The sequence below is a fragment of the Rhodovulum sp. MB263 genome (assembly GCF_002073975.1).
Taxonomy (GTDB): domain Bacteria; phylum Pseudomonadota; class Alphaproteobacteria; order Rhodobacterales; family Rhodobacteraceae; genus Rhodovulum.
In genome coordinates this window covers 2428060-2538553 of record NZ_CP020384.1, presented here as the reverse complement: position 1 = coordinate 2538553, position 110494 = coordinate 2428060, and the positions used below count along the sequence as shown (strand labels likewise).

Here is a 110494-nt window from a genome sequence, read left to right as displayed (position 1 = left end):
GGCGGTGATCAGCCCGCGATCCGGCGGCACGCCCGAGGCGATGGCAATGGCCAGCGACAATGGCAGCGCCACCACCGCCACGGTCAGCCCGGCCACCAGATCGGCGCGGAAGGCGCGCAGCCCGTAACCCTCGGCCATGACCGTCAGAAGTTTGGGAGTGAATTGCAGTATCGGTCCGCTGGCCGGGATCATCGGGGGCTCCGTTCGTCCGGGGCGCGCGGCGACAGACATGCTCCCGCGCCCGGAGGCGCGCGGGCGGTGCCGCGCTGTCATGAGTCGCGGCGCAGTCTACTCCAGAACCCGGGGGCGGATGCGACCGCTTTCTTGCGGCCCGTCCGCAGACCTTCCCGGTACCACTGCTCAGGTCAGCTCAGGCACGGGCGGCGCCGAAAGGGCTCAGTCCTTGCGCGGGCCGACATTGGCGGCGAAGGCGCTGTCGAAGGCCGCCTTCTGTTCGGGGCTCGCCCCGGTCTGATGCAGGGCCTTCCAGTCCGCATAGGGCATGCCGTAGAAGGTCTCGCGCGCCTCGGCCTCGGTCATCGCGACCCCGCGTTCGGCGGCGGCCTCGGCCATCCAGCGCGACAGACAGTTGCGGCAGAACCCGGCCAGGGTCATCAGGTCGATGTTCTGGACCTCGGGCCGGTCCTCCATCAGGTGGCGCCTGAGCCGCCGGAAGGCGGCGGCCTCGATCTCGGTGCGGGTGGTGTCGTCCATGTCGGGTCTCCTTCCGGGAGGGGCGGGCCGCGCTCAGGCGCCGGTCTCGGCCAGCGCGGCCTCGAGGATCGGGGCAAGCCGCGCGCCCCAGGCGACCTGGTCGGCGGGCGCGGCGATCACGTCATTGCGGAGTTCGATCAGCACGTTCGGCCGGCCGAAGGCCTCGGCATGGCGGTCGACGGAATCGCCCGGCAGATGCCCGCCATAGGGCTCGTTCTCGCCGACGCAGAGACCGCCCAGATCGTCCTCGGCGCGCAGCCGCGCGATCAGCGGCCGCGCCAGCCGGTCGTCGGCGCCATGCAGGATGCCGATCTGCCAGGGCCGGGGCGGGCGGCCCTTCAACTGCGGCGTGAAGCTGTGAATCGCGAGCAGGACGGTGTCGGAGCGCCGCGCTGCCAGCCGCGCGACCTCGCCGTGATAGGGGCGCCAGAAGGTCCGGATGCGGCGGTCGAGCTCGGCCTCGCCGATGGCGCGGTTGGTGGGGATTACGGTGCCGTCATAGAGCCGCATCACCAGCGTCGGATCGTCCTCGCCCCGGTTCGGGTCGATCACCAGCCGCGAGAAGCGGCTGAGCACCAGGGTCGCGTCGAGCCGCTCGGCCAGCGCGCGGGCCACGCCCGCGGCCCCCGGATCCCAGGCGATGTGGCGGGCCATGTCGGCCGGAGACAGGCCGAGGCTGCCGCCATTCACGCAGGACGGCACGATGTTGGTGGCGTGATCGCAGGTCACCAGCCAGCGCCCGCCGCGCGTCTCGCCGACCGTCTCGAAGGGCTGCTCGGTCATCATCCTGTCACCTTTTCAAGCCACATCCCTGTCTGCGGCCGTTCCCGCAGGCGCCGGTTGTCTTGACGCTGAGTTCGGCCTAGAAGGTGGGATTGTACACCGGCGCATACTGCGCATGGATCACCTGAAGACAGATAGGTCAGTATGAGACGTCTACGCAACCTCAAGATCGTGGCCACGCTGGGCCCGTCCTCGACCGACTACGCGACCATCCGGGCGCTTTTCGAGGCCGGAGCGGATGTGTTCCGGCTGAACATGAGCCATGGCTCCCATGAGGAGATCGCGCAGCGTCACGCGACCATTCGCCAGATCGAGGCCGATACCGGCCGCCCGATCGCGATCCTGGCCGACCTGCAGGGGCCCAAGCTGCGCTGCGGCCAGTTCGCCAATGGCGCGGCCGAGCTCGAGGACGGGCAGACCTTCCGCTTCGATCTCGACCCGACCCCGGGCGAGGCGCATCGGGTGCAACTGCCGCACAAGGAGATCTTCGACGCGCTCGAACCCGGCGCCACGCTGCTTGTCAATGACGGTAAGCTGCGGCTGCGGGTGAAGGAGCACGGTCCCGATTTCGCCGAATGCGAGGTGATCGTGGGCGGCACCATCTCGAACCGCAAGGGCGTGAACGTGCCCGATGTGGTGCTGCCGCTGGCGGCGCTGTCCGAGAAGGACCGCGAGGATCTGAATTTCGCGCTCGATCTCGGTGTCGACTGGGTCGCGCTGAGCTTCGTGCAGCGCCCCGAGGACGTGATCGAGGCGCGCGAGATCGTGGGCACGCGGGCCGCGATCCTGTCGAAGATCGAGAAGCCCGCCGCGGTGAAGGCCTTCGACGAGATCCTCGAGGTCTCGGACGGGATCATGGTCGCGCGCGGCGATCTGGGGGTCGAATTGCCGGTCCAGAGCGTGCCGCCGATCCAGAAGCGGCTGGTGCGGTCCTGCCGGGCCGCCGCCAAGCCGGTGATCGTGGCGACGCAGATGCTCGAATCGATGATCGAAAGCCCGATGCCGACCCGGGCCGAGGTCTCGGACGTGGCCTCGGCGATCTACGAGGGGGCCGATGCGGTGATGCTGTCGGCCGAATCCGCTGCCGGGCGCTATCCGGTCGAGGCGGTGAAGATGATGGACAATGTCGCGGTCGAGGTCGAAAGCGACCCGACCTACCGCTCGGTGATCGAGGCCAGCCGCCAGGCCGAGCGCTCGAGCGTAGCGGACGGCATCGTCTCGGCCGCGCGCGAGATCGCCGAGACCACCGACATCAAGGCGATCTGCTGTTTCACCGAATCGGGCACGACCGCGCTCAAGACCTCGCGCGAGCGGCCGCGGGTGCCGATCCTGGCGCTGACGCCGTTTCCGGCGACGGGTCGGCGGCTGTGCCTGAGCTGGGGCATCAACTGCTATTACAACGAGAAGGTCGAGCGCTTCAAAATGGCCGTGGTCAGCGCTGCCCGTGCGGCGCGGGAGGGCGGCTATGGCGGGGGCGATGACAAGATCATCGTGGTCGCGGGGCTGCCCTTCAATCTGCCCGGCTCGACCAATATCCTGCGCGTCGCGCCCTGCGAAGAGCGGCTGATCTTCAATCTCGAGCCCGAATAAGGCTCTGCCCGGGCCCGCCTGACGCGTCGGAGAACGATTTCTCCTTGCATGCGGGGCCCGGGCTTTCTATATGCTCGTCACTCACCTGGGGCGACCGGCCGTTGTGGCATGCCGAGTCGCACCTTCACCGCCCGAAAGGAGACGGAAATGCCCAAGATGAAAACCAAGTCGAGCGCCAAGAAGCGCTTCAAGGTCACGGCCACCGGCCGGGTCAAGGCGGGTCAGGCCGGCAAGCGCCACGGCATGATCAAGCGGACCACCAAGTTCATCCGCGACGCGCGCGGGACGACGATGCTCTCGGCTCCGGACGAGAAGCTCGCCAAGTCCTACATGCCCTATTCGCGCTAACGGAGGCCTGATCCATGTCCCGAGTCAAAGGCGGCACCACCACCCATGCCCGTCACAAGAAGGTCATCAAGGCTGCGAAAGGCTATTACGGCCGCCGCGGCAATGCCTTCCGCACCGCGACCCAGGCCGTCGACAAGGCCAACCAGTACGCGACCCGCGACCGCAAGCAGCGCAAGCGGAATTTCCGCGCGCTCTGGATCCAGCGGATCAACGCGGCCGTGCGTGCCCATGACGAAACGCTGACCTATTCGCGCTTCATCAACGCTCTGGCCGTTGCCGGGATCGAGGTCGACCGCAAGGTCCTGGCCGATCTCGCCGTGAACGAGCCCGAAGCTTTCGGTGCGATCGTCGAGAAGGCCAAGGCCGCGCTGGCCTGAGCCTGACGCGACCTGTCGGTTCCGCCCCCGTCCGGCTTAGCCGGGCGGGGGTTTTCATGTCAGCCGGGCCGACCGCGCCGGGATGGATCGCGGGGCGCGGCTGCGATAGGACATCGGCATGAGCATCACCCTGCGGCAGCTTTCCTATTTTATCGCCCTCGCCGAGCATCGCCATTTCGGCCGTGCCGCCGAGACGGTGCATGTCAGCCAGCCTGCGCTCTCGGTGCAGATCCGCGAGCTCGAGGCCGGGCTTGGCGTGCAACTGGTCGAGCGCCAGCCGCGCGGGGTGGTGCTGACGCCTGCCGGGCACAATCTTCTGCGCCATGCCCGCCGGGTGATGCAGGAGGTGAGCGCGCTGAAGGATGCCGCGCGCTGGCAGCGCGGGCTGGCCGGACGGCTGAGCCTCGGGCTCATTCCGACGGTGGCGCCCTATCTGCTGCCGGTCGCGCTGCCGCTGATCCGGGCCGACAACCTGTCGTTGGAGATCGGGGTGCGCGAGGCGCGGACCGACCTGTTGCTGGCAGATCTCGACGAGGGGCGTCTCGATGCGGTGCTGCTGGCGCTGCCGACCGGGCGGGACGACCTGGTCGAGGCGCCGCTGTTCGATGACCGCTTCCTGCTGGCGGGTTCGGCGCGGCAGATCGCGGCGCTGGGGGCGGATCTCGGCGGGCTGCGGCCCGATGCGCTTGACCCGGACCGGCTGCTCTTGCTGGATGAGGGGCATTGCCTGGCCGATCAGGCGCTCGAGGTCTGCGGCATGAAGCGCGAGGAGACCCGGGTCGATCTGGGGGCCTCGTCGCTGGCGACGCTGTGCGGACTGGCGGCCGAGGGGTTCGGGCTGACCTTCCTGCCCGAGATCGCGCTGCGCACTGAACGGGCGGCAAGTCCTTCGCTCGCGGTCCACCGCTTCGCCTCGCCCGAACCGGCGCGGCAGCTGGGGCTGGTCCGGCGCCGGATCTCGCGCGAGGATGGCTGGTTCGCGGCCCTGGCCGCGATCCTGGCCGAGGCCGGGGAACGTCTGACCCGGACCGCCCAAGACGGCTGAGCGGCGCCTCGGCGGCCGCGGTTGCCTTCGGACGGGGAAGCGCATAAGAAAGGGCGATCCGTCCCGCCAGGGAGACCTCCGTTGCGCGACCTCAAAAACCCCGCCGAACGCCACCCCGAAAAGGCCCGCCGTCCCGATACGGCCCAGCCCAAGAAACCGACCTGGATCCGCGTGCGCGCGCCCGGCGGCGAGGGCTATCGCGACACCCACCGCGTGATCCGCGAGCATGGGCTGGCGACGGTCTGCGAAGAGGCCGGATGCCCCAATGTGGGCGAGTGCTGGTCGCAGGGCCATGCGACAATGATGATCATGGGCGAGATCTGCACCCGCGGCTGCAGCTTCTGCAACGTGGCAACCGGACGCCCCGATGCGCTTGACATCTTCGAGCCGGGCCGGGTCGCCGATGCGGTCCAGAAACTCGGGCTGAAGCATGTCGTCATCACCTCGGTCGATCGCGACGATCTGGAGGATGGCGGGGCCGAGCATTTCGCCCAGACCATCCGCGCGGTGCGCCATCGTGCGCCCGAAACCACCATCGAGGTGCTGACGCCCGATTTCCTGAAATGCGGGCCCGGCGCGCTCGAGACCGTGGTCGCGGCGCGGCCGGACGTGTTCAACCACAATCTCGAGACGGTGCCGGGGCTTTATCCGGAAGTCCGTCCGGGCGCGCGCTATTTCCATTCGCTCCGGCTGCTGCAGCGGGTGAAGGAGATCGACCCGTCGATGTTCACCAAGTCGGGGATCATGGTCGGGCTTGGCGAGGAGCGTCAGGCCGTGCTTCAGGTGATGGACGATCTGCGCGCAGCCGATGTCGATTTCCTGACCATCGGGCAGTATCTGCAGCCGACGCCCAAGCATCACGCGGTGGCGCGTTTCGTGACGCCCGAGGAATTCGCAGCCTATGAGAAGGCGGCCTATGGCAAGGGCTTCCTGATGGTGTCGGCCACGCCGCTGACTCGTTCCAGTTATCACGCAGGCGAGGATTTCGCCCGCCTGCGCGTCGCCCGCGAGGCACGGCTCGCGCAGGCCTAGGTTTTTGATCCCACGGTTTGATGGTGTGATCCTTTCGAAGGAATGGAAGGATGCCCTATGGGCCAGGTTCGTCACGGAAGGGCCACGACCACGTAAGCGGTCAGAGCAGCAATACAGCGATCGCAAGCTTCGCTCGCGACGTTGAGCCGGGAGCTGGGGAGTGAGGAGGATCGGAAAACGATCCAGTGAATCGTTTTCCCGACGAACCCCAAGACCGTTGCGAAGTGGCGCAAACGCCAGACGGTCGATGATCTCAAGACAGGTCAAAAGGAACCACGTTCGACGGTCCTGACGGAGGCCGAGGAGGCGGCCATCGTCGCGTTTCGGCGCCACACGCTGCTGCCGCTTGATGACTGCCACCATGCACTGCGGCCTTCCATCCCGCACTTGACAAGCTCAACACTGCATCGATGCTTGCAACGCCATGGCCTCTCGCGCCTGCCAGAGGTCGAGGACGACAAGCCGAAGCGGTCGAAGTTCAAGCGCGACCCTATCGGCCCTCGCCAGCGGGTCTCGAACCGATGGCGACCACGCAGGCTCGATCCACATCGACATTGCCGAGGTGCAGACTGCTGAAGGAAAGCTCTTCCTGTTCGTCGGAATCGACCGCACGAGCAAGTTTGCCGTGACCCAGCTCGTCGAGAAGGCGGACAGGAAGACGGCCCGGGAGTTCCTGAAACACATGCTCGAAGCGGTGCCCTATCAGGTCCACACCGTCCTCACCGATCGAGCCATCGGTCCGAGTGACAATGGCGAGGGGCATTCGGTTCGCCGAGCAGCCCCGCAACCGGAAGACCGCGTATTCACGGCCGATGCGCTTTGACATGATCTGCGAGGCAAACGGGATCGAGTACCGGCTGACCAAACCCAACCATCCCTGGAGTTTGGAGGATCAGAAAACAGTCCGGGGGCTGTTTTCCCGACAAACGGCCAGGTCGAACGGATGAACTGCACGATCAAGGAGGGTGAAGCGGATCAGGAGAGGCGCCAGTGGCGCGTCCCCCCGCTGAACGTCAAACGCTTCCACTACGACAGCCATGATCAGCTGCGAACGCACCTCTTGGACTTCATAGCAGCATACAATTTCGCGCGCCGGCTCAAGACCCTCAACGGGCTCAGCCCCTACGAATACATCTGCAAGATCTGGACATCAGAGCCAGACAGATTCATCCTCAACCCGATCCACCAGATGCTGGGACTGAACACATAGGGCGCGAAAATTCGGCGAATTTTCGTGTGACTCGCGTCGGCCGTCGTCTGCGTTCCACATCGGGGCGAGCCGGGTCACGCGACAGAGCTGTCTCGGAACGGAGGCGATGTCGATCCGTCGGTGGGCCGCTGTCGGCTCAATCTGGCATGAGTGCGAAGATCTTGGGTGTCGTCGCCCGCCGGGCTATTGCGGTCCGGGCGACGACCTTTCAGGCCTGAGACAGAGAGAAGGGGCCCGGCTCCGGATCCTGGGATCGACCGGCCAGGTCCGGTTCATCCGCGGGCGCGTCCTTCCCTCTGCATCCGGGACCCGTTCAGAACGGAATTTCGTCGTCGAAATCGCCCGCGGACGGTTGCTGCCCGCCGTAATCGCCGCCCCGGCCGCCGCCCTGGTCGTAACCGCCGCCACCGCTGCCGCCGCCATAATCGCCGCCCCGGCCGCCGCCGCCGCCGCCGTCACGGCCATCGAGCATGGTCAGCTCGCTCCGGTAAGGGCGCAGGGCGACCTCGGTGCTGTAGCGGTCCTGGCCCGACTGGTCCTGCCATTTGCGGGTTTCGAGCTGGCCCTCGACATAGATCTTCGAGCCCTTGCGCAGATATTGCTCGGCGACCCGCACCAGCGGCTCGGAATAGATCGCGACCGTGTGCCATTCGGTCCGTTCCCGCCGCTCGCCGGTGTTGCGGTCCTTCCAGGTCTCGGATGTGGCGATCCGCAGATTGCAGACCTTGCCGCCCGAGGGAAAGCTGCGCACCTCGGGGTCCCGTCCGAGATTGCCGATCAGAATGACCTTGTTCACCGAACCTGCCATGCGTGCCCTCTTTCGAATCTTCCAGTTCCATAGAGCCCCCGTTTATACCACGCCGTCCGGGGGGGCGACGGCGAATTCCGCCCCTTGCGGACGTGGTTTTCCGGGGCAGGCCCGGTCCGGTTCCTTGAGGAAGCGACGGGCTGGCCAGACTGCGCCGCCTTGCCTATACTCCCGCGGCGAAAAGACCACCCGGCACGGGGGAGGGACAAGACGGTGAAGCGACAGCTTGCAGCGATCGCGCTGGCCGCGCTGGCGGTGTCGGGTGCGCATCCGGAACCGGTGCTGGCGGATGCATCGGTATCCTCGAAATCCCGCCTCGCGCTGTTCCGGTCGCAGACCCGGGTGCTCGACGGCCGCGCAGCCCAGCAATATTCGAATTCGGTGCGGCTGCAGCCCGACAGGGTGCACACGCCTGCGCAGGGCATGCTGCTCTATTCCGGGCGTTACCGGGGCGAATTCGTCGATGTGGCCCGCGAGGCCGCGCGCAAGCACGGTGTGCCGGAGGATCTGTTCCTGCGGCTGGTGCAGCAGGAGTCGGGCTGGAATACGCGCGCGGTGTCTCACAAGGGGGCGATCGGCCTGGCGCAGCTGATGCCGGAGACCGCACGCAGGCTTGGTGTCGACCCGACCGACCCGCGGCAGAATCTCGAGGGCGGCGCGCGCTATCTGCGGCGGCAATTCGACCGTTTCCGGTCCTGGCGTCTTGCGCTTGCCGCCTATAATGCCGGGCCCGAAGCGGTGCAACGCCATGGCGGCGTCCCGCCTTATGACGAGACCCGGACCTATGTCCGGCGGATCTGGGGCAGCTGAGCGGATCGGGCGGGCCGCTAGTCGCGGTCGAAGGCGATCCGGTAGACCCCTTCGGGCAAATCGAGTGCCGCGCCGATTTCATGCAGCTGTGCCAGTGACAGCGTGATCTTCTGCACCCTCTCTGTCCGCGGGTCGAGCTGTTCGACCGTGACGCAATCCTCGAAGGCCGTGATCGTCACATCCTCCTGAAGAGGCCCCGGCCCCTCATCGACCAGGGTGATGACGGTGGCGTCGAATTCGTGCTCGATACTGAACATCCTGGCAGGCTAGCCGCCCCGGGCGGGCTTGTGAAGCACTCTCAGTCGGGCGGACGGATTTGACACGCATCAAGGCGCGCAGGCCGGTGCCGCAGTCTAGTGCGCTCAATTCGAACACGACAGGAGACATCCGATGTCGGGCCAAACCAAATACGACGAACACGCGCATCTGCTCGAGAAGATGGCAGAGGTGCTGGGCGTGGATCTCGACGAAGAGACCATGGCTGGCCGCTGGACCCCCGAAGACATGCAGGACAGCGTGTCCCGCTGCCTGGGCTGTACCGATCCCGGGCAATGCAGGGGCTGGCTCGGGACCCATGACGCCGGGGCCGACGCGACGCCGGACTATTGCCGCAACAAGGATCTGCTGGAGGCGATGCGGGCGCGGCTCGTGTCCGCCTGAGCGCGATGGAAGATCAGGGCAGGCTCTCGAAGCATTTCTGGCTGACCCAGGGCATGGCACGCACCCTCGGGGTCAACCTCAATGACGCCCTCCGCTCCGGGCAGCTGGGTCGGGGAGAATATTCCGAACTCGTCGCCGCCTGCTGTCATTGCGGGCGGGCCGAGGCCTGCATGGGCTGGATGGGCCATCAGGCCGCCGGGGCCAGATGCCCGCCCGAATGGTGTGCGGTCGGCGGGCCGCTGAAGGCGCTGCAGGAACCGGCCTGAGGACGTATCGGGTCTCAGCCTGTCTCGGTATCGAGCCAGGCCGTGGCACCGGGCGTGGTGGCGAGCTCTTCCCAGTGGATCACCGGCAGATCGTACGGATGCAGCTCCTCGATCAGCGCGACGAGTGCCGGCCCCTGGGCCGCACGGGTCTTGAAGCTCAGCTGCACTTCGGCCTCTTCCTCGATCCGGCCCTGCCAGTGGAACAGGCTGATCACGCCCGGCAGGATATTGGCACAGGCCGCAAGCCGCTGCCCGAGCGCCGCGCGCGCGATGGCCCGGGCGGTGTCGGTATCGGGGCATGTGGTGGTGACATGGATCATGCGGGCCTCCTCTGGAAAACGAATATGTGTTAATCAGTTGTTTTAGTTCATGTTATATATGGATCAGATATCCTTCGATACTCAGAACGTCGTATCTGCTCCGTCAGGGGCCTCATCCGGGAGATGTGTACGTGACTAGGCTGGGATTGCGAACGCTGACTTTTATCGCACTGATCTACGTCGGAACGTCGCTTTATCTGCTAGAATTCCTCTGAACACTGCTTTGCATTGATTCGGGGGGAAGTCGAAATATGGCGGCCTTCAGTCTTGCCGGCGGCGATTATGTAGCGATTGCCGGTCTTCTTGTAGCAATGACCGGCTCTCAATATCTCATTTCCCAAGCGCAGACGTCAGCAGCGGAAGCCAAGCTTGGTGCGCGCATCGACCTACTCCAAGCTGAGACGACATCGGGGCTTGAGGTGCTTAAGGTTGCTTTTGACACGCGTGTCGGGCGCGCCGAACTTGGTTTGAAGGCCGATATCCAGAAGCTTAGGGATGATTTCGAAGGGCTTTCCAGCGGAGTGCGGGGCATTGTCGATGACGGCCTACGAGAGCGAACTGACGAGGTCGTCTTTGCCATGACGCAGCTTGGCGAGGTTTCGGAAAAACTGACGGTTCGATTTGCGAATGTCGACATCAACTCAGTGTTTTATTCGGCTCTGTTGCACAAAGCTCGTGGGCGATTCACCTCGTGAATCCAGCGTGATAGCTGGAGGGGATGAGCAGCCCATCCACCCCGACCTACAAGATCAAGAACTGGCGGTCCTATAACGAAGCGCTCAAGCGCCGGGGCTCGCTGACGATCTGGTTCGATCCCGAGATGACGTGGGAGGCCGGGCCGACCGGCAAGCGCGGCCGGCAGCCCACCTACAGTGACGCGGCCATCCAGACCTGCCAGACGATGAAAGTCCTGTTTGGCATGGTCGACATTGGAGCGCCATTGGTCCGAGCCAAAATGTCGACCCGGCAGACGACAGGCTTCGTCGAGAGCCTTCTGCAGTTGAGCGGGCTGGACTGGTCGGTGCCGGATTTCAGCACGCTGTCACGCCGCCAGAAGACCCTGAACGTGAACATTCCGTATCGGGGATCGAAGGGACCGCTGCACCTGCTGATCGACAGCACCGGCATCAAGGTCGAAGGCGAAGGGGAGTGGAATGCGCGCAAGCATGGCGGCGCCAAACGCCGCATCTGGCGCAAGGTTCACCTCGGGATCAACGAGAAAACACTGGAAATCCTGGTCGTCGAGTTCACCAGTAGCGATATTGGCGATGCCCCCATGCTGCCGGAACTGCTCGACCAGATCCCGCTCGATCAGGAGATCGGCAGCGTCACCGCAGATGGTGCCTACGACACGCGCAAGTGTCACGACACCATTGCCGACCGGGGCGCCCACGCCGTCATTCCTCCGCGAAAAAATGCCAAACCCTCGAAGCCTGGCAGCGCAGGCGCGATTGCCCGCAACGAGGCGTTTCGCGCGCATCGAAACGCCTGGGCCGGAATATCTGGCGGAAGTGGAGTGGCTACCATCGCAGAAGTCGGGCCGAAACCAAGATCCACTGCATGAAGCTGTTGGGCCAACGCCTGATGGCGCGGGAGCCTGACCGGCAGGTTGCCGAGCTTCAGGTTCGTGTCGCCGTCATGAACGGCTTCACCGCGCTCGGCATACCCGTGACCGAGGCCGTGGCATAAGTGTGTCCGGGAAAGGGGGAGCTCCGTCGTCAGCGGCTTTGTGCAACAGAGCCGTTTTATTCGGGAATTCGCGATCTGGCCTCCTCGCCGGGGAACCAGGGGTCATTTTACGAAGTGGGAGAGGTCGCTTTTGCCACGCTTGAGTTGAACGACATAACGGGGGCGACGGCAATCCGGGTTCAGGAACTTGCAAGTACTGCCATGTCCGAAAGCGATACCCCCGTGCAGGTGCAGTTTATCCTTCGGCCGGATTACGTTGCACGCGACGTCAACTACAAGAGGTCCCTGCTTTCGCAGAGAATACGCGCTCTGCAGGACCAACTCGACAATTTGAAATAATCTGCTCCGGTTAGCCCGACCCCGCCGCCACCATCGGCTCAGCCTTCGAGCCGCCCCCAGAGATCGTACTCGCCCGCCTCGTCGACCTCGACGGTCACGATATCGCCCGGGGCGAGGCCTTCGGCACCCGCGTCGATGAAAAGACAGCCATCGATCTCGGGCGCGTCGGCCTTGGTGCGGCAGCTGGCGATGCCCTCGGCGTCGGTTTCGTCGACGATGACCTCGATTCGCTGACCGACCTTCGCGGCCAGCTTGGCCTCGGAAATCGACTGGGCCTTTGCCATGAAGCGGTCCCAGCGGTCCTGCTTGACCTCGGCGGGCACATGATCGGGCAGGTCGTTCGCGGTCGCGCCCGCCACATTCTCGTATTGGAAGCAGCCGACACGGTCGAGCTGCGCCTCGTCGAGCCAGTCGAGCAGGGTCTGGAACTCGGCCTCGGTTTCGCCGGGATAGCCGACGATGAAGGTCGAGCGCAGCGCCAGATCGGGACAGACCGCCCGCCAGGCAGCGATCTCGTCCAGCGTCTTCGCGGCCGCCGCGGGTCGGGCCATGCGTTTCAGCGTGTCGGGATGGGCGTGCTGGAACGGGATGTCGAGATAGGGCAGGATCAGCCCCTCGGCCATCAGCGGGATCAGTTCGCGCACGTGCGGGTAGGGATAGACGTAGTGCAGCCGGACCCAGATCCCGAGCGTTCCCAGATCGCGGGCGAGGTCGGTGATATGGGCCCGGTGGCCCTTCTGGGTCGCGTGCCTGAGATCCACCCCGTAGGCCGAGGTGTCCTGGCTGATGACCAGAAGCTCCTTCACCCCGGCCTCGGCCAGCTTCTCGGCCTCGCGCAGGACCGCATGGGCCGGGCGCGAGGCAAGCCTGCCGCGCATGTCGGGAATGATGCAGAAGCGGCAATGGTGATTGCAGCCCTCGGAAATCTTCAGATAGCTGTAATGGCGCGGCGTCAGGCTGACGCCCGAGGCGGGCAAAAGGTCGATGAACGGGTCGGGCGCGGGCGGCACCGCGCCATGGACGGCGTCCAGCACCTGTTCGTATTGATGCGGGCCCGTGACCGCCAGCACCGTCGGATGGGCACCGGTGATATAGCCCGGTTCGGCGCCGAGGCAGCCGGTGACGATCACCCGGCCGTTTTCCTTCAGGGCCTCGCCGATGGCCTCGAGGCTTTCGGCCTTGGCGCTGTCGAGAAAGCCGCAAGTATTCACGATCACCGCGTCGGCGCCTGCGTAATCGGGCGAGATCGCGTAGCCCTCGGCCCGGAGCCGTGTGAGAATCCGTTCGCTGTCGACCAGTGCCTTGGGGCAGCCCAGGCTGACCATGCCGATGGTCGGCTGGCCCGGGCGGGCAGGGTCGGCGATCCGGGCGCGGGGGGCCAGGTCGGGGCGGAGGTCGGGGGGGTTCGGCGATCTGGGATCGGACATGATTGCGTGCCTATACGCCAGCGCGCGCGGTCTGGAAAGATCTTGCCGATGTCCCTGCGCCTCGTGTCTGCGCCTTTTGACGGCGCCTTGTTGCGGGCGGGCGGGGGGCCTAGGTTTGCCGAAACGAAATCATATTCGAGCGAGGGTCCGATGCGCTGGATGATCCGGGGACTTCTGGGAGTGGTGGTTCTGGTCGGGCTTGGGGGCGCCCTGGTGCTGCTGATGCCGACCGACAGGGTGGCGCGGCTGGCGGCCGATCAGGTCGAGAAGGCGACCGGCCGCGTGCTGACCATCTCGGGCGGGGTGCGGCCGTCGCTCTGGCCCGAGATCGGCGTCGAGACCGGGGCGGTGAGCCTTGCCAATGCCGACTGGTCCGAGCAGGGTCCGATGCTGACGGCCGAGGGGCTGGCGGTGGGCATCGACTTCGCCCGGCTGCTCCGCGGCCAGATTGCGGTGCGCGAGGTTGCGGTGATCGCGCCGCATATCCTGCTGGAACGCCGGGCCGACGGGCGCGGCAACTGGGAGTTCGACCGGCCCGAAAGCGCGGCCGCGCCCGGGGCGGCAGCGGAGCCTGGGGCCGAGACACAGGGGCAGGGGGCACTTGCGGGGATCACGCTCGACCGTGGAGAGATCGCCGATGGTGCGCTTGTCTATCTCGACCATGCCAGCGGTGCCCGGACCGAGCTTTCGGATGTCGCGGCCGAACTGACGGCGCCCGACCGCGACGGCCCGGCCGATCTCAAGTTCAAGGCCCTGCTGAACGGGCAGGAGGTCAGCCTGTCGGCCCGGATCGCCCGGGCTGCGGCGCTGATCGACGGAGAGCAGGCGCGGGTGACACTCGATGCGGCGCTGGGGCGGGCGAGCCTTGCCTTTGACGGGCCGGTGGGGCTGGCGCCGCTCTCGGCCGATGGCAAGCTCTTTGCCGATGTCTCGGATCTGCGCGCGATCTTCGCGGCCGCCGGGGCCACGCCGCCCCAGCTGCCCTCGGGCGTCGGTCAGCGACTGGTGCTGGAGGGGCATGCCGCGCTGACGCCCGACGGTGCGATCCGGCTCGAGCGGGCGAGCTTCGGGCAGGATGGCAACACGATCTCGGGCGATGCCGAATTCGTGCCCGGGGCACGGCCCCATCTCGAGGCCAGGCTCTCGGCCGGAACGCTTGATCTGTCGCCCTTCGTTGCGAACGGCAGCGGTGGCGGTGCGGATAAGAAGGGGGGCGCCGGCTCGGCCTCGAATGCGCCTCCGGCGGGCTGGTCGACAGCCCCGATCGATACTGACTGGATGAGGACGCTCGATGCCGAGATCGGCCTCGATGCCGAGGGGCTGGACCTCGGCAAGGTGCGACTGGGGCGCCTGCGCCTCGATGCGCGGCTGGAAGATGCGCGGCTTTCAGGCGATCTGCACGAATTGCAGGCCTATGCGGGCAATGTGACCGGCAGTTTTGACGTGGATGGCCGCAAGGGGCTGTCGCTGGGCGCCGATCTCGACATCGCGGGCGTGGCGGCCGAGGCGCTGCTGCGCGACATGGCCGGTTTCGACCGGCTGCAGACCTCGGCCGATCTGCAGCTTTCCCTGCAGGCCTCGGGCCGGTCGGTCGCGGCCCTGATGGGCTCGCTGTCGGGCGGCGGCACGTTCGGCTTCGGCCGCGGCGAGTTCCGCGGGCTCGATCTCGCGGGCATGCTGATCAATCTCGACCCGTCCTATATAGGGGCTGGGGCCAAGACGATCTTCGACTCGATTTCGGCAAGCTTCACGCTCGACCGGGGCGTGCTTTCGAATTCGGACCTCCGGCTCGTGGCGCCCCTTCTCTCTGCCGGGGGGCGTGGCCGCGTCGATCTTGCGGCGCGCGATCTCGACTACACGCTGGTTCCGACCGCTTTGCCGGGCTCGGGCAATGGCGGGATCAGCGTGCCGCTTCGGATCACCGGCCCCTGGGCGGCGCCGCGCGTGAGGCTAGATGCCGGGGCCATGGCCGAGGAGCGGCTGAAGCAGGAGCGCGAGATGATGGAGCAGAAAGCGCGCGATCGGGCGGCCGAAGAACTTGGGGTGAAGGCCGATGAGGGCGAAAGCCTCGAGGGCGCAGCCAAGCGGCGGCTTGAGGAAGAGGCCGCGAAAGGGCTGAGAAAGCTGTTCGGAGATTGACAGGGGCCCCGGGCCGCGGCGCCCCCGGGGGGACCGGGGGCGTCTAGGGGGGCGGGCGCTCAGCGCTTGCGGTCGCGCCGGGCGCTCATCGGCTGGAAGGCGACGCCGACATGGGCCTCGCAATAGGGTTTGCCCTGTTGAACCGGCAGGCCGCAGAACCAGAAATCGTCGGTTGCGGGGTCGCCGATCGGCCATTTGCAGGTGCGCTCGGTCAGTTCCATCAGCGTCAGCCGCTTGGCGGTCTTCTCGACCTCGCGCACCGAGGCCAGGGCTTCGGGGCTGATCTCGTTGGCGGAGGGCTGCGGCGGCAGCGGCTGGCCTGCGGGCACGATGGCCTTGCGGGTCGCGGCCGGCGGCGGGGCCGCGTCCTGCGGTTCCTGCGCGGCGGCCGGCCGGCTTTCGGGCGTGGCCGGGCTCGGGCTGGCCGGGGCCGCCGGCGCCGCGGCCGGGGCGGCCTCTGGTTTCGGCGCGGGCTTTTCCTTGGCGGCCGGTGCGGTTGCGGCTGCGGCGGCGGGGGCCGGGCGTGCCGGAGCGGCGCCCGCGCGGTTCGACAGCCCCAGCCGATGCACCTTGCCGATGACCGCGTTGCGGGTCACACCACCCAGTTCCTTGGCGATCTGGCTCGCCGACTGGCCCTCGGCCCACATGCGTTTCAGCGTTTCGACACGTTCATCCGTCCAGGACATGACATTCCCTTGGCTCGCGGCGGCTTTCCGGCCCGGGGTCGCGCCCCGGGACCTGCCGCCTTGGAGAAATCCGACAAGGCCCTATTCTAATCCGGGCCGGTTCGGGGATACAAGCGGAACGCGGATGAAGGAGACAGGACGTATGAACGCAACCGGGATGGGGGTGCGCCGCTTCGGACACATCAACTGGCTGGGGCTTTACACGCTGAGCGCGCGGGAAATTCAGCGGTTCCTGGCGGTCTGGAGCCAGACTCTGGCCGCGCCGCTGGCGACGGCGGCACTGTTCCTGGGGGTCTTCTCGCTGGCGATCGGGCCGTCGCGGGGCGATGTGATGGGGGTGCCCTTCGTGCATTTCCTGGCGCCCGGCATCCTGATGATGACGGTGATCCAGAACGCCTTCGCCAACACCTCCTCCTCGATCCTGATTTCCAAGGTGCAGGGCAATATCGTCGACACGCTGATGCCGCCGCTGTCGCCGGTCGAGCTGCTGGCGGGCTATACTGCGGGGGGCGTGGCGCGCGGGCTGCTGGTCGCCGTCGCGGTCGGGTTCCTTATGCTGACGGTGCTTGGGATGGGGGTCGCGCATCCGGTCTGGGCGCTGGTCTTCGTGCTGCTGGGCTCGGCCTTCCTCTCGGCGCTGGGGATCATGGCGGCGATCCTCGCCAACAAGTTCGACCAGATGGCGGCGATCACGAATTTCATCATCACCCCGCTGAGCTTCCTGTCGGGGACCTTCTACTCGATCGAGCGGCTGCCGCTGGGAATGCAGATCGCGACCCATGTGAACCCGGTCTTCTACCTGATCGACGGGGTGCGCTACGGCATCATCGGCCGGTCCGACAGCTCGCCTTGGCTCGGGCTCGGGGTCTGCACATTGGCCACGGCGCTGGTCATGGCGCTGTGCTGGCGCTGGTTCAGAACCGGGTACCGGCTGAAGGCCTGAGCCGCCCTAAGGCGACCAGGGCCTTCGGCTGGACGGGCCCGGCTCAGGCGCTGTGCGCGCCTTCGGCAAGGGTCTTCACATAGGCCAGGATCTCGGACACCGGTTTCTTTTCCTCGACCAGCTTGACGATGGCCGACCCGACAACGGCACCATCCGCGACCGCCGCCATCGCGCGGGCGCTTTCGGGGCTGCGGATGCCGAAGCCCACGATCACCGGAAGATCGGTCTGCGCCTTGATCCGGGCGATCTCGGGGCCGACATCCGTGGCCTCGGCCGCCGCCGCCCCGGTGATGCCGGTGATCGAGACGTAATAGACGAAGCCACCGGTATTCTTCAGCACCTTGGGCAGGCGCCTGTCATCGGTCGTGGGCGTGGCGAGCCGGATGAAGTCAAGCCCCGCGGCCCGGGCGGGCAGGCAGAGTTCGCTATCCTCCTCGGGCGGCAGGTCGACCACGATCAGCCCGTCGATGCCTGCCTCCTTCGCCTCGGCGAGAAAGCGCTCGACCCCGCGCGAATGGATCGGGTTGAAATAGCCCATCATCACGATCGGCGTGCTGTCATCCCCGGCGCGGAAGGCACGGGCAAGCTCTAGGGTCTTCTGCAGGGTCTGGCCCCCGTCAAGCGCGCGCTGGCCGGCCAGCTGGATCGTCGGGCCGTCGGCCATCGGGTCGGTGAAGGGCAGGCCCAGCTCGATGATGTCGACGCCCGCAGAGGGCAGGCCCTTCACGATTTCCAGCGATGTGGCGTAATCGGGGTCGCCCGCCATCACGTAGGCCACGAAGGCCTTGCGGTTCTCCGCCTTAAGCGCGGCGAATTTGGCGTCGATGCGGGTCATGGGCGTCCTCCGGCTGGTTCCGAAGCGGTTTGGGCCAGGACAGGACGAAAATCAATGGGCGGTTTGGTCGTTGCCGGGACCCGGGCGCTGCCAGCGGGGGCCGACCGCAGGGCCAGCGGCAATTCTTCGTCGAAGAATTGTGCCCCCCGCAGATCCCCGCGCGGCGTCCATGCCGCTTGACGCGCGGGGGCCCGGCCCCCTACATGCGGCCGGACCAAAGCCAGGAGAGACGCGATCATGGGCTTCAAGACCGGCATCGTCGGCCTGCCGAATGTGGGCAAATCGACGCTTTTCAATGCGCTGACCCGCACGGCTGCGGCGCAGGCGGCGAATTTCCCGTTCTGCACCATCGAGCCGAATGTGGGCGAGGTCGCCGTCCCCGACCCGCGCCTCGACCGGCTTGCCGCAATTGCGGGCTCGAAGCAGATCATTCCGACCCGAATGACCTTCGTCGATATCGCGGGGCTGGTGAAGGGCGCCTCGAAGGGCGAGGGGCTGGGCAACCAGTTCCTGGCGAATATCCGCGAATGCGATGCCATCGCCCATGTGCTGCGTTGCTTCGAGGGTGGCGATGTCACCCATGTCGAGGGCCGGGTCGATCCGGTCGCCGATGCCGAGGTGATCGAGACCGAGCTGATGATCGCCGACATGGAATCGATCGAGAAGCGCCTGCAGGGCCTGGTGCGCAAGGTGCGCGGTGGCGACAAGGAGGCGGTCCAGCAGGAGCGTCTGCTGAAGCTCGCGCTCGAGGCGCTGAACGCGGGGCGTCCCGCCCGCAGTCTCGAGATCGCCGAGGATGATGCGAAGGCCTGGGGCATGCTGCAGCTTCTGACATCGAAACCCGTGCTTTACGTCTGCAACGTCTCCGAGGAGGAGGCCGCGACCGGCAACGCGCTCTCGAAGGCCGTGGCCGAGATGGCCGAGGCCCAGGGCGCGGCGAGCGTCGTGATCTCGGCCAAGATCGAGGAGGAGATCAGCCAGCTCGACCCCGAGGAGGCCGAGGTCTTCCTCGGGGAGCTGGGGCTCGAGGAAGCCGGGCTCGACCGTCTGATCAAGGCGGGCTACGGGCTTCTGGGGCTCGAGACCTATTTCACCGTGGGGCCGAAGGAGGCGCGGGCCTGGACCATTCCGGTGGGCACCTCGGCACCGAAGGCCGCGGGCGTCATCCATGGCGATTTCGAGCGTGGCTTCATCCGCGCCGAGACCATTGCCTTTGACGATTACATCACCTGCGGCGGCGAGCAGGGGGCCAGGGATGCGGGCAGGATGCGCGCCGAGGGCAAGGGCTATGTCGTGCAGGACGGCGACGTGATGCATTTCCTGTTCAACGCCTGAGGCCGCTGACGCCCGAACTTCGTGTCGGCCGGGCTTCCCGCCCGGCCCGGGACCGTCTAGACAGGCGGGGTCGAGGCCCCGGAGCATGCCATGAAGACGATCTACATCCTGAACGGCCCCAACCTGAACCTGCTCGGCCAGCGCGAGCCCGAGATCTACGGCCATGAGACGCTGGCCGATGTCGAGGCGTCCTGCGCCCGGATCGCCGCCGGGGCCGGGCATGCGATCCGCTTCCTGCAGTCGAACCATGAGGGTGCTCTGGTCGACTGGATCCACGAGGCCCGCCAGTCGGCCGCGGCCATCGTCATCAATCCGGCCGCCTTCACACATACATCGGTTGCGCTGCTCGATGCGCTCAATGCCTTCGACGGACCGGTGATCGAGGTCCATATCTCGAATGTCCACCGCCGCGAGCCGTTCCGGCACCGCTCGTATGTCTCGCTCCGCGCCGATGGCGTGATCGCGGGCTGCGGCGTCGAGGGCTACGAGCTTGCGCTGCGCCGGGTCGCCTCGCTGCTGGGCTGATCCGGCCGCAGGATCACCGCGCCGCCGGCGCTGCCGACCCTTCCCTTCCGCCCGGACGCGGCCTGACGACGCGTGCGGTCGGAGAGTGGTTTTCTCCGCCCCAGTTCCCGCTATGTGAGGACCATGGACATCGTACTTCTGACCACGATCGTGGCCTGCCTTTTTCTTGTCATCGGCGCGGCCGAACCACTGGCTGCGCGCCTGCGCATGCCCTATGCGGTGATCCTCGCGACGCTCGGCATCCTGGTCGGCGGCGGCGCCATCTTCCTGCTGCGGACCGACCTCACGGATGCGCTCAATCCGGTCGCCAACGCGATCACGAGCCTGCCGATCCGCTCGAACGTCTTTCTCTATGTCTTCCTGCCGACGCTGCTGTTTCAGGCCACGCTTGGCATGAATCTCCGGCGGATACTCGACGACTGGGTGCCGATCCTCGTTCTGGCCGTGGTCGCGGTGGTGGTTGCCACGCTGTCGGTCGGCTATGCGCTTGCCTTCGCCTCGGCCCTGCCGATCGCGGTCTGTCTTCTCATCGGCTCCATTGTCTCGACCACCGACCCCTCGGCCGTGGTCAGCATTTTCCGCTCGATCTCGGCGCCGCGCCGACTGGCGCGGATCATCGAGGGCGAGAGCCTTCTGAACGACGCCGCCGCCATCGCGCTGTTCGGGCTGTTCATGGGTTTCGTGATGCTCGGTGTGCCCGACCCGACGCTGTCGGATGCGCTGACGCAGATTCCGGTGCTTGTCGCGGGCGGCGTGCTCGTGGGCTGGGTCGCGACGCGGGTCGGGCTCTGGATCATGGCGCTGTTCGCCCGGTTCGAACTGGCGCAGATTTCGGTGTCGGTGGCGCTGCCCTACCTGGCCTATATCTGTGCCGAGCGCATCGTCGGGGCCTCGGGCGTGATCGCGGTGGTGACGCTGGGACTGACGCTGAACCTGACCGGACCGGGCCGGCTGACGCCGGTTGCGATGACCAAGCTCCGCGAGGTCTGGGACTTGCTTGCGCATTGGGCCGGGGCGCTCATCTTCGTTTTGGCGGCGCTGCTGATCCCGCGGCTTCTCGAAGAGCTGCGGCTGGAAGATCTCAAGCTTGTGGCGGTCGTGGTCGGCGCGGCGATCGCGGCACGGGTGGTGATCCTGTTCGGGCTGATGCCGCTGCTGTCGGCTCTGAAGCTTTCGCCCATGGTCGAGCGGCCCTATCGCGTGGCGATCCTCTGGGGCGGGCTGCGCGGGGCGGTGACGCTGGCGCTGGCGCTGGCCGTGACCGAAAGCCTGCGCGTGCCGGGCGAGGCCAAGCGGGTGGTCGGCATCCTTGCCACCGGCTTCACCCTCTTCACCCTGATCGTGCAGGGCACCACGCTGCGCTGGGTCATCGGGCGGCTGGGGCTCGACCGGCTCTCGCCGCTCGATCAGGCGCTTTCGAACCAGGTGGTGGCGGTCTCGTTGCAGACCGTGCGCGAGGATGTGGCGCGCACCACCGAGAACTACAATCTGAGCCATGACATCGTCCGCTCGGAGGCCAAGCGCTTCGGCGAAAGGCTCGACGAGGCGGTGAAGGCGGCCGAGGCCGAGGCGCCGATCCTCGACCGCGACCGGGTCACGCTGGGGCTGATCGCGCTGGCGGGCGCCGAGCGCGACGCCATCCTCGACCGCATCCGCGACCGGACCATATCGACCGGGCTGACCGAACGGCTCCTGTCGAATGCCGACCGGTTGATCGAGGGCGCGCGTTCGGACGGGCGCACCGGCTATGTGCGTGCCTCGAAGGTCGGTACCGGCTATGGCCGCACCTTCCGGCTGGCGGTGGTGTTGAACAACCGGCTGGGGCTTGTTGCGCCGCTGGCCCGGATGACGGCGGACCGGTTCGAGATGCTGCTGTCGCAGCGACTTATCCTGCGCGATCTCGACGGTTTCATCGATGGCCGCATCCGGCGGATTCACGGCCGCCGGGTGGCCGACCTGCTGCACGAGCTTCTGGCCCGTCGCAGCGAGGCAGTCGAGACCGCGCTGGACGGGCTGAGGTTGCAATATCCGGGCTATGCCGAAGAGCTTGAACGCCGCTTCATACGCCGCACCGCGCTGCGGCTTGAAGAACGCGAATATCTCGCGATGCGCGAGGACGGTCTGATCGGGGCGGAACTGCATACCGTGCTGACCCAGGATATCGGCCGTCGCCGGGCCGAGGCCGAAGAGCGGCCGCCGCTCGACCTTGCGGTTGGCAAGGCAGATCTTGTGCGCCGCTTTACGCTTTTTGCCGATCTCGACGAGACCGCGCTTCGACGGTTGGCACGCTCGCTGGTGACCCGGCATGTGAACCCGGGCGAGGTGATCTTCCGCAAGGACATGCCCGCCAAGAGCGTGTTCTTCATCGCCACCGGCGCGGTCGAGATGGAAACGGCGGGCCAGACCGTGCGGCTGGGGCGGGGCGAAATGTTCGGGCAGATGTCGATGCTGCTGCAAAAGCCCCGGCGCGCCGAGGCACGTGCGATCGCGCCCTCGACGCTTCTGCTGCTGGACGAATTGCGATTCCGCAAGCTCTTGTCACGCAGTCCGACGATCCGCGCGGCCGTGCGTGACAGCGCCGAACGGCGGGGCATCTCGCCCGACACGATCCTGCCGGGCGAGGCCCGTACGGGCTGAGGGGCCCTTGTCAGCCGGAGGACCCGAAGCGGCGACGGCGGGTGCGAGCTGGGAGCCGGGCGATGGCCGCGCGCTGTGTGTTCCGCGCGCCGGGGCGGATATGCAAGGATATGCCCCGAGATGCGGCACAGCGGCTTGACCGCAGGGTGACGCAACGCCTGCTGGCGCCACCAACGCGCCATCGTGCCGTGGCGAGCGGGGCGACGACACCGCGTTCTCAAGGACGGTCTCGCCCGTTGCCGGCGGCATGGCCAGGGCCGGGGAAGTCGTCTGCTGTTTACTCCGGGCATCCGGTCTTCGGCTTGTTGGATCCGCTCGCCCCTGTTGCGCCGCGTCTGGAGGGCGATGCGGCTTTCAGGTCTTGCGGCTGGCAAAAGAGCTGTGGCGCGCGATGGCTTTGCCGGTGGGGCAGAGGCCCTGCGGGTACAGCAACGGAAGCCGTCCTGCTGGCCCGATGTTCTCAAGCAAGGAGGCGGACGCTGTCCGGGGTCTCTGCTTTCCGAAGAGAGGCCCCTGCGGAAGGCAGAAGCAGGGAAGCGGCACGGGCCGCATTCTGTTGGCTATAACGCGGTGGGGAAGACGCGCGATCCTTCGGGGGCGGTGTCAGTTCAGGGTTTTGCAGCAGCGGAAGCCGAGGTGATAGTTTTCATGGCTGGCGGGGCTCATGACGCGGGTGCCGTGCCAGAACGGCGCCCGCCAGCGGCACCAGTCGGGATGCGCGCGATATCTGTCCCAGATGAACCAGGATCCCTTCATTTCCGTCACCCCGAGCCCGGTGCTGCCGGCACTGGCCATCTGGTCCGGAGCGAGCGGCAGATTCATGTGCTCGGCCGCATTTCCGTTGATGTCATAGACCTGAAGCGGACTTTTGCAGTTGGCGAAGCTGCCCGTCGGATATGTGTTCGACCCGCAATTGCCGAATCCGCCGCCCGGACAGGACGGGCTTTTCACGCTGTTCTGGGCACAGATCCCGCTGCGAAAGGCGGGGCCGTAGCTCCAGCTGGCGCTGCCCTGATATTTCGCGTTATGGGCCGCGCGCATCCGGCCGACGGCACCCGAGGCGAACTGGCCGCGGGCAAGGTCGAAGCGGTAATCGGGCGGCTCCAGAGCCCCTGCGCAGGCGCCTTCCCATTCGTGCGCATCGCAAAGCCGCTTGCCCTCGGCAGCGCAGATCTCGGCAGCTTCCTTCGCCTTCACCCAGACCACCGGATAGCTGCAGGGGATATCGGGATATTCGAACTGGTCGATACAGGCTTTCGCCTCCTCGGGCCGTTCGCTGCGCGGATCGTATAGCGGGGCCATGTAGCGGGCACCGCAGATCTTCTCGAACCGCTTGTCGGCGTAATGGGCCAGCGCATTGCCGCCGACACGGGCATTGCAGTCCTCCCGGCTCAGGGCGTGACGCGTGATCGCGGGATTGCCCTGTCCGATAACGGCCGAGCGGGCGAAGATCGCTTCGATCCGGGCAATCGCGGCGGTGCTGACGCCACGGGCGGATTGCATCTCGCGAAACATCTGGGCATTGGCCTGGGGCAGGGTCTGCGTCATCGCCGGGGTGGCGATCAAGGCGGCGCAGAGCGCCAGAAGGCCCAGCGAGCGTGTCATCTCAGAGGCTCCTTGCGCATCAGGTAGAAGAAGTCGCGGTTGTCGGGAAAGCCGATGAAACGCGGGATCGGACGGCCATCGCGGCTTTGCTCGTCGATCCGGCTCATGCCGGCGACCAGATGGCGCGTATCGAGACCGCCTGCCTTGTCGGGGGTGTAAAGCGCCATGTAGGTATGCTCGATCGCATTCATGTCGAGCAGCATCGCATAGTCGCATCCATAGGCCTGGAAGGTGCGCGCCATGGCCGATGGCGTGGCGGTCGAGAACCAGCCATAGATCAGGAAGTTGCGTCCCGCGGCTGTCTTCATGCAGGCACCGGCGCGCAGCGTCCTGAGATCGGCATTGGCCGAGCCCGACCAGTTGCCCGCCCCCCATTGCCGGACCAGCGGGCCGACGATGCCCCGGCCGGTCGCGGCATCGCGCTCGATGATCGGCACGCCGTTTTGACGGGCAAAGCGGATCTGCGGCAGCAGCGCGTCGTCGTCCTCGGTCCAGGTCTTCATCCCGATTGTGCCGTCATCGAGCACATAAAGGGTCGACAGGTCGGGTTGCAGGCTGCTGAGGACCGTCCCGTGCACGACGAAGCCGTAATGGTGGCCGTTATTGAACCTGGCCATCGGACCGAAGCGAAAGGCGCCGTGGTCGCGCTTGAACCCGCCGGTGAAAGTGGCGGCGACACGGCGGGCCTCTTCGGGATTGATCATTCCGACCGTCGCCAGAGGCCGCGCGGTGTCGAAGCCGTCCGGGCCGGGCAGCGATCGGTTCCGGCCGGGACCGGAAGGGCGCGACGACCAGTCGAGCCGGGGATGTTCGGTGCCGGTCTCGTAGCCGATATCGAAATCGGTCATGTCGAAGGCGACGAGATAGACATCGGCGCGGCCCTCGATGCCGTCGAGCCAGTTGGCCTCGCCCCGGCGGGCAAGGATATCGGGCGCGATCATGCGCGGCTGAAGCGCGGAGGCATAGATGCCGGGGGCGCCCCGGACGGCATACCATGCCCCCATCTCCATGCGTTCGGGCGTGGCGCCGACGAGTTCGAAGGTCATCGTCGTATACATGACCGGGAAATCGCGCAGCGCGGCCCGACCCAGCAGGCGGTCGACCGCGCCGGGATCGGCGCCTTGGAGCACCCGGCCGCTGGCCAGATAGCGGTCCTTGTAGAGCGTGTCCTTGACGAGACCGACGAGGCTTTCGCCGAACCAGAGATTGTCGCGCAGGAACTCGGCCGTGCGTTCGAGGTTCGTGCGCGATCCCGAGACCGGGTTGCGCAGATAGAGATGCGTGTTGCAAAGCGGTGCGAAGGGCAGACCCGAGGCGCGGGCATCGGAAAGCTCCGGCGTTGCAACGGCCCAGGGGCGGCATTTGATCTGTGCCTGTCCTTCCGTCAGCAGGAGGGCCGGTGCCGGATCGTCGCTGAGCGAAAGATCTTGCGTGAGCGGTGCCGGGTTTTCCAGGTGATAGGCCTCGCGCCGTTGGTCGGGGCGGTCGATTTCCAGCAGGAACCAGGCATTGGCATTGGGATTGAGCGAGGTAAGCGTGAGCCGGGTGCCGTCGCGCGACAATGCGCTTTGCGAGGTCCGGAGCCCCTGCAATTCGATCACCGATTTCGGACGCAGGGCGCGGGCATCGGCATTCTGGAGCGCGAGCCGGACCGCGCCCGGATGCGGGATGGTCTGGCCGGGCAGGGAGGCGGGCGGCACAACCAGACAGGCCGCGCAGGCGAGGGCGCGGAAGCTCTGAGAGGTGATCTGAATAAACGCGGTCATGATATCGTCTTAGGCAACCGCCATAAAGAAATAGTATTCGCAGATCCGGAATGTCGCGGAACCGGAGATCTTTCCCTTCGCAACGTAACCATGGGGTCGCAAGCCCGACAAGGGGCTTTGGCAGCTCTGCCGTCGTTTCGATTTGCTTTTCCGGGGATTGCGATCTTCAGGTCGCGTAATGACTGCGGAACCAGGAGACGAATCCGGCCACGCCCTCGCGCATCGGGGTTTGCGGACGATAGCCGGTCAGGCGCTGCAGCAGCGATGCATCCGCCCAGGTCGCGGGCACGTCGCCGGGTTGCATATCCATATAGTTGCGGATTGCCTTGACCCCGAGTTCGGCTTCAAGGGCATCGATGAAGTCGAGCAGGCGAACCTTTTCGGAATTACCGATATTCACGACCCGAAATGGTGCGACCGGGCTCAGGCTGTCGCCTTCCGGAACCTTGCCGTCGGCAGGGCGCTCGGGGATCGCATCCATCAGCAGGCGAATGCCGTGCACCAGGTCGGTGACATAGGTGAAGTCGCGATACATGTCGCCGTGATTGTAGATGTCGATCGGTTCGCCCTTCACGATCCGGCTGGCGAACTTGATCGGCGCCATGTCGGGGCGTCCCCAGGGGCCGTAGACGGTGAAGAAGCGGAACATCGTGGTCGGCAGATCGTGCAGATGGGCATAGGCATGGCCCATCGCCTCTGTGGCTTTCTTCGTTGCCGCATAGATCGTCAGCGGCAGGTCGGCCTTCTCGGTTTCGATGAAGGGCATGTCCGTATTGGCGCCATAGACCGAGGAGGTGGAGGCCATCATCAGGTGGCGGATTTGGTGCCGCCGCGCCGCCTCCATCAGATTGAACGTGCCGACGATGTTCGAGTCGATATAGGCGCGGGGGTTTTCGAGGCTGTAGCGGACACCGGCCTGGGCCGCGAGATGCACGATGATGTCGGGTTTGAAGGCATCGACCGCTGCCGCGAGGGCGGGCTCGTCCTCGAGCATGGCTTCGGTCATCGTGAAGCCCGCGCGGCCCTCCAGCAGGGCCAGGCGCTGCCGCTTGAGCGAGATGTCGTAATAGTCGGTCATGCCGTCGAAGCCATGCACGGTCATGCCTTCGGAGAGCAGAACATCGGCGAGGTGGAAACCGATGAAGCCGGCAGTGCCGGTGATAAAGACGCGGGTCATGCGATGCCTTCCCGGAACGAGCGCGATGCCGCTTGTCTAAAGCGCGCCGCCCGGAAGGGAAAGACCGGGCAATCAGTTGCGAAAAGGCAATTCGTGGAAAGACAGGGGGGCTTGGGTCGTGAGGCCCCGGGATGCGCGCCCGTCAGAGATGCGCGCCCCCGGGGATAGGGATCATGCGATTGCAAAATCCTCGAGGCTGGCGCCTTTCGACAGAGCTTCTTCGAGCCAGCGCGGACGACGCCCGCGGCCGCTCCAGGTTTCGGTGGGATTCTCGGGGTTGCGGTATTTCGCGACCGGCTTCACACGGCGCGACTTCTTGCCGAGGATATCATCGAGCGAGAAGCCCATTTCTTTCGCGGTCGCCTCGAGAACGGCCCGTGCCTTTGCCTTCTCGCGTTCTTGGAATGACGCGATTGCGGCATCGACATCCTTGCGGAGGTCTTTCAGCTCCTTCAGGGTCAGCGTTTCCAGGTCTTTTGCCATTTTGATTGTCCTTGGGTCGAGTGGAGGTCTTCTGATAGTCATCTACAATGGCGCGACTTTGTACCGTTAGAATGCTTTTGCCAAGGGCGAAAGCGGGCATTTTTACATCTTTTAATCCGGACAGGTCATTCGTCTCGTTTAAAAGGCGTGTTTTCTGGTTCCGTGTTTATTGTTCCGGGGCGAAGGGCGATCTTCGATGGATTAACGGCAGCAAAAGTTCCGCTATCTGGAACGATTTCGCATCGGCGCTCGATCTGGTTGGAGCGCTAGATCCCTTTGAGGTCTTGCCTGATGGCAGAAATTCTCGCCAAAGTTGCGATTAATATTGGCCGGATTTCGCCAATATTAATTGGTGTGCGGTGCATTGCCTGGAAGCTTGGGGTGTTTGGTCAGCCGAACGGCGCTTGCGCCCGTCGGGTGCAGGTGTTTCCGGAGAACGGAACAATCGGGGCGGGGAGAGAGTCAGATGACGCCGCGGCTGCGCGCCATGGAGGTCGCCTGGGATGTGGTCGCGGCGCCGAGCTTGCGCTTGGCATTGGCCAGCCGGGCCTTGACCGCGCTCATAGAGATGTCGAGTTCCGCAGAGATTTCCTTGAGCCGCATCCCGTCGGCCTGAAGCCGAAGCGCTTCGGCTTCGGCATGGGTGAGGCCCGTCCGGTCGGAGCCTGCACGATGCAGACGGGTGACAATCTGAAGCAGTTCGGCCATTTCCGATTCGGCATAGGGTCGATCGGACCGGGCAAAGGTGCCGTAGCTGCGCCGACCGGATTCGCCCGGCCGCATCACCGAAACCACCGCGCCATGGATCAATCCGAAACTTGCGGCCTGTCCGAAGACATCTGCATGGTCGTCGAAGGCGAGGGCCGCCCAGGAGATGACGCCCGTACGCGCGTAGACCCAGCGGAAGACGGGATCCTGCACGATCAACCCGTTACGGGCATAATGGTCGGTCCAGTCGCCCGGCAGCCGGTTGATTTCCTGGGCAGGATAGGTGAAGCCCAGCCGAAGTCCGACATAAAACCCCGCGGGTGCGAGGGCAGCAAGGCGATCGGTCAGTTTCTTTCGAAGATCCATCGGGCGATAACGTCTTGTGATGAAGGTCTTGAACGGGGTGGCGCTTTGGTATCAGCAACAGGCGCAGAATACCATGTATGTTTCCGGGTTGCGGCGGGTGGTTCATGAACAGGGTAAACAAGGTCGCCGAGCTTCTGGATCTGTTGCAGCGAACCTGTGATACGGGATTCGTGGTGGCGCTTCACGTCCGGTTCACCCGTCCGCTCGTGCTTTACCGGACCTATCCGCAATCCTGGTGCGATCACTACGATCTGAACGGACTGGTGATGCTCGACCCCGCGGTGCGCTGGAGCTTTTGCAATACGGGCGCCATCCAGTGGGACGATCCGTCCCTGGAGGATCCGGGCGGGGTGGTCGAGGCCGCGCGCGCACATGGGGTGGCCAATGGCGTATCCGTCTCTGTCGGTACGGAGACCTTGCGCAGCCTGGCCGGGTTCTCGCGCTCGTCCGGACGCTTTGATGCGGCCGAGATGGCCCGGCTGACGGATCTGGTCGAAACCCTGCACCTGGTGCTCGAGGGCGTCTCCGAAGACGAGCAGGCGCCAGAGCTGCGCGCGCTGCGCGCGCTGTCCACATCGGTGCTGTAAGGGGCGCCATTCGGCCGTCCGGTCAAGCGGATGCCACGGCTTTGTCATCGCTGCCGGCTATGCTGCAGGTGCAAAGGGATTCGAGCTGCGTTATGCTGCGGGTGCAAAGTCATGAGCCGCTGTGGTTTGGGGAGTACGCATGTTTTCACTTGAGGGCCAGACGGCGCTTATCGTCGGGATCGCGAATGACAAGTCCATCGCCTGGGGGGCGGCACGCGCGCTCAGGGCGCAGGGGGCCAGACTTGCGATCACCTATCTGAATGAAAAGGCGGAAGCTTTCGTGCGGCCTCTGGCCGAGGAGGTCGGCGCCGAGATCTTCATGCCGCTCGATGTGCGCAACGAGGCCCAGATGGATGAGCTCTTCGCCGAGATCGGGGCGCGCTGGGGGCGGCTCGATACGGTCCTGCATTCGATTGCCTTCTGCCCGCGCGACGATCTGCATGGCCGTGTCGTCGACTGCTCGGCCGAGGGGTTCGGGCTGGCGATGGATGTCTCGGTCCATTCCTTCCTGAGAATGATCCGCAGAGCGGAGCCGCTGATGCCCGATGGCGGGACCTGCATGACCGTGTCCTTCGCGGGTGCGACGCGGGTGGTCGAACATTACAATGTGATGGGACCGGTCAAGGCCGCGCTGGAATCGACGGTGCGCTATGCGGCGGCGGAGCTGGGGCCGAAAGGGATCTCGGTGCATGCGCTCTCGCCCGGGCCGCTGGCGACGCGCGCGGCCTCGGGGATCGCGGAATTCGACGAATTGCTCGATGCCGCGGCCGAACGCGCGCCGATCCATCATCTGGCCACGATCGAGGATGTCGGGGCCTATTGCGCATTTCTCGCCAGCCGTGAAGCCAGGAACGTGACGGGAGGCATTCACGCCATAGATGGCGGTTACTCGATCATCGGCTGAAGGGGACGACCATGGACATGCATCCGGACCGCAGGTCTGCCGATGATCCGACCGAGGTGATGCGGGCCCTGATCGGGGGCTCGGGGGGGCTGGCACAGGACCGGCTTTCGCTGATGACGGCCCTGGCGGGCGCAGCGCTTGAGAACGCAGACCTGCTGCGCGAGGTCGCGGGGCGTCACGGTAACAGGATGCTCGACACCCATTCGACGCGGATAGGCGAGCTGCTGGCCCAGATGCGTCGGCTGATGGGGGCGGCGCGGAGTTCCGGCAAGGAGATGACGCCGGGACGGCTTGCTGCGGAGTATCGCGACTATCTGCGCGATGCGGGCGAGCGCTGGCTGCTGACGATGGATGCGTTGCGCGAAAGGGGGGACATCTTTCGCGAGCATGAAGCCGAAGGCTGTCCGCCGGTGCTGGCCTATCGCTACGAGGTGGTGATCGACGGGACGGATCTGCCGCATCCCTGCAACTACCAGCTTCTGCGCATCGTGCCGCCCGAGGGGGTCGAGCTTCGCGCGGAGAAGCGGCCCTATGTGATCATCGACCCGCGGGCCGGGCATGGTGGCGGGATCGGCGGCTTCAAGCCAGACAGCGAGGTGGGGGTGGCCTTCAAGGGAGGCCATCCGGTCTATTTCGTGGCCTTCGGGCGCGATCCGGTGCCGGGGCAGACGCTGGCCGATGTCTGCCGTGCGGAGGCGGAATTCGTGCGCGAGGTGACACGGCGGCATCCGGCGGCGGCCAAGCCGGTGGTGATGGGCAATTGTCAGGGCGGATGGGCGACGCTGCTGCTGGCCGCGACCAATCCCGACCTGACCGGGCCCATCGTCCTGAACGGGGCGCCGGTCGCGACCTGGTCGGGACAGGTCGGCCGGCATCCGATGCGCTACAATGCCGGGATCCTCGGCGGCGCGGTGCAGCCGATGCTGTGGTCGGATCTGGGCGGCGGCCGCTTCGACGGCGCCAATCTGGTGATGAATTTCGAGCTCCTGAACCCGAGCCGAAACTACTTCCGCAAATATTACGACATGTTCCGCGATATCGACCAGCCCGGCGCACGCCAGCGCTTTCTCGATTTCGAGCGCTGGTGGGGGGGCTTCTTCACGCTGAACGAGGCCGAGATCCGCTGGGTCGTCGAGCAGCTTTTCGTCGGCAACCGGCTGACCAGGAACACCGCCATGCTGGAGCCGGGCTGGCCGGTCGACATCAAGGCGATCCGGGCGCCGATCATCGTCTTCGCCAGCCAGGGCGACAACATCACGCCGCCGCAACAGGCGCTGAACTGGATTCTCGACGCCTATGCCGGGGTCGAGGATATCCGTATCCGCGGCCAGCGGATCGTCTATATGGTGCATGAGGAAGTGGGCCATCTGGGGATCTTCGTCTCGTCGAAAATCGCCCGGAAGGAGCATGCCGAGGTGTCGTCGACGCTGAGGACCATCGAGGCGCTGGCGCCGGGGCTCTACGAGATGCGGATCGATGCCGCCGAAGGCCGCGGGCAGGACCGCAGCTTCCTTGTCAGCTTTGCCGAACGCAGCTTTGCCGATCTCGAGCGGATCGCAGGCGGACGCGAGGAAGAGGCGGCCTTTGCGGCGGTCTCGCGGATGAGCAACATGCAATCCGAATTCTACGATACCGCTGTCCGGCCCCTGGTCCGGGCCTCGGTCAACCCGGAGGCCGCCGAGACGACGCGGCGGCTGCATCCCTTGCGGGTGCAACGGACGGCTATGTCCTCGGTCAATCCCTTTCTCGCGCCGGTCACCGCCGCCGCCGGGCGGCTGCGCGAGGAGCGGCATCCGGCGGCGATCGACAATCCGTTCCTCTGGGCCGAGCGCTTTGCCGCTGACATGACGGAACAGTGGATCGACTTCGGGCGTGACATGCGGGATGCTTGGGTCGAGATGAGCTTCTTCGCGATGTGGAATTCGCCCTGGGCCCGGGCCTTCGGCGCCCCCGAGACAGTGCGGCGGCCCCGGAAATCGACCGCCGAATTGCGCGCGATGCCGATCGTGCAGACGGTACTGTCGCATGTCGAGCAGGGCGGCTTCGTCGAGGCGGTGATCCGGATGCTGATCCTGCTGGCCGAAAGCCGCGGTTCGGTCCGGCGCGACCGGCTGGAACGCTCGGCGCGGGTGCTCAACAAGGACGAGCCTTTCGCCTCGCTGACGGCGGAGTGCCGCGCCCGGATCCTGCATGAGCAGACCCTGATCGCGACCTATGACCCCGAGGGCGCGATCGAGACACTGCCCTGTCTTCTGCGCGATCCGCAGGAACGCGAGCTTGCCGCGCGCGTCGTGCAATATGTGCCGGGGCCGATCGCGGAGATGGCCCCGCATACGCTGGAGTTGCTGCAGCGGTTCCGCGCGCTTCTGGAACTGCCGCCGCTTGCCGAGGATGTCGTCGAGGACCCGCTGGCCGCGCATGGGGCCTTTTCCAACGGGGCCGGAGCCATCGAGCCCGCCGGCGCCCGAGGCCGGCCCGGGGAGCCGCCGAAGACCGTTTCAGAAGGAAAGACTGCCGAATGAAGATCACCGAAAACCGCACCTTCGACGAAATCTCGGTGGGCGACAGTGCCGAAATCGTCCGGGTCTGCTCCGAAGACGATTTCTATATCTTCGCCAGCGCCTCGGGCAATTACAACCCGATGCATCTGGCGCAGTTCGATGGCGACGGCGACGGCGTGGACGAAGCGCTCGCGCCCGCGATATGGGAGGCGTCCCTGATCTCGGCGGTTCTTGGCAACCTGCTGCCCGGTCCCGGAACGCTCTATCGCAGCCAGAGTCTTGTCTTTCACGAGCGTGCCCAGGCCGGGGACGAGCTTCTGACCCGGGTGACAGTCGTCGAGAAGCGTCCGCCGAACCGGATCGTGCTCGAGACCCGGGTCGAGCGCTGTTCGGATGGGGCGCTGGTGCTGGACGGCGAGGCCGAGGTCAAGGCCCCGCCGAAGAAGCTCGTGTTCAACGATCTGGAAATCCCGGGACTGGTGATCCAGCGCCACCGGCATTTCGACGCGCTGATCGAACGGGCCGAACCGCTGGCGCCGCTGCCGACGGCGGTGGTCTGCCCCGAGGAGCCGCGCGCGCTGGGCGGGGCGCTTCTGGGCGCGCGTCACACGATCATCGCGCCGATCCTCGTCGGCGATCCGGCGAAAATCTCGGCGGCGGCGGCCGAAATCGGCGCCTCGCTTGACGGGATCGAGATCGTCGAGGCGGCCGATCCCGTGACGGCTGCCCATCTTGCGGTCGATCTGGTGGCGGGCGGCCGGGCGGCGGCGCTGATGAAGGGGCATCTGCACACCGATGTGCTGCTGAGGGCGGCGCTTCGCAAGGAGAACGGGCTGCGCGCCGGACGGCGCTTCACCCATGTCTTCGTGATGGATGTGCCGGGGGTGCCGCATCCGCTGATGGTGACCGATGCCGCGATCAACATCGCCCCCGATCTGCGCACCAAGGTCGATATCGTGCAGAATGCCATCGACCTTGCGATTTCGATCGGGATCGAGGTGCCGAAAGTGGGCGTGCTGTCGGCGGTCGAGACGGTGAATCCCGATATTCCCTCCTCGCTCGATGCCGCGCTCTTGTCGAAGATGGCCGAGCGCGGCCAGATCCGGGGCGGCATGGTCGACGGGCCGCTGGCGATGGACAACGCGATCGATCTGACGGCGGCGCGCACCAAGGGCATCACCTCGCAGGTGGCGGGCCGGGCGGAGGTTCTGGTTGTGCCGAACCTCGATGCGGGCAACATGCTCGCCAAGCAACTGGCCTATATCAGCCATGCCGAAGGGGCGGGCGTCGTGATGGGGGCGAAGGTGCCGATCATACTCAATTCACGGTCGGATGACGACAAGGCGCGGCTGGCCTCCTGTGCGGTGGCGACGCTGCACAATGCCCGGCTGAACGGTCTGTTCCCGGCCCGGCGGGCGGCGGAGTAGGATCATGTCGCATGTTCTGACCCTCAATGCGGGCTCTTCCTCGCTGAAATTCGGCTTTTTCCGTCTGAACGGCGCGGCCGACGATCCGGACCCGCGCATCGTCGGCTCGATCGAGCGGATCGGTCCCGGCGAGCGTGCCCGCCTCAAGGCCAAGCGCCAGGACGGGGTGGTACTGGTTGACCGCGAATTCGGCCGCAACCATGTGCCCGATCACGAGACGGCCCTGGCCCGGGCCGTCGAATTCCTGAAGGAACAGCGTCCGCAGGCCGAGCTTGACGCCGTCGGGCACCGGGTGGTGCATGGCGGACCCGATTACGACATGCCGGTCGAGCTGACGGGCGAGGTGATGACGCGGCTTGCGCAGTTCGAGCCGCTGGCTCCGCTGCATCAGCCGCATAATCTGGCGGGTGTGCGCGCGGCGCTGAAGCTGTTCCCCGAGGCGATGCAGCTGGCCTGTTTCGACACCGCCTTTCATCGCAACCACCCCTGGGTCAACGACACCTTCGCCATTCCGCGCAAGTATTACGAACAGGGCGTGCGGCGCTACGGGTTCCATGGGCTGAGCTATCAGTACATCTCCGAGACCCTGCGCGAGACCGCGCCGCATCTGCATATGGGCCGTACCGTGGTCGCCCATCTGGGCAACGGCGCCTCGATGTGCGGGCTGATGGGCGGGCAGTCCCGGGCCTCGACCATGGGGTTCTCGGCGCTGGACGGGTTGCCGATGGGCTCGCGCTGCGGTCAGCTCGACCCGGGCGTGCTGCTGTACATGCTGAGAAACGAGGGCATGACGCCGGCCGAGATCGAGGACGAGCTTTATCGCAAGTCGGGGCTTCTGGGCCTGTCGGGGCTGTCGAATGACATGCGCACGCTCGAGGCTGCCGGGACCGAGGAGGCGCGCCAGGCGATCGACTATTTCGTGTTCCGGATCCGCCGCGAGCTTGGCGGGCTGGTCGCGGCCCTGGGCGGGATCAGCACCATGGTGTTCTGCGGTGGCATCGGCGAGAACTCGTCCCTGATCCGCGACAAGGTCTGCGCCGGCATGGGATGGATCGGAATGGAGCTGGACGAGGGGCGGAACATGCGCAACGAACGGATCATCTCGACCGATTTCAGCCGGGTGCGCATTCTGGTCATTCCGACCGACGAGGAGATCGTGATCGCGCGGGCCGCGCGTGACATGCTGGCGCGGCGTGCGGAAGCCGCTGCATGAAACGGGCCCTGAAACCGGCCGAGGCCGCAGAGATGATCCCGGAGGGGGCGGTCCTGCTGATCGGCGGATTCATGGGGGTCGGCGCGCCGCATCGGCTGATCGATGCGCTGGTCGTGCGTGGCGTGGGCGGGTTCACCGTCATTGCCAACGATACCGCGCGGCCGGGTCAGGATATCGGCAAGCTGATCGACGCCCGGCTGGTGGCGAAATGCATCGTCAGCCATATCGGCCTCAATCCCGAGACCCAACGCCAGATGATCGCCAGCGATCTCGAGGTCGAGCTGGTGCCGCAGGGCACGCTGGTCGAGCGCATCCGCGCGGGCGGTGTCGGGCTTGGCGGCGTGCTGACGGAGACCGGGCTTGGCACCGTCGTCGCCGAGGGCAAGCAGACGGTCGAGGTCGATGGCAGGACCTATCTGCTGGAAAAGCCGATCCGGGGCGATTTCGCGCTGATCGGGGCGCGGCAATGCGATTATGTCGGTAATCTCGAATACACGCTGACTGCGCATAACTTCAATCCGGTGATGGCGATGGCCGCCGACACGGTGATTGCCGAGCCGCATCACGTCATGCCCGTGGGGATGATACCGCCCGACGCGGTCAAGACGCCGGGGGTGCTGGTCGACCACATTCTGGAAAGGCTGGTCTGATGGACGCCAAGGAAGTGATCGCCCGCCGCGTGGCGCAGGAGGTGCGCGAGGGGATGCTGGTCAATCTGGGGATCGGCCTGCCCTCGATGGTAGCGAATTTCGTGCCCGACGACATGCATGTCTTCTTTCAGGCCGAGAACGGGGTGATCGGGCTGGGCCAGCGGCCGCCGGACGGGATGGAGGACCGCGACCTGACCGATGCGGGCGGCGGTTTCGTAACCGCGGTGCCCGGGGCCGCCTCGATCGACAGCGCGATGAGCTTCGGGCTGATCCGGGGCGGGCATCTGGACATGACCGTGCTGGGCGGGCTGCAGGTGGACGAAAAGGGCCATCTTGCCAACTGGATGGTGCCGGGCAAGATGGTGCCGGGGATGGGCGGCGCGATGGATCTGGTCACGGGGGCGCGCCGGGTGATCGTGGCGATGGTCCATAGCGCGAAGGGCGTGCCGAAGATCGTGCCGGAATGCACGCTGCCTCTGACCGCGACGCGCCGGGTCAGCCTGGTCGTGACCGAGATGGCGGTGATCGAGCCCGGCGATGCGGGTCTTGTTCTGCGCGAGCGGGGGCCGGGCGTGACGGTCGATGACATCCTTGCGGCGACCTCTGCCGCGTTGATCGTGCCGGAGGATGTCGCGGAAATGGCGCTGGACTGAGCGGTGTTTCCGCGGCGGAGCGCCTGACCGGGACTGTTGAATTAACCCATTGTTAATAATAAACATCTTGACTTTGCGCGCGGTCTGGAATATACCTTCAGGCAAGCTGGAAGACGTGGGATTGGCGGCACGGGGAGACCCCCGGAGGCCGCTTTTTCTTTGTCTTCTCACTGCAATAGGCAGGTCAATCAGGCAGACGCGATGACAGACGATCTCTCACCTGCAGCGGGCGACGCGGCAGCGTGGGCGGTGCTAGAGGAAGCCGAAGAACATTACAGGCGCATGATCCGTGCCCTGAATGACCTGATCGAAGAAATCCAGGCCGGCAATTCCGAGCGCGCCCGCATGCTGCGGGGGGCGCTGAACGATCTCGGAAAAGCGGCCCAGACTGCGTTTGATGAACGACAGCGGGTGGAAAGGCGGCTCAATGCGGAATCCGGTTCCGACGGAGGAATCCAGGCACTCGACCTTGATCAGGCGCGCCTTGAAGTCAGGCGCCGACTGGATCGCCTGCGCTCCGCCCGAGACGCAGACAGCGTTTCTCGAGGGGATGGATGAAGCGGTGCTGCTGGCGCTGCCCTACCTTTTCGAATTCTGGGCCTTGCCGCATCAGCTTGCTCCCGAGGGCGACTGGCGGTCCTGGGTGATCATGGGCGGGCGCGGCTCGGGCAAGACCCGGGCCGGTTCGGAATGGATTCGCGCGCAGGTCGAGGGGGCGCGGCCGCTGGATGAAGGCCGGGCGCGCCGGGTGGCGCTGGTCGGCGAGACGATCGACGAGGCGCGCGAGGTCATGGTGTTCGGCGAAAGCGGCATTCTGGCCTGTTCGCCGCCCGACCGGCGGCCGAACTGGGAGGCGACGCGGCGCCGACTGGTCTGGCCGAATGGCGCGGTGGCGCAGGTCTTCTCGGCGCATGATCCGGACTCGCTTCGTGGGCCGCAATTCGATGCCGCCTGGTCGGACGAGCTGGCAAAATGGAAACGGGCCGAGGAAACCTGGGACATGCTTCAGTTCGGGCTGAGGCTGGGCGAGGCACCGCAGCAATGCGTGACGACGACGCCGCGCAATGTACCGGTGCTTAAATCCATCCTGTCGAACCCGAAGACGGTCGTCACCCATGCGCCGACCGAGGCCAACCGCGCCAATCTTGCGGCCTCGTTTCTGGAGGCGGTGCGGACGCGCTATTCCGGCACCCGGCTCGGTCGGCAGGAGCTGGACGGCATTCTGCTGGAAGAGGCCGAAAGCGCGCTCTGGACGCTTGCCCGGCTGGAGGCGCTGCGGGTCGATGAGGCCCCGGAGCTCGACCGGATCGTGGTGGCGGTCGATCCGCCGGTGTCGAGCCATGCCGGCTCGGATGAATGCGGCATCGTCGTGGCCGGGGTCCGGATGCAGGGGCCGCCCCAGAGCTGGAGCGCTTACGTGCTGGAGGATGCGAGCGTGGCGGGCGCCGCGCCCACAGTCTGGGCAAAGATCGCGCTTGAGGCCATGGAACGCCATTCGGCTGATCGCCTGGTCGCCGAGGTCAATCAGGGTGGCGATCTGGTCGAGACCATGATCCGGCAGCTCGACGCGATGGTGCCGTTCCGCGCGGTTCGGGCGACGCGAAGCAAGATCGTCCGGGCCGAGCCCGTGGCGGCGCTCTACGAACAGGGGCGCGTCAGGCATCTCAGGGGGTTGCAGCTGCTCGAGGAGCAGATGTGTCACATGACGTCGCATGGCTATGAGGGCCGTGGCAGCCCGGACCGGGTCGATGCCCTGGTCTGGGCGATCAACGATCTGATGATCGCGCCTGCCGCGCAGTGGCGCCGGCCGCGCGTGCGGGGCCTTTAGACCGACAGAACAGCCCGCAGGGCGACACGGAACGGCCGGGATCGGCCCGTCCCCGGGGGATGACCCGGGCGGCGGGCCTTTTCTTTCCGTCCGGCCGCCGGCGGAGCCGACCGAAAACGGAGGATGACTGGCGATGAAATTCAACCTGTTCCGCCGAGCGACGGAAACACTGCCCGAGACCAAGGCCTCGGCCACGGGGCCTGTGATCGCCTGGGCAGGAGCGGGCCGCGCGGCCTGGACGCCGCGCGATACGGGCTCGCTCATCAGGGCGGGGTTCAATGCCAATCCCGTCGGCTTTCGCGCGGTCAAGCTGATCGCGGAATCCGCGGCGGCCTTGCCGTTGATCTGCCAGGACGAGGACAGGCGGTACGAAACGCATCCGGTGATGGAGCTGCTCAGGCGGCCCAATCCGGCGCAAGGCCGCGCCGAGCTGATGGAGGCGCTTTACGGCCAGCTCCTGCTTTCGGGGAACGGCTATCTCGAGGCGGTGGGCGGCGAGACCGGGCTGCCTTTCGAACTGCATGTGCTGCGCTCGGACCGGATGCGGCTGGTGCCGGGGACAGACGGATGGCCCGTCGCCTATGACTACATGGTCGGCGCGCGCAAGCATCGTTTCGACATGACCGGGCCGGTGCCGCCGATCTGCCATATCAAGAATTTCCATCCGCAGGACGACCATTACGGCCTGTCGCCGATGCAGGCCGCCGCGACCGCGGTCGATGTGCACAATGCCGCCTCGCGCTGGTCGAAGGCGCTGCTGGACAATGCAGCCCGGCCCTCGGGCGCAATCATCTATAATGGCTCGGACGGCCAGTCGATGCTGAGCGAAGAGCAATATGCGCGGCTGCAGGACGAGATGCTGTCCTATCACCAGGGGGCGGCGAATGCCGGACGGCCGATGCTGCTGGAAGGCGGCCTCGACTGGAAGCCGATGGGCTTCTCGCCCTCGGACATGGAGTTTCAGAAGACCAAGGAGGCTGCGGCTCGCGAGATCGCCACGGCCTTCGGTGTGCCGCCCATGCTTCTGGGAATTCCGGGCGAGGCGACCTATGCCAATTACCAGGAGGCCAACCGCGCTTTCTATCGGCTGACGGTGGTGCCCCTGGTGGCGAAGGTCACCGGAGCCCTGGCCGAGTTTCTTGCCCATTTCGGCTCTTCGGCGGTGTCTCTCAAACCCGATCTCGACCAGGTGCCGGCGCTGGCCGCCGAGCGGGATACGCAATGGAAGAGAATCTCAGAAGCCGAGTTCCTGACAGAAGACGAGAAGCGCGCGCTGCTCGGGTTGCCGAGGCGCCCGGAAGGGGGGCGAGGGTGACCCAGCCAAGATCGGGGTCGCGGTTTCTCTACGCCCCCTTCGATGCGACGCATATCCGGATCGAGGCCAGCGAGCGGGTGATGGAAGAGCGCTGGAGCGCACTCGAATACCGGCTGAAACGCATCGAGGAGATGCTGGACCAGATCGAAAAGCGCGTATGGCTGACAGTTTACGGGATCGTCGCGGTGATCCTTGCCGAAGGCATCGCCTCGATCCTGGCCGCCATCTCCGTCCCATAGCAGCGAAGAGGACAGACCAGATGAAGGAGTACGACGTTGGCAGCGCGCTCGAGCACAAGTTCTGCAAGAACGATGCCCTGCCGCTGGCGCTGAAGGAGGGTGCGGTGATCGAGGGCTATGCCTCGGTCTTCGGGGCCACCGATTTCGGAGGCGACATCGTTCAGAGCGGTGCCTATGGGGCCTCGTTGCAGCAGATGGCGGCCGAGGGACGGCGGGTGAAAATGCTCTGGCAGCATGATCCGTCGGAGCCGATCGGGGTCTGGGACGAGGTTCGCGAGGATGCGCGCGGGCTTTACGTCAAGGGCCGGATCCTGACCGATGTGACCCGCGGCCGCGAGGCGGCGGCGTTGGTCGCGGCCGGGGCGATCGACGGGCTGTCGATCGGCTACCGCACCAGGCGTGCGAGCAAGGATGCAAGCGGGCACAGGTTGCTTGCCGAGCTGGAGCTTTGGGAAGTGTCGCTGGTGACCTTCCCGATGCTTGCCGATGCGCGGGTCGGCACCAAGACGGAAGAAAGTGCCGAGGCGCTCTTGCGCGATCTGGCGGATGCCTTTGCGGGCGCCCGTCATGTGCTGGCCGAGGGGTAACGCCCCGATGCCGGCAAGACCGTTCCCAGACAGGACAAGCGATATGACCGAGACCGAAGTCAAGACCGGGCGGGGGCGTGGCCCAGCTATGGAAATACGTGAGGCACTGGAAGATTTCATAAAAGATTTCAGCAGCTTCCAGTCCGAAATCAAATCAAGACTCAAACAACAGGAAGAGCGACTGACCATGTTCGACCGGAAATCGCAAGTTACCGCGGGGCGCCCCGTTCTATCCCGTTCCGCCGAGATCGAAGTGCCTCACAAGAAAGCCTTCGGCGCCTATCTGAGAACCGGCGACGATGACGCTCTGCGCGGGATCGAAGTCGAGGCCAAGGCGATGTCGACCGCGGTGGCCGGCGATGGCGGCTATCTGATCGATCCCGAAACCGCCAGCAGCATCCAGTCGGTCCTGACCTCCACGGCGTCGATCCGCTCGATCTCGCAGGTGGTCACGGTGGAGGCCAGTTCCTATGACGTGCTGGTCGATCATTCGGATACCGGGTCGGGCTGGTCGAGCGAGACCGGCAGCCAGGTCGAGACCTCGACGCCGCAGATCGAGCGGGTGACGATCCCGCTGCACGAATTGTCGGCGATGCCCAAGATCAGCCAGCGGCTGCTGGATGACAGCGCCTTCGACATCGAGGGCTGGCTGGCGGGACGGATTGCCGACAAGTTCGCCCGGGCCGAGGCCGCCGCCTTCATCTCGGGCGATGGTATCGACAAGCCGCGGGGCTTTCTCGACCATCCCAAGGTTGCCGAGGCCTCCTGGTCCTGGGGCAGTCTCGGCTATGTCGCGACCGGTGCCGATGGCGATTTCGACGTGGCCGCGCCTTCGGATGCGATCCTCGATCTGGTCTACTCGCTGGGCGCGGTCTATCGCGCCAACGCGACATTCGTGATGAATTCGAAGACCGCCGGGGCCGTTCGCAAGATGAAGGATGCCGACGGGCGGTTCCTGTGGTCGGACGGGCTGGCCGCGGCCGAGCCCGCGCGGTTGCTGGGTTATCCGGTGCTGATCGCCGAGGACATGCCCGACATCGCGGCGGATGCGACGGCCATCGCCTTCGGCGATTTCCAGGCCGGTTATGCCGTGGCCGAGCGGCCCGATCTGCGGGTGCTGCGCGATCCGTTCTCGGCCAAGCCGCATGTGCTGTTCTACGCCACCAAGCGCGTCGGCGGTGATGTCAGCGACTTTGCCGCCATCAAGGTGCTGAAGTTCTCGGTGTCGTGATCGCAGGCGATCCGGCACCGCATCCACACCGGTCCCCGGTCTCGGGGCGGTGAGGCGCGCGCAGCCCCGCAAGGCCCTGTCCGGTCGGTCCCTCCGGCAGGGCGGGACGGGGCTGCGCGCGTCGTCCTTGCAGCAAGGCAAAGCGGAGAAACCACAAGATGATGCTGATCGAGCAGACGACGGTGCCCGGAGCGGCGCTTCCGCTTGCGCAGTTCAAGGCGCAGCTGCGTCTGGGGACGGGATTTGCCGGAGAGGAAAACCAGGACGCCTATCTCGAGACGCTGCTCCGGGCCGCCATCGCGGCGGTCGAGGCGCGGACCGGAAAGGCCCTGATCGCCCGCAGTTTCAGCTATGAGCTGCATTGCTGGCGCCAGAGCGACCGGCAGGGCTTGCCGGTTGCCCCGGTGCGGGCCGTGACCGAAATCCGGGTCGTTGACCGAAATGGCAGCGCAGTTGCGGTTCCGCCCGCCCGCTACCGGCTGGTGACCGACACCCATGCGCCGCAGCTGCGGGGGACGGGGGGCACGATGCCCGGCATTCCCTTCGAGGGCCGCGTACGGATCGACTTCGAGGCGGGGTTCGGCCCGGACTGGGAGGCGGTGCCCGAGGATCTGGGCCATGCGGTGCTGTTGCTGGCCGCGCATTACTACGAAAACCGGGTCGAGCAGCCGACTGGCAAAGGCGCGATGCCGTTCGGTGTCGTGGCGCTTACCGATCGCTGGCGGCCGTTGCGTCTGACGGCGGGAGGTCCACGATGAGCCGGATACCGATGCTGAACCGGCAGCTGGTTCTCGAGGTGCCGGTTCCTGTCGCCGATGGCGCGGGCGGCTTTTCCGAAACCTGGGTGCCGCGCGGTATGCTTTGGGCCGAGATGAGCCCGCGCATGGCGGGCGAGCGGGGCGGCGAGGAACTGGCCTTGTCGCGGGTGCTTTACCGGGTCGTGGTCCGGGGCGCTCCGCCCGGTGCGCCTTCCCGGCCCGCGGCCGGGCAGAGGTTCCGCGAAGGCGCGCGGGTCTTTCACATCCATGCGGTGACCGAGCATGACGCGCGCGGCCTCTATCTGGCCTGCTACGCGGAAGAGGAGATCGCAGCATGAGCTATGGCATGGCGGCGGCGCTGCAGGCCGCGATCTTCGAGCGGATTTCGGGGCATGCCGCCATTACTGCCATCGTCGGGGATGCGATCTTCGACGCGATGCCTGCGGGGCGTCTTCCGCCGATCTATGTGAGCCTCGGGCCGGAAGAGGTCCGCGACGCGTCCGACAAGGGCGCGGACGGGGCTCTGCACCGCGTGACGATCTCGGTTGTCAGCGAGGAGAGCGGGTTCGCCCGGGCCAAGGCTGCCGCCGGAGCTATCTCGGACGCCCTGTCCGCGGCGCCGCTCGCGCTCGCCCGGGGGAGGGTGGTCGGGCTCTGGTTCGACCGCGCCCGTGCCCGGCGCGTCGGCGCGAAGGATCAGCGTCGCATCGACCTGCGGTTCTCCGTCCGGGTCGAGGACGATTGAATGACACATGTGGAGTACGCGAAATGACGGCGCAGAACGGCAAGGATCTTCTCATCAAGGTCGACCTCTCCGGCTCGGGAGACTTCTCGACCTTCGCGGGGCTGCGGGCCTCGCGCATCAGCTTCAATGCCGAGCCGGTCGACGTGACCAGCCTGGAAAGCCAGGGGGGCTGGCGTGAATTGCTGGCCGGTGCGGGGGTCAAGACCGCCACGATCAGCGGTTCGGGCGTCTTCAAGGATGCCGAGACCGATGCCCGTGCCCGGCAGGTCTTCTTCGACGGTCTCACGCCGCTTTTCCAGCTGGTGATCCCGGATTTCGGGGTCGTCGAAGGGCGGTTTCAGGTCAGCAGCCTGGAATATGCCGGCAGCCATAATGGCGAGGCCACCTATGAAATGACGCTCGCCTCGGCCGGTGTCCTCAGCTTTACGGCGATGTGACCATGCCAAATCCCCATGCAGGAGAAGTGGCGCTGATGGTCGACGGAGAGCGTCAGGTTCTCAAGCTTACGCTCGGCGCATTGGCCGAACTGGAGGCGGCGCTGGGCGCCGATACGCTGCTTGCGCTGATCGAGCGCTACGAAGAGGGGCATTTCGCGACCCGCGACGTGATCGCACTTTTGCTTGCCGGGTTGCGCGGCGGCGGCTGGCAGGGAACGACCTCCGATCTGGCCGAGGCAGATATCGGGGGCGGCCCGATCGCCGCCGCTCAGGCTGCCGCGCAGCTTCTGGCGCGGGCCTTCACCCTGCCCGAGGCGAAACACGATGGGCTTTGACTGGGGCGCGCTGATGCGCGCGGGCATCCGGGGGCTGGGATTGAGGCCGTCCGAGTTCTGGGGGCTTACGCCTGCCGAACTGATGCTGATGCTGGGGGCCGATGGCGGGCCTGCCCCCATGAGCCGGGTGCGGCTGGAGGAACTGGCTCGCGCCTTTCCGGACAAAACGAGGGGCGAAGGATAGGCCATGGCAGAGGCTGAGGACATCGAGACATTCGAGGCGCAACTGGAGGCGCTGGAGACGACCCTGGGGGGGGCGAGCGGGACCGCGGCGGCCTTCGAGCTGGGACTTCTGCGGATGCGGGACACGCTGACGCTGACCAATCGCGAGGTGGGGTCGCTGTCGAATGCCATCGGGCGCGGCCTGAGGGGGGCTTTCGACGGGTTGGTCTTCGATGGGATGAAACTCTCGGACGCGCTGAAATCGGTCGCCAATTCGGTGGCCAACGCGACCTATGCCGCAGCCGTGAAGCCGGTGCAGGGGCAGCTGAGCGGGTTGATTGCGAGCGGGATCGAGGGGCTGATGGGCGCCGCCTTGCCCTTTGCCAGGGGGGCGAGCTTCTCGCAGGGGCGAGTCGTTCCCTTTGCCTCCGGGGGCATCGTGGCGCAGGCAACGTATTTTCCGATGCGGGGCGCGACCGGGCTGATGGGCGAGGCCGGGCCCGAGGCGATCCTGCCGCTGTCGCGCGGCGCCGATGGCCGCCTTGGCGTGCGGTCGGACAGCGGCGGCCCGGCGCGGCCGATCCAGATCGTCATGAACATCAACACGCCGGACGTGCAGGGGTTTGCGCGCAGTCAGAGCCAGATCGCGGCCGAGATGAGTCGCCTGCTCTCGCGCGCCCAGCGCAACAGGTGAGGGAGGAAACCGCCTATGGCATTTCACGAAGTCCGTTTCCCGGCCAATCTCAGCTTCGGCTCGGTGGGGGGGCCCGAGCGCCGGACCGAGATCGTCACCCTCGCCAACGGCTTCGAGGAGCGCAACACCCCCTGGGAGCATGCCCGACGACGCTATGATGCCGGGGTCGCAATGAGTTCGCTCGACGATGTCGAGCAGCTGATCGCCTTCTTCGAGGCGCGGCGCGGCCAGCTTTACGGGTTCCGCTGGAAGGACTGGTCGGATTACAAGTCCTGCCGCCCCTCGGCCGATGTCGCACCGGGCGATCAGGTGATCGGTTCGGGCGATGGCGCCACGGTCCGGTTCCAGCTTCGGAAAACCTATGCCTCGGGCGGGCAGTCCTATGTGCGGCCGATCGCAAAGCCGGTCGCGGGCACGGTTCGGCTGGCCCAGGACGGGATCGAGCTGTTCGCGCCGGCCGATTACATGATCGACCTCGCCTCCGGTCTGGTGACGCTGGCCGAGGCGCCGCCTGTGGGAGCGGTCGTTACCGCAGGGTTCGAATTCGATGTGCCGGTGCGCTTCGATACCGATCGGATCCAAAGCTCGGTCGAGAGCTTCCGGGCAGGCGAAGTGCCCTCGGTTCCTGTGGTGGAGCTGCGGATCTGATGGCGCTGTCGGGGACATTTCTGGCGCATCTGGAAAGCGGTGCGACAACGCTTGCCCGGGCTTGGGCGCTGGTCCGGCGGGACGGCGTCGTGCTGGGATTCACCGATCACGACCGCGATCTTGTCTTTGGCGGGATCACCTTCCGCGCCGATACCGGCATGACGGCGCGGGCGCTGAGCCAGACCACCGGGCTTTCCGTCGACAATTCGGCTGCGGTTTCGGCGCTGAGTTCGGAGGCGATCACCGAGGAGGATATCTCGGCCGGACGCTATGACGGCGCGGGGTTGAGGATCTGGCTGGTGAACTGGCGCGAGCCCGAACAGCACGCGCTGATCTTCACCGGGACGCTGGGCGAGATGACCCGGACGGCCGGGGCCTTCGAGGCCGAGCTGCGCGGTCTGGCCGAGGGGCTGAACCAGCCGCAGGGGCAGATCTATCAGGTGCCCTGCGGTGCGGTTCTGGGCGATGGGGCCTGTCGTTTCGACACCGGGCAGGAGGGCTTCTCGACCGTCCTGGCTGCGGTGTCGGTGACCGGGCATCGGGCGTTCCGTTTCGAGGGGCTGTCCGGCTTTGCGGCGCATTGGTTCGAGCAGGGCCGGCTTGAGGTGGTGTCGGGCCCCGCGGCCGGGCTTGCGGGTGCGATCAAGGGCGATCGCGAGGAGAATGGGCTTCGGGTGATCGAGCTCTGGTCCGAGATCCGGGGCCCGGTCGGCGCGGGGGACACTCTGCGGCTGATCGCGGGCTGCGACCGGCGGGCCGAGACCTGCCGCAGCAAGTTCGACAATTTCCTGAATTTCAGAGGGTTTCCGGATATCCCGGGCGAGGATTGGCTGATGAGCTATCCGACCCGTGCCGGTGTGAACGACGGGGGAAGTCTGAAGTCATGATCAGTATGGGAGAGCGGGCCGCCGCCGAGGCGCGGCGCTGGATCGGAACGCCGTATCGGCATCAGGGCACGGTGCGGGGCGCCGGGGCCGATTGTCTGGGCCTGTTGCGCGGCGTCTGGCGCGCGCTTTACGGCGGCGAGCCGGAAGAGGTGCCGCCCTATACGCCGGACTGGTCCGAGCCTCAGGGCGAGGAGGTCCTGTGGCGGGCGGCGAGGCGGCATCTTCTCGTCCGACCGCTGGAGGAGGCCGCCGAGGGCGATGTCATCCTGTTCCGGATGCGCGACGACACGGTGGCCAAGCATCTCGGCCTGCAGGGGCGGGTGTTCGAGATGCCCAGCTTCATTCACGCCTATTCCGGCCGCGGCGTCGTCGAAAGCTCGCTCTCCGCGCCCTGGGCGCGGCGGATCGTTGCCCGGTTCGCCTTCCCGGAAAGGATCTGATCCATGGCGACAATCGTATTGTCGGCGGCCGGCGCAGCGGCCGGTTCGGCGCTGGGCGGCTCGGTGCTGGGGCTGTCGAGCGCGGTCCTTGGCCGGGCGGTCGGTGCGACGCTGGGGCGGGTGATCGATCAGCAGTTGCTGGGCAGCGGATCGCAGGCGGTCGAGACCGGCAAGGTCGAGCGGTTTCGCCTGACCGGGGCAAGCGAGGGGGCGGCGCTGGGGCGGCTCTGGGGGCGGGCGCGGGTCGCGGGGCAGGTGATCTGGGCCTCGCGCTTTCGCGAGACGGTCAGCACGCGTGGTGGCGGCAAGGGGGCGCCCAGCAAGCCCAAGGTCAAGGAATACAGCTATTCGGTGAGCCTGGGCATCGCGCTTTGCGAAGGTCGGATCGCCCGGGTCGGCCGGATCTGGGCGGACGGGACCGAGATCGAGCCGCAATCTCTGACGATGCGGGTTTATGACGGGGCGGAGGACCAGCTGCCCGATGCCTTGATCGAGGCGGTCGAAGGAGAGGGGCGTGCTCCGGCCTATCGCGGGACGGCCTATGTCGTGATCGAGGACATGGAGCTGGCCCGGTTCGGCAACCGGGTGCCGCAGCTGACCTTCGAGGTGGTGCGCCGCGCCGCCGGTGCGGTTGACGATCTGCCCGGGCTGGTGCGGGGCATGGCTCTGATCCCGGGCACGGGTGAATACGCATTGGCGACGACGCCGGTTCATTTCTCCTACGGGCCCGGGCAGGCCGCTTCGGTCAATGTCAACACCCCCAGCGGCAAGACCGACATTGCGACATCTCTCGACATGCTGCAGGGCGAATTGCCGAATGTCGGCTCGGTTTCTCTGGTGGTGAGCTGGTTTGCCTCGGATCTGCGGGCGCCGGTGGCGCGGCCCAGGCCCAAGGTCGAGCAGACTGAATTCGACGGCCGGCCGATGCCCTGGCGGGTCGCGGGGCTGAGCCGGAGCATGGCCGAAGTCGTGCCTCATGTCGACGGCAAGCCGGTCTATGGCGGTACGCCGGCCGATGCCAGTGTCGTCGAAGCGATCCGGGCGCTGCGTCAGCGCGGGCAGGAGGCGGTCTTCTACCCGTTCATTCTGATGGACCAGCTTGCGGGCAACTCCCTGATCGATCCCTATACCGGGGCGGCGGGGCAGCCGCCCTTGCCCTGGCGCGGTCGCATCACGCTGAATTTCGCGCCGAGCCACGCCTTCACGACCGATGGCAGCCGGTTTGCCGAGGATGAGGTGGCGCTGTTCTTCGGGGCCGCGCGGCCGGAGGATTTCGCGGTTTCCGGACAGGGCATTCTGTATTCGGGACCGGAGGAGTGGAGCTATCGCCGCTTCATCCTGCATTACGCCCATCTGTGTGCTCTGGCGGGCGGGGTCTCTGCCTTTTGCATCGGCTCGGAGCTGCGCGGGCTGACGACGATCCGGGGCGCGGAGGGGCGGTTTCCGGCGGTGGACGCGCTGCGCGCGCTGGCGGCGGATGTGCGCGAGATCGTCGGCCCGTCCTGCCAGATCGGCTATGCGGCCGACTGGAGCGAATATTTCGGTTTTCATCCCGAAGACGGGACAGGCGATGTGCTGTTCCATCTCGATCCGCTCTGGGCCGATCCTGCGATCGATTTCGTCGGGATCGACAATTACATGCCGCTGTCGGACTGGCGCGATGGCGATGAGCATGCCGATGCCGGTTGGGGAACGATCTACGATCAGGACTATCTGCGCTCGAATATCGAGGGCGGAGAAGGGTTCGACTGGTATTACGCCTCGCAGGCGGCGCGCGATGCACAGATCCGCAGCCCGATCTCCGATGGGGCTTATGGCGAGCCCTGGGTCTGGCGCTACAAGGATCTCCGGAGCTGGTGGCAGAATGCCCATCACGACCGGATCGACGGGGTGCGCAGCGCGGAGCCGACCGCCTGGGTGCCGCAATCGAAGCCGATCTGGTTCACCGAGCTCGGCTGCCCGGCCGTCGACAAGGGCACCAATGCGCCCAACCTCTTCAGCGATCCGAAATCTTCGGAGAACGCGTTGCCGCCCTATTCGACCGGCGCACGCGACGACCTGATCCAGCATCAGTATCTGCGGGCGATGCTGGGCTATTGGGCCGATCCCGCGATCAATCCGGTCTCGGCGCTTTACGGAGCGCCGATGGTCGACATGTCCCGCGCCCATGTCTGGGCATGGGATGCCCGGCCCTATCCGCAGTTTCCGGGCAATCATGCGCTCTGGTCGGATGGCGCCAATTACGGCCGGGGCCACTGGCTGAATGGGCGCGCCTCGGCTCAGTCGCTGGATGCGGTGATCCGCGAGATCTGCACCGGGGCGGGCGTTGCCGATCCGGATGTCTCTGGTGTCTATGGTCTGGTGCGGGGCTATGTCATCGGCGATCTCGCCGGGGCGCGGGCGGCGCTGCAGCCCTTGATGCTGGCCTATGGCATCGAGGCGGCCGAACGCGACGGGCGGATCACCTTCTTCAACCGCGACGGCCGGGAGGGTGTGGTCATCGATGCCGCCGATCTGGCCCGGACCGGCGAGCTGGCGGGCGATATCGAACACAGCCGGACGCCCGATGCGGAAACTGCCGGGCGGGTGCGGTTGTCCTTCATCGAGGCCGATGGCGCCTATGAGACCCGTGCCGCGGAGGCGATCTTTCCAGACGAGCCCAGCCGGACGGTCTCGGCCAGCGAGTTGCCGCTGGTGCTGACCGGTGCCGAGGGGCAGGCCATCGTCGAACGCTGGCTTGCCGAATCGCGTGTCGCACGCGACCGGGTGCAGCTGGCGTTGCCGTTGTCATCGCTGTCGGTGGGGGCGGGCGATGTCATGCATCTGTCCTCCGGCGATTACCGGATCGACCGGGTCGATCTCGGGGAGGCGCGCCGGATCGAGGCGGTGCGGGTCGAGCGCGGGCTGTATCTGCCGCCCCGCATAGAGGATCGGGGCGTGGTCCAGGCCGCTTTCGCAGCACCGGTGCCGGTCCATGCCCTGTTCATGGATCTGCCGCTTCTGACCGGAGACGAGGTGCCGCATGCGCCCTATCTGGCGGCAGCTGCGGTGCCCTGGCCCGGAAGCGTCGATCTTTACGCGGCGGTCGAGGATGCGGGGTATAGCCTGAACACCACGCTGGAGCGCCCGGCCGTGATCGGGGTTGCCGAGACCCCGCTTCATGCGGCGGCGCCGGGACGTTGGGACCGGGGACCCGCCTTGCGGGTGAAAATTGCCTCGGGAACCCTGTCCTCGGTCGGGGAGGCCGAGCTGCTGGCGGGCGCAAATCTGGCGGCCATAGGAACGGGCGATGCCGCGGGTTGGGAGCTGTTCCAGTTTGCCGAAGCAGAGCTCGTCGCGCCCGGGACCTACGAGTTGCGGCGGCGGCTCAGGGGGCAGGCGGGAACCGAGGCCCACATGCCGGAGCTCTGGCCGGTCGGCAGCACGGTCGTCCTGATCGATGCGCGCCTGTCGCAGATCGCCCTGCCTGCCTCGGCCCGGGGGCTTGCGCGGCATTACCGTTTCGGGCCGGGGACGCAGGCCTATGACGATCCGAGCTACAGCCATGCAAAGCTGGCTTTCGACGGGATCGGGCTTCGACCTTATGCGCCTTGCCATCTCGGGGCACGGAGGCAGTCTGGGGGCGATCTGACGCTGAGCTGGATGCGCCGCACGCGGCTCGACGGCGACAGCTGGGCATCGGTCGAGGTGCCGCTTGGCGAGGCGCGCGAGCTTTATGTGCTGCGGGTCATGACCCTTGCCGGGGACGAATTGCGGGCCGAGTCCGTGACCGTGCCCGGCTGGACCTACACGGCGGCCATGCAGGCGGCGGATGGGGCCGTCGTCCCCTTCGCCGTCGAGGTTGCACAACTGTCCGATCAGTTCGGACCCGGACCTTATCGGAGGATCGAGATCGATGGCTAACACCGCGAATCTGTCCCTGCCGCTGCTGCAGGCAGCACAGGCGCAGAAGCATGTCACCGTGAACGAGGCGTTGATCCGCCTCGATGCGCTGGTTCAGCTTCGGTTGCAGAGCCTGACAGTGGTTGCGCCGCCGCCGGGGGCGGCCGACGGGCTGGCCTGGGGCGTCCCGGCCGGAGCGGCGGGCGAGTGGGAAGGGCAGGACGGTCGGATCGCGCTCCGGGACAATGGCGGCTGGGTCTTCCTGGCGCCCCTGACCGGCTGGCGCGCCTTCGTGGTGGATGCGGGCGCCGATATGCGCTGGACCGGCGGGGGCTGGGACGCGGTCGGCGGCGCCCTCGCGCCTTCGGGGGCAGGCATCGCCTTTCGGGTGCTTGAATTCGACCATCCGGTGGTGGCGGGCGGGGCGCAGAATACAGCGGTTGTCATTCCGTCGCATGCAACCGTGTTCGGTGTGACCGGACGGGTGATCGAGGAGATCACCGGCACGCTGAGCAGCTGGCGGCTCGGGGCGGACGGATCTGACAACCGCTTCGGCTCGGGGCTGGGGCTTGGCCTCAATTCCTATGTGCTGGGCGTGCTTGGCAGGCCGCTCACCGGTTATGCGCCGATGCCGCTGAGGCTGAGCCCGGATGGGGGCAGCTTTACCGGTGGTCTGGTGCGTCTTGCGGTCCATTACACCGAGCTTTCCCTTCCGGCCAGTGTCTGAGGTCGCGGATGCGCCCTGTTCTTCATGGCGATGCGGTGGCGGCGGCACGGGCGCTTTACCGCCTGCCCGCAGCCGAACGCGGACGGATGATCGGGGCGCTGCTGATGCAGGCCGAGGCGGCAGATGCCTATCGCAAGCGGTTCGGACGGGGGCATCCCGATTGGGGAAACGGATCGCTGATGGCGTTGGCCGAGAATTGGGAGCTGCCGCCGGAGCCATCCCTGGACGACGCTGAATACTGCCGCTGTCTGGCGCAGGTTTTCGGTGCGCTGGCGGCCTGGCGTGACGGCAAGCGGGGGGCGGTTTCGTCGCGATGCTGATCCGTCGCTGGCGCGCGAGCGGAAGGATGGGGAGGGCTGCGCCATGCCGCCGCGGCACGAGGACACTCACGTCTTTGCGCGCGATGGGCTTGATCTTGGAAGGCGGGGCGGTTCTGCTGTAAGCTGGGGCGGAAACGAAGAGGAACGTTCATGCCCGAGATCAAGCCGCGCCTCGCCGAACTCGACCCGGTCTGGAAGCGGATCTGCGCCGAGGCCGAGGAGGCTGTGAGCGCCGAACCGTTGCTGGGCGGGCTCATGCATTCCAGCCTTTTGCATCATGCGGGCTTCGAGGATGCGCTGGCCTACCGATTCGCGATGAAGCTGTCTTCGGGCGAGATGTCCGAGCAGCTTCTGCGGGAGATCGCCGATCAGGCCTATGCCGACGAGCCGGCGCTGGGCCGGGCCGCGCGGATCGATCTGACCGCGGTTCATGACCGCGATCCGGCCTGTCATCGCTACATTCAGCCCATCCTGTTCTTCAAGGGCTATCAGGCGCTGCAGGCCTACCGGGTCGGACACTGGCTCTGGCGGCAGGGCCGTCACGACATGGCCTATCTGGTGCAGATGCGGGTTTCGGAGGCCTTCGGCGTCGATATTCACCCGGCCGCCCGGATGGGGCAGGGTATCATGATCGACCATGCCCATTCCATCGTGATCGGGGAAACCGCCATTGTCGGTGACAATGTCTCGATGCTGCATTCGGTCACGCTGGGCGGGACCGGCAAGGACGATGGCGACCGCCATCCGAAGATCGGCGATGGCGTACTCATCGGGGCGGGGGCCAAGGTCCTTGGCAATATCCATGTCGGTCATTGCTCGCGGATCGCGGCGGGGTCGGTCGTGCTGTCGGATGTGCCGCCCTGTTCGACCGTGGCGGGGGTGCCCGCGAAGATCGTCGGCGAGGCGGGCTGCGATCAGCCCTCGGTCATGATGGATCACCGGCTGGGCGGTTGCGACGGGGATTGAACCCGACCTTCGGACAGGAAAAAGGCCCGGCGGTTCTGCCGGGCCTTTTCTTTCCGGTATCGGCGGGGGCCGCTCAGGCCAGCATGGCCAGCGGGTTTTCGAGATTGTCCCGGATCGCCTGCAGCAGCTCGGCACCGAGCGCGCCGTCGATCACCCGGTGATCGACGCTGAGCGTGACCGACATTACGGTCGCGACCTCGATCTCTCCGGCATCGTTGACGACGGGCTTCTTCACCCCCGCGCCGATGGCAAGGATGGCACCATGCGGCGGGTTGATCACCGCATCGAAATTATCGATGCCGTACATTCCGAGATTGGAGATCGCGAAGCTTCCGCCCTGATATTCCTGCGGCGCGAGCTTGCGGTCGCGTGCGCGGGTGGCCAGATCCTTCATCTCTTTCGACAGCTGGCTGAGCGACTTGGTCTCGGCATCCTTCAGGACGGGGGTGAAGAGCCCGCCCTCGATGGCGACGGCGACCGCCACATCGGAGGGCTTGAGCTGCAGGATGCGGTCGCCGGCCCAGACCGCATTGGCCTTGGGCACCTGCTGGAGCGCCAGCGCGCAGGCCTTGATGATGAAGTCGTTGACCGAAAGCTTGACGCCCCGGGCGCCGAGCTGGGCATTGAGCGTGCTGCGGAACTCGAGCAGCGCGTCGAGCCGGATGTCGCGGCGCAGGTAGAAGTGCGGGATGGTCTGCTTGGCCTCGGTCAGGCGGGCGGCGATGGTCTTGCGCATGCCGTCGAGGGTGACGACCTCGTGCTCGCGGGTCTCGTAGATCTTCGCGACGGCATCGGCCGAGGCGCCTGCGGGCATCGTGGCAGCCGCGCTGGCCTCCGGGGCGGCCGCAGCTTGAGATGCCCTGGGTTGGGCGCCGGCCTTCTCGACATCGGCGCGGACGATCCGGCCGCGCGGGCCCGAGCCTTCGATGGCAGTCAGGTCGAGCCCTTTCTCGGCCGCGATCCGGCGCGCAAGCGGTGAGGCGAAGACGCGTTCGCCATGGTCGTTGCTGGGGGCAGGCGGGGCGGCGGCCGGCGCGGAGCCCCCTTCGGGGGCCGCCTTGCCGCCCGCGTCGGCCCGTGGGGCCTCCGGGGAGGGTGCCGACGCGGGCGCCTTCGCGGCGCTGTCGATGTCGTCGGCGCTTTCGCCTTCCTCGAGCAGGACGGCAATGGGAGTGTTGACCTTGACCCCTTCGGTGCCGGCCTCGATCAGGATCTTTCCGACCGTGCCTTCATCGACGGCTTCGAATTCCATCGTCGCCTTGTCGGTCTCGATCTCGGCCAGAAGGTCGCCCGCCGAGACGGTATCGCCCTCCTTGACCAGCCATTTTGCCAGCGTGCCTTCCTCCATCGTCGGAGAGAGGGCGGGCATCAGGATTTCCGTTGCCATGTCTGTCTCTCCTCAGCGATAGGTTACGGCGCGGGCGGCTTCGACGACCTCTTTCGTGGTCACCAGCGCCAGCTTTTCCAGGTTTGCCGCATAGGGCATGGGCACGTCCTTGCCGGTGCAGTTGATGACCGGCGCGTCGAGCCAGTCGAAGGCCTCCTGCATCAGCACGGCCGAGATGTGGTTGCCGATCGAGCAGACCGGGAAGCCTTCCTCGACGGTGACGCAGCGATTGGTTTTCTTCACGCTTTCGATCACGGTGGCGGTGTCGAGCGGGCGCAATGTGCGCAGGTCGATCACCTCGGCCTCGATCCCCTCCTTGGCCAGTACATCTGCGGCCTCGAGCGTATGGGTCATGCCGATGCCGAAGCTCACCAGCGTCACGTCCTTGCCCTCGCGCCAGATCCGGGCCTTGCCGAAGGGGATGGTGAAATCATCCAGGACCGGGACATCGAAGCTCCGCCCGTAGAGGATCTCGTTCTCGAGGAAGATTACCGGGTTCGGATCGCGGATCGCGGTCTTGAGCAGACCCTTGGCATCGGCGGCCGAATAGGGCTGGACCACCTTGAGGCCGGGGATATGCGCGTACCAGGCGGCATAGTCCTGGCTGTGCTGGGCGGCAACGCGGGCGGCGGCACCGTTGGGGCCGCGGAAGACGATGGGACAGCCCATCTGGCCGCCCGACATGTAAAGCGTCTTGGCGGCCGAGTTGATGATCTGGTCCATCGCCTGCATCGCGAAGTTGAAGGTCATGAACTCGACGATGGGGCGCAGCCCGCCGAAGCCGGCGCCGACGCCGAGACCGGCAAAGCCGTGTTCGGTGATCGGGGTGTCGATCACCCGCTTCGAGCCGAACTCGTCCAGCAGGCCCTGGCTGATCTTGTAGGCGCCCTGATATTCGGCGACTTCCTCGCCCATCAGGAAGACATCCCCGTCCCGGCGCATCTCTTCGGCCATGGCGTCGCGCAGCGCCTCGCGCACGGTGGTCGATTTCATCTTCGTGCCCGAAGGGATCTCGGGCTCTGCCACCGGGGCTTTCGGCGCGGCCGGGGCGGAGGGAGCGGAGCCTCCGTCGGAGGCCGCCTTGCCCGCCGCGTCGGCTGCAGGCGCGGCCTCCTGCGCGGCCTTCGCGGCCGCGTCGGCATCTTCGCCCTCCTCGATCAGCACGGCGATGGGGGTATTGACCTTCACCCCCTCGGTGCCCGCCGCGATCAGGATCTTGCCCATGATCCCTTCATCGACGGCCTCGAATTCCATCGTCGCCTTGTCGGTCTCGATCTCGGCGAGGATGTCCCCCGCCGAGACGGTATCGCCTTCCTTGACCAGCCATTTCGCCAGCGTGCCTTCCTCCATCGTCGGAGAGAGGGCGGGCATCAGGATTTCCGTTGCCATGTCTGTCTCTCCTCCTCAGGCGTTCTGCGGCGCCGTTTCGGCATAGATGTCGGTATAGAGCTCGTCGAGCGGGGGCTCCGGGCTTTCCTTGGCGAATTCGGCGGCCTCGTTGACCACAGCCTTGATTTCCTTGTCGATTTCCTTGAGCTCGTCCTCGGTCGCGTGCTTGCCCTGCAGGATCAGCTCGCGCACATTCTCGATCGCGTCGCGCTCTTCGCGGACCTTCTGGACCTCCTCGCGCGAGCGGTACTTGGCCGGGTCCGACATCGAATGGCCGCGGTAGCGATAGGTCATGACCTCGAGGATATAGGGGCCCTTGCCGGCGCGGCAGTGGGCCACCGCCTTCTCGCCCGCAGCTTTGACAGCGAGCACATCCATGCCGTCGACGGATTCGCCCGCAATGCCGAAGGCTGCGCCGCGTTCCCAGAAATCCGGGCTTTTGGTCGAGCGCTTGACCGAAGTGCCCATCGCATATTGGTTGTTCTCGATCACGAAGATCACCGGCAGGTCCCAGAGCTGCGCCATGTTGTAGGTCTCGGCGACCTGACCCTGGTTCGCGGCGCCGTCGCCGAAATAGGTGAAGGTCACCCGGCCATTGCCCTTGTACTTGTCCGAGAAGGCCAGGCCCGCGCCGATCGGCACCTGGGCGCCGACGATCCCGTGGCCGCCATAGAAATGGCGCTCCTTCGAGAACATGTGCATCGACCCGCCCTTGCCCTTTGAATAGCCGTCCTGACGACCGGTCAGCTCGGCCATCACGCCTTTCGGGTCCATCCCGCAGGCCAGCATATGGCCATGGTCGCGGTACGAGGTCACGCGCTTGTCGCCTTCTTCGGCTGCGGCCTCGAGCCCGACGACGACGGCCTCCTGGCCGATATAGAGGTGGCAGAACCCTCCGATCAGTCCCATGCCGTAAAGCTGCCCCGCCTTTTCCTCGAAACGCCGGATCAGCAGCATTTCGCGGTAATAGGTCAGAAGCTCTTCCTTGGAGATGTTCGGTTTTGCGGGCGGTTTTCGCGGTGCCATCTGGCGGCGCCTCCCATGTATGGAAGATGGTTTAACGTTAAACCAAAATATATCAGAGCGGTTCTAGAAATGCGAGGGCTTTTTCCCGGCCGGTTGGGGGCTGGCGGACACAGAGAGGATCTGGGGGAGGGCTCAGCGGACGACGATTTCGTCGGCACGGATCAGGCCCAGCACGCTGCGGGCGCGCTCGTCGAGCAGGTCGAGGTCGAGATAGCCATCGGACAGCCGATGCGTCTTGTTCGACACGGCCTCGAGCTCGGCTTCGAGCTCGGCCTTGCGCGCCTCGAGCCTGGCGGCGTCCGCTTCGATCTGAATTCGGCGGAACAACCCGTAATCCCCCTGCACGGCGGCGAAGGTGAAATACATCGCCAGCGAGAAGCTTACACCGATATAGACAAGCGCCCCCCAGGCGGGGCGCAGACGCGTCGTGGCCATGACCCTGCCCCTGCTGGCCGCGCCCCATGCGCGGCTCGCGGCAGTCTAGGGCAACCGATTCGTGTTGGAAATCGAAATCTCGAAACGCACCGGTCACAAAAACAGGGCCCGCGGCAACGGGGCTGCGCATGGCGCACGGCAGAGACACGATAATGCATGCGCGGCCCGGACCGATCCGGTGCGCGCATGCAGGTTCAGGCGTTCAGCTCAGTCTTCCAGTGCCGCGACGCCGGGCAGGGTCTTGCCTTCCATCCATTCGAGGAAGGCGCCGCCCGCGGTCGAGATGTAGCTGAACTTTTCCGCCGCGCCCGCGCCGTTCAGCGCCGCGACGGTATCGCCCCCGCCCGCGACAGAGACCAGCTGTCCGGCCTCGGTCAGCTCGGCGGCCTTCCTAGCGGCCGCATTGGTGGCGGCATCGAACGGGTCGATCTCGAAGGCGCCGAGCGGGCCGTTCCAGATCAGCGTCTTGCACTTGGCGAAGACCTCCTCGATCAGCTCGACCGATTGCGGCCCGGCATCGAGGATCATCGCATCCGAAGGGCAGGCATCGGCCGGAACGGTCTCGTTCACCGCGCCGGCGCGGAATTCGCGCGCCACCACGACATCGACCGGCAGCACGATCTGACAGCCCGCCGTGTCGGCCTTGTCCTTGATGTCGCGCGCGGTGCCGGTCATGTCATGCTCGCAGAGCGATTTGCCGACATTGATGTCCTGGGCGGCAAGGAAGGTATTGGCCATGCCGCCGCCGATCACCAGGTAATCGACCTTGCTGACGAGATTGCCCAGCAGATCGAGCTTGGTCGAGACCTTGGCGCCCCCGACCACCGCGACCAGCGGGCGGGCCGGATTGCCGAGCGCGCCTTCGAGCGCGGTCAGTTCGGCCTCCATCAGACGGCCCGCACAGGAGGGCAGCAGCTTGGCGATGCCCTCGGTCGAGGCATGGGCCCGGTGCGCGGCGGAGAAGGCGTCGTTCACGTAGATGTCACCGAGCGCGGCCATGGCGGCGGCCAGCGCCGGGTCGTTCTTCTCTTCGCCCTCGTGGAAACGGGTGTTTTCCAGCAGCAGGATATCGCCTTCGCTGAGCGCGGCGACGGCCTGTTTCGCGGGCAGGCCGATGCAGTCATCTGCAAAGATCACGCCGCGGCCGAACGCCTCTTCCAGCGCGGGCAGGGTGATCTTGAGGCTCATCTCGGGCACGATCTTGCCCTTGGGGCGACCGAAATGCGCCAGCAGCACCGGTTTGCCGCCCGCCTCGAGGATATCCTCCACCGTCGGCTTGATCCGTTCGATCCGGGTCGCGTCGGTCACCCGGCCATCCTCGACCGGTACGTTGATGTCCACACGCACCAGGACCACCTTGCCGGCAAGGTCCATGTCGTCGAGGGTTTTCCAAGCCATGCATTGTACTCCCGAAGGGCTCACGTTGGCGTTAATTCGCCCGAAGTGTCGGAAAGGTCAATGGTCGGTCCCATTCGCGCCCCTTTTCATCGCCTTTCCGCCGCACTAGTGTCTCGGCCCGACAGAGATCCCAGGAGGAACCGGCCATGGCCGAGATCAAGGACCCCGAGAACACCATCATCATGGAGCTGAAGGGGGGCCACGTCACCATCGCGCTTCTGCCCGAGGTCGCCCCCAAGCATGTCGAGCGCATGAAGACGCTCGCCCGGGCCGGAGCCTATGACAATGTGGTGTTTCATCGCGTGATCGAGGGCTTCATGGCCCAGACCGGCGATGTGGAACACGGCAATGCCGAGAAGGACTACAACCCCCGCCGTGCCGGGACCGGCGGCTCCGATCTGCCCGACCTGCCGGCCGAATTCTCCAAGCTGCCGCATGATCGGGGCACCCTCGGCGCGGCGCGCTCCGCGAATCCGAACTCGGCCAATTCGCAGTTCTTCATCAACTTCGCCGACAACCATTTCCTCAACGGCCAGTACACCGTCTATGGCCGCGTGATCGAGGGCATGGAACATGTCGACGCCATTGTCCGGGGCGAGCCGCCGGCCGATCCCGACCGCATGATCCGCGTCAAGGTGGCGGCCGATGCCTAAGCTGCTTGTCGCGTTGCTCTGCACGCTGGCGGGGCCGGCGCTGGCGACCGGGCTCGATATCGAGATCGCGGGCGAGGGCGCGAATGGCACCGTTCATGTCGAGCTGATGGAGGATGTGGCCCCCGGCCATGTCCAGCGCATCACCGAGCTCGCCCGCGAGGGCGCCTATGACGATGTCGTCTTTCACCGGGTGATCGAGGGCTTCATGGCCCAGACCGGCGATGTCGAATTCGGCAAGTTCGGCATGGACATGCGCCGCGCCGGCACCGGTGGATCGGACCGTCCCGATCTCAAGGCCGAATTCTCGGACAAGAGCTTCGATCGCGGCGTGGTCGGCATGGCGCGTTCGGCCAGTCCCGACTCGGCCAATTCGCAGTTCTTCATCATGTTCGCCCCGGCGCCGCATCTGAACGGCCAGTACACGGTCGTCGGTCGCGTGACCGAGGGCATGGACGTGGTCGATGCGATCAAGCGTGGCTCGGGCCGGAACGGCGAGGTGATGGGCCAGCCCGACCGCATGGTCAAGGTCAGCGTCACCGACTGAGGCGCAGTGCCAGGAGATGAAATCGGGCGGGGCCATCTGGCCTCGCCCTTTTTCATGCCCCGAGGGGCGTTCAGGGGGCTGAAGACGAAGGCGCCGCGCGGGTTTCCCGGCGCGGCGCGTCCTTTCGCTTTGCCGCTGGGCTCAGCCGTCCAGCCGCACCAAGGCGTGGCGCTTCTTGCCCGCCGACAGCTTGATCGGCTCGGCCAGCATCTCGGCATCGACCATCAGCCCGGCATCGGTCAACGGCGCATCGTTCAGCCGCGCACCGCCTTCGGAAATCAGCCGCTTGGCCTCCTTGCCCGATTTGGCAAGCCCGGCCCGTGTGATGAGCTGCACCACCGAGATGCCGTCGGCCAATTCGCCGGCGCTCAGGGCGACGGTCGGCAGATCTTCGCCCGTCCCGCCTTTCTCGAACACCTCGCGTGCGGTGGCTTCGGCGGCCTCGGCCGCCGCGCGGCCATGGGCCAGCGCCGTCACCTCGTTGGCGAGCACGATCTTGGCGTCGTTGATTTCCGATCCCGCCAACGCGCCCAGACGGTCGCATTCATCGACGGGCAGCTCGGTATAGAGCTTGAGGAACCGGCCGACATCGGCATCGGTGGTGTTGCGCCAGAACTGCCAGAATTCGTAGGGGCTCAGCATGTCGCCGTTCAGCCAGATCGCGCCCGACTGGCTTTTGCCCATCTTGCGGCCATCCGAGGTGGTCAGAAGCGGCGAGGTCAGCCCGTAGACATCATTCTCGAGAATGCGGCGGGTCAGGTCGATGCCGTTGACGATATTGCCCCACTGATCCGAGCCGCCCATCTGCAGCCGGCAGCCATATCTCCGGTTCAGTTCGAGGAAGTCATAGGCCTGCAGGATCATGTAGTTGAATTCGAGAAAGCTCAGCGACTGTTCGCGGTCGAGCCGCGACTTCACGGATTCGAAGCTCAGCATCCGGTTGACCGAGAAATGCCGCCCGATATCGCGCAGGAAGTCCAGGTAGTTGAGCCCGTCCAGCCATTCGGCATTGTTCAGCATCAGGGCGCCGGTCGGGCCATCGCCATAGTCGAGATATTTGGCGAAGACGTCTTTCAGCCCGGCGATATTGGCGTCGATCTTCTCGGGCGTCAGCAGCGGGCGTTCATCCGAGCGGAACGAGGGATCGCCCACCTTGGTGGTGCCGCCGCCCATCAGCGTGATCGGCCGGTGGCCGGTCTTCTGCAGCCAGCGCAGCATCATGATGTTGAGCAGATGCCCGACATGCAGCGACGCCGCAGTGGCGTCATAGCCGATATAGGTCGTGACCACCCCCGTCGACAGAGCCTCGTCCAGGCCCTGATAATCGGTGCAGTCGGCCAGAAAGCCGCGCTCGATCATCACGCGCAGGAAGTCCGATTTCGGGTGGTAGGTCATTGCCTCTTGTCCCTTGGGTTCACGTTCCGCCGTGATATATCGGCGGCAGGCAGTGAGGGAAAGACCATGATGCAGATCGGTCCGGTGCGGGCGCTGGGAACCATGTCGGGCACCTCGCTCGACGGGGTCGACGCGGCGGTCGTGACGACTGATGGCGATGCGATCCTCGGTTTCGGCGACACCGCCTACCGGCCCTACGCCGAGGCCGAGCGCAGGGTGATCGCGGCGGCGCTGGGGCGCTGGCCCGGCGATGCCGGCGTGGCCGAGGCTGCGGGCGTGGTCGAGGCCGCCCATGTCGAAGCTTTGGCGGGCTTCGGTGGTGTCGATCTGGCGGGCTTTCACGGCCAGACGCTCGCCCACGATCCCGACGGGGTGCAGGGGCAGGGCGCGCGCACCCATCAGGCGGGCGATGGTGCAGCGCTGGCGCAGCGGCTGGGGTTGCCGGTGGTCTGGGATTTCCGCAGCAGGGATGTGGCCGAAGGCGGGCAGGGCGCGCCGCTGGCCCCGGTCTTTCACTTCGCCTGCGCGCGCTGGGCCGGGCTGACAGAGCCGGTCGCCTTCCTGAACCTCGGCGGTGTGGGCAATCTGACCTGGCTCGACCCGCGCAAGCCGGACCCGGGCGCGCCCGGCGCGCTCCTGGCCTTTGATACCGGCCCGGCCAATGCGCCGCTGAACGATCTGCTTGGCGCCCGGCTGGGTCTGCCCTTCGACAGGGACGGCGCGCTGGCCGGCGCGGGGCAGCCCGACGAGGCTGTGCTGCAGGCCTTCCTGGCTCATCCCTATTTCGACCGCCTGCCGCCCAAGTCGCTCGACCGCGACGATTTCGCGGGGCTTCAGGCGCGGGTGGCGGATCTGCCCGATGCGGATGCCGCCGCGACCCTGACGGCGGCGGCGGCCGTTTCCGTGGCGGTGGCGCTGGATCACTGCCCGTCGCGGCCCGCGCGCCTTCTGGTGACGGGGGGCGGGCGGCGGAACCCGGTGCTGATGGCGATGCTGGCCGGGCGCATGGGTATCGCGGCAGTGCCGGTCGAAGAGCTGGGGCTTGATGGCGACATGCTGGAGGCGCAGGCCTTCGCCTACCTGGCGGTCCGGGTGGCGCGCGGGCTGCCGACCTCGTTTCCCGCGACGACCGGCGTTTCCGCGCCGGTCTGGGGCGGGCGGATCTCGCAGCCCTGAGGAGGTTCAGGCCCGCGGGATGTCGAACCCCTGCGGCGCCATCTCGAATCCCTCGAAGCGAAAGCCCGGGCTGACCGTGCAGCTTACCAGCGTCCAGGCGCCGAGCGGCCGCGCGGCCTGCCACCGGCCTGCGGGCACCACCGCCTGCGGCCGCGCGCCGGCCGCGAGATCGGGCCCGAGCACGAGATCCCGGGCAGGGCCTGCGGCGGTCTCGGCAAGGCTCAGCTCAAGCGGATCGCCGGCGTGATACAGCCAGATCTCGTCTGCATCGACCCGGTGCCAGTGGCTGCGCTGGCCCTTTGTCAGCAGGTAATAGATGGCGGTGCCTGAGGGCCGGTCGCCAGGCCCGGCCGGGGCAATCCAGGTTTCGCGGTACCAGCCGCCCTCGGGATGGGGCGTCAGGCCGAGGGGTGCGATGATCCCTTCGGCAGTCATGGGCCGAGCCTACCCCCGCGCCCGGCTTGCGGAAAGCGGTTTTGCGGCCCGGAGCGGTGGCGGCGCCCCGAGATGGGCCCTCTGGGGAAAGGGCCCTGCAGAAAGCGCCCCGAGAAGGCGCAACGCGATGCATCCAGGGGGGTCGGCCATCCCTTGCCGGAGCGGCGGGGTAAGGACGCGAGAGCCGATGAAACCCGACGCGAAAGGTGATATGGAACGTCCCGTCACGACACGGGAAAACGCGCGGAACCGTCTCCGCAAGCTGCATTTTCGGGAACGGCGATCCAGGACCGGATCGGCGGCGTTTTCCTGTTGTCGCCATGCAAGGGGATTCAGAGGACAAGCATGACCAAGAAAGATGACGCGCCCACTCAGCGCGAGACATTGTCGAGCGACGATATTGTGTCGCGAATACTGGGGTTTACCCTGTTCTGCATGGGGTTTTCCCGTGCACCTGCCGACCAGGTCGCGGCTGGCTTGACGACGAAGGGCAACCCACTGCCGACGGCAAGGCCTTGATCGACGCCCTGATGAGCCGCGATTCGGCCTATGGCGTCTACAAGATGGTATACTGATGTAGACAGTGCCCTGCAAGCCCGTTCTGCGACCGCAGGTCGCGGGGCGGCAGGAAAAAGGCGCGTGCCCCGAAGGGCCGCGCCTTTGCCGTTTCTATTGCCGTTTCCGGGGGCCGCGAGGCTCAGCCGCGCAGGATCGAGCTCCCGGCATATTCCGCGGTCTCGCCCAGCATCTCCTCGATGCGGATCAACTGGTTGTATTTTGCCAGCCGGTCCGAGCGCGACAGCGAGCCGGTCTTGATCTGGCCGCAATTGGTGGCGACCGCCAGATCGGCAATGGTCGCGTCCTCGGTCTCGCCCGAGCGGTGCGACATCACGTTGGTGTAGCGGGCGCGATGGGCCATATCGACGGCGTTGAGCGTCTCGGTCAGCGAGCCGATCTGGTTGACCTTGACCAGCATCGAGTTGGCGACCCCGGCCTTGATGCCATCCGCGAGCCGTTTCGGGTTGGTCACGAAGAGATCGTCGCCCACCAGCTGCACCTTGCTGCCCAGCGCGTCGGTCAGCAGCTTCCAGCCGTCCCAGTCATCCTCGGCGCACCCGTCCTCGATCGAGATGATCGGGTAGTCGGCACAAAGCTTGGCCAGGTAGTCCACATTCTCGGCGGCGCTCAGGCTGAGGCCCTCGCCCTTCATCTCGTATTTGCCATTCTCGAAATATTCGGTCGAGGCGCAGTCGAGCGCGAGATGGATGTCGTGGCCCGGCTTGTAGCCCGCCTTCTCGATGCTCTTCAGGATGAAGTCGAGCGCGTCGCGGGTCGAGCTGAGCGCGGGCGCGAAGCCGCCCTCGTCGCCGATGGCGGTGTTGTGCCCGGCGGCGGCCAGTTCCTTCTTGAGGGTGTGGAAGACTTCCGAGCCCATGCGCACGGCGTCGCGGATCGTCTCCGCGCTGACCGGCATGATCATGAATTCCTGGATGTCGATCGGGTTGTCGGCATGCTCGCCGCCATTGATGATGTTCATCATCGGCACCGGCAGCACGCGGGCCGAGGTGCCGCCGACATAGCGGTAAAGCGGCTGGGCGGTGAAATCGGCGGCGGCCTTGGCGACGGCCAGCGACACGCCGAGAATGGCATTGGCGCCGAGGCGGCCCTTGTTCTCGGTGCCGTCGAGCTCGATCATGGTGCCGTCGATGGCGACCTGCTCGGTCGCGTCGAAGCCCACCAGCGCCTCGGCGATCTCGCCGTTCACGGCGGCGACGGCGTCCAGCACCCCCTTGCCCATGTAGCGCGCCTTGTCGCCATCGCGGCGTTCGACGGCCTCATGGGCGCCGGTCGAGGCGCCCGAGGGCACGGCGGCGCGGCCCATGGTGCCGTCCTCGAGGATCACGTCGACCTCGACGGTGGGGTTGCCGCGGCTGTCGAGGATCTCGCGGCCGATGATGTCGATGATGGTGCTCATGGGGGGGCAGTCCCTTTCTAATGCACGATGAAAACTCGGGCCGAGTTCTAGCGTCCGGCGCGGCGGAGGGAAAGGGCGCGTTCGCGCCAGAGGGTATAGAGCCCCGAGGCGATGATCACGGCCGCCCCGATCAGGGTCATGGTGTCGGGGCGCTCGTCGAAGGCCGCCATGGCGATGACTAGGGCGAAGATCAGCCGGGTATAGCGGAACGGCGTCACCACCGCGACATCGCCGACCCGCATGCCCTCGACGATGGCGTAATAGCCCGCGACCCCCATCACCAGGGCGCCGAACAGCGAGATGGCATCGCCGCGGTCGATCGCCACCGGCCCCTGCCCGAGCGCCATCATCACCAGCCCCACGGGCACCAGCATGAAAAAGCCATAGGCCGAAAGCTGGAGCGAGCCCACATTGCGCGGCGTGGCCCGGGTCGCGAGATCGCGCAGCGCCAGCCCGAAGACCGCGATCACGGCGAAGATCGAGGCCGGCTCGAAACCGTCAAGCCCGGGGCGCACGACGATGAGAACGCCGAGAAAACCGACCGAGATCGCGGTCCAGCGCCGCCAGCCGACCTGTGCCCCCATGAACAGCGCGGCCCCCAGCGTGACCGCCAGCGGGGTGGCCTGCAGGATCGCCGAGGCCGAGGCCAGCGGCGTCAGCGCGATGGCGGTGACATAGCAGAGCGTGCCGACGATCTCGCCGGAGTTGCGCAACAGGACCGGGCGGCTCAGGAGCGCCCGCGACCAGAGCCGCTGGCCGCGCCGGAGCGCCATCAGGGTGAAGATGGTTCCGCCGCCCAGGCCCAGAAGCGTGAGGATCTGCCCGATCGGCAGCGTCACGGCCACCTTCTTGACGAACATGTCCTCAAGGGCAAACGCGGCCATCGCCGCGACCATCAGCATGATGCCGCGCATGTTGTCCATTTTCAGGCGTCCTCAGGAAAGGGTGTCGGCTCCGATTATCGGGCCGGGGCGTGAGAGGGAAGTGAAATCGCCGTGTGTGCGCGCCGCCGGGCGCGGGCCGGGCTCACAACCAGCGCAGCAGGCGGAACAGCGCCAGCAGCCCCAGCGCCAGGACGACATTGGCCGCCGAGAGCAGCGCGAAGGCCCAGGGGTTGGCGATGCCCGGCATGCCCGCGACATTCACCCCGAACAGCCCGGTCAGGAAGCCGAGCGGCAGGAAGATCGCCGCCACCACCGACAGCACATATCCGTTGCGCGCCATCAGCATGCCGCGCCGGCCTTCCAGATGGTCATGCAGCGCGATCAGTCGTGCCGTCACCGCGTCGAGTTCCTCGACCGTGCGGGCGGCCCGGTTCGCGCTTTCGCCCAGAAGGATGCGCGCCTCGGCATCGATCAGCCCGTTCGGGTTGTCCGACAGGCGGCCCAGCGCCTCGCGCTGTGGTCCGGCATGGCGGCGCAGCCGGATCGCCCTGCGTCGGAGCGGCGCCAGGCCGATGGCCTCGTCCCCCTCCTCGCGCTCGAGGATCGCCTCTTCCAGCGCGTCGGTCAGGTCCTCGAGCTCGACCGAGACCGCCTCCAGCCGGTCGGTCAGCCCCTCGGCGATCTCGGCGAGAAAGGCGCCGGGGCTTGGCGGCGCGGAGCCGGTCTCGGCCGCGCGGCGCAGATCGTCGAGCGCGAAGACCTTGCTGCGGCGCACGCTGACCACCAGCCCGGCGCCGATCCAGAGCCGAAGCGAGACCATGTCCTCGGGTTCGGCGCCGGGATTGAGGTTGACGCCCCGCAGGTTGACGATGAGCCCGCCTTCGAGCGGGGTGCAGCGCGGCCGGGTCTCGGTCTGGACCATCGCGGCGGCCGCCACCGCGGGCAGATGCGCCTCGGTCCAGTCGGCCAGCGCCGGGTCACTCAGCGCGAAATGCAGCCAGCGCCAGGCCGCGCCCGGGCCGGGCGTGGCGGCGGGCCAGGGCTCGTCGACGGGGCGGGCGGTGCCGTCGGCGCCGATGTCGAAGGCGGCCAGCGGATGTGCGGCGGAGGCGCTCATTGCTGGATCAGTTCGGGTTCGCGGCTGAAGCGGCGGGCCAGCCTGCCCACGGTCAGCCCCTGCACGAGGATCGAGAACACCACGATGACATAGGTCGCGGTCAGGATCAGCGGGGTCCAGTCGCTTTCGGGCAGGCTCAGCGCCAGCGCGACCGAGATGCCGCCCTTGAGGCCGCCCCAGGTCATGATCGGGATGGTGCCCCGGGCAAGGCCCTGACGGCGTCCGATCAGCAGGACCGGCACCGCGACCGAGATCAGCCGGGCCAGCAATGCCAGGGCGATGGCGGCGGCCAGCGTCGCGATGCCGTCAAGCGCGAAGGCGACGGCGAAGACCTCGATGCCGATCAGCAGGAACAGCACCGCGTTGAGGATCTCGTCGATCATCTTCCAGAACGCATCGACATATTTCCGGGTCTCCTCGGACATGCCGTATTTCATGCCGACATGGCCGATCATGAGGCCCGCCACCACCGCCATGATCGGGGCCGAGACCCCGGCCGCGACCGCAAGCTCGTAGCCGCCGAAGGCCAGCGCCAGCGTGATCAGCACCTCGAGCGCGTAATCGTCGATCCGGCGCATGACGCGGAAGGTCAGCCAGCCCAGAACCCCGCCCAGAACCGCGCCGCCCACCGCCTCGCGCAGAAACAGCATCGCGGCGGCGGCGGCCGCGCTGTCACCCGGCGCCGCGCCATGGCCGCCATGGGCCGAGGGGAAGGCCAGCCCCAGAAGGATCAGGAAGACCACATAGGCCACGCCGTCATTGAACAGGCTCTCGCCCGCGATGGTGGTCTCCAGAGAGCGGCTCAGCCGTGCCTGGCGCAGCACGCCCAGCACCGCGACCGGGTCGGTCGGCGAGACGATGGCGCCGAACAGCATGGCCAGCAAAAGCGGCATTCCGGTCAGCCACGAGAAGCCGATCCCCACCACCGCAACCGAAAGCCCCACCCCGATGGTGGCCATGATGAAGACGCCCAGCGCCTGGGCGCGCAGATCCTCGATCTTCACATGCAGCGCCCCGGCAAAGAGCAGAAGCCCCAGCATGCCTTCCAGCAGCGTGTCCGAGAAGTCGATTTCCTGCACCAGGGCAGAGAGCCGCGTGCCGAGCCCCAGCCCGGGCAGCAGCGCATCGAGCGCCATTGCCGAGAGCGAGACGATCAGCGCCACCAGCAGGATGCCGATGGCCTGGGGCAGACGAAGGAGCGTGTAGTTTATGGTGCCGAAAAGCGCGGCCAGAACGATCAGAAGCGAGGCGATCTGCAAGAGCGACATGTCTTTGTCCGGAAATCGGGAAGGGGAGTCGAAAATATCGGATTGTCGACATGGCTAGCCCGAACTCCGGACCGGGCAAAGTAGAATATCCGGCGGCCCGCTGCGGCGGGCGCGCGGATCAGGGCCCGGATCAGGGCCCAGAACAGGGATCGGATCAGGTGCCGCAGAAGGTCTGCAGGACTTCTTGGTGAGGGGCGGGCGGGGCGCGCAGATCCTCTGCCCCGGGCCGGGTCTCGAAGGGGCGTTCCAGGACCTCTTGCAGGCGCCGGAACGGGCCGAGATCGCCCTCGATCGCGGCCGAGATCGCAGCCTCGATCCGGTGGTTGCGCGGAATGTAGGCCGGGTTCGCGGCGCGCATCCTGGCCTCGGCCTCTGGCTGCGTCGCCGCCTCGCGGCCGAGCCGGGCTGTCCAGTCCCGGGCCCAGTCCCCGAAGCCTGCGCGGTCGCGGAAGCCCGCTCCTGCGCGGCCCTCGGCCAGATCGCGGAAGGTGTTGGTGAAATCGGCCCGCTCGGCGGCCATCAGGTCCAGGAGCCCGTGGATCAGTTCGGCATCCCCGGGCTCGGCACCGGCCAGCCCGATCTTCGGGCGGAAGACCTCGAGCCAGGCCGCCTTGAAGAGGTCGGGAAAGCCGTGCATCGCGGCGGTCGCCTGCTCGATCGCGCGGTCGCGGTCCGGGTCGATCAGCGGCAGCAGCGCGCTGGCCAGCTGCGCCAGGTTCCAGGCGGCGATATCGGCCTGGCGGTCATAGGCATAGCGGCCATAGGCGTCGATCGAGCTGAAGACCTGGTCGGGGCGGTAGGCATCCATGAAGGCGCAGGGGCCGTAATCGATGGTCTCGCCCGCGACCGAGGTATTGTCGGTGTTCATCACGCCATGGATGAAGCCCGTGCCCATCCATTGCGCGACCAGCCGTGCCTGCGCGGCCAGCACTGCCTGCAGCATGTCGAGCACGGTTTCCGTCCCGGGGTAGTGGCGGGCCATCACATGGCGGGCCAGCGCCTCCAGTGCGTCGTTGTCCTGGCGCGCGGCGAAATACTGGAAGGTGCCGACGCGGATATGGCTTGCCGCGACGCGCGTCAGCACCGCGCCGGGGCGCACGGTCTCGCGGATCACCCTCTCGCCGGTCTCGACCGCGGCCAGTGCCCGGGTGGTCGGGATGCCCTGCGCATGCATCGCCTCGGAGACCAGATATTCGCGCAGTACCGGGCCGAGCCAGGCCCGGCCGTCCCCCATCCGCGAATAGGGGGTGCGGCCCGCGCCCTTGAGCTGGATGTCATGGCGGGTGCCGTCGGGGGCCAGGACCTCGCCCAGCAGGATCGCCCGGCCATCGCCCAGCCGGGGCACGAAGCCGCCGAACTGATGCCCGGCATAGACCTGCGCCAGCGGATCGGCGCCCTCGGGCAGCCGGTTGCCCGCCAGCATCTGGACGCCGTCCTCCGAGGCCAGCGCCCCGGGGTCGAGGCCGAGCGCCTCTGCCAGTGAACCGTTCAGCGCGATCAGACGCGGCGCGCGCACCGGTTCGGGCGCCTGGCGGCTGTAGAACCGCTCGGGAAGGCGGGCGTAGGAATTGTCGAAGCGGATCGAAAGGGTCATGCCGCCGAGATAGGCCGCATGCCGTGGCTTTCCAGCCGGGCAATGGCTACGAAAAGGCCCCCGGGTGAGTGCCGGGGGCCTTCTGCATGGAAGCGTCGGAACAGGACGGCTCGCGCCGGCTCTCAGCTTTTCTTCTTGCGACGCAGCGCGGCCAGGCCGCCGAGCCCGCCCAGCAGCATCAGGCCCGCCGCCGGCACCGGCACCGGCGCGACGGTGATCGAGGCCAGCTTGTAGGAGTCCGTCCAGCCATCGGCGCCGAAGCTGATCGAGGTGCCGGTCAGCCCGCTCAGCGGGTAGGGGTTCGGCCCCGAGCGCTCTTCGGGAGAGACCAGCACGCCGTCGACGAACAGGTCGAAGCTGTCGGCCATGCTCCAGTACGAGAACAGGACCTGCGAGAAGTCGACGGTCTGGCTGAACGACAGGGTCAGCAGGTCGTTGCCGAGGAAGCCGTCGATCTCGGAGCTGTCGAGGAACCCGCCGACACCGAGCCCGGCACTGCTCTGAGAGACAGAGCGGTCGCAGGACAGCGAGGTCGAGCAATCCGTCACCAGGATCGTGTCCGGGTTCGGAAAGTCGCGGTAGACGCCGGCATAGGCGCTCACCGTGACCCCGTCGACGGTCAGCTGGTTGTTCGCATCGAGCGATGCTGAGGTGAAGTCGAACGTGGCGGCTGATGCCGAGCCGCCAATAAGCATGACCGCGGCTGCCGCGGCACAAGACGTCTTGAACACTGGTATTTTCCCCGTTTCTTCAAAATCTGAAGCGCCTGTGGAATAATGCAGGCGATATGCTCATAGCATTCAGGGGCTCTTCGAGCAACAAATCTGGCTTGTTTTCGAAGGAAACGGGGCGTTACTTTGACGATTCACGTTTTGCGTGCAAATTCTTGGGTTTTGTTGCCTTTTTGCGTGTCGCGTTAAAGTTGATATCCGGAATACCACGGAATTCTTCGCAATGCCGTGGAAATTGTTTCCGATTTTTGCGAAGTCTTTGTTACAGGCTTCAAAAATCATTCCCTGATCGCAATTGACGGCTCCGATCCGGGGCTCATAGCCGGCCAAGCCGCTCTGTCAGCAGCGCGAAGAAGCCATCGGCATCGAGATCGCCCATGAAAGTGGCATTCGGCGCGCGGTCCGATACCCGCCACCAGTCTGCCACGGTCATTCCGCGGGTAAAGCGGCCCTCGGTCTCTATCTCGACATTGACATGGCGGCCGCGGAACAGCCCGGGCCTGATCAGATGGGCGATGACGCAGGGGTCGTGCAGCGGCGCGCCCTCCGAACCGTATTTCTCGCGGTCATAGCGTTCGAAGAAATCGGTCATCGCGGCAACGGCCTGGCCGACCGCCGTGTCGAGCGCGCGGAACGCGTCGTTGCGGGGCTTGGTGACCAGCGCCTTGTGGGTCACATCCAGCGGCATGACGGTCAGCGGCACGCCCGAGGCGAAGACGATGGCCGCGGCTTCGGGATCGACGAAGATGTTGAACTCGGCCGCGGGGGTGATGTTGCCGACCTCGAAATAGGCGCCGCCCATCAGCACGATCTCGCGGATCTTCGGGCCGATCTCGGGGGCCTCGCGCAGCGCCGTCGCGATATTGGTCAGGGGCCCCAGCGGGCAGAGCGTGATCTCGCCCTCGGGTGCGGCGCGCAGGGTCTCGATCAGGAAGGCGACGGCATGCGCGTCTTGCAGCGGCATGGTCGGCTCGGGCAGGGTGGGGCCGTCGAGCCCAGTTCTGCCATGCACATGCTCGGCGGTGACGAGCTGTCCTGCCAGCGGCCGGTCGCAGCCCGCGAAGACCGGGATGTCGCGCCGTCCGGCCAGTTCGCAGACCATGCGCGCATTCTTCTGGGTCAGCGCCAGCGGCACATTGCCGGCGACGGCGGTCAGGCCCAGCACCTCGATCTCGGGGCTGGCCAGTGCCAGCAGGATGGCTACGGCGTCGTCCTGGCCGGGATCTGTGTCGATGATGATCTTGCGGGGCATGCGAGGTCTCCGGGAAAGCTGGCCCTGCAACGTGGCGCGGGCGCGCCGGTATGTCCAGCGCGCCCGCCTTTCGGGGCGGCGGCCCCGTCCCGCGGGGGCCGCCGCCCGAAACCGGTTCAGCCGTCGAAATCGACTTCCTCGACCAGCCTGAGCGCCGCCGCACGGTCGCGCGACAGGGCGATCAGGTTCACGTCATCGGCGGTGAAGCTGCCCCAGCTTTTCACCAGATCCGACGGCTCGGTGCCCGGCACGACCGGGTATTCGTAATTGACCTCGGCATAGATCTCCTGGGCATGCTCGGAGGTGAGGTACTCCATGAATTTCAGCGCCTCCTCGCGGTTCGGCGCGGCCTTGGTCATGGCAATGCCCGAGATGTTCACATGGGTGCCGCCGGTCTCGAAGGTCGGGAACAGCACGTTGACCGACTGCGCCCAGGCCTCCTGTTCGGGGTCCTTCAGCATCTGGCCCATGTAATAGGTGTTGCCGAGCGAGATATCGCATTCGCCGGCCCAGATCGCCTTGACCTGCGCGCGGTCGTTGCCCTGGGGCTTGCGCGCGAGGTTGGCCTTGACGCCTTCGAGCCAGGTCTTTGCGGCCTCTTCGCCATGGTGGTGGATCATCGCCGCAACCAGCGCCAGCGTATAGGCATGGGTGCCCGAGCGGGTGCAGATCCGGCCCTTCCATTTCGGATTGGCCAGGTCCTCATAGGTGGTGATTTCCGAGGGATCGACGCGGTCCTTGGCGGCATAGACGATCCGGGCGCGGGTTGTGACCCCGAACCAGTGATTGTCGGCATCGCGGAAGGCCGCCGGGATCTTCTCGGTCAGAACGGCGCTGTCGACGGCCTGGGTCACGCCCGCATCGACCGCCTCGGCCAGCCGCGCGACATCGACCGTCAGGATGATATCGGCCGGGCTGCGCATGCCCTCGGCCTGAAGCCGCTCGACCATGCCCTTGTTGAGAAAGGCGATATTGGTGGCGATGCCGGTATCCTCGGTAAAGGCGTCGAGGATCGGCTGGATCAGTTCGGGCTGGCGATAGGAATAGATATTCACATCGGCCTGGGCAGTCGGGGCCAGCGTGGCCGCAGCGGCGGTGGCCACAAGGGCAGTGCGCAAGGTCATGGGGTCTCCTGTCCGGTCTGGTGCATTCCGGTCAGGGTTAAACCCGACAATTTTTGTCGGGTCAAGGTGGCGAGGGGGGAGCCCGCTCACATCCGCTTGATCCGGCGTGATCCGCGGTCGTTCCGGCCGTAGGCCCTTCATTTGCGCCACTGGCAAGGTCATTGCGAGGGGCGGCGCTCTGGTCGTTGGAATGCGGGCGCGACCTTCAGCCCGGCCTATGGCGCCGCCCATTTCGCTCTGCCGGTGCAGCTTGTCGGAATCCGGTCCGCTTTCTCTGCGCCAGACCTATTGCCCCAAGTCCGCTCAGCAGAAGCCAGACACCGGCGGGAAGAGGAACCGCGGTAGGAGGCGTAATGACCACGCTCCCCTCAAGCCCCTGCACCATGGCAAGATCGTAGCCCGGCGAACCGCCGCCCGTCCCCAGCCCTTCGATTCTGATCGCGGTCACCGGGTCGGCAAAGCCAATCGATGCAAGATCAAGCGTTTCGGTTCCTCCTGTTCCGACTGTCCCAAGGAAGGTGAACCCGATACCGTCAGAGGATACATGCACATTGGCGTCCTCATCCGAGTTTCGGTCAACCTCGCTCACGAATATATCATCTCCCGTGCCGTCGAAGACGTAGCCACTTGAAAAGCCGACTGTGATGAAGGTTCCGGTCGGCAATGACACGAACGTGCTCAGATCGCCGTCAAGAGCGTTCGAGCTGTCCGAGAGCAGGACCGGATAGCCGCCGCCAGCGGTATCACCGCCGTAGGGGCCGAGGAGAGGGCCCGTCCCGGAGTCAAAGAAATCCAATTCAGTATCGGCTGTAAGTGTCGCCGCGCTTGCGCTCGTCGCCAGAACAGTTGCCAGGACCGTGGTTGAGGCGAGTTTTCCAAATGTCATCATGTCTGTTCTCCGATTTTTTCGGAATGCATGAGTGAGCGTAATTTACAGACCGTGGCGCCAATCCGGTCTTTCTGGCGAAAATGGAACTTGTACAAGCCTAAGTGTGTGGGAAATGGATGCCTGAGTCAACCTGAAGTAGATTTGAGCCTTTTCACGCAAAGATACGGCCCGTGCCGCGCCGGGGCTGTGTGTCGCCCTCCTGAGGCCGGTTTTCCCGGGCCCAGGGGCGGTTCAGCGACCGGCCTTTTCCTCGGCCTTCACCGCGTTCCAAAGCGCGTCCATCTCGGCCAGGTCCGACTCCTGCGGTCGCTTGCCCATGGCCGCCAGCCGCGCCTCGACCCCGGCGAAGCGGCGGGTGAATTTCGCATTGGCGGCGCGCAGGGCCTCTTCGGGCTCGATCTTCAGGTGGCGGGCGAGATTGGCCACGACGAACAAGAGATCGCCGAATTCCTCGAACACCTCGGCCTCGGTCAGGGTCTCGCGGGCCTCGACCAGCTCCTGCGCCTCCTCGACGATCTTGTCGACGACCTGCGCCGTCTCGGGCCAGTCGAAGCCGACCCGGGCCGCGCGTTTCTGCAGCTTGACCGCCCGGGTCAGCGCGGGCAGCGCCAGCGCCACGTCGTCGAGCACGCCTTTCGCCTGTTTGCCCGCCCGCTCGGCCGCCTTGATCGTCTCCCAGTCGCGGGTCTGCTGCTCGGCCGATTTCCCGCGATCCTCGCTGCCGAAGACATGCGGATGCCGCGCCACCATCTTGTCCGAGACCCGGTCCGCCACCGACTGGAAGTCGAACAGCCCCGCCTCGGCCCCCATCTGCGCGTGATAGACCGATTGCAGCAGCAGATCGCCCAGCTCGCCTTCCAGCTCGTCCCAGGCCTCGCGCTCGATGGCATCGGCGACCTCATAGGCCTCTTCGATCGTATAGGGCGCGATCGAGCGGAAATCCTGTTCGATATCCCAGGGGCAACCGGTCGCAGGGTCGCGCAGGCGCCGCATGATTTCCAGAAGGCGCGGCAGGCCGCCCTTGGGGTCATGGATCAAGCGGTCGGAATCCTCGGTCATCTGGGCCTCGCAATCTGGCATCGGCAGGAGTTGGACTAAGACAGGCCGGGGTGTAAAGCCGGGGCTGGAGAAAGGGAACCCGCGCGCTATCCTGCGCGGGGCGCGCAGGAGGGTCCGGCCATGGCACTGGAAGACGCGAAATCCGAGGTCGACGCGGCGATCACCCGCAAGGGGCATCGCGGGCTTGCCTACGAGAACGCCTTCGCGGGGGTGACCTCGTTCCTGCGCCGCAGCCTGACCAAGGATCTTGCGGGCGTCGATCTGGTCATCACCGGCATTCCCTTCGATCAGGCGGTGACGAACCGGCCCGGCACCCGTTTCGGGCCGCGCGCGATCCGCGAGGCCAGCACGCTGCAGGCCTTCGACCGGCCCTTCGGCTGGGGCTACAACCCGTTCGAGGTCTTCGACATCGTCGATTATGGTGACATGGCCTTCGATTATGCCAGCGTGGCCGAGTTCCCGGCCCGGGCCGAGGCCCATGTCGCGGGCATCCTGGATGCGGGGGCCGCCTGTATCGCGCTGGGCGGCGATCACTCGGTGTCCTTGCCGCTGCTGCGCGCCCACGCGGCCAAACACGGGCCGCTCGCGCTGGTGCAGTTCGATGCCCATACCGACACCTGGGCCGATGACGACATGGCCCGGATCGACCATGGCACCATGTTCGGCAAGGCCGTGAAGGCCGGGCTGATCGATCCGGCGCGCTCGGTCCAGATCGGCATCCGCACCGACAATCCCGACACGATGGGGATCACCGTTCTGGATGCACCTTTCGTGCATGACCATGGCCCCGCCGGCATCGCCGCCCGGGTGCGCGAGATCGTGGGCGAGGCCCCGGCCTATCTCAGCTTCGATATCGACGCGCTCGACCCGGCCTTCGCGCCGGGCACCGGCACCCCGGTCTGGGGCGGGCTGAGCAGCGCGCAGGCGGCGGCGATCCTGCGGGGTCTGCGCGGGCTGAGCATGGTAGGGGGCGATGTGGTCGAGGTCTCGCCGCCCTATGATCCGACCGGCGTCACCGCCATTGCCGGGGCGCATGTCGCGGTCGAGCTGATCTGCCTCTGGGGCTGGACCCGCCGCTTCGATACCGGAGAGGAGGCATGAAGATCCTTGCCCTGATCCTGCTGCTGGCCGGGCTTGCCGTTCTGGGCGGCGCGGTCTGGTTCCGCACCGTGCCCGACGATCCGGCGGTCTGGCATGTCGATCCGCTGACCGCGACGAAGCCCGCGACGCCCAATGCCGCGCTTGTCCGGCCCGAGGGCGGCGACCGCGCGGCGCCGGTCTATGTCCTCACGCCCGCGGCGCTGGCCGAGGCCTTTGATGCCATGGCGCTGGCCCAGCCGCGCACCTTGCGCATCGCGGGCACACCCGGCGATCTCTTCATGACCTATGTCCAGCGCTCCGCGCTCTGGGGTTTCCCCGACTATATCTCGGTCCGCATCCTGCCAGAGGAGGGCGGGGCCAGCTGGGCCGCCTTTTCGCGCTCGCGCTACGGCCATTCCGATCTTGGCGTGAACGCCAGACGGCTGACCGCCTGGCAGGCCGCGCTCGAGGCCCGGCTGGCCCGGCCAGCCTCTTGACCGTCCCCCGGCTTTCGCGCGACAGAGCGCCATGGTCCCGCTAGACAAACTTGAACAGATCTCGCGCCGCTTCGGCTATCTCGAAGCCCGGCTTGCCGAAGGCGCAGGGGGCGATTTCGCGCAGCTCGGCCGCGAATATGCCGAGCTGAAACCCGTGGTCGCCGAGATCGAGGCATATCGCGGGCTGCTGTCGGATATCGACACTGCCGAGGCGATGCTGAAAGACCCCGAGATGCGCGCGCTGGCCGAGGAAGAGCTGCCCGACTTGCGCGCGCGCCTGCCGGAACTGGAACAGGCGCTTCGGATCGCGCTTCTCCCCAGGGACGCGGCTGATGCCCGCCCCGCCATCGTCGAGATCCGCCCCGGCACCGGCGGCGAGGAGGCGGCGCTGTTTGCGGGCGATCTGCTGCGGATGTATCAGCGCTATGCCGAGGCGAAGGGCTGGCGCTTCGAGATCCTCGAGGAAAACCAGACCGAGCTTGGCGGGATCAAGGAGGTCACCGCCAATGTGCAGGGCGAGGGCGTCTTCGCGCGCCTCAAATACGAATCCGGCGTGCACCGCGTCCAGCGCGTGCCAGCCACGGAATCGGGTGGCCGCATCCACACCTCGGCCGCGACCGTCGCCGTGCTGCCCGAGGCGCAGGACGTCGATATCGACATTCCGGCCGGGGACATCCGGATCGACACGATGCGCGCCTCGGGCGCGGGCGGGCAGCATGTGAACACCACCGATTCGGCGGTGCGCATCACCCACCTGCCGACGGGCATAGTCGTCACCTCCTCGGAAAAATCGCAGCACCAGAACCGGGCCATCGCCATGGCGGTGCTGCGGGCGCGGCTTTTCGATCTGGAGCGTCAGAAAGCCGCAGATGAACGCGCCGCTACCCGCAAGGCCCAGGTCGGCTCGGGCGACCGCTCGGAACGCATCCGCACCTACAACTTCCCGCAGGGGCGGATGACCGACCACCGCATCAACCTCACGCTTTACCGGCTCGAGCAGATCCTCGCGGGCGATCTCGATGAAGTGATCGACGCGCTGATCGCCGACGATCAGGCGACGATGCTGGCCGAGATGGAGGGATGAGCGCCGCCACCGGCGCCGTCCTGCTGACCGCGGCCATCGCCCGGCTGCGCGCGGCCGCCATCCGCGATCCCCAGCGCGATGCCCGGCGGCTTCTGGCCCATGCGCTGGAGATCGCCCCGGGGCGGCTGACCCTCGTTCTGCCCGAGCCGGTTCCGGCCGCGGCCCGGGCCCGGTTCGAGGCCGCACTGCTCCGCCGCGAGGCGCATGAGCCGGTCTCGCATATCGTCGGGCTCCGCGCCTTCTGGGGCCGCGATTTCCGCGTCACCCGCGATGTGCTCGACCCCCGCCCGGAAACCGAGATTCTGATCGAGGCAGCACTTTCCGTCCCGTTTTCCAATATGTTGGACCTTGGCACCGGCTCGGGCTGCATCCTGCTGACGCTGCTGTCCGAACGCCCCGGGGCCTTTGGGCTCGGCACCGACATCTCGGCCGCGGCGCTGGCCGTGGCGCGCGGGAATGCCGGGCGGCTGGGCGTGGCGGGCGCGCGGTTCCTGCTGTCGGACTGGTATCAGGTGGTCGAGGGCCGCTTCGATCTCATCGTCTCGAACCCGCCCTATATCGCCGAAGCCGAGATGTCGGGCCTTGCTCCCGAGCTTGCTCATGAGCCGCGCGGGGCGCTGACCGATGGCGGCGACGGGCTCTCGGCCTATCGCGCCATTGCTGCCGGCGCGCGCGCGCGGCTTGCGCCGGGCGGGCGGCTTCTGGTCGAGATCGGCCCGACCCAGGCGCAGGCGGTGTCGGGCATCTTTGCGGCGGCCGGTCTTGAAATCCTGGCGGTGCTGCCCGATCTGGATGGCAGACACCGGGTTGTCGAGACCCGCGTTGCGGCATCGGGGACGTGACGTCAAAATGTTGCGTGCCGCGCGCGGCCCTCGTCAAATGGCCGCAATTGGTGTATTTACCTCTTGCCAGCGTCCTCGGCCCGTGTTTACTCAAGAGAGCGTTGGCGGAGCGCCGTGAAGGCGCCGCTCGCGCTAGACAAGCCAAAAAAGGTCGACAGGGGTTCATTTTTGAACCGCGCAAAAAGACGCGTGGCCCTGTCCAGAGATACCACCACTAGGCTGGAAACTAGAACACGCATGAGACCGTCCAAGTCACGTTCGCGCTCCAAGTCGAACCGTTCGCGCTCGATGGGCAATATTGTCAATCGGGTCTTCGACAGTTCGGGCCCCGAGGGGAAAGTGCGCGGTACGCCGCAACAGATCATCGAGAAATACAACCAGCTCGCACGCGATGCCCAGCTGGCCAATGACCGGGTCGCCGCCGAGAATTTCCAGCAGCATGCCGAGCATTACGCACGCCTGCTGGGCGAGGCCCAGCGCGAGCAGGAGGCCCGGCGCGAGCAGCAGGAAGCCCAGCAGCCCCAACAGCCCCGCAACCGCGACCGGGACGAGCAACCTCAGACCAACACGAATACCGATGAGGGCGAGCAGCCGGTGAGCCAGCCAAGCTCCGGTTCCAGTTCCAGTGGTGGTGCCGATGTCATCGACATGGCCGGCGATGACGGACGGGAAAGCACCCTGGTCGAAACCCCCGAGGAAAAACCGACGCCGAAACCGCGTCGTCCCCGCAAGCCGCGCGCGGTCAAGCCGAAAGGCGAGGCGGCCGATGCCGAGCCGGGCAGCGACGGCGAGGGGAAATCGGGCGACGGCAAACCGGACGAAGCCAAATCGCGCGCGCGCAAGCGGGACGGCAATGACGCTTCCGCCGAAGCCCCGGAGCCCTCGGACTCCCAACGCGAGGCCCCTGCGGCAGAGTGACTGCAGCAGGGTGACCGCGCCAGAGTGATGGCGGGACAAGACTGATCGGCGGCGCGCCCTGCGCCGCCTTTTTCATGCCGGTTTCCGGCCTAAGACCGGGCCTTCGCCAGCGCCCTTGCCAGCGCGCAAAAGCCCTCGAGCGGGATCTGCTCGGCACGCTCGGTCGGGGCGATGCCTGCCTGGCGCAACAGATCCTCGATATCCGGCGCAAGACCCTTGAGGCTCGACCGCAGCATCTTGCGCCTTTGCCCGAAGGCGGCGGCGACCACACGTTCCAGCACCGCCGGATCGGCCTCGAAACGCGGGCGGGGCAGGGCGGTCAGATGCACCACGGCCGAGGAAACCTTGGGCGGCGGCGTGAAGGCCTCGGGCGGCAGCCGCAGCGCGATCCGCGCCTCCGCCCGCCATTGCGCCAGGAGGGCAAGCCGTCCATAGGCCTTGCTGCCCGGCTCGGCCACGATCCGTTCCGCCACTTCCTTCTGGAACATGAGCGTCAGGCTCGACCAGAAAGGCGGCCAGACCGCGGGGGTCAGCCAGCGCACCAGAAGCTCGGTCCCGACATTATAGGGCAGGTTCGCGACGATCTTCACCGGCGCCACCAGATGGGCCAGCGGATCGATGGCCAGCGCATCGCCATTCACCACCTCCAGACGTCCCGGATAAGCCGCGGCGATCTCGGCCAGCGCGGCCAGACAGCGCGCATCCTTCTCCACTGCCAGCACGCGCCGCGCGCCCTCGGCCAGCAAGCCCCGGGTCAGCCCGCCGGGGCCGGGGCCCACCTCCAGCACATCGGTTTCGCGCAGATCTCCCGCCACCCGCGCGATCTTCGCGGTCAGGTTCAGATCCAGCAGGAAATTCTGTCCCAGCGCCTTCTTGGCCGACAGCTCATGCGCCGAGATCACCTCGCGCAGCGGCGGCAATCCGTCGATCGTGCTCATGCCCGCGCCCTTTCTTCTTCTTGGCGAAAATACCCGCCGGGGGTCCGGGGGTGGCAAACCCCCGGCATCGGTCGCATGGCCTAGTGCCGTCCCGCCGCGCGTGTCAGCGCCATCTCGCGCGCCAGCTTCAGCGCAGCGATCAGGCTCGACGGATCGGCCCGGCCGGTGCCCGCGATGTCGAAGGCGGTACCGTGATCGGGCGATGTGCGGATGAAGGGCAGGCCCAGCGTCACGTTCACACCTCCCGCGAAATCCAGCGTCTTGATCGGGATCAGCGCCTGATCGTGATACATCGCCACCGCAACGTCATAGCGCGCCCGCGCCTCTGGGTGAAACATCGTGTCGGCCGAGAGCGGTCCCTCGATCCGCATGCCCTCGGCCCGGAGCCGCTCCAGCACCGGAGCGATCAGCGAGATTTCCTCGCCGCCCATCGCGCCGCCCTCTCCGGCATGGGGGTTGAGACCTGCGACCGCCAGGCGCGGGCTCTCGATCCCGAAATCGCGGATCAGCGCGGTCTGCGTGATCCTCAGGCTCTGGTCCAGCAGATCGGCGCTCAGCGCCCGCGGCACCTCGCTCAGGGGGATATGGATGGTCACCGGCACCACCTTCAGCGCGGGCGCCGCCAGCATCATCACCACCCGCCGGACCCCGGCCAGATGGGCCAGATATTCGGTATGGCCAGGATGCGGAAAGCCTGCCCCGTCCTGCAGCGCCTTCTTGTGGATCGGCGCGGTGCAAAGAGCGGCCGCCTTGCCCTCCTGCACCAGCGCCACGCCGCGGGCGATGGCCTCGATCACGCCCGCCGCATTGGCCGTGTCGGGGCGGCCCGGAACGGCCGGGGCGGGGAAGGGCAGGCGCAGCACCGGCAGCGCGGTCGCAGCCACATGCATCGCCTCGGCGGGCGCATGGATCTCGGCATGCGGCGTTCCCTCGGGCAGGTGCCGGGGATCGCCGATCCAGAAGAAGGGCAGCCGCGCGCCGAGGCTCTGCCAGGCGCGGGCCGCGATCTCGGGGCCGATCCCGGCCGGCTCGCCGCAGCTCAGCGCGATGGGCAGGTCGGTCATGGCTCGCGGATGATGGCGTCGGCCTTCAGTTCGGCGAGATAGCTGTCGGCATAGCCGGCCAGACGCTGACCGAACAGTTGCCGCCGCACCGCTTCGCGGTCGATGCCGCCCCGGTCTGCCAGATCCGGGGTCCGGCCGCAGAGCATCAGCACCGACGCCGCCGCAGGCGAGCTGAGCCCGTAGGACACTTCGTTCTCGTCGAGCTTGGCAAGCTCCTGCGCCAGGTCCGGGGGCAGGTCGGCCACCGGCCGGGTCTCGCGCAGCAGCCGTTCGGGCGGCAGGCCGCGGGCCACGCCGTAAAGATCGTCGCAGGTATCGGCCCGCATCCGCACCTTCATCGCCTCGGCCAGCGTGCCGCCGGGGATGGTGAAGATCGCATAATCGACGGCAATGGCCTTCTGGCCCTGGGCCTTGCCCTCGCGCACAGAGCGCAGCTGGAACAGCACGATGGCATTGTCCATCTCGACCGGTTCCGAGACCTTGCCCGGTCCCAGCGCCAGGACCTGACCGGCGATCGAGGGCGGCAGTTTCGACAGCGGCATCCAGCCCATGCGGCCGCCCTGATCGCGCGAGCGCGACACCGAATACTTGCGCGCCGCAGCGGCAAAGGCGTCGGCACTGTTGATCGAGCCGCTCAGCTGGCGCGCCAGCGCCAACGCATCGCGCCGGTAATCCGGGGTATCGGCGCGCAGCACGATCTCGGACAACAGCACCTGGGTGCCGGCCGTGCCGCCACTGCCGCCTGCGGCCGACTGCACCGCGCGGTCGATCTCGGCATCGGTCACCTGCGTGCGGGGCCCGTATTTGCTGCGCACCACCTCGCGCCAGGCCAGACCGGCCTTGACGAAATCGCGGAAGCTTTCTTTCGAGACCCCGGCCTCGCCGATCACCGCCACGAACTGGTCGATATCGAGATCCCCGCGCGCGGCGAATTCCTCCATGCCTTCCTGCAGCGCCTCTTCGCTGACCGAGACGCCCAGCCGCTTGGCCTCGTCCATCCTCAGCCGGTCGTCGATCAGACCGTCAAGCGCGACCTTCTCGATCCGGGGCGGGTTGCCCAGCAGGCGCAGGAACCGGACCCGCTGCTCGAATTCGTAATTGGTGATCGCCGTGTCGTTGACATAGAGCCGCGGGGCGAAGGGGCCGCCCTGCTGTGCCCTGCCGTCATCGGCGCCGGTCAGCACCAGGATCGCCGCGGCCGCAACCGCCAGGCCAACGCGTCGGATCATGCCTGTCCTCCGTTATTCTTCTGCCTCATCAGCGCATGCATCGCCGCGCGCCGCCGCTCTTGCCACGCGACCCGAACCCGGCCAGTGAGACCGTGAGGTCGAAATCGGTGGACGGGTTCACATTAGTGGACGAGGTGAAGCGGCGCGAGAGGGAAACATCCACGCTGATGCATTCATTGCTGTATTCGAGCCCGATCCCGGCCTTGGCGGCCTCGTCGGCGACGAAATCGTAGCGCCAGTTGGCCTTGCCGGTCCAGTTCCGGTGAAAGTCGTAGGCGGCATCGACCAGCCATTCCGAGCGGTCCGAGAGGCGATCTTCCGACGGGTTGGCCTCGATCCAGAGCAGGCTCGAGCCGATATCGAAGGCGTCCTTTTCCCAATCGATCCTGAGATCGTTCTTGGTCAGCTCGAAGGCGTCGTCGAAGACCGCGCGGTTGGTCATGCTGACCTCGCTGCCGAAATCGAGCTTGACCGCCGTCAGCCAGTCCGAGCTGCTGCCGTCGAGCCCCGAGCCGCTGGCGAACTGGTCGCTGTCCTCGGCCCGCCAGATCCGCCCGACGGTCAGCCCGAGCGCCCAGCCGCTGGCGGCATAGCGGGTCCAGCCCAGCCCGGCATTGAGGCGCAGCCCGGTCTCGCGCGCATCCTCCCCGGCAAAGCGCGACATCGAGAACAGGTTGCCTTCGTCGAACTCGACCAGGACGCTGTCCTCGTTCGGGATCTCGCCATCATCCGCGTGGCTCCAGGCCAGCTGGATCACCGGCTCCAGCACCTGGGCGCTGCCATCGGCGGCGGCCTTGACCAGCGGCCAGCGCAGCTCGACCGCGGCGCCGGGGGTCAGCCGGGTCTGGCTGCCGCCATAGACCGCGTCATCGCCGATCTCGTAATGGTCGAGCGTGATCCCGCCAAGCGCGGCCAGCACCATGCCATTGTCGAGGATCCAGTCGCGGCGCCAGTCCGCGTCGATGGTCAGGCGCGCCATGTCCATGCCGTCGCCATAGCTGTCGAAATCGGGCCCGTCATTGGGATCGTCCGAATTCCGGTGCAGCGCGTCGGCCGAGAAGCTGAGCGTGGCCATGCCGCCGAGCAGGGCGGGGGCGACGCGGCGGCGGTATTCGACATCGCCGGCGATCGACGGAATGGTGGAATTGCTTTCGGAGTCGCGCAGCGTCTCGAGATAGCCGATCTCGGCCCGGATCAGCTCGTCGCGCCGGGCGCGGCTGATTTCGACCGAGCTTTCCAGCCGGTCCTGCTCGGAATAGCCGTAATCGAGCAGATAGGCCCGGTCCGACACCGTCTCGATGTCGAACTCGAGCTTGAAGTCGCGCGGCAGCTCGAAGCTGCCTTCGGCGAAGAGGTAATGCCGGGTCTCATCCTTGAGGATGTCGTCGCGCGAGACCGCGCCGTTGATCTCGATCTCGCCATTGGTGAAGGCGCGGCGATAGCGCAGTTCCAGCGTTCTGGTGCGGCTGGAAGAGATATAGGGCGTCAGGGTCAGGTCCTGCGAGGGCCCCAGCTCGATGAAATAGGGGATCTTGATGCCGGTCCCGAGCTGGTCGGTGAATCGGGTCGAGGGCGTCAGGAAGCCCGTGGCGCGCTTGCGCGAGGGGTCGGGGATGCGCAGCCGCGGCAGATAGAAGACCGGCACGCCCGCGACCTCGAGCCGGGCATTGTCGAAATAGATCTGGCCTTCCTGTTCGTCATGGATGATGCGGCTGGCCCGGATCTGCCAGAGCGGCATCTCGCCATTCGCGCAGATCTTGCAGGTCGAGGCGACGGTCTCGCCGAGCCGGTTGTAGCGTCCGGCGATGCGCTGGATGTCGGCGGCTGCGATCTGCAATTGCTGATCGAGAACCAGCCGGGCCGAGCGCAGGATACCCTCTGTCATATCGGCCGACAGTTCGGCGCTGTCGGCCAGGAATAACGTGTCGGCCCCGGTGGTCAGCGTGAGCGGCCCGTCGATGGCCAGGGTCTCGCCGTCGCGGTCATAGACGATGCGCGACGCGGAAAGCCGGGTCTCGCCGTAAAGCACCTCGACATTTCCATCGGCCACCAGCTGGCGCAGATCGCCCACCCCGATCCGGTCGGCGATCAGGGTCGCGGGCGGGCGGGCGGTCTCTTCGGCGCAAAGCCGCCCCGGCAAGGACAGGCTTGCCGTGGTCAGGGCCGTGGTCAGGGCGAGGGCAAGAAGGGCCCGCATCAACCGTCCTCCAGGTGCAGCAGCAATCCGAGCGACAGCAGAATTCCCGCAAGCGGCGGGCTCCAGGCCGCCAGGGCCACGGGAATCTGGCCATTCTCTCCCAATACCTGCGCGAAGTTGCGCAGGAAGAACAGCCCCAGACCGAGGCCAAGGGCCATCATCACCATCGTACCGGTGCGGCCGAAGCGGACATGGCGCATGGTGAAGGCGGCGCCCAGCAGCACCATCGCCACCATCACCGCGGGCATGGCCAGTTCCATCTGCAACCAGACCCGTTGCGGAAGCGCCGAGAAGCCGGCACGCTCAAGCCCCGAGATGAAGGTCGGCAGATCCCAGATCGCGACCGCAGCCGGGCGGGCAAAGCTGTCGCGGATGCGTTCAAGGGTCAGGTCGGAGGGCAGCACGAGTTGCGGCGAGACCACCGCCCGGGCCTCGGGATTGTCGATCCCGGTCCCGAAGCTCCAGCGCTTGGCATTGCGGATGTCCCAGCCCTGGGGGCGGAGCCGGGCTTCCTCGGCCTCGATCCGCCAGGCCGGATTGCCCTCTGCATCGAAGGCCAGGAAGGTGACGTCGTAGAAGCGCGTGGCCTGGGCATCGGCCCGCGCGGCGCGGATCACGGTCTGTCCGGCAAGCGAGCCCTGCCGCAGCCAGAGCCCTTCGGAACTGACCGAGAGCAGGCTGGCCTCGCGGCCCTTGTAGGCCGAAGACACGCTGTCATATTCGCGCGAGGTGGCGGCGATGATCGGGTTGAAGATCGCCACCGCGACCACGCCGTAGACCAGCGCCACCGCGACCGGCGCGCCCAGAATGCGCATCGCCGAGCGGCCCGAGGCGCGGGTCACGACAAGCTCGGAACTGCGGGCCAGTGCCAGAAACAGCGCCACCGTCGCCATCACCGTGACCATGGGCAGGATGGTGTAGAGATCGCCGGGCACCTTCAGCAAGGCCAGATGCAGGGCGCCGCCGACCCCGATCTGGCCGAGGTCGAAATTCCGCAATTCCTCGACCATGCTGATCAGGACCATGATGGTCCCGAAGATGCCCAGGATCCCAAGCAGGTACAGCGTGAATTTGCGCGCGATGTAGAAATGCAGCGTCATGCCGGCCGCTCCCGCCGCCTGCGGTGGCGCATCGCCGACAGCCAGATCAGCCCGAGCCCGATCCCGATGCCGGCCAGCGGCGGCAGGTAGGTCACGGGCCAGTAACTCGCGTCGCGCTGGGCCAAGCCGGCGGCGGTGTTGTTGAGGAAATTGACCGCGATCAGCAGCGTGATTGCAAGCCCGATCTGTCGCCCGAGCCCGAACCGCGAGAAGCCGCCGATCATGAGCGCCCCATAGCCGATCAGGGCGCCCGCCACGGCCAGCAACCCCTGCGCGGTACGGGCATGGCCCTCGTAGAGGAACACCGCCCGGGATTTGCCCGCGGCCTCGATCAGCTCGGGGCTCGGAAACAGCAGATCGCGCGTCGACATGACGTCGAGCGACGGGCGGCGGATCCGGGCAGAGCCGATCAGGCCGCTGATATCATAGGCGAAATCGTCGAATGTCGCGGTCGACAACCGCCGGTCCTCCTTGCGCAGCCATTGGGCCATGCCGTCGACCATCACCAGTTTCGGGCCGTCCTCGCTTTGCACGAGGAAGGCGCGCTTCGCGGTATAGGTGACGCGGGTGCCGGGGGTGGTGGCGTCCGACAGATAGATCTGCTTCAGCTCGCCGCTGCGGGTGATGTCGCGGATGAAGACGGTAATGCCCCCGGCCGGGTGCAGGAACTGCCCGGCCGACAGGAAGCGGGCGGTGAAATCGCGCGAGATCTCGGCTTGCCTCAGATCGAGCTGGGCGCGGCTGGCGGGCACCAGGAAATGGGTCAGAATGCAGATCGGGATCGCGACCAGCAGACCGAAGATCGCGACCGGCCGCGCCAGCCTCCAGGGGCTGCAGCCGAGCGCCTGCATCACCACCAGCTCGCTTTCATTGGTCAGCCGGTTGATCACGTAGACGGTGGCCGCGAAGGCCGCGACCGGCAGCACGAGACGGATCACGTTGGGAAGGGTGAGGGCCGCGAATTCCAGGAAGACCAGCGCCGACTGGCCGTCGCCGATGATGTCGTCGAACAGGGACACGCCCCGGTTGACCCAGTAGACCGAGACCAGAACGAGTGCGAAAAAGCCGAACAGGACGGTCAGCTGCGCCAGAAGGTATCGGTCGAATCTGGGCACGAATATCCTCGGCAGGTGCATGATCGGGCGGCAGATTAGACCAATCGCTCAGGGGGGAAAACTGCTATCTGGTAAAGCGCGGGGTGCGGCACTAGGTATGGGGCCGACAGATATGCCAGAGCAGGAGCCGCAGATGAGCACCCCCGTCGCCATTGCCTTTGCCGAAACCGATCTCGAAGCGGTCGCGGGCTCCGCTGGCCGCATCGCGGTCCTCGTCGGTGCCGAGGGCAAGCTCGATCCGGGGGCGCGGCGGGTCAACCGCCTGAGCCGCGGCGCGCTGGCGCGCTTCGTCGAGAGCGAGGCCTTCGCGCAGATGAAACCGGCCGAGATCGTGACGCTGGCCTGGCCCTCCGGGCTTGCGGCCGAAGCGGTCGACGTGGTGCGGCTCGACCGCAAGGCCAGCCAGGCCGAGGCCCGGCGGGCAGGGGCCGAACTGGCCAGGCGGCAGGGCAAGGCCGATGTGACTCTGCTGGCGGGCAACCATCCGCGCGCCGCCGACATCGCCTTCGGCTTTGCGCTGCGCGCCTACAGCTTCGATGCGCATCGGAGCGAGGACCCGGTCATCCCCGGGGCGGTGAAGGTGATGGTCGCCAGGCCCGAAGAGACCGCAAGCGCGGCCGGGCCGATGGCGGCGCTGGCCGAGGGCGTGTTCTTCACCCGCGATCTGGTGAACGAGCCTGCCAATGTGCTGACCACCGACGATTTTGCCGGGCGGCTGGCGGCGATGCAGGAGCTTGGGCTCGATGTCGAGATCCTCGAGGAGGACGAGCTGAAGGCCCTGGGTATGCGCGCGCTGCTGGCGGTGGGGCAGGGGTCCGAAAGCCCGTCCAAGGTGGTGGTGATGCGCTGGAATGGCGGCGCGCCCGATCAGGCGCCGCTGGCGCTCGTCGGCAAGGGCGTGGTGTTCGACACCGGCGGCATCTCGATCAAGCCCGGTCAGGGCATGGAAGAGATGACCATGGACATGGGCGGCGCGGCGGTGGTCGCGGGCGTCATGCGCACGCTCGCGCTGCGCAAGGCCAGGGCCAATGTCGTCGGCGTGGTCGGGCTGGTCGAGAACATGCCCGACGGGCGCGCCCAGCGTCCGGGCGACATCGTGCGCTCGATGAAGGGCGACACGATCGAGGTGATCAATACCGATGCCGAGGGCCGGCTCGTGCTGGCCGATGTGCTCTGGTACGCCCAGGACCGGTTCAAGCCCGCGGGCGTGATCGATCTGGCCACCCTGACCGGGGCGATCATCGTCGCGCTCGGCAATGCCAATGCGGGCGTCTTTTCCAATGATGACGCCTTCTGCGCCGATTTCCTGAAGGCCGCCGCCACCGAGGGCGAGGGCGCCTGGCGGATGCCTCTGGGTGCGTCCTATGACAAGCTGATCAAGTCGCGCCTTGCCGATATCCGGAATTCGGCCGGCCGGCCCGCGGGCTCGATCACCGCGGCGCAGTTCCTGCAGCGCTTCATCGCCGAGGACACGCCCTGGATCCATCTCGACATCGCGGGCGTGGCCCTGACGCAGGAGGAGACCCCGCTGGCGCCGAAAGGCGCGACGGGCTGGGGCGTTCTGGCGCTCGACCGGCTGGTGGCCGAGCGCTTCGAGAATTGAGGCTTCGGTGCTAGCATCGGATCGCAGAGGCCGAGGGAGACCCCGATGATCATTCCTGCGATCCGTTACCGCGACCCCGAGGCGGCACTGCTGTTTCTGGTGGGGGTGTTGGGGCTCGACGAGCATGTCGTGCGCCGCGATGGCGAAGGCGGCTTTCTCCATGCCGAATTGCGGCTGGGCGAGGGGCTGGTCTCGATCCGCGGCCCGGCCGGGCAGGGGCGGCTTGGTCCGCCTCCGGCCGGTCCCGAAGGCAGGGCCGCGCCGGACAGCCTGACGATCTATGCCGTGGTGCCCGATCCGGCCCGTCTGCATGCGCGTGTGCGCGAGGCCGGGGCCCGGATCGTTGCGCCGCTCTCGGGGGACGGCCCGGGCGGCAGTGCATTCTCGGTCGCCGATCCCGAGGGCCATGTCTGGACCTTCGGCAGCTACAATCCGCTTTCGCAGGACTGACCGGCCCTATGGGACAGGCGCTCTTCTATCATCTGACCCGGCATCCGCTGGAGGACACGCTGCCGATGCTGCTCGGAAAGGCGCTGGAGCGTGACATGCGCGTCGCGGTGCGCGGATCCGACCGCGACCGGCTGGCCCGGCTCGACGAGCGGCTCTGGATGGGCGAGGGCTTCCTGCCGCACGGGCTTGCGGGAACCGGCTTCGATGCCGATCAGCCGGTGCTGCTGACGGACGGGCCCGACATGCCGAACGGGGCGCGCTGCCTGATGGCGGTCGATGGCGCCGAGGTGAGCCCCGAGGAGACCCGCGCGCTCGAGAGGGTCTGCATCCTGTTCGACGGCAACGATCCGACAGCGGTCGAGCGGGCGCGGGAGCAATGGCGCGCGCTGACCGGCGCGGGGCTGGCCGCGCAATACTGGTCCGAGGAAAGCGGCCGCTGGCAGAAGAAGGCCGAAAGCGGCGGCTGAGGCCCGGTCCGCCGGTCCGCTACCGGGCGCGCGGGCGCAGCACCATCTGGGTCTGGATCACATTGGCCGCCAGCGTGCCGTCGCCGCGGGTGATGGTCGTCTGCCAGACCATGGTGCTGCGGCCGCGATGCAGCGGCACGGTCTCGCAGCGCGCGGTATCTCCGAGCGCCACGGTGCGGAAGAAATTGGTCTTGCTCTCGATGGTCGAGGTGCCTTCGCCCGCCTCGAGATCGATGTTCAGGAAGGTTGCGGTGCCGCCCAGATTGTCGGCCACCGCCATGATCGCGCCGCCATGCAGCGTGCCGTTCCTGTTGGTCAGGGCCTCGGTCACCACCAGATCGGCCACCACCCGCCCGGGAGCGGCCGAGACGATCTTCAGTCCCAGCAGCCGGGCGAAGGGCGGCTGGGCCGCGGCGATCTCTGCGATCCGGTCATCGGCCATCATGGCGGTGCTGTCGGTGGAGGTGCTGTCGGGGGCCTTGGGGGCGTCTGTCATCGGCTGTCTCCTCGCTGTGCGGACCAGCCTAGCGGGCCGGGCGGTCCGGTGCGAGATGCTCAGCGCGTCAGAATCATCCGGTCGCGGATGAATTCGATCCGTTCGAAGCGATTCAGATAGGCCATGCCCAGAAGCGAGTCGCGCATCTGGCCGGCATTGACGAAGGCGCGCAGGTTGCGGTCGACGATCGGGCCGATCGCGACGGTATCCAGCCGGACCGGCGCGGTCCGGACGGTGCCATTCGCGGTATGGGCCTCGCCGAAATATTGCAGCCCGTCGGGATCGATCCCCACCCGGGTGGCGTCCTTGCGGGTCAGCACCACATCGGTCGCCCCGGTATCGACGACGAAATGAAGCGGCGTGCCATTGACCTCGACCGTCATGTAGTAATGCCCGTCGGGCGCGCGCGGCACCTCGACACGCCGCTCCTCGCCGAATACGGTCTGGCTCGGCGCGACCTGATGGCGGATGTCCGACCAGAGCCCGAAGCCGGCAATCGCGCCGATGAAGATCAGCCCCCAGATCGCGGCCTGCTGCGCGACCTGACCCAGCCGCTGCCGGTTCGACAGCAGGAAATACCCCGCAATCACCGAGCCCAGCAGAACCAGATAGATCAGCCGTCCGAAATCGTCGCCCGTCATCACGCTCCCTTCGCCTTGATCCCTTGGATATAGGGTGCCCGCGCTTCGGCGCGAGGGGCGTCAGACCGGGGCAAGACCGAAATCCCTCAGCCCGTCGAGGATGAACTGGATCGAAAGCGCGGCCAGCAGCATGCCCAGCAGCCGCGAGACGACGACGATGCCGGTATGGCCCAGCGCGCGTTCCAGCAGGCTGGCCGTCATGAACAGCCCGAGACAGATGCCGATCACGCCGATCATCGCCAGATGCACAAGCAGCATGTCGAGCGGCGCCCGGTCGACCTGCCCGGTCAGGAGCACCATCGTCGCGATCGCACCCGGCCCCGCCATCAGCGGCGTCGCCAGCGGAAAGACCGACGGATCGGGCAGCTCTTCATGGGCGCGATCCTCGCGCTTCTTGCTGCGCCGCTCGAACAGCATTTCAAGCGCGGTCAGGAACAGCAGGATGCCGCCCGCGATCCGGAAGGCGGGCATCGAGATCCCGGCAAAGACCAGGACCTGTTCGCCGAAGATCCCGAACAGTGTCAGCACCGCCACCGAGATGGCGGCCGCGCGCAGGCCGACGACGCGGCGCTGCCGGGCGGACATGCCCTGGGTCAGGGCGACGAAGACCGGCGCCAGCCCGATCGGGTCGATGATCACGAAAAGGGTGACCAGGGCGCTGATGTAAAACCCGAACTCCATCGCTCAAGTCTCTGCTTTCTCAAGGCTTTCAAGCGCATCCATCCAAAGCGCCTCGGCCCGGTCCATCGCCTCTTCGGCCTCGGCGAACTTCCTCTGCCAGAGCAGGCGCTCATCGGCGCGGGCGGGGTCGTACATCTCCGGATCGGCCAGCTTTTCCTGCAGCTTCCGGCGCATCTCGTCGAGTTTCGCAACCCGGGCCTCGCATTTGCGGACCTCGGTGCGAAGCGTCAGGATCTCGTCGCGCGTGGCGCGCCTGGGCGCGGCGGCCCTGGCGGTCTGGGCCCGTTCGGGCGTGTCGGTGCCCAGCAGCATCTTGCGATAGGCGTCGAGATCGTCCTCGAAGGGCGCGACGCGCCCGCCCTCGACCAGCCAGAGCCGGTCGGCCACCATCGACAACAGGTGCATGTCGTGGCTGACCAGGATCACCGCGCCCGAATAGTCGTTCAGCGCCTCGGACAGCGCCTCGCGGCTTTCGATGTCGAGATGGTTGGTGGGTTCGTCGAGGATCAGCAGATGCGGGGCGTCGAGCGTGGCCAGCAGGAGCGACAGCCGCGCCTTCTGCCCGCCCGACAGCCGCGCGACCTCGGTCTCGGCCTGATCGGCGCCAAGCCCGAACCCCGCGAGCCGCGCGCGCAGCCTTGCGGGGGCCTCGTCGGGCCGTTCGCGGCGGATATGCTCGAGCGGGGTCTCGTCCAGATGCAGCTCGTCGACCTGGTGCTGGGCGAAATAGCCGATTTTCAGCTTGTTGGCCGTGGTCACCCGGCCCGACAGCTTGTCGAGCTTGCCCGCCAGCAGTTTCGAGAAGGTCGACTTGCCCTCGCCGTTCCGCCCCAGAAGCGCGATCCGGTCGTCCTGGTCGATCCTCAGCGACAGGCGCTGCAGCACCGCCTTGCCGTCATAGCCCACCGAGACACCCTCCATCGCCACGATCGGCGGCGACAGCTCCTCGGGCTGGGGGAAGCTGAAGGCGACGCGCGCCATCTCCTCGGGCGCGGCGATGGGGGGCATCCTCTCCAGCATCTTGATCCGGGCCTGGGCCTGCTTGGCTTTCGAGGCCTTGTAGCGGAAGCGGTCGACGAAGCTTTGCAGATGCGCCCGGCGCAGGTCCTGCTTCTTGGCCTCGGCGGCCTGCACCGCGCGCTGTTCGGCACGGGCCCGGGCGAAGGCGTCATAGCCGCCCGCGTAAAGCGTGAGCTTGCGATTCTCGAGATGCAGGATATGGCCGACCGCACGGTTCAGAAGCCCGCGGTCATGAGAGATCAGGAGGACCGTATGGGGATAGCGCGCCAGGTAGTTTTCCAGCCAGAGCGCGCCCTCGAGATCGAGATAGTTGGTCGGCTCGTCCAGAAGCAGCAGATCGGGGCGGGCGAAGAGCACGCCCGCCAGCGCCACCCGCATCCGCCAGCCGCCCGAGAAATCCGAACAGGGCATGTGCTGCTGGGCCTCGGAGAAGCCCAGCCCCTTCAGGATCGAGGCCGCCCGCGCCTCGGCCGACCAGGCGTCGATATCGGCCAGCCGGGTCTGGATCTCGGCGATGCGGTGGGGGTCGGTCGCGGTCACGGCCTCGGCCATGAGGCTGGCGCGCTCGGTATCGGCTTCCAGCACCGTGTCCAGTAGCGAGGTCGAGGACGAGGGCACCTCCTGCGCGACGCCGCCGATCCGGGCCTGCTGCGGAAAGGAGATCGCGCCCGAATCGAGCGTGAGCTCGCCCCGGATCAGCCGGAACAGCGTGGTCTTTCCGGCCCCGTTCCGGCCGATGAGACCCACCTTGTGGCCATCGGGAATGACGGCGGAGGCTCCCTCGAACAAAGGGCGCCCCTCGATGGAATAGCGAAGATCGTCAATGCGCAGCATGGCCCGTGCCTTAGCAGGGCACGGGCCGGTGGGGAAGCGCGATCAGGCGCCCCGCTCGGCGGCGATATCCGCGTTCCAGATCGTGCGGTCGATCCCCCTCGGGTCGATCTCGGGATGCTGCGAGAGCCGGAAACAGGGTTCAGCCCGGGTCTTGCGCTGCTCGAAATAGTCCTTCGTAAGCCGGATCACCGTGCCCGACAGCAGAACCAGCGCGACGAGGTTGATGGTGGCCATGGTCGCCATCGAGGCATCGGCGAAGTTGAAGACCTTCGTCACCGGCTGCACCGCGCCCCAGATCACCATGCCGATCTGGGCAGCCTTAAGGATCGTCAGCGGTACGCCGCGGCCGAGCCCCAGAAACTCCATCACATTCTCGGAATAGGCATAATTGCCGATGATCGAGGTGAAGGCGAAGAACAGGATCGCGACCGCGATGAAGGCCGGGCCGAAGGCGCCGATATGGACCGAGAGCGCGTTCTGGGTCAGCTCGGTCCCGGTGACCCCGTCGGGGCCATAGTCGACCGCGCCCGACAGCAGGATCATCAGCGCGGTCGCGGTACAGATCAGAAGCGTGTCGATGAAGACGCCCAGCCCCTGCACCATGCCCTGGCTCGAGGGGTGATGCGGGTCGGGCACGGCGACGGCCGCGATATGGGGGGCCGAGCCCATGCCGGCCTCGTTCGAGAACAGCCCGCGCTTGATCCCGTTCAGCGCAGCGGCCGCAAAGCCCCCGGCAAAGCCGCCCACCGCCTGGTCGATGCCGAAGGCGCTCTTGACGATCAGGGCCAGCAGGCCGGGGATCTCGGCGGCATGGACGACCAGCACATAGGCCGCGACCAGAAGGTAGATCCCGGCCATGAAGGGCACCACGCGTTCGGCGACGCTGGCAATCGAGCGGATGCCGCCGAAGATGACGATGCCGGTCAGCGCACCGATGACGAGGCCGGTCGCGAGTTTCGGGATGCCGAAGGCGCCGTCGGCGGCATCGGCGATGGAATTGGACTGCACCGCGTTGAAGATCAGCCCGAAGGAACAGAGGAAGAAGAAGCAGAACACATAGCCCAGCCATTTCGCGCCCAGCCCGTGCCAGATGTAATAGGCGGGGCCGCCGCGATACTGGCGGTCGGCGTTGCGCACCTTGTAAAGCTGGGCCAGCGTCGATTCGGCATAGGCCGTGGCCATGCCGACAAGGGCCACGATCCACATCCAGAACACCGCGCCCGGCCCGCCGAGATAGATCGCGACCGCGACGCCCGCCAGATTGCCGGTGCCGACCCGGCTGGCAAGGCTCACGGTCAGTGCCTGCAAGGGCGTGATGCCGCTGCGGTCCGACGCGTCCGAGCTGATCAGAACCCGGATGAATTCGGGAAAATGTCGGAACTGGATCCCGCCGAGGCGTATCGTGAGGTAAAGCCCGGCTCCGATCAGTCCCCAGATCAGGACATAGCCCCAGAGCACGGTGTTCAGGAAATCGACAATCACAGACATCAAATGACCCTTTTCACAGGCGCGCGCGAACACTCGACACAACGTGATCCAGCGTTATCGGTTCCGGGCCGGGCAGCGAAAGCCTGTTTTCAAGGGTCGGGGCGCGTGCTAGCAGGGCCGCGATTTTTCACCGCCGCCCCGGGGCGGCGCCCAAGAGGACGCAAGACATGGCGATTCAACGCACCTTCTCGATCATCAAGCCCGACGCGACCAAGCGCAACCTGACCGGCGCGATCAATGCCAAGCTCGAGGCGGCTGGCCTGCGCATCATCGCCCAGAAGCGGATTCACCTGAGCAAGGCCCAGGCCGGCGTGTTCTACGCTGTGCACAAGGAACGCCCGTTCTACGACGAACTCTGCGAATTCATGGCCTCCGAGCCGATCGTGGTGCAGGTGCTGGAAGGCGAGGATGCCATCGCGAAGAACCGCGAAGTGATGGGCGCGACCAACCCGGCCGAAGCCGCCGAAGGCACCATCCGCAAGGAATTCGCGCTGTCGATCGGCGAGAACTCGGTCCATGGCTCGGATGGCGAAGACACCGCCAAGGAAGAAATCTCCTATTTCTTCTCGGGTCTCGAACTGGTCGGCTGAGCCGGTCTGGTGGAATGGTCCGCCGAGGCGCCGTGACGGCGCGCGGCAGCAAGAAGGGGCGGGTCCGTCGGGACCGGCCCCTTTTTCATGCGGGGGGGGGCATTCGGGCCCCTTTTCATACGGGTCCGTCCCCCGGACCCGCCGGGCCGGTCAGATGCTGGCCCAGTCCTTGAAACGGTAGCTGTCGGCCGGAGCCGGCCGGGAGGCCGAGACGTCGCGCGCGGGCTCCTTCGGCGCGGCCGGACGAGAGCTTTGGGTCTGGGAGGTTGCGCTGGCCATGGTGGCCTCCTGTGCTTGATGGCAGGGCTTCCCGTCCGGGGTGCCCGATACCCTCATCAGGCCCGGCAAACCGGGCGCCGGTCCGGCAGGAACGGTACATTTTCTCGAAAAATTGTCGAATATCGGCCGCATCGCGCGGGCCGGACCGTGTCGATCGACATGAGCAGCCGAAGGCCATGCGTTCGAGCGAGCCTGCGCGAGGAGCTGAAGGCTCACCGAATGGCGTCCAGCCCGGGCGCCAAAAGGTGGATGTGACCGCCTGATCGGGCGAACCAAAGCTTGCCGGAACACCGGGCTGCAAGCTGTTGCGGATGCGAAGGGACGGCCCCGTCGGGCTTTTCATGTCGGCAGGCCCTGTCAGCGACCATGTGGGCGCACGGGCGTCATGCGGCTCTGTGCCGGCCGTCGACTGGCGGCTCGGGGATCGCGGCTATCACGCCGACGGGGTCCGGGACAGGTTGAAAGGCAGAGAGATGCGCGCCGGTCCGGGCTGATCTGATCCACCGGACCAGATCTTGCCGGCCCTCACCCCCCCCCGGATGGAAACAGCGCAGGACGCCGGTGACCTATGACAGGCGGCGCCAAAAGCGGCGCAGCCGGATCGGGATCCGGTTCGGTCGCCTGAAGGACTGGCGCCGGATCGCACCCCGCGACGACCGCTACGCGAAGGTGGTCCTGTCAGCCATCGCTCTCGCCGCAATCGTCATCTGCTGGCTCGGTGTCTCAAGCCCAGATCAAAAGAAAAACGCCCGCGCGGGAGGCGCGAGCGTATCTGCATCCGTCAGGGGGCGGATTATTTCGCGGCGACGCCGTAATGGGCGCGTTTGGACAGCAGCGGCCAGCCCATGCGCGACGAGAGCGGGGTCGGGTCGCTGGTCTTCAGCTCGACATGCCCTTCGCCCGTGCCGCCCAGCAGGGGCCAGTTCATCTGGCGCGACAGCGGGGTCGGATTGTCGGTCATCAGCTCGGTCTTCGAGGCGCGATTCTCGGACAGGCATTTGAAGCCGAGCGCGTCCGAGAAGGGCGTGGTGGTGCCTTCGCCCTCGACCGCGACGTCGGTGAGCAGGCGTTGCTTGCTGGACAGCTTCGGCATCCAGTCGTCCCAGATATATTTCATAGGTCCTCCAGGTTGTTGCGTCCGCGATCGTCGACGACATGAGCCAGGCTCGGTCCGGTGCCCGACGAGAACGGCGAATTGCAGTAGGGCGCTTTGATATTACCCCACCTCAAGGTGCGGATTTCAATGGGCCGCACGGTCGCAGGACGGGGCGCCGCAGGGGCTGCGACGCGTTGTCAAGAGGGTTCGATATGTCGCACGATTCTGGGGGCATGTCAGGCTGCGTTGACATTGCCAACGTCAATCGCTTGTGACATCGTCTGTTCGTGACGATGCCGGGTCGGAAGCCCAGCGAGAATATCGCTAAGGAAATCTCCGGTCTGCTTTGTCGACGCCTGCGTGCGGGCTCCGCACGTACCACAGTCGAAAACCATATTGGGGAGACGACAATATGACTGACGATATGGACAAAGTCTGGCCGACCGGCCTGACCCTTGCCGAAGCCGAAGAAGTGCATAAGCAACTGATCGACGGCACCCGCGTGTTTGGTGCGATCGCGCTGTTCGCCCACTTCCTGGCTGCCATCGCCACCCCGTGGCTCGGCTAATCTAGAGAGAGGATATAGATCATGAACAACGCGAAAATGTGGCTCGTCGTTAAGCCCACCGTTGGTATCCCGCTCTTCCTGGTTGCCTGCGCCATCGCTTCCTTCCTGGTGCACCTGATGCTGGTTCTGACCACCGGCTGGATGGGTGACTACTACGCTGGCTCGTTCGAAGCCGCGTCGCTGGTCTCCAACGCCACCACGCTGCTCTCGTAAGCCGGTACGGCTTCCGTGCAGGAACTTGCGAGGGCCGGGGTCATGCCCCGGCCTTCGTGCCTTCGGGACGGTGACGTTCCGAACCAACCGGAAACGCGCCCCTGCGGGCAAGAGGACACGGGCCGCCTGTGTCGGGCCGCGTGTCGGAGTGTGACCGCATGAATCGACTGAGCAAGATGGCGATCAACCGCATCGCCACTGTCGGGCCTCGATTCCTCCCCTTTGCAGAAGCCGCCAGCGAAAACCTGCCCCTCAGCCGCCTGTTGCGGCTGTCGATGTTCCAGGTCTCAGTCGGCATGGCGATGGTGCTGCTTGTCGGCACCCTGAACCGGGTGATGATCGTCGAACTCGACGTGCCGGCCTCCATCGTCGGCATCATGATTTCCCTGCCGCTTCTGTTCGCGCCCTTCCGCGCGCTGATCGGCTTCAAATCCGATACCCACCGCTCGGCGCTGGGCTGGCGACGGGTGCCCTACATCTGGAAGGGCACGCTGCTGCAATGGGGCGGCTTCGCCATCATGCCCTTCGCGCTGATCGTGCTGTCCGGCCAGGGAAGTGCCGCAGGCGCGCCGGAATGGATCGGCATCCTGTCGGCCGCGGTCTCGTTCCTGCTGGTCGGCGCGGGTGTGCATACGGTGCAGACCGTGGGTCTGGCCCTGGCCACCGACCTCGCGCCGCGCGAGGACCAGCCCAACGTGGTGGGGCTGATGTATGTCATGCTGCTGGTCGGCATGATCGTCAGCGCACTCCTGTTCGGGATCTGGCTTGAGAATTTCTACCATGCCAAGCTGATCAAGGTGATCCAGGGCGCCGCGGTTGCGACCATGGTGTTCAACGTCATCGCGCTTTGGAAGATGGAGGCGCGCGACCGCACCCGCGCCATGCCGAAACCCGAGGCCGAACCCGACCCGAGCTTCCGCGAGGCCTGGGGGCTGTTCACGCGCGGGCCCAATGCCCGCAGGCTGCTATGGGTGATCGGGCTCGGCACGCTGGGCTTCGGCCTCTCGGACGTGCTGCTGGAACCCTTCGGCGGCCAGGTGCTCGAGATGTCGGTTGCCGCGACCACCAAGCTGACCGCCTCTGTCGCGGGCGGCACGCTGGTGGGCTTCGCCTGGGCCTCGCGCGTGCTGTCGCGGGGGTACGACCCGATGGCGATGGCAGGCTGGGGCGCGGTGGTGGGGCTTCCGGCCTTCGCCATCATCACCTTCTCGGCGACCCTGCAATCCGAGCCGGTCTTCGTCTTCGGCACGATGCTGGCGGGCTTCGGTGCGGGGCTCTTCAGCCATGGCACGCTGACCGCCACGATGCGCTCGGCGCCCAGATCCCAGGTCGGATTGGCGCTCGGGGCCTGGGGCGCGGTGCAGGCAAGCTCGGCCGGGGCCGGGATCGCGCTTGGGGGCGTGTTCCGCGATGCGGTGCTGCATTCGCCCATCGGCGATCTCTATGGCGCGGCGACGCCCTATTTCTTCGTCTATGCCATCGAACTGGTGCTGCTGGTGGTGACCGTCATCGTCGGCTACCGGCTGATGCGCAGCGGCGCCTTCGGCATCGAGAACGCGCCCGACTGACCTTGCTTCCGGCCCTCTGCCGCCTTGCGGCGGTGGCCGGAGCTTTCCGGTAAAATCCGTTCCCGCGGGGTGTTCTCCGCGACCATCTCGGCTAGATTGCCGGGAAAAGGGGACGGCTGTCTGTGACCGATACGAGATTCTTTCCCGCACTGGCCGTCCTGACGGCGCTTGTCCTCGCGTCCGGCCCGCGTCCGGCCGCAGCCACCGAGGCCGTTCTGAGCGCGCCCGGCGCCTCGGATGACCTGCGCCAGGCCCTGGAAGCCTCGGCGCTGACTCTCGAGGCCGCGCGCGCTTCGGATGCCAGTGCGCAGGACATCTTCGCCGCCGCCCGCGCCGATTACGCCCGTCTGGTCGGCGTGCTTTACGCCCGCGGCTATTACGGCCCCGAAGTGCATGTCACCCTTGACGGGCGCGAGGCGGCCGATCTGTCGCCCCTGTCGGTGCCGGCGCGGATCGGCCGGGTCGAGATCCGGGTCGCGCCGGGACGGCCCTTCGCCTTCTCCGAGGCCCGGATCGAACCGCTGGCCCCCGGCACCGAGCTGCCCGAGGACTTTGCCCCCGGCAAGCCCGCCGAGGCCGCGACCGTGCGCGCCGCCGCGACGGCGGGCGTCGATGGCTGGCGCGCGGCCAGCCATGCCAAGGCGAAGGTCGCGGGGCAGAGCCTGATCGCCGATCATCCCGACGCGACGCTTGCCGCCCGTCTGCGGCTCGATCCCGGTCCGGCTGTCCGCTTCGGCGATCTCGTCATCGCCTCGGGGTCGGGCGTGCGTGAAGAAAGGTTGCGGGCGATTTCGGGGCTGCCGATGGGCGAGCCTTTCGATCCGGAGGCGCTGGACAGAGGCGCCGAGCGGTTGCGCCGGACAGGGGCCTTTCGCTCGGTCCGGCTGAGCGAGGCCGAAACCCTCGGCCCGGGCAACAGCATGGATATCGGGCTCGAGGTGGTCGACCAGAAGAAGCGACGCCTCGGGGCGGGGGTCGAGTTCTCTTCGCTCGAGGGGGCCGCCGTCTCGGGCTTCTGGATGCACCGGAACCTCATGGGCGGGGCCGAGCGCCTGCGCTTCGACTTCGAGGTCGCAGGCATCGGCGGGCAAGATGACGGCGGCGAGGACCTGTCGCTCTCGGCCCGCTTCGACCGGCCCGCGGTGATCGATGCCGATACCGGGCTGTACCTGCTGGGCGGCATCGAGGATCTGGACGAGCCCGACTATACCGAGACCAACGCCCGGATCGGCGGCGGGCTGACCCGGGTGTTCTCTTCCGACCTCAAGGGCGAGGCCGGTATTCTGCTGCGTTATGCCGATGTCAGCGACGATCTCGGCGACCGGCAGATGACCCATCTGACCTTCCCCGTCAGCCTGACCTGGGACCGTCGCGACAATGCGCTCGACGCCCATAGCGGCTTCTATCTCGACGGCAGCGTGACCCCACTTCTGGGCCTCGGGGGCGCGGCCGAAAGCGGGGCGCTGATCAAGGCAGATGGCCGCATCTATCAGCAGCTCGGCAGCCGTCTGGTGCTGGCAGGGCGGGCGCAGATCGGCTCGGTGGTCGGCGCCGCGAGCGATGGCGTGCCGCCCGCGCTTCTGTTCTTCTCGGGCGGCGGCGGCACCGTGCGCGGCCAGCCCTACCAGTCGCTCGCGGTCGATCTGCCGAATGGCGACCGGATCGGCGGGCGGTCCTTCATCGGGCTGTCGGGCGAGGCGCGGGTCGGCGTCACCCGCGCGATCCAGATGGTGGCCTTCTATGATGCGGGGTTTGTCGGGCCCGATTCCTGGGTCTCGGATGGCGACTGGCAGTCGGGCGCCGGGCTGGGGCTGCGCTATAATACCGGGATCGGCCCGATCCGCTTCGATGTCGCGGCGCCGGTCGATGGCGATACCGGCGACGGGGTTCAGATCTATATCGGTATCGGGCAGGCTTTCTGATGCGCGCAGTTTTCGGTTTTCTTCTGCTTCTCCTCACCGCGCTGCCGCTGGCCGCCCAGGAGGACGATCGCGGCGCGCTGGTGCGCTTTCTCGAGGACCGTCTGTCCTCGGCCGGACGCGAGATCCGGATCGAGGGGTTCGAGGGCGCGCTGTCCTCGCGCGCGACGCTGAAGGAGCTGACCATCGCCGATGAGGACGGCGTCTGGCTGACGGTGCGCGGCGCCGTGCTCGACTGGTCGCGCGCCGCCCTTCTGCGCGGCGAGGTCAAGGTCGATGAGCTGTCGGCCGACGAGATCCTGCTGCCGCGCCTGCCCAGGGGCGAGGGCGCCAGCGTCGAGCAATCCGAGGCCACGCCTTTCGCGCTGCCCGATCTGCCGGTCTCGATCGATATCGGCAGGGTGAAGACCGGACGGCTGGTCCTGGGCGAGGCCCTGATCGGCCAGGAAGCCGAGCTGGCGCTGGACGGTTCCCTGAGCCTTGCCGGCGGGGCTGGCCGGGCCGATATCGAGGCCCGCCGCAGCGATGCCGAGGGCGATTTCGCGATCCGGGCCGCCTATGCCAATGACAGCCAGACCCTGTCGCTGGACATCTCGCTGACCGAAGGCGCGGGCGGCATCGTGTCGAGCCTCGCGGGGCTGCCCGGCGCGCCGCCGCTGGCGCTGACGGTCGAGGGCGATGGCCCGCTCAGCGATTTCGCGGCCGATCTGGCGCTTGCGACCGAGGGCGAGCCCCGGGTCAAGGGGCGGCTCACCATCTTCGCCCCGGAGGATGCGCCCGAGGACCGGGCCTTTGCCGCGACGCTCTCGGGCGATCTCGGGCCGCTGGTGGCTGAATCTCTGCGGCCCTTCTTCGGCGACACCTCCGAGCTGGCGGTCGAAGGCACGCGCGGCGCCGACAGCCGCCTGCAGATCTCGCGGCTCGAGGTCGGGACCGGGGCCCTTCAGCTTGGCGGCACGCTGGCACTGGCGCCCAGCGGCCTGCCCGAGAAGGTCGATCTGTCGGGGCGGATCTCGGGGCCGGTGGTGCTGCCGGTCTCCGGCGGCGAGACCCGGCTGGACGGCGCCACGCTCCGTGCCCGCTTCGATGCCGCGACCGGCGAGGCCTGGCAGGCCGAGATCGCGCTGGACGGGCTGACCAGCGGTCCGCTGACACTGGCCCATGCCGATCTGACCGGAACCGGCACGATCCGGCCCGAGGCGCCGGCGCTTGAGGCCGATCTGGTCTTCCGCGCCACGGGGCTCGACCATGCCGATCCGGCCCTCGCGCGGGCTCTGGGGGCGCTGGCCGAGGGACGTGTGCAGCTTGTCTGGCAGGCGGGGACACCTTTGCGCCTGAGCGATCTGCAGGTCGCGGCGGGCGATGCCCGGCTGACGGCCCGGGGCACGCTGGGTGCTGTCGCCGACGGGCTTCCCTTCGATGGCGAGATCGGCGCGGCGCTTGGCGATCTCTCGCGCTTCGGCGCGCTGGCGGGAAGGGCGCTGGGCGGTGCGGCCAAGGCCGATCTGTCCGGCCACTATCGCCTTCTCGACGGGATCTTCGATCTCTCGCTCGCGGCCGAAACCACGGACCTCAAGACCGGAACGCCGCGTCTCGATCCGCTTCTGGCCGGGGCGGGGCTGGTGCAGCTTTCGGCGGCGCGCGGTCCTGAGGGCACGGTGCTGAAGGCGCTGCATGTCGAAACCCCGGGCCTTCGTCTCGACGGCCAGGGCGATCTTTCCTCTGCGGCGGGCGGGCTGATCCTGACCGGGCAGGTGCCCGATCTGGCACTGGTCGATCCGAAACTGACCGGGCCCGGCAAGCTCGACACCGCCTTCGGCTGGGAGGCGGGCGGGCGGCTTCGGCTCGACCGGTTCGAGGCGACGGCGGCGGGCGCCGAGATTGCGGCCGAAGGCGCGCTGACCCCGGGCGACCCGACCCTGCCCGCCGAAGGCAAGGTGACGCTGAGCGCGCCGAAGCTCTCGGTCTTCTCGGGGCTCGCGGGGCGGCGGCTGTCGGGATCGCTTGACGCGACGCTGAGCGGGCAGGGCGCGGTCAAGGGCGATTTCGACGCGACGCTGAGCGCCGAGGGGCAGGGGCTGGCCATCGGTCTGGCCCAGATCGACCGGCTGATCGGTGGCAAGACCACGATCGCGGCCGAAGGCGCGCGCAAGGCGGGCGCCCTGTCGGTCGGGCGGCTCGACATCGCGACGCCCCGGCTCACGGTCAAGGCCGAGGATCGCGCGGGCGATGGCACGCTCGATCTGGCCGCAAGGCTGTCCGATCTGGCACTGCTGGTCGAGGGGTTCCCGGGGCCGGTCGCGCTCAGGGGCAAGGCCCGGCCCGACGGTGCAAACTGGCGCCTGACGCTGGATGCGACCGGGCCGAGCGGCACCACGGCGGCCATCGCGGGGACGCTGGCGCGTGACGCGTCCTCGGCCGATCTGGGCCTCAAGGGGCGCGCGCCGCTGTCGCTGGCCAATCCGTTCATCGAGCCACGCAGCCTCGACGGCGTGGCAAGCTACGATCTGACGCTGAAGGGCCCGCTTGGGCTGTCGTCGCTGTCGGGCCGGGCCACAACCGCGGGCGCACGGCTTTCCGCGCCGACACTGGGCGCGGCGCTGACCGATATCGGCGGCCGGGTGGACCTTGCGGGCGGGCGGGCGCGTCTGGATCTGAGCGGGCGGCTCGGCGGCGGTCAGGTCGCGGTCACGGGGCCGATCACGCTGTCGGGCGCCTTCCCGGCCGAACTGGCGATCCGGCTGAGCCGCGCCCGGCTGCTGGATCCCACGCTTTACGAGAGCATCGTCGACGGCACCGTCACCGTGACCGGCCCGCTGACCGGCGGGGCCCGGATCGCGGGGCGGCTCGATATCGGCCGGACCGAGATCACCGTGCCTTCGACCGGGCTTGGCGGCGGCGGCGAGCTGCCCGAGATCGACCATCGCGGCACGCCCGCGGCGGTGCAGGCGACGCTCCGTCGGGCCGGGCTGGTCGCGACCGAAGGCGGGGGCGGGGGCGGGCGGCCCTATCCGCTGGACCTGACGGTCAACGCGCCCTCGCAGGTCTTCGTGCGCGGCCGCGGCATCGATGCCGAGCTGGGCGGGCGGCTGCGGCTGGGCGGCAGCACCGCCGATGTGGTGGCCTCGGGGCAGTTCGAGCTGATCCGCGGGCGGCTCGATATCCTCGCGCAGCGTTTCACCCTCGACGAGGGGCAGGTCTCGCTGACGGGCTCGTTCGATCCGCGGCTCTATTTCGTGGCGGCGACCCAGTCGGGCGACGTGACGGCGCGGATCGTGGTCGAGGGCCCGGCCAGCGCGCCCGAGATCAAATTCTCCTCCGAGCCGGAACTGCCGCAGGAAGAGGTCGTCTCGCGGATCCTCTTCGGTCGCGGGCTGGACACGCTGTCGCCCCTGCAGGCGGCCGAACTGGCTTCGGCGGTCGCGACGCTGATGGGCAAGGGCGGGCAGGGGATCCTTGGCTCGCTGCGCGGCGCGACCGGGCTCGACGATCTCGACGTGAACTCGACCGAAGAGGGCGGCACCGAGCTGAGCGCCGGCAAGTACCTGTCGGACAAGATCTATTCGCAGGTGACGGTGAACCAGAAGGGCCAGAGCGAGATCAACCTGAACCTCGATGTCTCGCCCTATGTCACGCTGAAGGGCCATGCCGGGGCCGAGGGCGATACCGGTATCGGGATCTTCTACGAGCGCGATTACTGAGATAAGGACAGGGGCCTGCGACGGCCCGCGCCCCGAGGGGCGCGGGAGGGACGCGGAAGGGACCTGGCCTCAGCCGTTGCCGCGGCGCACGAAACGGGTGGCCTCGGCGGCGGCGGCGCGGAGCGCGTTCGACTTGTTGACGGTCTCCTGCCATTCGGCGGCCGGGTCGGAATCGTAGACCACGCCGCCGCCGGCCTGGATGTACAGCGTCTCGTCCTTCACCACGGCGGTGCGCAGCGCGATGCACATGTCCATGTCGCCACCGGCCGCGAAATAGCCGACGCCGCCGCCATAGACGCCGCGCTTTTCGGGTTCGAGCTCGTCGATGATCTCCATCGCGCGGACCTTGGGCGCGCCCGAGACCGTGCCCGCGGGCAGACCGGCCAGCAGGGCCGAAAGCGCATCCTCGCCCTCGGCGATCTCGCCCACCACGTTCGAGACGATATGCATGACGTGGGAATAGCGCTCGATGATGAATTTCTCGGTCGGATGGACGGTGCCGATCTTCGCGACCCGGCCGACATCGTTGCGGCCCAGATCGAGCAGCATCAGATGTTCGGCCAGTTCCTTCTGGTCGCCCATCAGGTCGGCCTCGAGCGCGCGGTCCTCGGCGGGCGTGGCGCCGCGCGGCCGGGTGCCGGCGATGGGTCGGATCGTGACCTCGCCGCCGCGCAGCCGCACCAGGATCTCGGGGCTGGCGCCCACGACCTGGAAACCGCCGAAATTGAAGAAGAACATGAAGGGCGAGGGATTGGTGCGCCGGAGGCTTCGATACAGCGCGAAGGGCGGCAGCGGAAAGTCCTGGCGCCAGCGCTGGGCCGGGACCACCTGGAAGATGTCGCCCGCGCGGATGTAGTCCTTCGCGGTCTCGACCGCGGCCATGTAGCTTTCGCGGGTGAAGTTCGAGACCGGCTCGCCGATCTCGCGGGCCTCGCCGAAATCGCGCGTTTCCGCGGGCACCGCCCGGTCGAGATCGCGCAGCGCATCCATCACCCGCTCGGCGGCCTGGGCATAGGCGGCGCGGGCCGAAAGCCCGGGCTGGGGCCGGGCGGGCGAAACCACCGTCACCTCGCCCTTGACGCCGTCCAGCACCGCCACGACCGAAGGCCGCAGCATCAGCGCATCGGGCAGGCCCAGCGGGTCGGGATTGACGTTCGGCAGCCGCTCGACCAGCCGGATCATGTCATAGCCGAGATAGCCGTAAAGCCCCGCCGCGATCGAGGGCAGTTCCTCGGGCATGTCGATGGCGCTTTCGGCAAGGATCTGGCGGAGGCTCGCCAGCGGATGGCCCTCCATCGGCTCGAAGGCGTCGGGGTCGAAGCGTGCCATCCGGTTGACGCGGCTGCTCTCGCCCCGGCACTCCCAGATCAGGTCTGGCTTGAGGCCGACCACGGAATAGCGGCCGCGCACCTCGCCTCCCGTGACCGATTCCAGCATGAAGCTGTCGGTCCGGGCGCCCGCGAGTTTCAGCATCAGCGAGACCGGCGTATCGAGATCGGCGGCCAAACGGGCATAGACGACCTGGGCGCGGCCGGCCTCGTAACCCGCCTCAAAGGCGGCAAATTCGGGAATGATTCTGGACATGGGCAGTTACCGGAACTGGGCGTGAACCGCGTTGATCGCGGCCTGGTCGAGCGAGAGCCCGGCGGCATTGGTCACGGCCTGGGCGAAATAGGCGTAAAGATCCTGGGACAGCCCCTGACCGGCCTGCGCGGCGATGTTCTGGCGCAGCATGTCGGCGCCGGGATCGTTCTCTTCGGGCGGCAGGATCTCGTCGAGCCGCACGAGCCAGACATCGCCTGCGGCCGGAACCACGGCGGTGTCGCCGATCTCGGCCATCCGGAACAGCGCATCCGACAGCGGCTGCGGCATCAGCCCGCCCCGCGACAGCGCGGTCTCGGCCGTGACGTCGACGCCCAGCGCGGCCATGTCCTCGCCATTCTCGATGCGCGCCTTCAGCGCCTCGGCCCTGGCGGTCAGCTGGCGTGCGGTCTCGGCCTGGCGCCAGTCCTCGGCCACCTGCTCCTGCACCGCCTCGAGCGGGCGCAGGGTCGGCGGGATCTCGCGGTCGAGCCGAAGCGCGAAGATGCCGCCATCGTCGAGCTCCCTGATCTCGGGGAAATCGCCCTCGACCGCGGCATCGGCCGCGTCGCGGAAGGCGGGATAGGCGGCAATGTCCTGATCGCTGTCGGCGGTGTAGTCGATCTGGCCGAGCTGCATCTCGGTCTCGCGCGACAGATCCTCGAGCGTCGCGCCTGCGGCCAGCAGGTCGTCATATTCGTTGATCTTGTCGGCGATCATCCGCACCGCGCGGCTGTGCACGGCCTCGGGGGCCAGCGTCTCGCGGGCCTCCTCGAACGGGATCTCCTGCTTGGCGAGGATCGCGTTCACCCGGAAGATCGCGGGGCCGAGATCTGACATCAGCGGTCCGGCCAGCCCGGGTTCGCTCAGCGCGAAGACCGCGCGGCCTGCCTCGCCGCCGATCTGCACCTCGGAGACATCGCCCATGTCGATATCGTCGATGGCCAGACCGCGCTCGGCGACGGCATCGTCGAAGCTTTCCTCGCCCGCCTCGATCCGGTCCATCACCGCCTGCGCCTCGTCCATGTCGGAAAAGACCAGCCGTTCCACGAGCCGTTTCTCGGGCTGCACGAATTCGTCGATATTATCTTCGTAAAGCTGGCGCAGCAGCGCCTCGTCGGGCTCGATCGTCTCGGCCATGGTCTCGGGCGACAGCCAGACATAGGTGATCTTGCGCGTCATCGGTGCGGTATAGGCCTCGGGCGTCGCCTCGTATTGCGCCTTGACCTCATCCTCGGTCGGATCGGGCACCGGGGCGTCCAGCGCATCCGCCGTCAGGTGGATGAGGCTGACGCTGCGCCGCTCGGCGATGAAGTCGTAAAGCGTGTCGACATAGGTCTCGGGGGCGTCGAGCCCCGCCACCACCGCCGTCTGCAGCAACGAGCGCGCGGTGTCCTTGCGCAGCGAGGCCTCGAACTGGGTCTCGGTCATGCCGTTCTGCGACAGCACATAGCGATAGGCCTCGCGGTCGAAGCTGCCATCGGGCCCCTTGAAGGCGTCGAGCCGCATCACCTCGCGCGCGATCTGGGCGTCGCCGACCGAGACCCCGATCCGGTGCATCTCGTTGTCGAGCGCGGCATTCGAGATCTCCTGGGCGCGCACGGCGTCGACCAGACCGGAGGACTGCGCCTCGGCAAGGCTCATGTTCTGGCCGGTCGCGGCGGCGCGGGCGCGAAGTTCGCGTTGCAGCGCGCGGGCATAGCTGTCGGTCGAGATCTCGGTCTCGCCGACCTGGCCGATCGCCGAGACGCCGCCGCCGAAATTGCTGACCCCGAAGCCGCCGAGGCCGAGGACCACGAATATCAGCATCATCCAGACGAGCGTCTTCGAGAACTGCTTGCCTTTGGATCTGGACATCGTGGTGCCTCCCTGCCGGATCTGGGTTCGCTGCTGTGTAGGTCTTTGCGCGGTCCCCCGCAAGCGTCAGGGGCGGAAGGCCGCAAGCCGTCCGAACAGTGCCTGAAGACCCGGCCGGTCGATATTGGCAAAGGCGATCCGAAGCTGGTCGCGGCAGCCCGGATCGGTCTCGGGCAGGAACATTCCGCCCGGCAGAAGCAGCACGCCCGCTTCGGCGACCAGGCGCCGGGCCAGGGTGTCGGAGCCGATCCCGAACGGATGCCGGAGCCAGCCGAAAAACGCGCCCGCGCCCATCAGCTCCCAGCCGGGCAGGGCGCTCATGCCCCGGCTCAGGGCGTCGCGGCGGGCCAGGATCTCGGCCCGTTCATCTGCCTTCCAGGCGCCGAGATGACGCAGGCCCCAAAGGGCTGCGCGCTGGCCCAGCTGGTTGGGGCAGATCGCGACCGTGTCGAGGAATTTCTCGGCCTCGGCCACCACCGGACCGCCCGCGATCAGCGCGCCGACGCGATGGCCGGTCAGCCGGTAGGCCTTGGAGAAGGAATAGAGATGGATCAGCGTGTCGTCCCAGTCGGGATCGGCGAACAGCCGGTGCGGAGCGCCGTCGCGGCTGTCGAAATCGCGATAGGTCTCGTCGAGGATCAGCGCGATCCCGTGACGCCGGCAAAGGGCGAGGAAATCGGCCACGAGCTCTGCCGGATATTCCAGCCCGGTCGGATTGTTGGGCGTCACCAGCACGATGGCGCGGGTGCGGGGCGTGATCAGCCCGGCCGCGCGCTGGACCTCGGGCAGCAGGTTGGCGCCGGTCGCAAGCGGCACCGTCCTGATCCCGGTCATGTCGAGCCACATCTTGTGGTTGAAATACCAGGGTGTGGGCAGGATCACCTCGTCGCCCGCCGCGGCGATGGCCGTGATCGAGGCGCTGAAGGCCTGGTTGCAGCCCTGGGTGATGGCGACCCTCTCGGCCCGGATGTCGCCGCCATAGGCCCGCGACCACTCGGCGGCGATCTCGGCGCGCAGCTCGGGCAGGCCCAGCACCGGGCCGTAGAGATGCGCGCCCGGATCGTTCAGCGCGGCATCGGCAATAGCCTGGCGCAACGCCTCGGGTGGCGGGTCCATCGGCGCGGCCTGGCTGACATTGAGAAGCGGCCGGTCGGAGGGAAACGAGACCCCGTCGAGCCAGCGCCGGGCCTGCATGACCGGCGGGGCGAAGGTGGCGGCGGTTCCGCCACGCGGTGGCTGACAGACGGCCATCCTGCCCCTCCTGTTGCCTATTCTCCGGCGCGGTAGGGCTTGACGTATTGAAGCGCCATGTCCCAGGGGAAGAAGATCCAGGTGTCCTGGCTCACCTCGGTGATATAGGTGTCGACCTGCGGCTTGCCCTTGGGCTTGGCATAGACGGTGGCGACATGGGCCTTGGGCATGGTCGCCCGCACCACTTCGAGGGTGCGCCCGGTATCCACCAGATCGTCGACGATGACCACGCCGGTGCCGTCGCCGACCAGCTCGCGATCGGGCATCTTGATGATGACCGGGGCGCTCTGGGCCTGGTGGTTGTAGGACTTGACAGAGATCGTATCGACCATGCGGATGTCGAGCTCGCGCGAGACGATCATCGCCGGGGCCATGCCGCCGCGGGTGATCGCGACCACTGCGCGCCAGGCACCGTTATCGGGACCCTGTCCGTCGAGCCTCCAGGCCAGCGCCCGCGCGTCGCGGTGCAGCTGGTCCCAGCTGACATGGAAGCCTTTCTCGTGAGGCAGGCGGTCGGGGTCCATCGATGTCTCCTGTGCGTGGGTGCGACAAATGCCGGGGCGCCGCGCAGGTGTCAATCCCGCCGCGGCGCCCCTGTCTGGTGTCGGTCCTGCGTCCGGGCTCAGCTGTCCTTGCGCCCGGTGACCGCGTCGATATCGGGTGCGTCGACGGCTTTCATGCCGACGCTGTGATAGCCGGCATCGACATGGTGCACCTCGCCGGTCACCGCGCTGCCCAGATCGGACAGAAGATACAGTGCCGATTTCCCGACCTCTTCCTGGGTGACATTGCGCCGCAAGGGCGAATTCAATTCATTCCATTTCAGAATGTAGCGGAAATCGCCGATGCCGCTGGCCGCCAAAGTCTTGATCGGTCCGGCGGAAATGGCATTGACCCGAATTCCGTCCTTGCCGAGGTCTTCGGCCATGTAACGGACCGAGGCCTCGAGGGCCGCCTTGGCGACGCCCATCACATTATAGTGAGGCATGACCCGCTCGGCGCCGTAATAGGTCAGCGTCAGCGCCGCGCCGCCCTCGGTCATCATCCGGGCCGCGCGCTGCACGGCGGCGGTGAAGGAATATACGGAAATGTCCATCGACATCAGGAAGTTCGACCGCGAGGTGTCGACATAGCGGCCGCGCAGCTCGTTCTTGTCCGAGAAGCCGATGGCGTGGACGATGAAATCGAGCCGGCCCCAACGGGCCTCGAGCGCCGAGAAGAGGCCGTCGAGCGACTCTTCGCTGGCGACGTCGCATTCCAGCACGATATCGCTGCCCAGGCTCTCGGCCAGGGGCATCACGCGCTTCTTAAGCGCCTCGCCCTGGTAGGAAAAAGCCAACTCCGCCCCGGCTTCGGCGCATTGGCGCGCGATTCCCCAGGCGATGGACTTGTCATTGGCAAGGCCCATGATCAGGCCCCGCTTGCCCTCCATCAGTTTTGTCGACATCCGAGGTCCCCTCGACCACCTGTTCAAAAAATTGCCGCCGGTGTAGGCCAAATGCTCGGACCCATCAAGTGCGACAGGATCAAGCAGGAGACCCCCACCCATGACCGACCGAGAGGGCATATTCGCAGGCGACGATCCGTTCGCGATCGCGCGGAGCTGGCTTGCCGAGGCAGAGAAGACCGAACCGAAC

The 110494-nt window shown here is 67.0% G+C and carries 109 protein-coding genes and 4 pseudogenes (2 of these 113 running past the window's edge); 64 read left to right on the top strand and 49 right to left on the bottom strand.

The window, feature by feature from the left end; all coding sequences use genetic code 11:
- The 3 genes from B5V46_RS11860 to B5V46_RS11850 form a co-directional block, all read right to left on the bottom strand.
- Window positions 1–192 carry the 5' portion of a SulP family inorganic anion transporter gene (locus B5V46_RS11860; RefSeq protein ID WP_080616796.1) on the bottom strand. It extends 1458 nt beyond the left edge of the window, so the window shows 192 of its 1650 coding nt (coding positions 1–192); the start codon lies at window positions 190–192; its stop codon lies off the left edge, out of view.
- A gap of 204 nt (window positions 193–396) precedes the next feature.
- On the bottom strand, window positions 397–714 hold the full coding sequence (locus tag B5V46_RS11855; RefSeq protein ID WP_080616795.1) for a DUF1244 domain-containing protein: 318 nt from the start codon (window positions 712–714) through the stop codon (window positions 397–399).
- A gap of 33 nt (window positions 715–747) precedes the next feature.
- Window positions 748–1497 carry an N-formylglutamate amidohydrolase gene (locus tag B5V46_RS11850; RefSeq protein ID WP_080618037.1) on the bottom strand — a complete coding sequence of 250 codons (750 nt, stop codon included), beginning with the start codon at window positions 1495–1497 and terminating at the stop codon, window positions 748–750.
- Window positions 1498–1641: 144 nt separating this feature from the next.
- Here B5V46_RS11850 and pyk point away from each other — a divergent pair, with 144 nt between their 5' ends.
- The 6 genes and pseudogenes from pyk (at window position 1642) to B5V46_RS11820 (ending at window position 7099) form a co-directional block, all read left to right on the top strand.
- Window positions 1642–3087: a pyruvate kinase gene (pyk, locus tag B5V46_RS11845; RefSeq protein ID WP_080616794.1), complete on the top strand. Its 1446-nt coding sequence runs from the start codon at window positions 1642–1644 to the stop codon at window positions 3085–3087.
- 147 nt (window positions 3088–3234) lie between these two features.
- Window positions 3235–3435 carry a 50S ribosomal protein L35 gene (rpmI, locus tag B5V46_RS11840; RefSeq protein WP_075785022.1) on the top strand — a complete coding sequence of 67 codons (201 nt, stop codon included), beginning with the start codon at window positions 3235–3237 and terminating at the stop codon, window positions 3433–3435.
- Between the two features lie 14 nt (window positions 3436–3449).
- A complete protein-coding gene (gene rplT / locus B5V46_RS11835) occupies window positions 3450–3812 on the top strand; it encodes a 50S ribosomal protein L20 (RefSeq protein WP_080616793.1) in 363 nt (120 codons plus the stop codon).
- Window positions 3813–3930: 118 nt separating this feature from the next.
- On the top strand, window positions 3931–4857 hold the full coding sequence (locus tag B5V46_RS11830) for a LysR substrate-binding domain-containing protein (RefSeq protein ID WP_080616792.1): 927 nt from the start codon (window positions 3931–3933) through the stop codon (window positions 4855–4857).
- An 81-nt stretch (window positions 4858–4938) separates the two neighbouring features.
- Window positions 4939–5889 carry a lipoyl synthase gene (gene lipA / locus B5V46_RS11825; RefSeq protein ID WP_080616791.1) on the top strand — a complete coding sequence of 317 codons (951 nt, stop codon included), beginning with the start codon at window positions 4939–4941 and terminating at the stop codon, window positions 5887–5889.
- Between the two features lie 111 nt (window positions 5890–6000).
- Window positions 6001–7099: pseudogene (locus tag B5V46_RS11820) on the top strand (IS3 family transposase).
- A gap of 313 nt (window positions 7100–7412) precedes the next feature.
- Here B5V46_RS11820 and ssb read toward each other — a convergent pair.
- The gene (gene ssb, locus B5V46_RS11815) at window positions 7413–7907 is read right to left on the bottom strand and encodes a single-stranded DNA-binding protein (protein ID WP_080616790.1); all 495 of its coding nucleotides are present in this window, start codon (window positions 7905–7907) and stop codon (window positions 7413–7415) included.
- A 213-nt stretch (window positions 7908–8120) separates the two neighbouring features.
- On the opposite strand from ssb, the gene B5V46_RS11810 reads away from it, so the two are divergent.
- On the top strand, window positions 8121–8717 hold the full coding sequence (locus tag B5V46_RS11810) for a lytic transglycosylase domain-containing protein (protein ID WP_080616789.1): 597 nt from the start codon (window positions 8121–8123) through the stop codon (window positions 8715–8717).
- Window positions 8718–8734: 17 nt separating this feature from the next.
- Here the strand turns inward: B5V46_RS11810 and B5V46_RS11805 are convergent, their stop codons facing one another.
- Window positions 8735–8974 carry a hypothetical protein gene (locus tag B5V46_RS11805; protein WP_080616788.1) on the bottom strand — a complete coding sequence of 80 codons (240 nt, stop codon included), beginning with the start codon at window positions 8972–8974 and terminating at the stop codon, window positions 8735–8737.
- A 133-nt stretch (window positions 8975–9107) separates the two neighbouring features.
- Between B5V46_RS11805 and B5V46_RS11800 the strand changes: the two genes are divergently transcribed.
- Both B5V46_RS11800 and B5V46_RS11795 read left to right on the top strand, forming a co-directional pair.
- Entirely contained in the window at window positions 9108–9377 is a 270-nt protein-coding gene (locus B5V46_RS11800) for a DUF6455 family protein (protein ID WP_080616787.1), read from the top strand.
- A gap of 5 nt (window positions 9378–9382) precedes the next feature.
- Window positions 9383–9643, top strand: coding sequence for a DUF6455 family protein (locus B5V46_RS11795; RefSeq protein ID WP_080616786.1), 261 nt, complete (start codon window positions 9383–9385; stop codon window positions 9641–9643).
- 14 nt (window positions 9644–9657) lie between these two features.
- On the opposite strand, the gene cutA is transcribed toward B5V46_RS11795, so the two are convergent.
- Window positions 9658–9963: a divalent-cation tolerance protein CutA gene (gene cutA, locus B5V46_RS11790; RefSeq protein ID WP_080616785.1), complete on the bottom strand. Its 306-nt coding sequence runs from the start codon at window positions 9961–9963 to the stop codon at window positions 9658–9660.
- Window positions 9964–10214: 251 nt separating this feature from the next.
- Here cutA and B5V46_RS11785 point away from each other — a divergent pair, with 251 nt between their 5' ends.
- Window positions 10215–10658, top strand: a complete 444-nt coding sequence (locus B5V46_RS11785) for a hypothetical protein (RefSeq protein WP_080616784.1) — start codon at window positions 10215–10217, stop codon at window positions 10656–10658.
- 23 nt (window positions 10659–10681) lie between these two features.
- Window positions 10682–11652, top strand: a pseudogene (locus B5V46_RS11780) (IS5 family transposase).
- Between the two features lie 377 nt (window positions 11653–12029).
- Here B5V46_RS11780 and rimO read toward each other — a convergent pair.
- Entirely contained in the window at window positions 12030–13418 is a 1389-nt protein-coding gene (gene rimO / locus B5V46_RS11775; RefSeq protein ID WP_080616783.1) for a 30S ribosomal protein S12 methylthiotransferase RimO, read from the bottom strand.
- A gap of 150 nt (window positions 13419–13568) precedes the next feature.
- Between rimO and B5V46_RS11770 the strand changes: the two genes are divergently transcribed.
- On the top strand, window positions 13569–15557 hold the full coding sequence (locus B5V46_RS11770; protein WP_196774238.1) for an AsmA family protein: 1989 nt from the start codon (window positions 13569–13571) through the stop codon (window positions 15555–15557).
- 59 nt (window positions 15558–15616) lie between these two features.
- On the opposite strand, the gene B5V46_RS11765 is transcribed toward B5V46_RS11770, so the two are convergent.
- Entirely contained in the window at window positions 15617–16243 is a 627-nt protein-coding gene (locus tag B5V46_RS11765) for a GcrA family cell cycle regulator (RefSeq protein WP_080616781.1), read from the bottom strand.
- 142 nt (window positions 16244–16385) lie between these two features.
- Here B5V46_RS11765 and B5V46_RS11760 point away from each other — a divergent pair, with 142 nt between their 5' ends.
- Window positions 16386–17186, top strand: a complete 801-nt coding sequence (locus B5V46_RS11760) for an ABC transporter permease (protein ID WP_231119101.1) — start codon at window positions 16386–16388, stop codon at window positions 17184–17186.
- A gap of 43 nt (window positions 17187–17229) precedes the next feature.
- Here the strand turns inward: B5V46_RS11760 and trpA are convergent, their stop codons facing one another.
- The gene (gene trpA, locus B5V46_RS11755) at window positions 17230–18021 is read right to left on the bottom strand and encodes a tryptophan synthase subunit alpha (protein ID WP_080616780.1); all 792 of its coding nucleotides are present in this window, start codon (window positions 18019–18021) and stop codon (window positions 17230–17232) included.
- Between the two features lie 237 nt (window positions 18022–18258).
- Here trpA and ychF point away from each other — a divergent pair, with 237 nt between their 5' ends.
- The 3 genes from ychF to B5V46_RS11740 all read left to right on the top strand — a co-directional run bounded on the left by ychF (window position 18259) and on the right by B5V46_RS11740 (window position 22518).
- Window positions 18259–19356: a redox-regulated ATPase YchF gene (ychF, locus tag B5V46_RS11750; protein WP_080616779.1), complete on the top strand. Its 1098-nt coding sequence runs from the start codon at window positions 18259–18261 to the stop codon at window positions 19354–19356.
- 90 nt (window positions 19357–19446) lie between these two features.
- Entirely contained in the window at window positions 19447–19881 is a 435-nt protein-coding gene (aroQ, locus tag B5V46_RS11745) for a type II 3-dehydroquinate dehydratase (RefSeq protein WP_080616778.1), read from the top strand.
- Window positions 19882–20004: 123 nt separating this feature from the next.
- The gene (locus B5V46_RS11740; protein WP_080616777.1) at window positions 20005–22518 is read left to right on the top strand and encodes a cation:proton antiporter; all 2514 of its coding nucleotides are present in this window, start codon (window positions 20005–20007) and stop codon (window positions 22516–22518) included.
- A gap of 603 nt (window positions 22519–23121) precedes the next feature.
- Here B5V46_RS11740 and B5V46_RS11735 read toward each other — a convergent pair.
- The 5 genes from B5V46_RS11735 to B5V46_RS11715 all read right to left on the bottom strand — a co-directional run bounded on the left by B5V46_RS11735 (window position 23122) and on the right by B5V46_RS11715 (window position 28623).
- A complete protein-coding gene (locus B5V46_RS11735; protein ID WP_080616776.1) occupies window positions 23122–24123 on the bottom strand; it encodes a hypothetical protein in 1002 nt (333 codons plus the stop codon).
- Window positions 24120–25889, bottom strand: a complete 1770-nt coding sequence (locus tag B5V46_RS11730; protein WP_080616775.1) for a hypothetical protein — start codon at window positions 25887–25889, stop codon at window positions 24120–24122. The genes B5V46_RS11735 and B5V46_RS11730 overlap by 4 nt, the downstream gene beginning before the upstream one ends.
- 166 nt (window positions 25890–26055) lie before the next feature.
- Window positions 26056–27066, bottom strand: coding sequence for an NAD-dependent epimerase/dehydratase family protein (locus B5V46_RS11725; RefSeq protein WP_080616774.1), 1011 nt, complete (start codon window positions 27064–27066; stop codon window positions 26056–26058).
- A gap of 171 nt (window positions 27067–27237) precedes the next feature.
- On the bottom strand, window positions 27238–27591 hold the full coding sequence (locus B5V46_RS11720) for an H-NS family nucleoid-associated regulatory protein (protein ID WP_231119100.1): 354 nt from the start codon (window positions 27589–27591) through the stop codon (window positions 27238–27240).
- 420 nt (window positions 27592–28011) lie between these two features.
- Window positions 28012–28623: a LuxR family transcriptional regulator gene (locus B5V46_RS11715; protein ID WP_080616772.1), complete on the bottom strand. Its 612-nt coding sequence runs from the start codon at window positions 28621–28623 to the stop codon at window positions 28012–28014.
- Window positions 28624–28727: 104 nt separating this feature from the next.
- Between B5V46_RS11715 and B5V46_RS11710 the strand changes: the two genes are divergently transcribed.
- The 27 genes from B5V46_RS11710 (at window position 28728) to cysE (ending at window position 52759) form a co-directional block, all read left to right on the top strand.
- The gene (locus B5V46_RS11710) at window positions 28728–29210 is read left to right on the top strand and encodes an autoinducer binding domain-containing protein (RefSeq protein WP_196774237.1); all 483 of its coding nucleotides are present in this window, start codon (window positions 28728–28730) and stop codon (window positions 29208–29210) included.
- Between the two features lie 139 nt (window positions 29211–29349).
- Window positions 29350–30114, top strand: coding sequence for an enoyl-ACP reductase FabI (gene fabI, locus B5V46_RS11705; protein WP_080616770.1), 765 nt, complete (start codon window positions 29350–29352; stop codon window positions 30112–30114).
- Between the two features lie 11 nt (window positions 30115–30125).
- The gene (locus B5V46_RS11700; RefSeq protein ID WP_231119099.1) at window positions 30126–32636 is read left to right on the top strand and encodes a DUF3141 domain-containing protein; all 2511 of its coding nucleotides are present in this window, start codon (window positions 30126–30128) and stop codon (window positions 32634–32636) included.
- The gene (locus B5V46_RS11695; protein WP_080616769.1) at window positions 32633–34042 is read left to right on the top strand and encodes a bifunctional enoyl-CoA hydratase/phosphate acetyltransferase; all 1410 of its coding nucleotides are present in this window, start codon (window positions 32633–32635) and stop codon (window positions 34040–34042) included. Before B5V46_RS11700 ends, B5V46_RS11695 begins: the two co-directional genes overlap by 4 nt.
- 4 nt (window positions 34043–34046) lie before the next feature.
- On the top strand, window positions 34047–35255 hold the full coding sequence (locus B5V46_RS11690; RefSeq protein WP_080616768.1) for an acetate/propionate family kinase: 1209 nt from the start codon (window positions 34047–34049) through the stop codon (window positions 35253–35255).
- Window positions 35252–35905, top strand: a complete 654-nt coding sequence (locus B5V46_RS11685; RefSeq protein WP_080616767.1) for a CoA transferase subunit A — start codon at window positions 35252–35254, stop codon at window positions 35903–35905. The genes B5V46_RS11690 and B5V46_RS11685 overlap by 4 nt, the downstream gene beginning before the upstream one ends.
- A complete protein-coding gene (locus B5V46_RS11680) occupies window positions 35905–36558 on the top strand; it encodes a 3-oxoacid CoA-transferase subunit B (RefSeq protein ID WP_080616766.1) in 654 nt (217 codons plus the stop codon). Before B5V46_RS11685 ends, B5V46_RS11680 begins: the two co-directional genes overlap by 1 nt.
- A gap of 201 nt (window positions 36559–36759) precedes the next feature.
- Window positions 36760–37116, top strand: coding sequence for a hypothetical protein (locus B5V46_RS19820; RefSeq protein ID WP_155774037.1), 357 nt, complete (start codon window positions 36760–36762; stop codon window positions 37114–37116).
- Window positions 37043–38386 carry a DNA-packaging protein gene (locus B5V46_RS11675; protein WP_369822782.1) on the top strand — a complete coding sequence of 448 codons (1344 nt, stop codon included), beginning with the start codon at window positions 37043–37045 and terminating at the stop codon, window positions 38384–38386. Before B5V46_RS19820 ends, B5V46_RS11675 begins: the two co-directional genes overlap by 74 nt.
- A gap of 133 nt (window positions 38387–38519) precedes the next feature.
- The gene (locus tag B5V46_RS11670) at window positions 38520–39701 is read left to right on the top strand and encodes a phage portal protein (protein ID WP_080616764.1); all 1182 of its coding nucleotides are present in this window, start codon (window positions 38520–38522) and stop codon (window positions 39699–39701) included.
- Window positions 39698–39940 (top strand): hypothetical protein, encoded by a 243-nt coding sequence (locus tag B5V46_RS11665; RefSeq protein WP_080616763.1) that lies wholly within the window; start codon window positions 39698–39700, stop codon window positions 39938–39940. Before B5V46_RS11670 ends, B5V46_RS11665 begins: the two co-directional genes overlap by 4 nt.
- Before the next feature lie 20 nt (window positions 39941–39960).
- Window positions 39961–40527 carry an HK97 family phage prohead protease gene (locus B5V46_RS11660; RefSeq protein ID WP_080616762.1) on the top strand — a complete coding sequence of 189 codons (567 nt, stop codon included), beginning with the start codon at window positions 39961–39963 and terminating at the stop codon, window positions 40525–40527.
- Window positions 40528–40570: 43 nt separating this feature from the next.
- The gene (locus tag B5V46_RS11655) at window positions 40571–41758 is read left to right on the top strand and encodes a phage major capsid protein (protein ID WP_080616761.1); all 1188 of its coding nucleotides are present in this window, start codon (window positions 40571–40573) and stop codon (window positions 41756–41758) included.
- A 158-nt stretch (window positions 41759–41916) separates the two neighbouring features.
- A complete protein-coding gene (locus B5V46_RS11650) occupies window positions 41917–42516 on the top strand; it encodes a hypothetical protein (protein ID WP_080616760.1) in 600 nt (199 codons plus the stop codon).
- Window positions 42513–42854 carry a head-tail adaptor protein gene (locus tag B5V46_RS11645; RefSeq protein ID WP_080616759.1) on the top strand — a complete coding sequence of 114 codons (342 nt, stop codon included), beginning with the start codon at window positions 42513–42515 and terminating at the stop codon, window positions 42852–42854. The genes B5V46_RS11650 and B5V46_RS11645 overlap by 4 nt, the downstream gene beginning before the upstream one ends.
- A complete protein-coding gene (locus B5V46_RS11640) occupies window positions 42851–43261 on the top strand; it encodes a DUF3168 domain-containing protein (RefSeq protein WP_080616758.1) in 411 nt (136 codons plus the stop codon). The genes B5V46_RS11645 and B5V46_RS11640 overlap by 4 nt, the downstream gene beginning before the upstream one ends.
- Window positions 43262–43284: 23 nt before the next feature.
- Complete coding sequence (locus B5V46_RS11635; protein ID WP_080616757.1) at window positions 43285–43698, top strand: phage major tail protein, TP901-1 family; 414 nt, start codon at window positions 43285–43287, stop codon at window positions 43696–43698.
- 2 nt (window positions 43699–43700) lie between these two features.
- Window positions 43701–44033 (top strand): gene transfer agent family protein, encoded by a 333-nt coding sequence (locus tag B5V46_RS11630; RefSeq protein WP_080616756.1) that lies wholly within the window; start codon window positions 43701–43703, stop codon window positions 44031–44033.
- Complete coding sequence (locus tag B5V46_RS11625; protein ID WP_080616755.1) at window positions 44023–44217, top strand: rcc01693 family protein; 195 nt, start codon at window positions 44023–44025, stop codon at window positions 44215–44217. Before B5V46_RS11630 ends, B5V46_RS11625 begins: the two co-directional genes overlap by 11 nt.
- A gap of 3 nt (window positions 44218–44220) precedes the next feature.
- Complete coding sequence (locus B5V46_RS11620; RefSeq protein ID WP_080616754.1) at window positions 44221–44889, top strand: phage tail tape measure protein; 669 nt, start codon at window positions 44221–44223, stop codon at window positions 44887–44889.
- Window positions 44890–44904: 15 nt separating this feature from the next.
- Window positions 44905–45537 (top strand): DUF2460 domain-containing protein, encoded by a 633-nt coding sequence (locus B5V46_RS11615; RefSeq protein ID WP_080616753.1) that lies wholly within the window; start codon window positions 44905–44907, stop codon window positions 45535–45537.
- Window positions 45537–46424 carry a DUF2163 domain-containing protein gene (locus tag B5V46_RS11610; RefSeq protein WP_080616752.1) on the top strand — a complete coding sequence of 296 codons (888 nt, stop codon included), beginning with the start codon at window positions 45537–45539 and terminating at the stop codon, window positions 46422–46424. The genes B5V46_RS11615 and B5V46_RS11610 overlap by 1 nt, the downstream gene beginning before the upstream one ends.
- Window positions 46421–46864 carry an NlpC/P60 family protein gene (locus B5V46_RS11605; protein ID WP_080616751.1) on the top strand — a complete coding sequence of 148 codons (444 nt, stop codon included), beginning with the start codon at window positions 46421–46423 and terminating at the stop codon, window positions 46862–46864. Before B5V46_RS11610 ends, B5V46_RS11605 begins: the two co-directional genes overlap by 4 nt.
- 3 nt (window positions 46865–46867) lie before the next feature.
- Entirely contained in the window at window positions 46868–50767 is a 3900-nt protein-coding gene (locus B5V46_RS11600; RefSeq protein ID WP_080616750.1) for a glycoside hydrolase/phage tail family protein, read from the top strand.
- On the top strand, window positions 50760–51473 hold the full coding sequence (locus tag B5V46_RS11595) for a DUF2793 domain-containing protein (protein ID WP_080616749.1): 714 nt from the start codon (window positions 50760–50762) through the stop codon (window positions 51471–51473). The genes B5V46_RS11600 and B5V46_RS11595 overlap by 8 nt, the downstream gene beginning before the upstream one ends.
- Window positions 51474–51481: 8 nt before the next feature.
- The gene (locus tag B5V46_RS11590) at window positions 51482–51793 is read left to right on the top strand and encodes a hypothetical protein (RefSeq protein ID WP_196774236.1); all 312 of its coding nucleotides are present in this window, start codon (window positions 51482–51484) and stop codon (window positions 51791–51793) included.
- 150 nt (window positions 51794–51943) lie between these two features.
- Entirely contained in the window at window positions 51944–52759 is an 816-nt protein-coding gene (cysE, locus tag B5V46_RS11585) for a serine O-acetyltransferase (protein ID WP_080616748.1), read from the top strand.
- 73 nt (window positions 52760–52832) lie between these two features.
- Here the strand turns inward: cysE and B5V46_RS11580 are convergent, their stop codons facing one another.
- From B5V46_RS11580 to pgk, 5 genes are all read right to left on the bottom strand, one after another.
- Window positions 52833–54146 carry a pyruvate dehydrogenase complex dihydrolipoamide acetyltransferase gene (locus B5V46_RS11580; RefSeq protein WP_080616747.1) on the bottom strand — a complete coding sequence of 438 codons (1314 nt, stop codon included), beginning with the start codon at window positions 54144–54146 and terminating at the stop codon, window positions 52833–52835.
- Window positions 54147–54158: 12 nt separating this feature from the next.
- Window positions 54159–55535, bottom strand: coding sequence for a pyruvate dehydrogenase complex E1 component subunit beta (locus B5V46_RS11575; RefSeq protein ID WP_080616746.1), 1377 nt, complete (start codon window positions 55533–55535; stop codon window positions 54159–54161).
- Between the two features lie 15 nt (window positions 55536–55550).
- Complete coding sequence (gene pdhA / locus B5V46_RS11570; protein ID WP_080616745.1) at window positions 55551–56561, bottom strand: pyruvate dehydrogenase (acetyl-transferring) E1 component subunit alpha; 1011 nt, start codon at window positions 56559–56561, stop codon at window positions 55551–55553.
- A gap of 132 nt (window positions 56562–56693) precedes the next feature.
- Complete coding sequence (locus B5V46_RS11565; RefSeq protein ID WP_080616744.1) at window positions 56694–56996, bottom strand: septum formation initiator family protein; 303 nt, start codon at window positions 56994–56996, stop codon at window positions 56694–56696.
- Window positions 56997–57203: 207 nt separating this feature from the next.
- Complete coding sequence (pgk, locus tag B5V46_RS11560) at window positions 57204–58394, bottom strand: phosphoglycerate kinase (protein ID WP_080616743.1); 1191 nt, start codon at window positions 58392–58394, stop codon at window positions 57204–57206.
- Window positions 58395–58540: 146 nt separating this feature from the next.
- Here pgk and B5V46_RS11555 point away from each other — a divergent pair, with 146 nt between their 5' ends.
- Entirely contained in the window at window positions 58541–59047 is a 507-nt protein-coding gene (locus B5V46_RS11555) for a peptidylprolyl isomerase (RefSeq protein ID WP_080616742.1), read from the top strand.
- Window positions 59040–59591: a peptidylprolyl isomerase gene (locus B5V46_RS11550; RefSeq protein WP_080616741.1), complete on the top strand. Its 552-nt coding sequence runs from the start codon at window positions 59040–59042 to the stop codon at window positions 59589–59591. The genes B5V46_RS11555 and B5V46_RS11550 overlap by 8 nt, the downstream gene beginning before the upstream one ends.
- Before the next feature lie 141 nt (window positions 59592–59732).
- Here B5V46_RS11550 and tyrS read toward each other — a convergent pair whose 3' ends face one another.
- Window positions 59733–60986 carry a tyrosine--tRNA ligase gene (gene tyrS, locus B5V46_RS11545; protein WP_080616740.1) on the bottom strand — a complete coding sequence of 418 codons (1254 nt, stop codon included), beginning with the start codon at window positions 60984–60986 and terminating at the stop codon, window positions 59733–59735.
- Window positions 60987–61052: 66 nt separating this feature from the next.
- On the opposite strand from tyrS, the gene B5V46_RS11540 reads away from it, so the two are divergent.
- Window positions 61053–62162 carry an anhydro-N-acetylmuramic acid kinase gene (locus B5V46_RS11540; RefSeq protein WP_080616739.1) on the top strand — a complete coding sequence of 370 codons (1110 nt, stop codon included), beginning with the start codon at window positions 61053–61055 and terminating at the stop codon, window positions 62160–62162.
- Window positions 62163–62168: 6 nt separating this feature from the next.
- On the opposite strand, the gene B5V46_RS11535 is transcribed toward B5V46_RS11540, so the two are convergent.
- Window positions 62169–62597, bottom strand: coding sequence for a cupin domain-containing protein (locus B5V46_RS11535; RefSeq protein WP_080616738.1), 429 nt, complete (start codon window positions 62595–62597; stop codon window positions 62169–62171).
- Window positions 62598–62942: 345 nt separating this feature from the next.
- Here B5V46_RS11535 and B5V46_RS19815 point away from each other — a divergent pair, with 345 nt between their 5' ends.
- Window positions 62943–63116: a hypothetical protein gene (locus B5V46_RS19815; RefSeq protein ID WP_155774035.1), complete on the top strand. Its 174-nt coding sequence runs from the start codon at window positions 62943–62945 to the stop codon at window positions 63114–63116.
- 178 nt (window positions 63117–63294) lie between these two features.
- On the opposite strand, the gene eno is transcribed toward B5V46_RS19815, so the two are convergent.
- The 10 genes from eno to mazG all read right to left on the bottom strand — a co-directional run bounded on the left by eno (window position 63295) and on the right by mazG (window position 74511).
- The gene (eno, locus tag B5V46_RS11530; RefSeq protein ID WP_080616737.1) at window positions 63295–64572 is read right to left on the bottom strand and encodes a phosphopyruvate hydratase; all 1278 of its coding nucleotides are present in this window, start codon (window positions 64570–64572) and stop codon (window positions 63295–63297) included.
- 47 nt (window positions 64573–64619) lie between these two features.
- Complete coding sequence (locus B5V46_RS11525) at window positions 64620–65495, bottom strand: DMT family transporter (protein ID WP_080616736.1); 876 nt, start codon at window positions 65493–65495, stop codon at window positions 64620–64622.
- Between the two features lie 103 nt (window positions 65496–65598).
- On the bottom strand, window positions 65599–66573 hold the full coding sequence (locus B5V46_RS11520) for a CorA family divalent cation transporter (RefSeq protein WP_080616735.1): 975 nt from the start codon (window positions 66571–66573) through the stop codon (window positions 65599–65601).
- The gene (locus tag B5V46_RS11515) at window positions 66570–67841 is read right to left on the bottom strand and encodes a sodium:proton antiporter (RefSeq protein WP_080616734.1); all 1272 of its coding nucleotides are present in this window, start codon (window positions 67839–67841) and stop codon (window positions 66570–66572) included. The genes B5V46_RS11520 and B5V46_RS11515 overlap by 4 nt, the downstream gene beginning before the upstream one ends.
- A gap of 154 nt (window positions 67842–67995) precedes the next feature.
- Window positions 67996–69435 (bottom strand): YdiU family protein, encoded by a 1440-nt coding sequence (locus B5V46_RS11510; protein WP_080616733.1) that lies wholly within the window; start codon window positions 69433–69435, stop codon window positions 67996–67998.
- A gap of 122 nt (window positions 69436–69557) precedes the next feature.
- Complete coding sequence (locus tag B5V46_RS11505) at window positions 69558–70037, bottom strand: VPLPA-CTERM sorting domain-containing protein (protein WP_231119098.1); 480 nt, start codon at window positions 70035–70037, stop codon at window positions 69558–69560.
- 445 nt (window positions 70038–70482) lie between these two features.
- Window positions 70483–71418, bottom strand: coding sequence for a nucleoside hydrolase (locus B5V46_RS11500; protein ID WP_080616731.1), 936 nt, complete (start codon window positions 71416–71418; stop codon window positions 70483–70485).
- 116 nt (window positions 71419–71534) lie between these two features.
- A complete protein-coding gene (locus tag B5V46_RS11495) occupies window positions 71535–72542 on the bottom strand; it encodes a Fe(3+) ABC transporter substrate-binding protein (protein ID WP_155774034.1) in 1008 nt (335 codons plus the stop codon).
- 205 nt (window positions 72543–72747) lie between these two features.
- On the bottom strand, window positions 72748–73431 hold the full coding sequence (locus B5V46_RS11490) for a VPLPA-CTERM sorting domain-containing protein (protein WP_080616730.1): 684 nt from the start codon (window positions 73429–73431) through the stop codon (window positions 72748–72750).
- 231 nt (window positions 73432–73662) lie between these two features.
- Complete coding sequence (gene mazG / locus B5V46_RS11485; RefSeq protein WP_369822780.1) at window positions 73663–74511, bottom strand: nucleoside triphosphate pyrophosphohydrolase; 849 nt, start codon at window positions 74509–74511, stop codon at window positions 73663–73665.
- 99 nt (window positions 74512–74610) lie between these two features.
- On the opposite strand from mazG, the gene speB reads away from it, so the two are divergent.
- The 5 genes from speB (at window position 74611) to B5V46_RS11460 (ending at window position 78911) form a co-directional block, all read left to right on the top strand.
- On the top strand, window positions 74611–75591 hold the full coding sequence (speB, locus tag B5V46_RS11480) for an agmatinase (protein WP_080616728.1): 981 nt from the start codon (window positions 74611–74613) through the stop codon (window positions 75589–75591).
- Window positions 75588–76067, top strand: a complete 480-nt coding sequence (locus B5V46_RS11475) for a DUF1499 domain-containing protein (protein WP_080616727.1) — start codon at window positions 75588–75590, stop codon at window positions 76065–76067. Before speB ends, B5V46_RS11475 begins: the two co-directional genes overlap by 4 nt.
- 31 nt (window positions 76068–76098) lie before the next feature.
- A complete protein-coding gene (gene prfA, locus B5V46_RS11470) occupies window positions 76099–77151 on the top strand; it encodes a peptide chain release factor 1 (RefSeq protein WP_080616726.1) in 1053 nt (350 codons plus the stop codon).
- A complete protein-coding gene (prmC, locus tag B5V46_RS11465) occupies window positions 77148–77993 on the top strand; it encodes a peptide chain release factor N(5)-glutamine methyltransferase (protein ID WP_080616725.1) in 846 nt (281 codons plus the stop codon). The genes prfA and prmC overlap by 4 nt, the downstream gene beginning before the upstream one ends.
- Before the next feature lie 114 nt (window positions 77994–78107).
- Window positions 78108–78911, top strand: a complete 804-nt coding sequence (locus B5V46_RS11460; protein WP_369822779.1) for a DUF4167 domain-containing protein — start codon at window positions 78108–78110, stop codon at window positions 78909–78911.
- Between the two features lie 89 nt (window positions 78912–79000).
- Here the strand turns inward: B5V46_RS11460 and rsmA are convergent, their stop codons facing one another.
- The 6 genes from rsmA to lptF form a co-directional block, all read right to left on the bottom strand.
- Window positions 79001–79849: a 16S rRNA (adenine(1518)-N(6)/adenine(1519)-N(6))-dimethyltransferase RsmA gene (rsmA, locus tag B5V46_RS11455; RefSeq protein WP_080616723.1), complete on the bottom strand. Its 849-nt coding sequence runs from the start codon at window positions 79847–79849 to the stop codon at window positions 79001–79003.
- An 80-nt stretch (window positions 79850–79929) separates the two neighbouring features.
- Window positions 79930–80913, bottom strand: a complete 984-nt coding sequence (pdxA, locus tag B5V46_RS11450; RefSeq protein WP_080616722.1) for a 4-hydroxythreonine-4-phosphate dehydrogenase PdxA — start codon at window positions 80911–80913, stop codon at window positions 79930–79932.
- Window positions 80910–82142, bottom strand: coding sequence for a peptidylprolyl isomerase (locus B5V46_RS11445; RefSeq protein ID WP_080616721.1), 1233 nt, complete (start codon window positions 82140–82142; stop codon window positions 80910–80912). The genes pdxA and B5V46_RS11445 overlap by 4 nt, the downstream gene beginning before the upstream one ends.
- A gap of 28 nt (window positions 82143–82170) precedes the next feature.
- Complete coding sequence (locus B5V46_RS11440; protein WP_080616720.1) at window positions 82171–84339, bottom strand: LPS-assembly protein LptD; 2169 nt, start codon at window positions 84337–84339, stop codon at window positions 82171–82173.
- On the bottom strand, window positions 84339–85439 hold the full coding sequence (lptG, locus tag B5V46_RS11435; protein WP_080616719.1) for an LPS export ABC transporter permease LptG: 1101 nt from the start codon (window positions 85437–85439) through the stop codon (window positions 84339–84341). The genes B5V46_RS11440 and lptG overlap by 1 nt, the downstream gene beginning before the upstream one ends.
- Window positions 85436–86554, bottom strand: coding sequence for an LPS export ABC transporter permease LptF (gene lptF, locus B5V46_RS11430; RefSeq protein WP_080616718.1), 1119 nt, complete (start codon window positions 86552–86554; stop codon window positions 85436–85438). The genes lptG and lptF overlap by 4 nt, the downstream gene beginning before the upstream one ends.
- Before the next feature lie 133 nt (window positions 86555–86687).
- On the opposite strand from lptF, the gene B5V46_RS11425 reads away from it, so the two are divergent.
- The 3 genes from B5V46_RS11425 to B5V46_RS11415 are packed head-to-tail and all read left to right on the top strand — an operon-like array spanning window position 86688 to window position 89074.
- Window positions 86688–88157, top strand: coding sequence for a leucyl aminopeptidase (locus B5V46_RS11425; RefSeq protein WP_080616717.1), 1470 nt, complete (start codon window positions 86688–86690; stop codon window positions 88155–88157).
- 45 nt (window positions 88158–88202) lie between these two features.
- Window positions 88203–88607, top strand: a complete 405-nt coding sequence (locus tag B5V46_RS11420) for a VOC family protein (protein ID WP_080616716.1) — start codon at window positions 88203–88205, stop codon at window positions 88605–88607.
- 8 nt (window positions 88608–88615) lie between these two features.
- Window positions 88616–89074, top strand: a complete 459-nt coding sequence (locus B5V46_RS11415; RefSeq protein ID WP_080616715.1) for a DNA polymerase III subunit chi — start codon at window positions 88616–88618, stop codon at window positions 89072–89074.
- Between the two features lie 19 nt (window positions 89075–89093).
- Here B5V46_RS11415 and B5V46_RS11410 read toward each other — a convergent pair whose 3' ends face one another.
- From B5V46_RS11410 to B5V46_RS11390, 5 genes are read right to left on the bottom strand one after another with little or no spacing between them, the layout of a single operon-like run.
- Window positions 89094–89570 carry a PaaI family thioesterase gene (locus B5V46_RS11410; RefSeq protein ID WP_231119097.1) on the bottom strand — a complete coding sequence of 159 codons (477 nt, stop codon included), beginning with the start codon at window positions 89568–89570 and terminating at the stop codon, window positions 89094–89096.
- A gap of 59 nt (window positions 89571–89629) precedes the next feature.
- Window positions 89630–90211, bottom strand: a complete 582-nt coding sequence (locus B5V46_RS11405) for a TIGR02281 family clan AA aspartic protease (RefSeq protein ID WP_080616714.1) — start codon at window positions 90209–90211, stop codon at window positions 89630–89632.
- A 60-nt stretch (window positions 90212–90271) separates the two neighbouring features.
- On the bottom strand, window positions 90272–90892 hold the full coding sequence (locus B5V46_RS11400; protein ID WP_080616713.1) for a MarC family protein: 621 nt from the start codon (window positions 90890–90892) through the stop codon (window positions 90272–90274).
- 3 nt (window positions 90893–90895) lie between these two features.
- Entirely contained in the window at window positions 90896–92746 is a 1851-nt protein-coding gene (locus B5V46_RS11395; RefSeq protein ID WP_080616712.1) for an ABC-F family ATP-binding cassette domain-containing protein, read from the bottom strand.
- A gap of 42 nt (window positions 92747–92788) precedes the next feature.
- Complete coding sequence (locus B5V46_RS11390; protein WP_080616711.1) at window positions 92789–94234, bottom strand: sodium:alanine symporter family protein; 1446 nt, start codon at window positions 94232–94234, stop codon at window positions 92789–92791.
- 167 nt (window positions 94235–94401) lie between these two features.
- Between B5V46_RS11390 and ndk the strand changes: the two genes are divergently transcribed.
- Window positions 94402–94824: a nucleoside-diphosphate kinase gene (ndk, locus tag B5V46_RS11385; RefSeq protein WP_080616710.1), complete on the top strand. Its 423-nt coding sequence runs from the start codon at window positions 94402–94404 to the stop codon at window positions 94822–94824.
- 150 nt (window positions 94825–94974) lie between these two features.
- Here ndk and B5V46_RS20675 read toward each other — a convergent pair whose 3' ends face one another.
- Window positions 94975–95103 (bottom strand): hypothetical protein, encoded by a 129-nt coding sequence (locus B5V46_RS20675; protein WP_255377920.1) that lies wholly within the window; start codon window positions 95101–95103, stop codon window positions 94975–94977.
- A gap of 204 nt (window positions 95104–95307) precedes the next feature.
- Here B5V46_RS20675 and B5V46_RS20875 point away from each other — a divergent pair.
- Window positions 95308–95568, top strand: a pseudogene (locus B5V46_RS20875) (IS5/IS1182 family transposase); the annotation flags it as partial.
- Between the two features lie 69 nt (window positions 95569–95637).
- Window positions 95638–95820: pseudogene (locus tag B5V46_RS20870) on the top strand (IS5/IS1182 family transposase); the annotation flags it as partial.
- Window positions 95821–95896: 76 nt separating this feature from the next.
- On the opposite strand, the gene B5V46_RS11380 reads toward B5V46_RS20870, so the two are convergent.
- Entirely contained in the window at window positions 95897–96220 is a 324-nt protein-coding gene (locus tag B5V46_RS11380) for a hypothetical protein (protein WP_080616709.1), read from the bottom strand.
- Window positions 96221–96611: 391 nt separating this feature from the next.
- Between B5V46_RS11380 and pufB the strand changes: the two genes are divergently transcribed.
- The 5 genes from pufB (at window position 96612) to B5V46_RS11355 (ending at window position 104168) form a co-directional block, all read left to right on the top strand.
- Window positions 96612–96767 carry a light-harvesting antenna LH1, beta subunit gene (gene pufB / locus B5V46_RS11375; protein ID WP_042460741.1) on the top strand — a complete coding sequence of 52 codons (156 nt, stop codon included), beginning with the start codon at window positions 96612–96614 and terminating at the stop codon, window positions 96765–96767.
- A gap of 21 nt (window positions 96768–96788) precedes the next feature.
- Complete coding sequence (locus B5V46_RS11370; RefSeq protein WP_080616708.1) at window positions 96789–96980, top strand: light-harvesting protein; 192 nt, start codon at window positions 96789–96791, stop codon at window positions 96978–96980.
- 158 nt (window positions 96981–97138) lie between these two features.
- The gene (locus B5V46_RS11365) at window positions 97139–98548 is read left to right on the top strand and encodes a PucC family protein (protein WP_080616707.1); all 1410 of its coding nucleotides are present in this window, start codon (window positions 97139–97141) and stop codon (window positions 98546–98548) included.
- A gap of 122 nt (window positions 98549–98670) precedes the next feature.
- Entirely contained in the window at window positions 98671–100470 is a 1800-nt protein-coding gene (locus tag B5V46_RS11360) for an autotransporter assembly complex family protein (protein WP_080616706.1), read from the top strand.
- Window positions 100470–104168: a translocation/assembly module TamB domain-containing protein gene (locus B5V46_RS11355; protein WP_080616705.1), complete on the top strand. Its 3699-nt coding sequence runs from the start codon at window positions 100470–100472 to the stop codon at window positions 104166–104168. Before B5V46_RS11360 ends, B5V46_RS11355 begins: the two co-directional genes overlap by 1 nt.
- A 69-nt stretch (window positions 104169–104237) precedes the next feature.
- On the opposite strand, the gene trpE is transcribed toward B5V46_RS11355, so the two are convergent.
- The 5 genes from trpE to fabI (B5V46_RS11330) form a co-directional block, all read right to left on the bottom strand.
- A complete protein-coding gene (trpE, locus tag B5V46_RS11350) occupies window positions 104238–105752 on the bottom strand; it encodes an anthranilate synthase component I (protein ID WP_080616704.1) in 1515 nt (504 codons plus the stop codon).
- Window positions 105753–105758: 6 nt separating this feature from the next.
- Window positions 105759–107606 (bottom strand): SurA N-terminal domain-containing protein, encoded by a 1848-nt coding sequence (locus B5V46_RS11345; protein ID WP_080616703.1) that lies wholly within the window; start codon window positions 107604–107606, stop codon window positions 105759–105761.
- 66 nt (window positions 107607–107672) lie between these two features.
- Window positions 107673–108857 carry an aminotransferase gene (locus tag B5V46_RS11340; RefSeq protein WP_080616702.1) on the bottom strand — a complete coding sequence of 395 codons (1185 nt, stop codon included), beginning with the start codon at window positions 108855–108857 and terminating at the stop codon, window positions 107673–107675.
- Window positions 108858–108874: 17 nt separating this feature from the next.
- Window positions 108875–109381: a xanthine phosphoribosyltransferase gene (gpt, locus tag B5V46_RS11335; RefSeq protein WP_080616701.1), complete on the bottom strand. Its 507-nt coding sequence runs from the start codon at window positions 109379–109381 to the stop codon at window positions 108875–108877.
- A 98-nt stretch (window positions 109382–109479) separates the two neighbouring features.
- On the bottom strand, window positions 109480–110304 hold the full coding sequence (gene fabI / locus B5V46_RS11330; protein WP_080616700.1) for an enoyl-ACP reductase FabI: 825 nt from the start codon (window positions 110302–110304) through the stop codon (window positions 109480–109482).
- A gap of 100 nt (window positions 110305–110404) precedes the next feature.
- On the opposite strand from fabI (B5V46_RS11330), the gene pdxH reads away from it, so the two are divergent.
- Window positions 110405–110494, top strand: the beginning of a protein-coding gene (gene pdxH / locus B5V46_RS11325; RefSeq protein ID WP_080616699.1) for a pyridoxamine 5'-phosphate oxidase. It continues 516 nt past the right edge of the window; the window shows 90 of its 606 coding nt (coding positions 1–90); the start codon lies at window positions 110405–110407; its stop codon lies off the right edge, out of view.

What these genes read in the sequence shown, in the direction of transcription:
- B5V46_RS11855 (WP_080616795.1), bottom strand. Translation starts at nt 714, where the DNA reads ATGGACGACACCACCCGCACCGAGATCGAGGCCGCCGCCTTCCGGCGG.
- B5V46_RS11850 (WP_080618037.1), bottom strand. Translation starts at nt 1,497, where the DNA reads ATGACCGAGCAGCCCTTCGAGACGGTCGGCGAGACGCGCGGCGGGCGC.
- pyk (WP_080616794.1), top strand. Translation starts at nt 1,642, where the DNA reads ATGAGACGTCTACGCAACCTCAAGATCGTGGCCACGCTGGGCCCGTCC.
- rpmI (WP_075785022.1), top strand. Translation starts at nt 3,235, where the DNA reads ATGCCCAAGATGAAAACCAAGTCGAGCGCCAAGAAGCGCTTCAAGGTC.
- rplT (WP_080616793.1), top strand. Translation starts at nt 3,450, where the DNA reads ATGTCCCGAGTCAAAGGCGGCACCACCACCCATGCCCGTCACAAGAAG.
- B5V46_RS11830 (WP_080616792.1), top strand. Translation starts at nt 3,931, where the DNA reads ATGAGCATCACCCTGCGGCAGCTTTCCTATTTTATCGCCCTCGCCGAG.
- ssb (WP_080616790.1), bottom strand. Translation starts at nt 7,907, where the DNA reads ATGGCAGGTTCGGTGAACAAGGTCATTCTGATCGGCAATCTCGGACGG.
- B5V46_RS11805 (WP_080616788.1), bottom strand. Translation starts at nt 8,974, where the DNA reads ATGTTCAGTATCGAGCACGAATTCGACGCCACCGTCATCACCCTGGTC.
- B5V46_RS11800 (WP_080616787.1), top strand. Translation starts at nt 9,108, where the DNA reads ATGTCGGGCCAAACCAAATACGACGAACACGCGCATCTGCTCGAGAAG.
- B5V46_RS11795 (WP_080616786.1), top strand. Translation starts at nt 9,383, where the DNA reads ATGGAAGATCAGGGCAGGCTCTCGAAGCATTTCTGGCTGACCCAGGGC.
- cutA (WP_080616785.1), bottom strand. Translation starts at nt 9,963, where the DNA reads ATGATCCATGTCACCACCACATGCCCCGATACCGACACCGCCCGGGCC.
- B5V46_RS11785 (WP_080616784.1), top strand. Translation starts at nt 10,215, where the DNA reads ATGGCGGCCTTCAGTCTTGCCGGCGGCGATTATGTAGCGATTGCCGGT.
- rimO (WP_080616783.1), bottom strand. Translation starts at nt 13,418, where the DNA reads ATGTCCGATCCCAGATCGCCGAACCCCCCCGACCTCCGCCCCGACCTG.
- B5V46_RS11770 (WP_196774238.1), top strand. Translation starts at nt 13,569, where the DNA reads ATGCGCTGGATGATCCGGGGACTTCTGGGAGTGGTGGTTCTGGTCGGG.
- B5V46_RS11765 (WP_080616781.1), bottom strand. Translation starts at nt 16,243, where the DNA reads ATGTCCTGGACGGATGAACGTGTCGAAACGCTGAAACGCATGTGGGCC.
- B5V46_RS11760 (WP_231119101.1), top strand. Translation starts at nt 16,386, where the DNA reads ATGAACGCAACCGGGATGGGGGTGCGCCGCTTCGGACACATCAACTGG.
- trpA (WP_080616780.1), bottom strand. Translation starts at nt 18,021, where the DNA reads ATGACCCGCATCGACGCCAAATTCGCCGCGCTTAAGGCGGAGAACCGC.
- ychF (WP_080616779.1), top strand. Translation starts at nt 18,259, where the DNA reads ATGGGCTTCAAGACCGGCATCGTCGGCCTGCCGAATGTGGGCAAATCG.
- aroQ (WP_080616778.1), top strand. Translation starts at nt 19,447, where the DNA reads ATGAAGACGATCTACATCCTGAACGGCCCCAACCTGAACCTGCTCGGC.
- B5V46_RS11740 (WP_080616777.1), top strand. Translation starts at nt 20,005, where the DNA reads ATGGACATCGTACTTCTGACCACGATCGTGGCCTGCCTTTTTCTTGTC.
- B5V46_RS11735 (WP_080616776.1), bottom strand. Translation starts at nt 24,123, where the DNA reads ATGACACGCTCGCTGGGCCTTCTGGCGCTCTGCGCCGCCTTGATCGCC.
- B5V46_RS11730 (WP_080616775.1), bottom strand. Translation starts at nt 25,889, where the DNA reads ATGACCGCGTTTATTCAGATCACCTCTCAGAGCTTCCGCGCCCTCGCC.
- B5V46_RS11725 (WP_080616774.1), bottom strand. Translation starts at nt 27,066, where the DNA reads ATGACCCGCGTCTTTATCACCGGCACTGCCGGCTTCATCGGTTTCCAC.
- B5V46_RS11720 (WP_231119100.1), bottom strand. Translation starts at nt 27,591, where the DNA reads ATGACTATCAGAAGACCTCCACTCGACCCAAGGACAATCAAAATGGCA.
- B5V46_RS11715 (WP_080616772.1), bottom strand. Translation starts at nt 28,623, where the DNA reads ATGGATCTTCGAAAGAAACTGACCGATCGCCTTGCTGCCCTCGCACCC.
- B5V46_RS11710 (WP_196774237.1), top strand. Translation starts at nt 28,728, where the DNA reads ATGAACAGGGTAAACAAGGTCGCCGAGCTTCTGGATCTGTTGCAGCGA.
- fabI (WP_080616770.1), top strand. Translation starts at nt 29,350, where the DNA reads ATGTTTTCACTTGAGGGCCAGACGGCGCTTATCGTCGGGATCGCGAAT.
- B5V46_RS11700 (WP_231119099.1), top strand. Translation starts at nt 30,126, where the DNA reads ATGGACATGCATCCGGACCGCAGGTCTGCCGATGATCCGACCGAGGTG.
- B5V46_RS11695 (WP_080616769.1), top strand. Translation starts at nt 32,633, where the DNA reads ATGAAGATCACCGAAAACCGCACCTTCGACGAAATCTCGGTGGGCGAC.
- B5V46_RS11690 (WP_080616768.1), top strand. Translation starts at nt 34,047, where the DNA reads ATGTCGCATGTTCTGACCCTCAATGCGGGCTCTTCCTCGCTGAAATTC.
- B5V46_RS11685 (WP_080616767.1), top strand. Translation starts at nt 35,252, where the DNA reads ATGAAACGGGCCCTGAAACCGGCCGAGGCCGCAGAGATGATCCCGGAG.
- B5V46_RS11680 (WP_080616766.1), top strand. Translation starts at nt 35,905, where the DNA reads ATGGACGCCAAGGAAGTGATCGCCCGCCGCGTGGCGCAGGAGGTGCGC.
- B5V46_RS19820 (WP_155774037.1), top strand. Translation starts at nt 36,760, where the DNA reads ATGACAGACGATCTCTCACCTGCAGCGGGCGACGCGGCAGCGTGGGCG.
- B5V46_RS11670 (WP_080616764.1), top strand. Translation starts at nt 38,520, where the DNA reads ATGAAATTCAACCTGTTCCGCCGAGCGACGGAAACACTGCCCGAGACC.
- B5V46_RS11660 (WP_080616762.1), top strand. Translation starts at nt 39,961, where the DNA reads ATGAAGGAGTACGACGTTGGCAGCGCGCTCGAGCACAAGTTCTGCAAG.
- B5V46_RS11655 (WP_080616761.1), top strand. Translation starts at nt 40,571, where the DNA reads ATGACCGAGACCGAAGTCAAGACCGGGCGGGGGCGTGGCCCAGCTATG.
- B5V46_RS11650 (WP_080616760.1), top strand. Translation starts at nt 41,917, where the DNA reads ATGATGCTGATCGAGCAGACGACGGTGCCCGGAGCGGCGCTTCCGCTT.
- B5V46_RS11645 (WP_080616759.1), top strand. Translation starts at nt 42,513, where the DNA reads ATGAGCCGGATACCGATGCTGAACCGGCAGCTGGTTCTCGAGGTGCCG.
- B5V46_RS11640 (WP_080616758.1), top strand. Translation starts at nt 42,851, where the DNA reads ATGAGCTATGGCATGGCGGCGGCGCTGCAGGCCGCGATCTTCGAGCGG.
- B5V46_RS11635 (WP_080616757.1), top strand. Translation starts at nt 43,285, where the DNA reads ATGACGGCGCAGAACGGCAAGGATCTTCTCATCAAGGTCGACCTCTCC.
- B5V46_RS11630 (WP_080616756.1), top strand. Translation starts at nt 43,701, where the DNA reads ATGCCAAATCCCCATGCAGGAGAAGTGGCGCTGATGGTCGACGGAGAG.
- B5V46_RS11625 (WP_080616755.1), top strand. Translation starts at nt 44,023, where the DNA reads ATGGGCTTTGACTGGGGCGCGCTGATGCGCGCGGGCATCCGGGGGCTG.
- B5V46_RS11620 (WP_080616754.1), top strand. Translation starts at nt 44,221, where the DNA reads ATGGCAGAGGCTGAGGACATCGAGACATTCGAGGCGCAACTGGAGGCG.
- B5V46_RS11615 (WP_080616753.1), top strand. Translation starts at nt 44,905, where the DNA reads ATGGCATTTCACGAAGTCCGTTTCCCGGCCAATCTCAGCTTCGGCTCG.
- B5V46_RS11610 (WP_080616752.1), top strand. Translation starts at nt 45,537, where the DNA reads ATGGCGCTGTCGGGGACATTTCTGGCGCATCTGGAAAGCGGTGCGACA.
- B5V46_RS11605 (WP_080616751.1), top strand. Translation starts at nt 46,421, where the DNA reads ATGATCAGTATGGGAGAGCGGGCCGCCGCCGAGGCGCGGCGCTGGATC.
- B5V46_RS11600 (WP_080616750.1), top strand. Translation starts at nt 46,868, where the DNA reads ATGGCGACAATCGTATTGTCGGCGGCCGGCGCAGCGGCCGGTTCGGCG.
- B5V46_RS11595 (WP_080616749.1), top strand. Translation starts at nt 50,760, where the DNA reads ATGGCTAACACCGCGAATCTGTCCCTGCCGCTGCTGCAGGCAGCACAG.
- B5V46_RS11590 (WP_196774236.1), top strand. Translation starts at nt 51,482, where the DNA reads ATGCGCCCTGTTCTTCATGGCGATGCGGTGGCGGCGGCACGGGCGCTT.
- cysE (WP_080616748.1), top strand. Translation starts at nt 51,944, where the DNA reads ATGCCCGAGATCAAGCCGCGCCTCGCCGAACTCGACCCGGTCTGGAAG.
- B5V46_RS11580 (WP_080616747.1), bottom strand. Translation starts at nt 54,146, where the DNA reads ATGGCAACGGAAATCCTGATGCCCGCCCTCTCTCCGACGATGGAGGAA.
- B5V46_RS11575 (WP_080616746.1), bottom strand. Translation starts at nt 55,535, where the DNA reads ATGGCAACGGAAATCCTGATGCCCGCCCTCTCTCCGACGATGGAGGAA.
- pdhA (WP_080616745.1), bottom strand. Translation starts at nt 56,561, where the DNA reads ATGGCACCGCGAAAACCGCCCGCAAAACCGAACATCTCCAAGGAAGAG.
- B5V46_RS11565 (WP_080616744.1), bottom strand. Translation starts at nt 56,996, where the DNA reads ATGGCCACGACGCGTCTGCGCCCCGCCTGGGGGGCGCTTGTCTATATC.
- pgk (WP_080616743.1), bottom strand. Translation starts at nt 58,394, where the DNA reads ATGGCTTGGAAAACCCTCGACGACATGGACCTTGCCGGCAAGGTGGTC.
- B5V46_RS11555 (WP_080616742.1), top strand. Translation starts at nt 58,541, where the DNA reads ATGGCCGAGATCAAGGACCCCGAGAACACCATCATCATGGAGCTGAAG.
- B5V46_RS11550 (WP_080616741.1), top strand. Translation starts at nt 59,040, where the DNA reads ATGCCTAAGCTGCTTGTCGCGTTGCTCTGCACGCTGGCGGGGCCGGCG.
- tyrS (WP_080616740.1), bottom strand. Translation starts at nt 60,986, where the DNA reads ATGACCTACCACCCGAAATCGGACTTCCTGCGCGTGATGATCGAGCGC.
- B5V46_RS11540 (WP_080616739.1), top strand. Translation starts at nt 61,053, where the DNA reads ATGATGCAGATCGGTCCGGTGCGGGCGCTGGGAACCATGTCGGGCACC.
- B5V46_RS11535 (WP_080616738.1), bottom strand. Translation starts at nt 62,597, where the DNA reads ATGACTGCCGAAGGGATCATCGCACCCCTCGGCCTGACGCCCCATCCC.
- B5V46_RS19815 (WP_155774035.1), top strand. Translation starts at nt 62,943, where the DNA reads ATGACCAAGAAAGATGACGCGCCCACTCAGCGCGAGACATTGTCGAGC.
- eno (WP_080616737.1), bottom strand. Translation starts at nt 64,572, where the DNA reads ATGAGCACCATCATCGACATCATCGGCCGCGAGATCCTCGACAGCCGC.
- B5V46_RS11525 (WP_080616736.1), bottom strand. Translation starts at nt 65,495, where the DNA reads ATGGACAACATGCGCGGCATCATGCTGATGGTCGCGGCGATGGCCGCG.
- B5V46_RS11520 (WP_080616735.1), bottom strand. Translation starts at nt 66,573, where the DNA reads ATGAGCGCCTCCGCCGCACATCCGCTGGCCGCCTTCGACATCGGCGCC.
- B5V46_RS11515 (WP_080616734.1), bottom strand. Translation starts at nt 67,841, where the DNA reads ATGTCGCTCTTGCAGATCGCCTCGCTTCTGATCGTTCTGGCCGCGCTT.
- B5V46_RS11510 (WP_080616733.1), bottom strand. Translation starts at nt 69,435, where the DNA reads ATGACCCTTTCGATCCGCTTCGACAATTCCTACGCCCGCCTTCCCGAG.
- B5V46_RS11500 (WP_080616731.1), bottom strand. Translation starts at nt 71,418, where the DNA reads ATGCCCCGCAAGATCATCATCGACACAGATCCCGGCCAGGACGACGCC.
- B5V46_RS11495 (WP_155774034.1), bottom strand. Translation starts at nt 72,542, where the DNA reads ATGACCTTGCGCACTGCCCTTGTGGCCACCGCCGCTGCGGCCACGCTG.
- B5V46_RS11490 (WP_080616730.1), bottom strand. Translation starts at nt 73,431, where the DNA reads ATGATGACATTTGGAAAACTCGCCTCAACCACGGTCCTGGCAACTGTT.
- mazG (WP_369822780.1), bottom strand. Translation starts at nt 74,511, where the DNA reads ATGCCAGATTGCGAGGCCCAGATGACCGAGGATTCCGACCGCTTGATC.
- speB (WP_080616728.1), top strand. Translation starts at nt 74,611, where the DNA reads ATGGCACTGGAAGACGCGAAATCCGAGGTCGACGCGGCGATCACCCGC.
- B5V46_RS11475 (WP_080616727.1), top strand. Translation starts at nt 75,588, where the DNA reads ATGAAGATCCTTGCCCTGATCCTGCTGCTGGCCGGGCTTGCCGTTCTG.
- prfA (WP_080616726.1), top strand. Translation starts at nt 76,099, where the DNA reads ATGGTCCCGCTAGACAAACTTGAACAGATCTCGCGCCGCTTCGGCTAT.
- prmC (WP_080616725.1), top strand. Translation starts at nt 77,148, where the DNA reads ATGAGCGCCGCCACCGGCGCCGTCCTGCTGACCGCGGCCATCGCCCGG.
- rsmA (WP_080616723.1), bottom strand. Translation starts at nt 79,849, where the DNA reads ATGAGCACGATCGACGGATTGCCGCCGCTGCGCGAGGTGATCTCGGCG.
- pdxA (WP_080616722.1), bottom strand. Translation starts at nt 80,913, where the DNA reads ATGACCGACCTGCCCATCGCGCTGAGCTGCGGCGAGCCGGCCGGGATC.
- B5V46_RS11445 (WP_080616721.1), bottom strand. Translation starts at nt 82,142, where the DNA reads ATGATCCGACGCGTTGGCCTGGCGGTTGCGGCCGCGGCGATCCTGGTG.
- B5V46_RS11440 (WP_080616720.1), bottom strand. Translation starts at nt 84,339, where the DNA reads ATGCGGGCCCTTCTTGCCCTCGCCCTGACCACGGCCCTGACCACGGCA.
- lptG (WP_080616719.1), bottom strand. Translation starts at nt 85,439, where the DNA reads ATGACGCTGCATTTCTACATCGCGCGCAAATTCACGCTGTACCTGCTT.
- B5V46_RS11425 (WP_080616717.1), top strand. Translation starts at nt 86,688, where the DNA reads ATGAGCACCCCCGTCGCCATTGCCTTTGCCGAAACCGATCTCGAAGCG.
- B5V46_RS11420 (WP_080616716.1), top strand. Translation starts at nt 88,203, where the DNA reads ATGATCATTCCTGCGATCCGTTACCGCGACCCCGAGGCGGCACTGCTG.
- B5V46_RS11415 (WP_080616715.1), top strand. Translation starts at nt 88,616, where the DNA reads ATGGGACAGGCGCTCTTCTATCATCTGACCCGGCATCCGCTGGAGGAC.
- B5V46_RS11410 (WP_231119097.1), bottom strand. Translation starts at nt 89,570, where the DNA reads ATGACAGACGCCCCCAAGGCCCCCGACAGCACCTCCACCGACAGCACC.
- B5V46_RS11405 (WP_080616714.1), bottom strand. Translation starts at nt 90,211, where the DNA reads ATGACGGGCGACGATTTCGGACGGCTGATCTATCTGGTTCTGCTGGGC.
- B5V46_RS11400 (WP_080616713.1), bottom strand. Translation starts at nt 90,892, where the DNA reads ATGGAGTTCGGGTTTTACATCAGCGCCCTGGTCACCCTTTTCGTGATC.
- B5V46_RS11395 (WP_080616712.1), bottom strand. Translation starts at nt 92,746, where the DNA reads ATGCTGCGCATTGACGATCTTCGCTATTCCATCGAGGGGCGCCCTTTG.
- B5V46_RS11390 (WP_080616711.1), bottom strand. Translation starts at nt 94,234, where the DNA reads ATGTCTGTGATTGTCGATTTCCTGAACACCGTGCTCTGGGGCTATGTC.
- ndk (WP_080616710.1), top strand. Translation starts at nt 94,402, where the DNA reads ATGGCGATTCAACGCACCTTCTCGATCATCAAGCCCGACGCGACCAAG.
- B5V46_RS20675 (WP_255377920.1), bottom strand. Translation starts at nt 95,103, where the DNA reads ATGGCCAGCGCAACCTCCCAGACCCAAAGCTCTCGTCCGGCCGCGCCG.
- B5V46_RS11380 (WP_080616709.1), bottom strand. Translation starts at nt 96,220, where the DNA reads ATGAAATATATCTGGGACGACTGGATGCCGAAGCTGTCCAGCAAGCAA.
- pufB (WP_042460741.1), top strand. Translation starts at nt 96,612, where the DNA reads ATGACTGACGATATGGACAAAGTCTGGCCGACCGGCCTGACCCTTGCC.
- B5V46_RS11370 (WP_080616708.1), top strand. Translation starts at nt 96,789, where the DNA reads ATGAACAACGCGAAAATGTGGCTCGTCGTTAAGCCCACCGTTGGTATC.
- B5V46_RS11365 (WP_080616707.1), top strand. Translation starts at nt 97,139, where the DNA reads ATGAATCGACTGAGCAAGATGGCGATCAACCGCATCGCCACTGTCGGG.
- B5V46_RS11355 (WP_080616705.1), top strand. Translation starts at nt 100,470, where the DNA reads ATGCGCGCAGTTTTCGGTTTTCTTCTGCTTCTCCTCACCGCGCTGCCG.
- trpE (WP_080616704.1), bottom strand. Translation starts at nt 105,752, where the DNA reads ATGTCCAGAATCATTCCCGAATTTGCCGCCTTTGAGGCGGGTTACGAG.
- B5V46_RS11345 (WP_080616703.1), bottom strand. Translation starts at nt 107,606, where the DNA reads ATGTCCAGATCCAAAGGCAAGCAGTTCTCGAAGACGCTCGTCTGGATG.
- B5V46_RS11340 (WP_080616702.1), bottom strand. Translation starts at nt 108,857, where the DNA reads ATGGCCGTCTGTCAGCCACCGCGTGGCGGAACCGCCGCCACCTTCGCC.
- gpt (WP_080616701.1), bottom strand. Translation starts at nt 109,381, where the DNA reads ATGGACCCCGACCGCCTGCCTCACGAGAAAGGCTTCCATGTCAGCTGG.
- fabI (WP_080616700.1), bottom strand. Translation starts at nt 110,304, where the DNA reads ATGTCGACAAAACTGATGGAGGGCAAGCGGGGCCTGATCATGGGCCTT.